The sequence below is a fragment of the Pseudoalteromonas sp. Z9A5 genome, from assembly GCF_011378875.1.
Lineage (GTDB): Bacteria > Pseudomonadota > Gammaproteobacteria > Enterobacterales > Alteromonadaceae > Pseudoalteromonas.
Genome location: NZ_WTLC01000003.1, coordinates 115344 through 206748, shown reverse-complemented (window position 1 = coordinate 206748; position 91405 = coordinate 115344). Strand labels below are relative to the sequence as shown.

Sequence of the window (91405 nt, the reverse complement as noted above, 5' to 3'; positions counted from 1 at the left end):
TTGGCTGTGCACTTCAACTGTTTTTTAAACTACCTTATTGATTTATATTATCAAATTGTGGGGATTCCTCAGGGTCAAATCTTGACTTCACACATTAAGAATCTTCAATTTTATTGACCACTACAAATGTCTGCTCATGGCACACTGCCGCCATCCCTGATAGCCTTGTTTATTAGGATTATCGTTATTTAATATCAAGCTTAATTACCGAACTGATTTATTCGCTAGTCTGAACGTTAACTTTATTGAATTTACTTGAATTTTTTTACATACCTTAGCGTTATAAAGTTAATAATGGCAAGTAAAATTGCTATTTCGTAGCGGCTGTACGCTACGGCTATACCAATTAAGCCCATATTCCAAATACTTGCTGCGGTTGCTGTGCCTGACGTAGTGCGGTTGTTTTTTAAAATAGCACCGCCGCCTATAAAACCTATACCAGTAATAATGCCTTGTAACATTTTAGATTGTGCTTCGCCCGATTCGAGTACCGACATGGCAATAAGTGCGTACCCACATGATGCAACAGCAACGAGTGGAAAGGTTCTAAGTCCGGCACCATCATGGCTACGCTCTCTGTCGTATGCCATAGGCAGTGCTAGTAAGTAGGCAATACCTAAGTGAATTAGGTTATCTAGTATTTCGTTCCACTGTAAGTCAATTTCCATATTTAGCCTATGTTAGTTAAGTTTGTTAATAATAAGCAGGCAAGTAGCAAACAGTAAGCCATTAATTTATATGTTATTAATCAATTGCTTAATGGTTTTATGAGTTTTTAGGTGGTGTTTGTTAAGAAGCTTTTACATATATTTATTACTATTTTACTCAATAGTTAATTGGTTTTATTAACGAGTTTGTAGAAGAGTTGAAGGTTTAATAATAAAGTTTTATTTTAATTCCTTACTATTTTGTACATATTTTTACAGCGTAATTTTACAAAAAGGTTAAAATTAAAGCATTAGCCAGCATTCAGGATGATTAATGCGTATTTTAGTTATTGTTGTTTTTTTACAAAGTTTACTCGGTTGTACCGCTGTAGGTGTATTGCTTGATGGTTCTGCACGCTCAGCTAGTAGCTCAACGAACTCAGGTACTTTTGTAAAAGACGAAAACGGCTTGAGTTTCTCAAAAATGGGATACGCAGTTGATTCCGCCATAGTGGAATTTGTTAAAGATGAAGGTAAGCCTAATCAAACATGTAAGCAAATAACTAAAAGTTTAAAAGAATGTGTATTGATTGAAAAGCAATCTCAAAATGAAAGTATTACTAAGCCGCTATCGGATGAAGAGCTGATAAGTGTTAGGCAATAGGTAATAGGTAATTTCATACTCATTTAATTACTTGCTCAATAGCTACTATATAAAGGAATACTCATGCGATCTATTTTTACGATAATTTTATTACTTTTTCTTAGCGGATGTACTGTTGCTGGGGCGCTTATTGATGGGCGAGCTGAGTCTAGCGCGCGAGATGAACAAATTATAAATAACCAATCAGGTTCAGAGCCTAGTAAAAATCCGTTAACCCTTACACCAAGTGATAGTAATGGATTTAGTTTTGCAGATGTTGGATTGAAAATAGATTCGGCGTTAGTTAATTTAGTTAAAGGTAAAAGTACGACCACTCAAGTATGTAGGCAAATAACAAAGAGTTTAAAAGAGTGTGTAGAAGTTGAAAATTCTACACTACACACTAATGAATCTAAGCAGACAAAAACTGATGATGAAATAATAAGTGTTGGTCAATAAAGCTACTTATAAAAAAATAGCTGTGATCGTAGCCAGCTTGCATTTCAAGTGTAAGTGGGTAGTTTTTTTGATTAGCAACAGCTATTAAATTTTGAGGCTTAAGCTGCTCTTCTAAAAAGTTGTCGGCATCGCCTTGGCTTACTAACATAGGTAAATAGTTAGTTGGCTCTGCGTTTTTCATTAACTCACAACTATCGTATTGTGTCCAAAGCGCTTTATCGTTTCCTAAATAGCCAGTAAATGCTTTTACACCCCAAGGGCATTCAATAGGATTTACAATAGGGCTAAATGCCGAGGCACTTACAAACGTAGTCGGGTTTTTAAGAGCAACCATTAATGCTCCATGTCCGCCCATAGAGTGACCACTAATTGCTTTTGTACTTGTTACCGGAAAATGTTGCTCTATTAATGTAGGTAATTCGTTTACAACATAATCGTACATATTAAAGTGTGTGTTGTAAGGAGCTTGCGTAGCATTTACGTAAAAGCCTGCACCTTGTGCAAAGTCGTAGGTGTCTTCATTTGGTACGTTTTCGCCGCGTGGACTGGTGTCTGGCGCTACAATAGCAATACCTAGCTCGGCTGCTTTTTTAAATGCGCCGGCTTTTTGCATAAAGTTTTCGTCGGTACAGGTTAAACCCGATAGCCAATAGAGTACTGGTACTTTATTTGCTTCGCTTGCGCCAGGTGGTAAAAATACGGCAAAACGCATAGTGCAGTGTGTACTTTGAGCGCTGTGAGTATATTGTTTATGCCAACCACCAGCTACTTTTACGCTTGAGATATTTTCTAACATACTTAATCCTTAAAAGCCGTATACTTAAAAGTATTACGGCTTATTAATAAGCTATTTTACGAATGCAGTTTATTAGTAATGAATGACTGTACGAATACTTTTACCTTCGTGCATTAAATCAAACGCTTCGTTAATATCTTCAAGACCCATTGTGTGTGTTATAAAGTCGCTAAGGGCAAATTCGCCAGCCATATAACGTTCAACAATTTCAGGAAGTTGTGAGCGACCTTTAACGCCACCAAATGCGCTACCACGCCATACACGACCAGTAACTAGTTGAAACGGGCGGGTTGATATTTCTTGGCCTGCACCTGCTACACCAATAATGACAGATTCTCCCCAACCTTTATGGCAACACTCAAGCGCTGAGCGCATTACGTCAACATTGCCAATACACTCGAACGAGTAGTCAACGCCGCCGTCAGTCATTTCAACAATAACGTCTTGAATTGGCTTATCGAAATCTTTTGGATTAATTAAATCGGTAGCGCCTAGTTTTGTTGCAAGGTCGAATTTAGAGGTATTAATGTCTACACCAATAATACGGCTTGCTCCAGCCATTTTTGCACCAATAATGGCTGATAAACCAATACCGCCTAAACCAAATATAGCCACGGTGTCGCCAGCTTTTACTTTAGCTGTATTTGTTACTGCGCCCATACCGGTAGTAACGCCACAGCCTAATAAACAGATTTCCTCTAAAGAGGCTTCTTTGTTTACTTTAGCAAGTGAGATTTCTGGCAATACTGTGTACTCAGAAAACGTAGATGTGCCCATGTAATGATAAATTGGCTGACCGTCTTTAAAAAAGCGTGTTGTGCCGTCTGGCATTAAGCCTTTACCTTGTGTTTCGCGTACTGCTGAACACAAATTTGTTTTACCTGAAGTACACATTTTACACACGCCACATTCAGCAGTGTATAAAGGAATAACGTGATCCCCTACTTCAACACTCGTTACGCCCTCGCCAATAGCGTAAACAACACCAGCGCCTTCGTGACCTAAAATTGCAGGGAATATGCCCTCAGGATCTTGACCCGATAAAGTAAATGCATCGGTATGACAAACACCAGTAGCGGTAATTTTTACCATTACTTCGCCTTTTTTAGGCATCATTACATCAACTTCTTCAACACTAAGTGGTTGATTAGGACCCCACGCAATAGCCGCTTTTGATTTAATAAATTCAGACATGTATTTTCCTTTAACGGGTTATTCAAAAAGTAATTGTAGACCCAATGTGCTTGGGTGATGGGCTTATTGTATTTGTTTCTCAAATAATGATAATCTCGATTTTATTAAAACACTTTTACAGTATGGTAATAATGGCGCGTTGGGATGGAATAGATGAATTTATAGCCGTAGGGGAAGAGGGCAGCTTTACTGCGGCCGCTAAAACACTTGGGCTTTCGGTGGCACATATTAGCCGACACGTAACAGCGCTTGAGCAACGATTAAATACGCAACTATTAACTCGTACAACCCGTAAAGTGGTGTTAACCAAAGAAGGCGAAGTGTACTTACATCAAATAAAACATGTACAGCACGCTATGGATGAAGCAACTCAAGGACTGGCTCAACAACAAAGCTCCCCTAAAGGGAAAATAAAACTTACCGCACCGGTTATGTACGGAGAGAGCTTTATTATGCCCATTGTGCATAATTTTATGAACGATCACCCTGACGTAGAAGTAATTGCTACATTGAGCAATGAGCAAGAAAACCTGTTAGAAGGGGGATTTGATTTAGCAATAAGACTAGGGCATTTAAAGGATTCAAGTTTAAAAGCGCGGCGTTTAAGTGCACGGCGTTTTATTATGTGTGCGTCGCCTGAGTACTTAACTCGATTTGGCGAACCTCACACCTTAGGTGAACTAAACAGTCATCAATGTTTGATTGGCAACAGTAGTTACTGGCGAGTAAATGAAAATACGAAAGACAAACATATTAAAATAGCAGGGCGATTACAGTGTAATAGCGGCTGGGCGCTGGTGGATGGTGCTAAAAAAGGTTTAGGTATTATTCAGCTACCTGATTACTACATTGAAAACGAGATTAAAACTGGCCAATTAGTGCCTATTTTAACTGCCTACCAGCCTCAACAAGAAGGTGTTTGGGGGGTTTATCCACCAAGGCAGTTTGTAGCAACTAATGTACGCGTTTTACTCGATTATTTAGTGAAAGGGCTGAAATCAGAGCAATAATATTAATTGCTAATTCAGCTTGTTTGAAATATAGCCAAGTATCAGATTTTTAAATTATTTCTTACATTTTACGCCATACCCAAAGGCACTTTTTTCGTGCTACTATTGCCCAATACTTTTACGATAAGTGTTAAAAATAATATGTTTCAACCGGTTAGCTTATTTATAGGGCTTAGATATAGCCGTTCCTCAAAAGGAAATGCGTTTATATCATTTATTTCGTTTTTTTCTATTGCCGGTATCGCTATTGGTTTAATGGCATTATTTACCGTAAGCAGCGTAATGAATGGTTTTGAAAATAGCTTAAAAACCAATATGCTTGGGCTTATTCCCCATGTTGAAGTTCAAGCTGATAAACACACTGCCACACAAATGAGCACGTTAAAAACCGACCTTGAGCAATCTCCTTATGTTGACCATGTCAGTTTATACCGCCACGGTGAAGCTATTTTGCAAACCAATAAAGATTTGCACGGGGTTTTACTGCAAGGCCTTTATGATGACAATGGGTCTTTATATAAAATTACCGATAAAATCGTACAAGGTAATTGGCAAACCGTTCTTAATAAAAACTACAGCATTGCTATAAGCCGTTACTTAAGCCGTAAATTAGGTGTAAGCGTTGGCGATAAATTACGTGTAATTATGCCTAATGCCTCAACCTATACTCCTCTTGGTCGCGTGCCAAGCCAACGCTTATTTAAAGTAGCAGCTATATACGAAACGGGTTCTGAAATAGACATGGGGCTTGCTTTTACAAGCGGAGCTTCGCTGCAAAGAGTGCTAAAGCTAGATAAGAATACCGCCCCTAATTTAAGTATATCGCTGCATGAACCCTTTGCACTCGACGAGTTTATTGAAGCTAGCCAACGCATATTAAAAAGCTATAACTACAGCGATTGGCGTAGTAGCCAAGGTACTTTGTTTGCAGCTGTTGCAATGGAAAAACGCATTATGACCATGCTATTAGGTTTAATTGTGCTGGTGGCTGTGTTTAATATTGTATCTGCATTAACCATGATGGTAAGCGAAAAACAAGGTGAAGTAGCAATATTACAAACGTTAGGTTTAACGCCATCACAAGTGCAAAAAGTGTTTATGGTGCAAGGACTTTATAACGGTGTAATTGGCACTGCAATTGGGGCTTTTTTAGGTGTTATGTTTAGTTTATATATTAATGAGCTACTTGCTTTTGTTGGCTTAAACTTACTTGCGGGGATAGAACTTCCTGTAAAATTTGATATTTTAAGCCTTGTTATTATAGCACTGGGCAGTATAGCAATGAGCTTTTTAGCGACCTTATATCCTGCGCGAAAAGCCGCAAAAGTAAAACCAGCAGAGGTATTACGTTATGAATGATTTAGTTATTAGCTGTAAAAATCTAAGTAAAATTTATCAAGATGGCAGCAATCAAGTAGAAGTATTAAAAGGCGTCGATTTAGCTTTACAGCAAGGCGAAATGCTTGCCATTGTTGGTAGCTCAGGTTCGGGTAAAAGCACGCTTTTACACATACTGGGTACATTAGATACCGCAAGTTCTGGTAGCGCTAAAATTAAAAACCAAGACGTAGCAAAGCTCTCGCGTACAGAGCAAGCTGCTTTTAGAAACAAAAATTTAGGCTTTATATATCAATTCCATCACCTATTAATGGAATTTAGTGCAGTTGAAAACGTAGCAATGCCACTATTAATTAAAGGTTTAAGTGCCAAAGACGCAAATGCACAAGCGCTCGATATGCTTGAAAAAGTAGGGCTTGCTCATCGTAGTTCGCACAAACCTTCAGCGCTTTCGGGTGGTGAACGTCAACGTGTTGCTATTGCTCGCGCACTTGTTACTAAACCCGCATTAGTACTTGCTGATGAACCAACGGGAAATTTAGATAAACAAAATGCGATTAAAATTTACGATTTAATTAACGAGCTTAACCAAAGCTTAAATACCAGTTTTGTAGTGGTGACGCACGATTTAGAACTTGCCGATAAGCTAGGTAAAATAGCTTATTTAGACGATGGTAAACTAGCTATTAAAGAGTCGCAGCATGTTGCTTAGTGCATTTTTAAGTAAACGCTTTAGAGCCTATTCAGGTCATAAAGATGAAAAAAATGGCTTTGTTAGTTTTATCGCTAAAGCCTCTACTATTGGTATTTTATTAGGCGTAGCTGTTTTAATTGTGGCGCTGTCGGTTATTAATGGCTTTGAGCAACAACTAGTACACAGATTATTAAGCGTTGTGCCGCAAGTTGAATATGTAGCACCAAACAGACCTATTGCAAATTGGTCTCAAAAAATCGAGAACTTACAAGCGCAACCTCATGTTACAGGCGCGGCTCCATTTATTGCCGTTAATGGTATGGCGCAATATAAAAGCCAGTTAAAAGCGATTGAAATTAGAGGGGTTGAGCCATCGTTAGAAAGCAATGTATCGGCTGTAAACCAGTTTACAAGTGGTAAACTAGTGAGCCAGCTAGGTATCGATGATGTGATTTTAGGTAAGCAAATAGTTAAACAGTTAGATGCAAAAGTCGGCGATAACGTCACTTTACTGATCCCGCAAATAGGTCAAAAAGGTCAGTCGCTATTGGCACCCAAGCGAGTAACACTTACTCTTGCTGGTGTTATAGAAATGGGAGGACCGATAGACAGTAGTGCTGCGTTTATTCATTTAAGTAAGGCTCAACAAACACTCGGCTATGATGAAACCCAAGTTACAGGATTACGATTAAGTGTTGATGATGTTTTCTCGGCCCACCAAATAGCCCTAGACATAGGGCAAACTATTAATGACTATGTTTATATTTCTAGTTGGTTTAGGACGCAAGGCAGTCTATATCAAGATATTCAAATGGTGCGCACCATTGTTTATATTGTTGTATTTTTAATAATTGCTGTAGCGAGTTTTAATATTGTGTCCTCCTTGGTGATGGAAGTACGTGAAAAACAAGGTACTATCGCAATTTTAAAAACCATGGGTGCAAAAGACAGTACCATTTTAGCCACTTTTGTAATGCAGGGTTTAACTCAAGCATTTGTAGGTGTTGCATTAGGTACACTTATTGGTGTTGTTTTGGCCCTTAATATAAGTGAGTTATTCACTTGGCTTAGCTTACTGTTTGGTGCGAATCCGCTGGAAGGTGTGTACTTTATAGAGTTTTTACCTAGTAAATTAGCACTTGAAGATATTGGCATTACGGTTATTGTTACTTTTGTATTAGCAATATTTGCCACTATTTATCCCGCTTTGCAAGCTACTCGTGTAGATCCCGCTAAAGTGCTTGGTAATTAAGCCCAAGCACTTAAATAAAAATTAATAGGGTGGTATTAGTAAATCTGTTAAACTAGGTGCTTATTTAAAATTAAGCAATAACTGCTTGGTTGCTATACCTCACTTTGGGATTTACTTTGACTAATAACGATATTTTACGCCGCATTCGCTATACTTTTAATTTAACTGATACCGCTACGGTTAATGTTTTTGCAGCCGCAGAACTTACAGTTACAACTGAGCAAGTAATTGCATGGTTGACTAAAGAAGGTGAAGAAGCTTTTACCCCAATCAGTGATACCGAGTTTGCTAGTTTTTTAAATGGGTTTATTAATACTAAACGTGGCAAGCGCGAAGGCGAGCAACCTGAGCCAGAGAAAAAGCTAAACAACAACATCATATTTATGAAGCTACGTATCGCTTTAAATATGAAGGCAGAAGATGTTATTGCCACACTTGCACTTGTTGATTTTGATTTAAGTAAGCATGAGTTAAGCGCATTTTCTCGTAAAGTTGATAACAAGCATTACCGTGTTTGTAACGATCAAATATTACGTCTATTTTTAACTGGCGTACAAAAGCAAGTTCGCCCAGAAGAATCTGCGGAATAACCAGCTTTTTAGTTAATAGGCTTTGTATGCGCGCAATGCACAGTACAAAGCCTTAATTACTATCTGTTCTAAATTTTAACAAGCACCTTTACACTTACAGAACTCCTTAGTCCCTCTTATTTTAAAACAGTCACTTTTGTCTTCAATGAATTTAAATTCACTTTAATTAAATAAAAAATAAATATTGTTAATTCTTCTGATCAAAAATAATTCAAGTAATAGACGTTAAATATCGTGTTGTACCATGCTAAAGTAACAGTTAATTAAATTAACTTAAGACTTTACAGCATGAATCATAAACTTGATCACGTTTACTTCAATATCTGATAAATACTTTTATTATTAACACGGAAGAATAATTATGAATTATATCCATAGCACTATCGCGCAATTAAAAAATAGTAGCCCTGCACAATGCGAGTTTTATCAAGCTGTTGAAGAAGTACTTGAATCACTCGAACCTATCTTAGAAAACTCAGAAAAATACCAAAAAAATGCCATTATTCAGCGTTTAGTTGAGCCTGAACGTCAAATTATGTTTAGGATTCCTTGGGTTGATGACGAAGGAAATATTCAAGTAAATAAAGGCTACAGAATTGAGTTTAACTCTGCGCTTGGTCCTTATAAAGGTGGCTTACGTTTTCACCCGAGTGTAAACGCCAGCATAATTAAGTTTTTAGGTTTTGAGCAAATTTTTAAAAACGCTTTAACCGGTCTTCCTATAGGCGGTGGTAAGGGCGGTGCTAACTTTGACCCTAAAGGGCGCTCTGATGCTGAGATAATGCGTTTTTGCCAATCATTTATGACTGAGCTTTATCGTCACATTGGTCCAACAACCGATGTGCCCGCCGGAGATATCGGTGTAGGAGCAAGAGAGATTGGCTACATGTTTGGTCAATATAAGCGCCTAACGGGTCGTTACGAAGGCGTGTTAACCGGTAAGAGCTTATTATGGGGTGGATCGCTAGTACGCAAAGAAGCAACAGGGTATGGCGCCGTTTATTTTGCCGACTACATGCTAAAAGCACGCGGCGATAGCCTACAAGGTAAGCGCTGTTTAGTGTCGGGTGCGGGTAATGTTGCTATTTATGCTATGGAAAAATTATATCAAATGGGGGCAACACCCATAAGTTGTAGCGACTCTCGCGGTACTGTTTATCATGAGTCGGGTATAGATTTGAGCCTTATAAAGAGTTTAAAAGAGCAATCACGCGATTGTTTAAGTGTATACAAACAAAATCATGCAGATGCGATTTATATTAACCAAAGTGATTACCCTAAAGACGGGCATGCTGTTTGGCGTTTTAATGCTGACGCTGCCTTTCCATGCGCAACACAAAATGAATTAACACAGGCAGATGCAAACGCATTATTAACGGGTGGTTGTGTATTGGTAAGCGAAGGGGCAAATATGCCCTCAACAAAAGAGGCTATTGATTGCTTTATTGCTGCAAAAGTTGCGTATGGACCAGGAAAAGCCGCTAATGCTGGCGGTGTTGCAACGAGCCAATTAGAAATGGCGCAAAATGCGAGTATGCAAAGTTGGACTTTTGAAGAGGTTGATGAAAAGCTAAAACAAATTATGAAAAATATATTTGTTACAGCTAACGACACCGCAATAGAATTTGGTGAGCCAGGAAATCTTTTATTAGGCGCTAATATTGCAGGTTTTAGGCGCGTTGCTGATGCAATGATTGAGCAGGGTGTTGTTTAATTATCAGCCTAACCATTAGTTAACTATCATTTTAAAAGTAAGTTTAAATAGCAAACTTAACTTATTTATTTTGTAATGATCCGAATGAAATTTTAAAACTAGCCATTAAATTGAGAATATTGTGGCTAGTTTTAAATATTAACGCCATTAGTGCACTATAAGGCTATAAAGCGAGGCTATAACAGCGTAGGATCAAGTTACTTTCGAATGAAAAATAGGTTTGCACTTAGGTGCATTAACACAAAAATTTATGCAACTAACTGCAAAACCATCACTTCCTAATGCGTTACTTATTTCTATCAGCACACCACAGTTTAAAGGTGACGAGGCGATAGAGTCGCTTGCTGAACTTGCCCGTTTGGTTACTACTTTAGGATTTAAGGTAGTAGGCACACAATCACAAAAGCAAAGTTCTACCCAAAAAGTTAATGTATTGGGCTCGGGTAAACTTACCGAAATAGCACACCTCACAGGTAATAAAGGCTCTGCTGCAGATGGGCAAGAAGATGATTTACTCGATGAAGATTATTTACCTGAAATATCTTCAGAAATTCCATCAGATAAACTTGATTTTGCGTGTGCCGATGTAGTTGTATTTGATTGTGATTTAACACCGTCTCAACTTCGAAATGTAGAAAATCAGTTAGGCGTAGAAGTATTTGACCGCACCGGTATTATTATTGAAATATTTAGCCGCCATGCGCGTACTAAAACGGCAAAATTACAAGTTGAAATAGCTCGCCTTAATTATGTAGCGCCACGGCTTCGTGAAACATCAACCGGTGATAAAGAACGCCAAATGGGTAAAGGTGCAGGTGAAACTACACTGGAGCTAAATCGCCGTAAGGTTCGCGACCAATTAGCAGAGCTAAAGCGTGAGCTTGTAAGTGTTCAAGATGTAATGATGGACAGGCGAACTCAGCGCTCAGAGCTTTTCTCAGTGGCTTTAATTGGTTACACCAATGCTGGTAAGTCATCAATGATGCGTGCAATTACAGGCAGCGACGTAGAGGGTGAAAACAAGTTATTTGCAACGCTAGATACCACTGTTCGAGCATTGTATCCAATTACGCAGCCTCGTATTTTGGTGTCAGACACCGTTGGTTTTATCAAAAAATTACCACATGATTTGGTTGCTTCATTCCACTCAACATTAGCTGAAGCGCATGATGCGTCTTTACTTTTGTATGTTGTTGATGCATCAGATTCATCTTTTCGCTCACAGCTTGATGTAGTGCATAAAGTACTAGCAGAAGTTGGGGTTGAGGGTAGTAAAAAACTATTGGTATTAAATAAGTCTGATCAATTAAGTATTGAGCAACAGCAAGCGCTAATGGATGAATTTCCTGATGCGATGATGACATCTACTCGTAATCCAGATGATATTAGTAAACTACATAAATATATTGTTGGTATAGCGCAAGACGATATGGTTGAAGATGAAATTATTATTCCTTACACAGCAAAAGGTATAGTAGGTGAAATTAGATCGAGTATGAGTGTTATTAAAGAAGAGTATGAATATAGCCACATAAAGCTAACTGTGCGCTCTAATATCATTGATTTAGAAAGATTAAAAAAACGCATGCTTGATTTATAATAATATTAAGGCGAGTTGAACTTTCAAGATTAAACCTCGAAAGATAAACAGTGCCTAAGCTATATCCGTAATAAAATTAGTGCAGTGATTAATGTTGTGCTAATTTTATTTTGAATGAGATGTTTAATGCACAAGCGTAAATGGCGTGGTATTAAAGAGCGCGACAGAGCATTGCATTCGTAGTCTAGGAATTCCCGCTTCCATAAATACATTCCCTTGCTGTACAAACCCATTTTTTTTGAAGCGTTCTACTTCGTTTAAAATACAATTAATACTTACTTTTTCTATGCCTTGGCTTGCTGCTAATTCAACAATAAAGTTGAGTAACGATTTATAAACACACCGATTACGATGCTCAGGTAGGACAGCTATTCGACCAATTAATCCATCTACACATAACCTACCAGTAGCAATAGGTGTTTGAGTTTCGTCGGTAACAAGTACATGCAGCGCAAATTCATCGAGGCTATCAAACTCAATGTGTTTAGGAATGTGTAACTCGTATACAAAAACCTTTTCTCGGATTTGTTGTAATACGTCTTTTTGTGTATCCCAATCTACTTTTTTAACTTGATAGCCCATGGCAAACTCCTATTGTAGCAATCAGCCTTGATCAATATTAAACCAAATTCCCTCATTTACCAGTGTAGTAAAAGTTTGTAGAAAAACGAGACTTGGCTTTATTAAACTTAATTCTGAACTTTCAAACTCGCCATGATCGGTAAGTAATTTAACGGCATTTAAATCGCTAAGCAATAAGCTATAGTTTTCACCGTTTACACTTAATAGTAATTCATCTTCGAATAATTGATAAATAGCACGCGTGCCACCTAAACGTTCAAATACGATAGTGCTATTGTTTAATGCATTGGTTATTTGCTCAGTGGAAAATGGGTCTTCAGTTGGTGCTAAATCCATTTCGTGCTTAGGCTGGCTTAATGTAGTGCCTAACCATTGTTTAAATAACGTGTCGTTTTCAAGCAACCTTTGCATTAAGGCTTTAACTTTATTTACTTCAGTGCTATTGAGTTCACCTTTTGACTTTCTAAGCATTAGGTTGTGATCGGTATAGCGCTCTTGTCCGGTTTCGGTATCAATAATATGATCGGCAAAACTTGAAAGTAAATCTTGTTGATTTGGGGCTCTAAAACCAACAGAGTAGTTTAGTGCATTTTCTAATGCGTAACCTTCATGCGGGCATCCCGGTGGAATATATAAAATATCGCCTGGTTCTAATATGCAATCTATTACGGCTTCAAATGCTTCTACTTGCAGTAACTTTTTGTTTTGAGCAAACTGTTTAAGTGTCGGATCGGGCAGACCTACGCGCCAGTGGCGTTTGCCTTCACCTTGAATAATAAACACATCATACTGATCTAAATGTGGACCCACACCACCGCTTGGAGTTGAATAGCTGATCATTAAGTCATCTATTCGCCAGTTGGGAATAAATCTAAATGGTTCTAATAATTGCGCTGCTTCAGGATGCCAATGATCAACAGCTTGCACTAATAAGGTGGCATTTTCGTCTGTTAACTTCTCAAAGTCTTCAAATGGACCTTGGTACGTATCCCATTCGTTATTGTGATTAGTTACAATTCGCGACTCAATACTTTCTTCCATTGCCAGACCGGCAAGTTCGTTAGCATCAAGAGGGTCCTGAAAATCACTAAAACCTTGTTTTATTAAAAGCGGTTTTTTTTGCCAAAAATGACTTAAAAATTCTTGCTCAGATAAATTATTTATTTTTAATTGATACATACTAAAGCTCATAAATTAGTGCAATTAATTTTAAAACAAAAAAAGCGAAAGGAGACCTTTCGCTTTTTCATTTATTTAATTCAGTTTTTAAACTAAATCATCAATAAACTCAACAGCGCGACCAATGTAGTTAGCAGGTGTTAGTTTTTTCATTTCTACTTTAGCATCTTCAGGAAGGTCTAAACCATCGATGAAATCAGCCATTATTTCTTTATTTACACGTTTGCCACGTGTTAAATCTTTAAGTTTTTCGTATGGCTTTTCGATGCCATATTTACGCATAACCGTTTGAATTGGCTCGGCTAGTAATTCCCAGTTTTGATCAAGCTCGTCAGCTAGGCGTTGCTCGTTTACTTCAAGCTTGCTTACACCTTTAAGAGTTGATTGATATGCAATAAGAGCATAACCCATACCAACACCTAGGTTACGTAATACCGTTGAATCAGTAAGGTCACGCTGCCAGCGAGAAACTGGTAATTTTTGTGCAAGATGAGCAAAAATAGCGTTTGCTAATCCTAAGTTACCTTCTGAGTTTTCAAAATCAATTGGGTTAACTTTATGTGGCATTGTAGATGAGCCAATTTCGCCAGCAATAGTTTTTTGCTTAAAGTGATTAAGGGCGATGTAACCCCACATGTCACGGTCAAAATCTAACAATATAGTGTTAAAACGTGCAATTGCGTCAAACAACTCTGCAATATAGTCATGCGGTTCAATTTGTGTAGTAAATGGGTTTAGTGTTAAACCTAAGCTTGATACAAATTTATCTGCATGTGTATGCCAGTCGTAATCTGGGTATGCGCTAAGGTGAGCGTTGTAGTTACCAACAGCACCGTTAACTTTACCTAGCATTTCTACTTGTGCAATTTGGTCACGTTGACGTTTTAAACGCATGTATACGTTAGCAAACTCTTTACCCATAGTAGATGGTGTAGCAGGTTGCCCGTGTGTACGAGTCATCATTGGAATTGTTTTGTATTCAATTGCTTTAGCTTTAATTGCGCTTAAAAGTTCATCGCAATAAGGAAGTAAAACGTTTTTACGCGCTTCGCTTAGCATTAAACCATGAGATAGATTATTAATATCTTCTGAGGTACAAGCAAAGTGAATAAATTCGTTAATTGCGTGAAGCTCACTGTTATCGGCTACTTTTTCTTTTAGTAGGTATTCAACCGCTTTAACATCGTGATTTGTAGTGCGTTCAATATCTTTAACGCGTTGTGCATCAGCTTCACTGAAGTTATCTACAATGGCGTTAAGTAGTGCATTTGCTTGCTCGCTAAATGCTGGCACTTCTTTGATATTGTTTGCTGCAGCTAACGCTTGCAACCAACGCACTTCAACGGTTACGCGGTATTTGATTAAGCCAAATTCGCTGAAAATACTGCGTAGTTCAGTGGTTTTGCTGCCGTAGCGACCATCCACTGGAGAGATAGCCGTTAACGCTGAAAGCTCCATAATAACTCCTAAATTTTAGTTTGAACGATAGTTAAATTTTTGATTTAGCAATGGCGAGTATTTTTCTTTTTGCAAAGAAAAAATGACGGCGTTTACCGCCCATTTGACGCCATAAAACTGCACTTCTAATGCCGGCTAGTAATAACGCACGGATTTTATTTTGAGTGAGCTGCTGTTTTAATAACTCGGGTTTACCATAAACCTGTATTCGGTGCCCAAGGGGGCTCAGCACCGACGAGTATATATCTGCTAAACCGGCAACAACGGTGTCATCGGTAATAGCAAAGTGATCTAAACGACGATGAATATCATCAATTCGTTTACCTAATTCGTTTAAGCTTTTATCGTTTGCACTTAGCGCACGCTCAAGCTGCATTAAACCACCTACGTATTTTACTATTTCAACATCTTTTTGAGCGCCAGCAGTTAACTGAGCCATTAATGTTTTATAGCCATCACGTAGGTTGTCAGTACCTTGGTAAACATCTTCTGGCGATGCCGGTGATGTTTGAATAATGCTTGAAAATAATACTTCTAAGTCGTGCTCATTATTACTGCCATACTGCGCAATTTTTTGAACTTGCTTGGCTACTTGGCACATAGCGGCAAGCGCCATGACTTGGTGTTCGTTCATTACTTGATCACCGAGTCAATAATACCACCACCTAAACACACATCTTCTGCATAAAATACGGCAGATTGACCAGGCGTAACTGCTTTTTGTGGCTCGTCGAATAATACGCGTGCCATGCCGTCTTCGCCTACTAATAGGGTACAGCTTAAGTCTTCTTGGCGGTAACGAGTTTTTACTGTGCAGCGAGTGGTGCCCTTAGGACCAATGCGGTCTACCCAATGAAGTTGGTTTGCATTAAGACCATTACTGTATAGGCGAGGGTGATCTTTACCCTGACCAACCACAAGTACATTGCGTTCAAGGTCTTTATCTACTACGTACCATGGTTCACCCGAACCTTCTTTCATACCGCCAATTAGCAAGCCTTTGCGCTGTCCAAGTGTGTGGTACATCAAGCCTTCGTGTTCACCTACGTTGTTGCCATCAGTGTCTTCGATTACACCAGGTTGAGCTGGTAAAAACTTTTGTAAAAAGTCTTTAAATTTACGCTCACCAATAAAACAGATACCGGTGCTGTCTTTTTTATCGTGAGTGATTAAGTCTTGTTCTTCTGCTATGCGGCGTACTTCTGGTTTTTCGATATCGCCTACAGGGAATAAAGTTTGACCAAGGTGCTCGTGGCTTAAGGTATATAAAAAGTAGCTTTGGTCTTTATTGTTATCAAGTCCGCGACACATTACGTATTTGTCACCGCGAAGTTCACGTTGAACGTAATGTCCCGTAGCAATAAAGTCTGCCCCAAGAGCTTGTGCAGCAAACTCTAAAAAGGCTTTAAATTTAATTTCTTTGTTGCACATTATATCTGGGTTTGGAGTACGACCCGCTTTGTACTCTGCTAAAAAATACTCAAACACGTTGTCCCAATACTCTGCTGCAAAGTTAACAGTGTGAAGCTCAATGCCTAACTTATCACACACTGCTTGTGCATCTTTTAAATCATCAGCGGCGGCACAATACTCATCATTGTCGTCTTCTTCCCAGTTCTTCATAAACAGGCCTTCTACTTGGTAGCCCTGTTGTTGTAATAAATATGCAGATACAGAAGAATCAACACCGCCGGACATGCCAACAATGACTTTAATGTGACTATTTTCGCTCATGAATAATTTCGCTTATACAGATTGCTGTTAACTTGGAAAGGACGCGATTATAGCATGTATTTTGTTTGTGCTTAAAGAGTGTAGGGCGGCAAAGGACATAATTTGTCACTATTTTATTTATATAACAAATAGCAAACTCGACTTAAGGCGTTTTTTAAGTCATGTACTTAGTACAATGCTACTTTTTTAAATTAACAATGAGATACTTATAAGATCAATGGAATGATTTTAAAGTTATAAAAAATAGTGTTTTCTATTAAAGCGACTAAAGTAAATATAGGTTTAATGGGAAGTACGGCAATGAAAAATTTGTTAAATACCAATTACGTTAGGGTTGTTCTAAATATAATCAATGGAATGAATGTATGCACTATGCTTATCAAGTAAATAAGATAAAATCTTTAATTGAACACTATACCTGTAAATCTGAAATTTACCCCAATGATCTATTAACGAGTACTACGAGCGAGTTTAAAATAGCTGCATATCATCTTTTTTATGAGTTTATAAAGCTAAAAAGTTTTCGTATTCATCAAGACCCTAATCATATACATGAATTATTTTCTTTAATTAAACAATCATCTTTAAAAAATCAGGTTGAAAAAAAGGTATTCAATCATATCGAAGCTTGGTGGCTTGAATGGTCTTTTGTTTTAGAGATGGAGGAAATGATAAACCATGATAAAAATAGTCCACCAATGGCTTGTTTATCAAAAAATACAATTTACTCAATGCGAAAGCATGAGTTAAGCCATTACGAAAAGCTATTTACAGTGTTACCCATGCCTGTTTGTAATGTATGTGCAAAAACGGGGAATATTTTAAAAGTAAATCAGCGGTTTATAGATATATTTGGATATACAATTAAAGATATTCCAAATATAAGTGTTTGGTGGGATAAAGCATACCCAGATCCGCAATACAGGAAGGTTGTGAAAGAGCTTTGGAGTAGCTCATTAGATGATGCTCAAAAAAATAACAATGATATTCCCGCTAACAATTATCGTGTTTCTTGTAATGATGGTTCTCAAGTGGTGATGGAAATATCGGGCATTGATATTGGTGAAGAAATTCTAGCCGTTTTTAACGATGCCACAGAGCGTTTACGAGCTGAAGATTTACTAAGAGATATGGCTTTTCTAGATGCACTAACAAAAATAGCTAATAGACGCAGATTTGACGAAAAGTTAGCAGATGAATTTAAAAAAGCGAGTGATTCTAAAGGTACCTTATCTATTATCATTATTGATATAGATCATTTTAAACAATTTAATGATTTTTTTGGTCATGTAGCAGGAGATACCTGCTTACATGATGTAGCACAGAAGATTGCCTCTACAGTAAGTCGACCAGAAGATTTTGTAGCTCGATATGGTGGCGAGGAATTTGTTGTTTTATTGCCGCAAACAGATACTCAGGGGGCGCTATTCATAGCGGATCAAATACAAAAAGCGATTGAAGATTTAGCTATTGTGCATAAAGGTAGTTTTACTGGTTTACTCTCTTTAAGTATGGGGGTAAATACTATAGATAAAACCAGAAACTATGACATGCTAGATTTTGTAAAAGGGGCAGATAGCGCACTCTATTACGCTAAAAATCAAGGTCGTAATTGCATAGCATTAAATCCTAGCTAATAAATAACTTAATTATAAATAGCATCAAGGTTTAAAGGCTCTTTTTGCAAGCTGTCTGTTATGCATTTTAAAACTAAATTACTTCTCAGTGGTAATGTTTTAATTTCCTCTAAGGTATGCCAATTAGCCGATATAATATCGGAGTCAATAGGTTTGGGCATTTGTGTTTTTTCGTCGGCTTCAAATATAAAACAAAATCGTAAATAATGTACGCCATTTGCAGCGTGTAAATTATAGATACCCAATAAGCCTGTAGGTATTAGCGTTAAACCAGTTTCTTCAAGTAGCTCTCTGCTTGCAGCTTGTGAAAGGGTTTCGTTTTGTTCTAAGTGACCAGCAGGTTGGTTATAACAAATTTTATTTGTGAATTTATCACGTTCTTTTACAAGTAAGAACGTGTTTTGTTTTTTTACAATTGCGGCAACGGTCACATGCGGTTTATGCATCAACCACGCCTTTAATTACTTTGTACTCACCAGAATTAATATCATCAAGCGTGTAGTTACCAATACTGTAGCGGATTAGGCGAAGCGTAGGGTGACCAATATGCGCGGTCATACGACGGACTTGTCTGTTTTTACCTTCGTTAATGGTAATGCTTAACCAAGTTGTTGGGATTGCTTTTCGCTCGCGTACAGGCGGATTACGAACCCAAATTGTAGGCTCATCAATTATTTTAACATTGGCGGGGAGTGTAAGGCCGTCTTTAAGTTTTACTCCATTACATAAATCATTAATTGATTCACTCGTTGGTTCACCTTCAACTTGTGCCCAGTAGGTTTTATTCGTTTTTTTATCAGGCGCCGTTAGGGTGTTTTGTAATTTTCCACAGTTTGTTAAAAGCAATAAGCCTTCACTATCTCTATCTAACCTACCTGCTGCGTAAACTTCTTTTATGGGAATAAACGCCGCTAGTGTTTGCCTGTCGGCATCATCTGTAAATTGGCATAGCACATCAAATGGCTTATTGAATAACACAATTTTTCTGTCTTTAGATGCTATTTGCGGCTTTATTTCTCTTTTACCTGAAGGCGTTTTATTAAGTGCACTGCGTGAGTAAGTGCGCCCAGTGCTTCTTTTAGGTTTGGATTCAGTTACTTGATTATTGCCTGATTTAGCTCTCATTATATGCACCTAGCTGGTTTTGGTAATCCGGCAATTTTTGTTGCTTGCTTTGCAGGACCTTTAGGGAATAATTTGTATAAATAAAGGCTATTCCCTTTATCTTCACCTAGAGCTTTAGCCATTGCTTTTACAAGCATTCTGATTGCTGGACTGGTGTTATATTCAATATAAAAATCACGAACAAAGTTAATTACTTCCCAATGTTGAACGCTAAGCGTAATGTTTTCTTGGGTAGCGATAACAGGTGCTAGCTCTTTTGACCATAAAGTATGGTCAAGCAAATAGCCTTGTTTGTCTGTCTCAATTTGTTGGTTGTTAAATTCAAGCATGAGTTACCAGGTAATAGATTGATTAGTTGATAATGTCAGTGCTACAAAGTCTTCATAGCTAATGGCTTTATCGTTATCTGTTAATTTTATTGCGCGTACTTGCGCGTCTTGTTCAAGTATTAACAGTGTATCTGCAAATTGTCTAAATTGTTTTTTTGCAAAGCAGGCATCACCAACAAGTAATACGTTATCGGTTGATAAAATTAAATTTTCTAGCTGGTTTGCCGAGTAATAATTAAGCGGCTTAGAAAAAATATGTAACGTACTCATAGGGTCACCACATGTTGCTGCGCTTTAATTAATGTTTGTTGTTGACTAAAGTTCAGTGCCTTTGCCTCTATGAGTAAATCATGCTTATTTAAACCATAATCAAGCAATGATTTTTCACACACGTAAATATTTTCAACATCATAGATTTCGAGTGTTTTAATGTTTTTAAAAAAATCTTTTAAGCCAATATTGTTTGGTTGTTGATGCTTTTTTAAAGCCAAAACAGCAGGACCGCTAAATAGCCAACTTACATTTTGATCAACGGCTGCAAATATTAATGTCATATCAAGTGCATCACGAATATTTAAATCGTCAAATGGGCTGGATTGGCTCATTACTAATACATTGATCATTTAAATTGCACCCATTTGTCTGCATCACAAGTAAGCATTGCAAATTCAGCCAACCCTGCGACGGTAAATACACCTGTGTTGTTAATATCCAATCCGCGCTTTTGCGCTGCGGTAACACATAGCATTAAATTTAGTTTTTTATCGGCGAGTTGCTGCCAATGTGCTGAAATTTGAAGTTCATCTGAAGATAAATCAAAGTGAGTAGATGCATGATAAATACCTTGCTGGTATAAAAAAATAGCATCAATAGTGTGCCCTTGGGCTAAACATGCATTTGCAAACTTAACTATACGTTGCGTGGTATCGTGATCGGATGGTGGTGTATGTAATGAAAGAACAAAACGCGACAAAACAATTCCAATAAAAAAAGCCCCAATTAAGGGGCTATTTTAACAGAACTATTTAATTAGTCATTACTTACGCCAAGTAGAGCAAGTAAAGAAGTAAATAAGTTATATACGCTTAGGTATAAAGATACTGTTGCGCGAATGTAGTTAGTTTCGCCGCCGTTAATGATTCGGCTCGTATCAAATAATATCAAGCCAGACATAATCAATACAACTGCAGCATTAAGCACCATAAACATAAGTGAACTGCCAACAAAAATATTAACAATGCTTGCTACAATCACAACGATTAAACCAACAGTTAAAAAGCCACCCATAAATGAGAAGTCTTTTTTAGTGTTTAGTGCATAAGCAGATAAACCAAAAAAGATAAGCGCGGTAGAACCTAATGCTTGCATAATAAGCATAGGACCATTTGGCATTGCAGCATAGTGGTTAAGCAAAGGACCTAAGCCTGCACCCATTAAACCAGTGAAGGCGAATACCCAAAATACGCCTGATGCAGTTTCTGCCTTTTTATTTACAACAAATAATAAGCCAAATGAAGCAAGTGTAAACACTATACCCATGAAGTAAGGTAATTGTAGTGCCATTGAAATACCGGCTGTAACAGCACTAAATGCAAGTGTCATAGCAAGTAAAAAGTAGGTGTTTTTAAGTACCTTGTTTGTTTCAATGGTAGACATTACCGGTTTAGAGGTATTGTACGATTGATTGAACGCCATTGTAGAGCTCCTTAAGTGAAACGTGTGTTTCGATAATTTAACTAAAATTAGATTACCAACTCTTATATGTTTGGGCAAACCTTTGTAGATCAATAGAGTCAAATATTTAAATAAAAGTTCATTTGCGATGATATTTTATATATTTAGCTTTAAGTTTGAACAATTTAGTTGTTTTTTAAGCACTTGAAAAATTAATTTAAAAAAAAGCTTCACAAAAGGGATAGGTTTCCCTAATATGCAGGTCGTGCGGAGAGATGGCAGAGTGGTCGAATGCACCGGTCTTGAAAACCGGCATGGGTTTATAGCCCATCTAGGGTTCAAATCCCTATCTCTCCACCACTTATTTAATAGGTGTGTGGTAATTAAAGTATCATTCATTTAAATAGTTATTAGTACACTCTTACTTTTAACTTAGAGCAGTATCGGAGAGATGGCAGAGTGGTCGAATGCACCGGTCTTGAAAACCGGCATGGGTTTATAGCCCATCTAGGGTTCAAATCCCTATCTCTCCACCATATAACAAAATAGCCCGCTAATTTAGCGGGCTTTTTTGTGTTTGGAACAAAATCAGTGCACTTATACCAATCCGCAATAATACTTAATCATTTTGCGGGGCTAAACGTGTCGCTCCCTGCGTTAAAAAACTCTCATTTAGAACAACTAAATAGCGAATTTTTTGCCTAGCTATCAACACGTTTTTCCGCCCTCAAAATAGACCACTTAATTAAGCGAATTGGTATTACATGTTTTATCTCTCATTAGTAAAATCTTAAAAGCAGATAGAATTGCTCACACAACACCTTCTGCTGTTAAATAACGTTGATGTTCTCTTCCTTTTTTTGTTTTTAATAAAACTACCATCACAAAAAATTTTAAATGAGTTGGAATGCACATATTAATGTGTGCTATTTTTAAATATTGGTGGATTAAAGGTATGCAAAATAGGATGTTGTGGCTCAAAGATGATCTAGATTCGAGAAAGTTAGTTGTATATCGTGCCGTCATGTTTTCGTTTATAGCGCTTTTTGTACTTTTTGTATTTCAACCTTTTGGCACTTCAAGCGATACCGAGTCTTACAAGTTTCTGCGGCTTTTTGGCTATGGGTTAGTAACCTTTTGTGCTTTGCTATTGTCAGGTTTTATAGAAATAGTGTTACTTAAGTTTAAGCTAAGTAAATTAAGCCGTTTAATTATTATTCCTATCACATATATTTTAATTACTGCGTTATTCAATCATGGGTATTTTGTGGTTGCTGTACTTGGGTCTTGGCATTGGCAGAATCAATTACTTTTTGTAGGGTATATTTTTTGTATTGGTGTATTTCCTCTTATTTTTTTACTTGTGGTAAATAAGCATGTAATAGATTTAACTAAGCCAAGTACAGTTAGCGTCGATCAAGAGCAGTTGAGAGAAGTTGAATTAAAGACAATTACTCTTAAAGGCGATAATAAAAACGACGAAATTAACACGGCTCATCACCATATTTTATTTATTAAATCTTCAGACAACTATTGTGAAATAACAATACTGGAAGGAGCTTCAACTTCACGTAAACTATTACGTGTATCTCTTAGCGGTTTATTAAAGCAGCTTCCAGAAAATACAATTATATTACGATGCCACCGTTCTTATGCGGTTAACCTGCAAAACATTCAGCACTACAGTGGTAATGCTGGAGGGTTGCAATTATCGCTGCATACAATTGATATTAAAATACCGGTGTCTCGTTCTTATGTAAAAGTAATAAAGGATGCTTTGTCATTAATCCCAAAAACATGTTAATCCCCCCTAAAACATGGGCTTTATACCTCGTCTTGTAATTGAGACCTAATATGTCGCTTTGTATTTTTACTATAGCCAAGATTAAGTTGAAATTAACAACTTAACGAGGAAAGTAGATATGAAATACGCTATCAAGGCACTTGTAATAATTTCTATATTTGTGTTTTGCCACTATGTAATGAGGCAGTTTTGGGGAGAAGGTTGGTCTAGCTGGTTGTCTGAACTTGATAATCTAACTGGCATTTTATTTACCCCCGCTAAATATACTTTTTTATATGGACCGTTAGTTATTGCGGCTATTATTTTGTTTAAACAAAGTGAGCCTTTTGAATCTATAGGGCTTAATTCTTCTGGTTTTATTAACTATGCACTCGCAGCAATTATTTGTTGTGCTCCTATGGCAATAGGTTATGGATTTTTGAGTGATGAACTTAACCTATCAATACCAGCAATAATCACCGGCTCAGTTTATGCGGGTTTTTTTGAAGAGCTAATTTTTAGGGCTGCATTGTTTGGTGTTTTATTTAAATATTGTAGATGGGGCTTTGTGCCTGCGGCATTAATTAGTTCAGTAATATTTGGCCTGGGTCATATTTATCAAGGTAATGATGCGATTTCTGCATTAATGGCGGTTGCGATCACTACTGTAGCAGGTACATGGTTTGCGTGGCTATATTGTGAATGTGGTTATCGTATTTGGTTTCCTATGTGGATGCATATTTTTATGAATGCAGCTTACGGAATATTTGGTATGTCGGGCGGCGCAGCAGGTGATCTACAAGGTAACTTATTTAAAGCAACAGCCATTGTGTTAAGTATTGTGTATGTTGAGATGCTAATTCGACGAGGAAAGCAGCGCGAAGTTACATTATCAAAATTATTTCAATGCACTAAAAGTGGCCTTTATACGCAACAAGCTTACTTAAATTGATTGGGAAACGACCATGCTAGAACTATTTATTGTAATAATTATATTTAGCTCACCCTTTTTGATTCTTACTATTACTAAACGTTATTTCACCTATAAAACTACAATAATGGCAGCGCAAGTAAAATTTAAAGGACTGAATAATAATAAGATAACAAAATTAGAGGAACAAACAGCGATGTTGAACAAAAGATTGGCAGTGCTAGAGGAAATAGTAACATCTCGCCACTTTGAGTTATCAAATAAAATAGCTCAGTTATAAGCACTTTGATAAGTATAACCCAAACGTATGAGTCTATTAATTTATTAATAGGCTCATACTGCAATAAGGTTTATTTTTAATCATAAATTACGACCATAGTCTCTATTTCTAAGCTTTAGATCTTGGTGCATGCTTAATACATTAAAATTTATACTCTGTATTAAGGATTATTAGATGAAACATCAACTCGCAAAAAGCGTCGCGCTTTCATTATTGTCCCCGGTAATTATTGGCAGCTTGTTAGGATTGTATTATGCACTAACGCTACAGGGTGATTTCTTATCCGTATTTTTTCAACTGTTGATGACTGCTATCTCAAATGCACATATTGTAGGCTTAACGATGGCGGCCTTTGTTGTACCAGGGTACTTACTAATGTTTAAGTATTCTAAAGTTAATTATTCAGGTGTATTAACGCTTGGTTTGTTAGGTGGCGCTATATTTAGTTACTTATTAAGTGCCTCTACTGGCGAGATATTTTTGATTAATAGTGTTATGTCAGCATTTGCGGCCGGACTGTTTTTATTTGGTCTTCGCAAATCGGTAAAAAAATAATCGCAGCATTATTGACCAAGCACGCTGATAAACGGTGCGATTTCCTTTTTTTTACCTTCAAAAGGTTCCAATTTTTCACGACAAAGAGTACCTTTAGCTACTGTCTGTTTAATAAGAAGTAGTTTGGTATGCAAAAGCACGATTTTTACCAGTCATTAGTTAAGCAAACTGAATCGCTGATAGCTGGTGAATCTAATGTAATTGCCAATTTGGCAAATATAAGCGCGCTGTTATTTACCTCTTTAGAAGATGTAAATTGGGCGGGTTTTTACTTTATGGATTCTCCTACTGAATTAGTACTTGGTCCGTTTCAAGGTAACCCTGCATGTATTCGTATCCCAGTAGGGAAAGGGGTATGTGGAACTGCTGCAGCAACCGCAGAAACACAATTAATTGAAGATGTTCACGCTTTTGATGGGCATATAGCCTGTGATGCAGCGTCTAACTCTGAATTAGTTGTACCTATCATGAAACATGGTAAAGTATTTGCCGTACTCGATATCGATAGTCCAAGTATTGGCCGATTTGATACTGATGACAAAGCCGGTCTTGAAGCATTAGTAAAATGCTTAGAGGCGAGCCTGTAATGAAAGATTTGCTAAATGTTCAAGACTACCTATTTGCTGTACAAGATGTTGGCGACTGGGAAGGCGAAGAAGAACATGTAGCGGAAACGCTCAATGATTTGATTCACATAGCTTGGGATCGTCTTCCAGACGATGCAGAGTGTGAGTTTATTGATGAAACAATTAATGGTATTTGGGAACACCTTCGAGGTGATATGGCTGTAATTGAAGCTGACTTTGAAGAGCTGGTCGACTGGGTAATACACTACGTCGATTCGTCCCTTGATGAAAGATGTGAAAAATAGGTTCTAAAATGGAAACCACAAACAAGCTAAAAGATATTAATGAAGTGTTGGAATTTTTATATCAAGAATTCCCTCAATGTTTTAAACAAAAAGACGGTATCAAACCGCTTAAAGTCGGTATTTTTAAAGATATTGCTGAGCGTATTGAAGGGTCTGAAAAAGTAAGTAAGACTCAAGTACGTCAAGCGCTTAGAAAATACACGTCTAACTGGCGTTATTTAGAAGCTGTGACTAAGTCAGAGTTTCGTATTGATCTTGATGGTAATCAAGCTGAAAAAGTTGAGCAAGAGCATATCGACCATGCACAAAAAGCATTGGAAGAAAGCCGCGCTAAAATGGCAAAACGCAAAAAACAACAGCGTCCTCGCCAAGATTCTGATTCAAAATCTTTCAAGAAAAAACCAGCTCATGCTAGCAAAACAGGTGACAAAAATGCTTCACCTGCAAATAAATCTGCTAAAGCAGCACCGGTTAAGCGTTCAGGAAAAATTGAACCTTTACCAGCAACTGAGGTCAAGGTTAATAACAAGGTTAAGGTTAAACTTGGCCAAGCACTTGTAAATGCAGTAATCACTGAAGTAAACAAAGACGACGTTCATGTTGAATTAGTGACAGGTATGCAAGTTAAAACCAAAGCTGACAGCTTATACATCATTTAAGTTGTAAATAAATTAAGGAGTTGTGTATGAGTAAAAAGTTTACGCTCATTCCGTTAGTTGCTGCCCTGTTTTCAGGTTCATTATTTGCTGCTGTAGAAGCCGTTACGATAGATGATTTGCCTTTACTTAAGCAAGAAAGTCAACATGGTACTGCCAGCAAGCGAGTGGCTAGCTTATTTGCTCGTTCACACTATATACCGGTTCGATTTAACGATGAGCTTTCTAGTAAAGTTTACGATCGTTATATCGAATCCCTTGATTTTAATAAAAGCGTTTTTTTAGCAAGTGATATAGCTTCTTTTGAACAATATCGTGATGACTTTGATAACGCTTTAACTACCGGTAAATTAGGCTTTACGTTTGATATTTTTAATCTAAGCCTTAAACGCCGCTTTGAACGTTACGAGTATTCACTTACTTTGCTTGAAAAAGAAATGACGTTTGATAAAGAAGATGAATACTTTTTTGACCGCGAAGATGCAGCATGGCCAACATCGCAAACTGAACTTGACGAAATTTGGCGAGAACGTGTTAAGTACGATGCTTTACGTTTAAAAATGACCGGTAAAGATTGGGAAGGCATTAAAGAAGTGCTGACCAAACGTTACAAAAATGCAGAAAAGCGTTTAGTACAATCAAACCCTGAAGATGCATTTCAATTAGTATTGAATTCTTTGGCACGTAGTATTGAGGCACATACGTCTTACTTATCACCACGTCGTGCTGAACAGTTTAAAATGGACATGGACCTAGAACTTGAAGGTATAGGTGCTGTATTAAGTCCAGATGAAGATTATACGGTTATCCGCAGTTTAGTACCGGGTGGCCCAGCAGATAAGACAGATCAGATAAAAGCTGACGATCGCATTATTGGTGTTGCTCAAGATGACGAAGAATTCGTTGATGTTATTGGCTGGCGTTTAGATGATGTAGTCGACTTAATAAAAGGTCCTAAAGGGACCAAAGTACGTTTACAGTATTTAAAAGGCGCTGATGCACATGGCACGCCTAAAGTTGTTGAAATCACGCGTGATAAAATTCGCTTAGAAGACAGAGCAGCTAAGTCAGAAGTATTTGAAGCTAAATATTCTGATTTAACAAGCAAAGTTGGAGTAATCGAAATTCCTGGTTTTTACAATAATCTTTCAAAAGATGTAAAAGTAGAACTTGCGAAGCTTAAAGAACAGAAAGTTGATGGGATTATTATTGATCTGCGTCAAAATGGCGGTGGTTCTTTATATGAAGCAACACAGCTCTCGGGATTGTTTTTTGATCAAGGTCCTGTTGTTCAGATTCATACTTTAAATAACCGAATTGAAGAGCAGAGAGACCGTGATGGTATTACTTATTACGATGGTCCGCTTACTGTACTAGTAGACAGATACAGCGCCTCGGCATCTGAAATATTTGCTGCTGCAATGCAAGACTACGGTCGTGCTGTTATTATTGGCGAGCAAACATTTGGTAAAGGTACTGTACAACAGCATAAAGGGTTAGGTCGCCCATACGATTTATACGACAACGAGCTTGGTAGTGTGCAATATACTATTGCTAAGTTTTACCGCATAAATGGTGGTAGTACACAGCACAAAGGCGTTATTCCAGATATTTCATTTCCATCAGCAATTGATCCTGCTGAGTGGGGCGAAAGCAAACAAGATAATGCTTTGCCATGGGATAGTATCGTTAAAGCTAAGTACAATAAATTGCATAACTTAACGCCAGTTATTACGTATCTTGAAAAACATCATGAAGAGCGTATTAAATCGGAACCAGAGTTTGGTTATGTATTTGACGACATTGCTTTGTACAATGAAGAGAAAGATCGTAAAACAATATCTTTAGTTGAAGCAAAACGTATTAAAGAAAAAGATGAAGGTGAAGCACGTGCACTTGTACGTACAAACGAACGTCTTAAGCGTTTAGGTAAAGATCCGGTTGAAAACCTAGATGACCTACCAGAAGTAATTGAAGAGCTTGACCCGTTTTTAGAAGAAGCGGCATTAATTACTCAGGATTACATTAAATATGGTCGTATAGCTAAAAAATAACTATTGGTTTTACCTCTATAAAAAAGGCGCTTTAGCGCCTTTTTTACTACCTATAATTTACTAAATTGCTATAATTACCGATTACATAAAGTTGGGTTGATATTGCATTACCCAATTCATGCGCTAAATGTGCTAAAAATAATAATTAAACACACATTAAGTGTGTGTAGGAGTCTCTACTTTGAAGCCATTGGAAGATAAACCAATCAAGCCCGCCTCGTTTTTTGACGCACTCATTCCTATCTCTGTTTTAATATGCTTGTTAGGTGCAGCCGTATATTTATTTGGTGATAGTTCATCATCAGGTCCGAATCAAATTGCACTTTTATTTGCTACTTTTGCAGCCGCATTAATTGGTCTTAAAAATGGCTATACGTGGAAAAAACTAGAACAAGCTATGATTGAAGGTATTACCTTATCGCTTGGTGCTATTTTAATTTTATTAATGGTAGGTGCTTTGATAGGCACTTGGTTGCTATCAGGGACTGTTCCTACCTTAATATACTATGGCTTACAGGTTATAAACCCAAGTTGGTTTTATGCAGCAAGTTGCTTAATTTGTGGCATTGTAGCAATGAGTATTGGAAGTTCTTGGACAACCGCAGCAACTATTGGTGTTGCGTTACTTGGTGTTGCTACTGGTCTTGGGCTTGAGCAAACAGTTACAGCAGGCGCTGTAATTTCGGGCGCCTATTTTGGTGATAAGCTAAGTCCGCTATCGGAAACAACTAATCTAGCACCTGCTGTTGTTGGTGCTGATTTATTTGAGCATATTCAACATATGCTATGGACAACAGTTCCCAGCTTTGTAATAGCGCTTATTATATTTATATTTATGGGTTTTAACGCCACAGCGTCAAGCGAGGCAGGGCGCATTGATGAAATTACAGCTATTTTACAACAAAACTTTAATATTGGTTTTGAAATGTTAATACCGTTAATTGTACTTTTAGTTTTAGCGATTAGAAAAATGCCTGCTTTCCCAGCTATTTCTATTGGCGCTGTAGTTGGTGCTATTTGGGCTATGTTATTTCAATCAGATTTAATTAGCAGCCAAATTGATGTATCTAAAGGTCAATTAGTCGGTTATTTTAAGTTGGTTTGGACTACCTTTTTTGATGGTTTTAGCATAAGTACCGGTGATGCTAAAATGGATTCATTACTCAGTGGCGGTGGTATGTCAGGTATGTTAACAACAACATGGTTGATAATGACCGCACTTATGTTTGGTGCCATTATGGAAAAAACGGGTCTTTTAGATATTTTTGTTAAAAGTATTCTTAAAATAGCTAAAAGTACGGGTTCACTAATAGCAGCAACGATTGCGACTTGTATTGGTACTAACGTTATAGCAGCAGATCAGTACATTGCAATTGTAGTACCTGGGCGTATGTTTAAAGATGAATACGAAAAACGGGGGTTAAAGCCTGTAAATTTATCTCGTACATTAGAAGATGGTGGCACTATTACAAGCCCACTGATTCCGTGGAACACTTGTGGTGCTTACATGCAAAGCGTTCTATTAATAAACCCTTTTGATTATGCACTTTACGCTTTCTTTAACTTAATCAACCCTGTTTTAGCGGTTATTTATGCCTACTTAGGTATTAAAATTTTACGTATTAAGCCAAAACAATCTGCCTAATTTAATTAGCTCCTTTGTTCAAAGGAGCTTTTTTTGGAGTATATATGACTGAATCAAGCAAACCTCAAACGCAATATTTAAAAGACTACAAAGCTCCGGATTTTTTAATTGACCACACAGAACTTACTTTTGATTTACAGCCTTTAACGACTAAAGTAAGTGCGCTGTTAACGCTAAATCGTAGTGGTGCTAAAAATGCACCATTAGTGCTAGATGGAATTAATTTACGCCTAATTTCTTTATCGATTGATACAGTTGATGTTACTGATTATGAAATAGTGGGCGAGCAACTTATTATAAATAACCTGCCAGATAGCTGCCAACTCAATATAGTGACAGAGATATCACCAGAAACGAATACATCACTAGAAGGGCTTTATTTATCGGGTGGTGCTTATAGCACGCAATGTGAAGCGCAGGGTTTTAGAAAAATTACGTATTACATGGATCGTCCTGATGTTTTATCTACATTTGACGTAACTATTATTGCCGATACTAAATACCCACATTTACTTTCAAATGGTAATAAAGTCGATAGTGGTGAAACAAAAGATGGTCGTCATTTTGCAAAATGGCAAGACCCGTTTAAAAAGCCAAGTTATTTATTTGCATTGGTTGCTGGCGATTTTGATGTTTTAAAAGATAATTACATTACTAAAAGTGGTAGAGATATTGAATTAGCGCTGTTTGTTGATAAAGGAAATTTGTCGAAAACTCCTCACGCAATCGCATCGCTCAAAAAAGCAATGCAGTGGGATGAAGAACGCTTTAATTTAGAGTATGACCTTGATATATATATGATTGTAGCCGTTGATTTTTTCAATATGGGCGCAATGGAAAATAAAGGTTTAAATATTTTTAATAGTAAATGTGTTTTAGCAAACCAAGAAACTGCAACGGATAAAGACTACCATACGATTGAATCGATAGTAGGGCATGAGTATTTTCACAACTGGACTGGCAACCGAGTTACCTGTAGAGACTGGTTTCAATTATCGCTAAAAGAAGGTTTAACGGTATTTAGAGATCAGGAGTTTAGTAGTGACTTAGGTTCACGGGCTTTAAACAGAATTGATGCAGTAAAAGTAATGCGTACTCACCAGTTTAGTGAAGATGCAGGACCTATGTCGCATCCTATTCGCCCTGAAAAAGTTATTGAAATGAATAACTTTTATACGGTTACCGTGTATGACAAAGGTGCTGAAGTGATTCGCATGATGCATACATTACTAGGTGAAACTAACTTTCAAAAAGGTATGACACTTTATTTTGAGCGACACGATGGTCAAGCAGTTACTTGCGATGACTTTGTGAGTGCAATGAGTGACGCATCGGGCGTAAGCCTTGAGCAATTTAAACGCTGGTATAGTCAATCGGGCACACCTCGTTTAAATGCGATACAACATTATGACGCAAATATTAATACATACAGTTTGACAATAGAGCAAACTGCGCCGACTAATCAGGTAGATAATAAGCCATTGCATATTCCTTTTGCTATTGAATTATTGGATTCGAATGGTAAAAGCATTGAATTACAATATAAAGGCGAAAAAGTTGACTATGTACTTGATGTAACTAAAGATACTCAAATATTTAAGTTCGATAATATTACAGAACAACCGGTTGCTGTATTGCTTGAAGATTTCTCGGCGCCTTGTATTTTGAATCAACATACTAGTGAGCAAGATTTACTGCATATAATGCGTTTTGCTCGTAGTGATTTTTCACGCTGGGATGCTCAACAACAATTATTTATAAATGCAGTTAAAGATAATGTAATTAAAGCGAGTAGTAACCTATTAAGTGATGAGATTATTGAGTCGCTACGCGCCTTAGTAAGCTCAAAACAAGGTGATTTAGCATTAATTGCAGAACTACTAAAACTACCAAGTTTTGATACATTAGCGGCTGAATTTGACGTAATTCCAGTTGATGACATTATTGCCGTAACAAATGCGTTTGAAAAACAAATTGCCGAAGCTCTAACTGCTGAATTTATAACATGTTTTGAATCACTAATAGATGACGGAAGTGTAAGTGCAAGTGCGGTGGCTATTCGTTCATTAAAGCAGTTGTGTTTACATTATCTGGCTCAAACAGATAGTCCTCATGCATCAGACTTTATTAGGTATTCTGCTGGTTCATCTAATATGACCAATGTATTAGGTGCATTGAGCGCTGCAGTTAAAGCATCGCACCCAATTTGTAACGAGTTACTAAATCATTTTGATAGCCAGTGGCGTCATGATGTATTGGTTATGGATAAGTGGTTTGCTCTGCAAGCTATGCAAACCGCAGATGATGCTATTGCAAATATAAAAGCGTTATACGAGCACCCATGTTTTGATTTTTCAAATCCTAACCGCGTTCGCGCATTAGTGGGTAGTTTTAGCCATTTTAATACACAGCACTTTCATCGTGCTGATGGTGAGGGCTATGCGCTTTTAGGTGATTTATTAATAAAACTTAACGCAATAAATCCACAAAATGCATCTCGCATGCTTACTCCGTTTATGTCGTGGAAACGTTATGATGGTGAGCGTGCACAAGCGATGAAACAGCAGCTATTACGTTTGGCCAATTTAGACGGCCTTAGCGATGATCTGTTTGAAAAAGTAGAGAAAGCGCTTGCCTAGATGACTGAGTATTATTTTAGTTTAAAACTGAGCTATAGCGACTGCATGGATTACTACCATGGTCGTTTTAGCTCATTGCAAGTAGTTGAAGATGGCGGGAAAACCATTCGTTTTTCTGCTCATCATTTAAGACCTTATATTTCGAGCCTAGGAATACGAGGTCGTTTTAGAATGTTATTAACCCCCGAAAACAAATTTATTCGCATTGAACGAGTGGCTTAACACTTTATTTTTATGTTATATAATTATAAAAATATTATCTTTTTGTTAATTTCAATTTGTCCTATTGTTAAATAACGTGTATAAATTGTCTGGTACGACGTCTTACCAATACGTAAACGTCAGCCATTTAAAAAATTTATAACTGATTGGATGCGACTAATTTGTAATTTATCTAATTCGCTTCTATCGTTACGATTACACTAAAAACAATAACTTGATCACACAAAATGACCCGCGACAGGGGGGAACCACAATGATAAGAAGATCGCTTTTTGTTCGAAATAAAATTGTTTTAGGTCTAGCAGCCGCTAGCTTAGGGCTATCTGCAGCCAACACACACGCTGTAACATTTGAGGCCGGAGGGTTTGATATTACCTTCGATTCAACTTTTTCATATGGACAGAGTACTCGAGTAGAAGACAGGGACTTTAACTTAATAGGTAAAAGTAACAATCCTGCTTTTGATTGGACAGGCTATCATCCTGCATCAAATACAATTTATTCATCACAAGATGTATGGGCTCAACCAGGTTCATACTCAAATAATGGTGATGCAGGTAATTTAAATTTTGATAGCGGTGATTCATTTTCTAAATTATTAAAGGGTACGCACGACTTATCAATCAATAAAGATAACTATGGTCTGTTTACTCGTTTTATGTATTTTTACGACTTTGCACTTATGGATGGTTATCATGCCTATTCCAACCCAACGTCTGGTGAAGGTGTAGACCCATGTGACGATAGAGCGACAAAAGCGCAAAGCTGTGCAGATATTCGTTTACTTGATGCATTTGTATGGGCTGATTTCGATCTAAATGATGGTAATAACCCTCTTTCTGTTCGAATTGGTCAACAAGTAGTTAACTGGGGAGAAAGTACACTTATCTCGCATGGTATTAACGTAAACCCAGTTGATATAGACCGTTTAAAAGCACCAGGTGCTGAGCTTAAAGAAGCGTTTATTCCGGTTGGAATGTTGTGGGCTTCATTAGGTATTACTGAAAACATTACCCTTGAGGGTTTTTATCAGTACCAATGGCAAGAAACACGCTTGCCAGCTGCAGGCACTTATTTTTCTACTAATGATTTTGCTGCTGAAAATGGCTATCAACAAAATGTTCAACTGGGTTTTACTTCTAATCCCGATATAGATTTAGCATTTTTAACAAATAGCTTAAATAACTTAACCACTGATTTTGCTCAAGCCGCTGCAGCTCAAGGTATTGATCCTTCAAGTGCAGAGGGCAGTGCATTACTAGCTCAAATGTATCTTGCGCATCCAACTAAGGTTGCGCTAAAAGGTAAAGGCGATGATGGTAAATCAGAACCAGATGACGGTGGTCAATACGGCTTACGCCTAGGTGTGTTTTTACCTGATTTTAATGATACTGAGGTTGCATTATATCATGTGAATTATCATAGTCGTCGTCCACTTATTTCTGGTCGTGTATCTAACTTTACTTCAGAAGCAATTGCTCAAGATTTATCGATATTGCTAAGTGGTACTGAAATTACTAGCAATAATATTTCTGAGCTTCAAGCCTTTTCTAAAGCAACCAACGAATACCCAGAAGATATTAAGCTTTATGGTTTAAGTTTTAATACGTCATTGGGCGAAACTGCATTTGCAGGTGAGTTTACTTTTCGCGAAGATGAACCACTGCAAATTGATGACGTTGAGTTACTTTATACAGCAATGCCTGAGCAGTTAGCTGTTGCTGGTATTCGCCCTGATTTTGCTGGTATTTCACAGATGAGTTTTGGCGATGCTATAAGCTCTGTAGGTCCGGGTGAAATTGCACAAGGTTATATTGAACGCAACACATCACAGTTACAATTTACTGCGACTCATTTATTTGGTCCTTCATTGGGAGCTGATAGCTGGGCTGTGGTAGGTGAAGTAGGTGGAGTACGTATTCACAGTATGCCTACTTATGATGAGATGCGTTTAAATGTATCGGGTACAGGTAGAAGCGGAACAATTACCGGTCCAGGTACTACTGATTACTCAACATTACAACTTGGTTTATCTAATGGTGCAGAAGAGAAGTCATTCGCGACAGCTTCATCATGGGGTTATCGTCTAATTGCTAAAGGTGATTACTTTAATCTTTATAATGGCATTAACTTTTCACCACGTTTTGTTTTTTCTCATGACGTAAATGGTAATACGCCAGATCCTATGTTCTTATTTATTGAAGACCGTAAGTCATTAGGCGCAACCATGAACTTTAATTACCAAAATGCGTGGTCACTTGATGTGAGCTACAACTCGTTTTGGGGTGGCGGTGATATAAATACTTTCTCAGACCGCGACTACGTTTCTTTTAATCTAAAATATTCTATTTAGGGGTAACATTACTATGATTAATAAACCTACCCTCATTGCTACAGCTTTTTGTAGTTTGTTTGCAAGCAGCGCAGCTTTAGCAAAATTGAGCGCTGAAGAAGTTGCTCACTTAGGTAAAGACTTAACACCACTTGGCGCAGAAAAAGCAGCTAATGCAGATGGATCTATTCCTGCTTGGAATAATGGTATTACAACTGCACCTGCTGGCTATGAGCCTGGAATGCACCACCTAGACCCATTTACTGCCGATAAAGTGCTTTTTACTATTGATAAAAGTAATATTGATAAGTACAAGGCAAACTTAAGCCCAGGGCAAATTGCATTATTTGAAGCGTACCCAGATACATTTAAAATGCCAGTATACGAAACTCGCCGTTCTGCTTCTTTTCCTCAATTTGTTTATGATGCTACGAAACAGTTTGCAGCAACAGCTGAACTAGTTGAAGGCGGAAACGGAATTAAAAATACAGCAATTGGTATTCCATTTCCTATTCCTAAAACAGGGTTAGAGGCAATTTGGAATCACTTGCTACGTTATCGTGGGCAGTCTATTGAGCGTTTTGGTGGTCAAGCAGCACCAACGGCATCAGGTACTTATAACTATGTAGGTTTTGATGAGCAGTTACTGGTTAAATATTCAGACCCTAGCGCTACTCCAGCAGAGCTGCAAGATTCAAATATTTTGTTTAAGTTTAAACAAAGCGTTACAGAACCAGCTCGTTTAGCGGGTACTGCATTATTAGTTCATGAAACAATGGATCAAATATTAACGCCGCGCCAAGCATGGACTTATAACTCGGGGCAACGCCGCGTTCGACGTGCACCTAATGTTGCATATGATGCACCAGGTACCGCAGCAGATAGCTTACGTACTACTGACGATTTTGACATGTTTAATGGCTCGCCTAATCGCTATAACTGGACACTAAAGGGTAAGCAAGAGTTATATATACCTTACAACAGCTATAAACTTCATAGTGATAAGCTAGAGTACGATGATATTTTAATGCCTGGGCATATAAATCCAGAACATACACGTTACGAAAAACACCGTGTTTGGGTTGTAGAAGCAAACTTAAAAGATGATACACGCCATATTTATAAAAAACGTGTTTTTTATATTGATGAAGATAGCTGGCAAGTACAGGTTACAGATATCTATGATAACCGTGATCAACTTTATCGCGTAGCAATGGCCTATGGTCTTAACTATTACGAAGTGCCTACCCAGTGGAGCACATTAGAAGTTTATCATGATTTAAATTCTCGCCGTTATTTAGCAATTGGTTTAGATAACCAAGAAAAAATGTACGATTTTTCACAATCGTTTAACGATAACGAGTTTACATCAAGCGCATTGCGTCGCGCTGGTAGATAGTTATAAAGTAGGTATCTAGCTAATATGTTAGATGCCTTTCTCCTTTCTCATCGCGTTTGTCTTTTTCACGCGCTGGACCTTCCCGAGTAATAAAGACAAACAATCCTTCAGTTCAAGGCGATTAAAATTTATGAAGTATTTGGTATATGCCAGCCTGATTATAAGCGGTGCGAGTGTTGCACAAGATGCTCCTAAAAATGCAATTAACGTAACCCACGCAGACAAAACCCTATTAACAGATATAACAAAAGCGGGTAGCAACATTATTGCTGTTGGTAAGCATGGCACAGTAATTAAAAGCAGTGATGGTGCAAGTTGGCAACAAGCTCAATTGGTACCAACACAAGTATTATTGACTGCGGTAGATTTTAGCAATGAAAATAATGGCTGGGCATGCGGGCACGATGCAACCATTATTAACACTACTGATGGTGGTGTTAATTGGCAATTACAACAAGCGTTACCAGAGTTAGATAAACCATGCCTAGATATTCTTTTTGAAGATGACTTAAATGGTTTTATGGTAGGTGCTTATGGGATGTTTTACCAAACCTCTGATGGCGGTAAGCATTGGCAAAAACGTTTTTTAGACTCTTTACTCTTTAGTGAAGACCAAGACTACTTGAACGATTTAAAAGAGAATGACCCACAAGGATATGAAGCTGAAACAGCCTCCATTTTGCCTCATTTTAACCGCATAGAGAATACAAATGATGGGCTTATACTCGTAGGCGAAATGGGTTTAATGGCTCGAAGTAGTGACAATGGTATTACTTGGCAAAGAATTGAAGAAATATACCCAGGTTCATTTTTTGGTTTTAATTCTGATGATACACAAGAGGTTGTTGCAGGCTTACGTGGCAATGTGTTTACCAAGCAACGCAATGAGCAAGATTGGCAGCATTTAGAAAATGTTAAAACAGCAACCGTTAACAGCATCATTAATTATAATAACGAACAATGGTTAATGCTGGCAAACAGTGGTGTTATTTTTCATTTAAAAGATGGATTGCTTACCCATGAGCAACTGGCTGATGGTAAAGCGATTCTTGATGGTGTGATTATGGATAATAAATTAATCATGGCAACAGAAGATGGCATTAAAGTGAAGGAGTTGACCCCTTAATGCATAAAATTTTAGATTTAATAGAAAAAGCGATTTTTAGACATCGTTTAATTATGCTTATAAGTTTTGCACTTATAACGTGTTTACTGGTATTTAAAGCGACGCAAATTCAACTTGATGCTTCGTTCAATAAAAATATTCCACTAAATCACGAGTACATGAAAGTATACACCAAGCATGAAAAGCAATTTGGTGGCGCAAACAGCATCTTGATCTCGGTGTGCGACGACAGTGGTAATATATTTAACCCTGAATTTTTTACACAGTTAAAAGCCGTTCACGATCAGCTTTATTTTATTCCAGGGGTTAACCGTCCTTTAGTAAATTCGATATTTTCACCAAGCGCCCGTTTTGTTGAAGTTGTTGAAGATGGTTTTGCCGGTGGTCCTATTATCCCTGCAAACTTTAAAGCAGATACGCATGGTTTAGGGGTTGTTAAAGAGAACATAGAAAAAGCCAAAGTAGTAGGGCGAATGATTGCCAGTGACTACTCGTGTGCAATGGTAACAGCACAGCTTTTAGAAACTGATCCGCAAACACAACAAAAACTAGATACGCTATCTTTTGCACAAAAACTAGAAAGTGAATTAAGAGAGCCTTTAAGTACTGATAAAGTAAGTATTCATATTATTGGTTTTGCAAAAATGGCTGGCGATATAGCAGAAGGTGCAAAAGGCGTTGTTGTATTTTTTGCCATTGCTATTGCCTTTACTTTTATTATGGTTTGGTTATTTTGCGGTAGTTTAAAACTGACTATTTTACCTATAGCGTGTTCTATTATTGCCGTTGTTTGGCAATTAGGATTGCTTTCTAGTTTAGGTTTTGGTCTTGATCCTATGTCTATTTTGGTGCCGTTTTTGGTGTTTGCTATTGGTGTAAGCCATGGTGTGCAGATGATCAATGCGATTGGTAAAAAAGTAGGGGAAGGGAAAAGTACGCGTATTTGTTGTCAATCGAGCTTTAGAGCTTTATTAATACCAGGCGGTATTGCACTGCTTTCAGACACGGTCGGCTTTTTAACATTACTAACTATTGATATTGGCATAATCCGTGAACTTGCCATAACAGCAAGTTTAGGTGTAGCGGTTATTATTTTCACCAATTTAATATTGTTGCCTGTTTGGGCATCTTACATGCGCTTTGAAAACAGTGTACATATTCAGTCTGGTGATGCAGAAAAGCCAAACATGCTTGATAAAATAAGAGACTTACTTGTCAAGGCAACCGATCCTAAAGTTGCTAAAATGATTATAGGCTTCACCTTAGTATTATTTGCATTAGGTTATTGGCAAGCAGACAAAATGCGTATTGGTGATTTACATGCAGGGGCGCCTTCGCTTCATCAAGATGCACGTTATAATCAAGATACATTTTTAATATCTGACAAATACACTATTTCATCTGATATTTTAAAAGTGATTGTTGAGGCTTATCCTGCAGCGTGTACTGAACACGATGTAATGGAACATATTAGCCGTTTTCAATACAAAGTAGAAAATGTAGTGGGAGTGCAATCGGCGGTTAGTTTAAGCTCTGTAGCACAGTCGGTAAATGCGGGTTATAACGAAGGTAATCTTAAATGGCAAAGTTTACCGCGTAATTCAGCCAGCTTAGTACAATCAACTGCTCGAGTAGAAACCAGTACTGGTTTACTCAATGGTGATTGTTCTGTAATGCCAGTGATTATCTTTTTAGATGACCACAAAGCACAAACTATTGACCGTGTTATTGAAAGTGTTAAGCAGTTTGCCCTAGAAGAAGGGACAGATAAAATTGCCTTTAAGTTAGCTTCTGGTCCGGTTGGTGTAATGGCTGCTACTAACGAGTCGGTTTCTGATGCACAAATACCAATGATGCTTTACGTTTATGGCGCCGTTATTATTTTATGCTTAATGAGTTTTAGAAGTGTAAAAGCAACAATTGCGGTTGTATTACCACTTTATGTTGTATCAACGTTGGCACAAGCGCTTATGGTGCAATTAGAAATAGGCCTAACGGTTTCTACTTTGCCTGTTATTGCACTTGGTGTAGGTATTGGTGTTGATTATGGTATTTATATACTGTCATCGATGATGAGTCAGCTTAAGCAAAATGTGCCACTTTCCGTTGCGTATCGAAATGCGTTAGTTGAACGCGGTAGTGCGGTATTATTTACAGGTATTACATTAGCTATTGGTGTAAGCACGTGGATTTTCTCTGATTTGAAATTTCAAGTTGATATGGGAATACTATTAACGTTCATGTTTTTAGTAAATATGCTTGGTGCAGTGTTGTTATTACCGGCAATTGGTAGCTTACTCTGGACTGACCAGAAAAAATAATGTGAATAATCTTGCTCCTAAATGACCAGTAATGGTCATTTATATCTATGTTTTGTGAATAGATGACCAAATAGCTGAAATGCTTAAAATGTTTTCATCGAAAAGGCTGTTTATTAGCTGCAAAAGGGTTAGAATTTAGCTGACTCCACGCTAATAAATGGCTGTACAAATTTCTGCTCCTGAGCAGCAATAGATTAAGGAACATACAATGACACGTAAAGAAGGCCAAGCCTCGGTTATCCTAGATAATGTCTGCAAGCTGATCCAAAAAAAAGTTCACGCTGATAATGTTTTGCTCGTTGAAAAATTCGCCAAAGCCTTGTACAGCAATATGTCTAAAGAGGATTTGGCAAACCGCAACGATAGTGACTTATATGGTGCTGCACTCAGTCTTTGGAATGCACTAGAAAAAAACACATCTGACAGCGCTGTTATACGCGTTTTCAATCCTGAAGTGGCAAAGGATGGCTGGCAGTCATCACATACAATTGTAGAAATCATAGCTAAAGACATGCCGTTTTTAGTTGATTCAGTGCGTATGGCCATGACTCGCGAAAATATTGCCTCTCACTTATTACTTCATAGCCCACTTAAAATACAGCGTGATAAAAACGCTAAAATTTCGGGTTTATCAAATTTAAAAGCAGAACAAGAATCAACATCTACTAAAGCTGTCTTTTTTATTGAAATTGACCGTCAAACAGATTTATCTGTGATTGAGTCTTTCAAAAAAGAATTAGAGTCGGTACTTGTTGATGTATCTGTTGCTGTAGAAGATTGGCAACCAATCCGTAAAAAGCTAATCGCTGTTAGTAAAGATTTGCCAAAACGCCATCATAATAAAAACACCGGTGAAATATCTGAAGCCGCAGAGTTTTTAAATTGGCTTGTTAAAGATAACTTTACACTAATGGGTTATCGCGAATATGAGTTAAGCCCTGTACAAGGTGATTATGAATTAAAAGGCAAAATGGATACTAGCCTTGGTTTAATGAAAAACTCTACCGAAGAGCACTCACGATTATTATCTGAATTGCCAGAAGTGGCACGTCAAGAGGCACGCAGTAGTAATTTAGTTATTTTAACGAAGACTAACTCACTCTCTCGTGTACATCGCCCAGCTTATATTGATTACGTTGGCATTAAACGTTTTGATGATAAAGGAAACGTGATTGGAGAAGACCGCTTTATTGGTTTGTTTTCATCTAACTTTTACAATAATAGTGCTTCAGATGTGCCTGTACTTAAAAGTAAAATTAATCGCATTATGGAAATGTGTGATTTTGCTAAAGGTACACATGCATACAAAGCAGTACTTAATATTTTAGAAACATACCCACGTGACGAGCTAGTGCAAGCACGCGAAAGCGAATTACTTGAAGTTGCAACGGGTGTTTTACAAGTACAAGAGCGCGATATGTGCCGCTTATTTGTACGTAAAGATGCGTATGGTCGCTTTTTCTCTTGTATGGTTTATGTACCGCGTGAGCGATACAACACGGCACTTCGTCGTGAAACACAAGACATTTTAGGTGACGCATTTAATTCTGACGATAAAGTCGAATTTACTACTTATTTTTCTGAGTCAACATTAGCGCGTACTCATTACACCGTTCGTGTGACCGACAACAATATCGAATATAACGTGAAAGATATCGAGAATAATTTAATTGAAGCTGCCCGTACTTGGGAAGATAAATTACAATCAGCCTTACTAGAATCAGCAGGCGAAGCACGTGGTAACGAATTAAATCGTAAATACTGCAACGCATTTGCACGCTCATACAAAGATGAGGTTTTACCAAGTGCTGCTGTAGTAGATATTGAAAAACTAGAAATGCTTAACGATGAAAATAAGCTAGAGATGCTTTTCTATCGTCCGCAAGAAGAAGCAAATAGCAATATTGTTCGTTTAAGTTTATTCCATAAAGATGAGCCAATTCACTTATCTGATGTTATGCCTATGCTTGAAAACTTTGGCTTACGCGTAGTGGGTGAAACACCGTACTCAGTTAAAACAAGTGACGGTCGTATTAATTGGATTATGGATTTCTCAATGCTAATTGATAGCAAAGGGATGGCTGATTTTGATAAGGTTTCAGCTCGTTTTCGCTCAGCGCTTACGAATGTTTGGGGCAATCGCTTAGAAAACGACGGATTTAACCGTTTAGTACTTATGGGCGGCTTAACGGGTCGTGAAGCCTCTATTTTACGTGCTTACGCTAAATATATGCGTCAAATTGGCGTTACTTTCTCACAAATGTATATTGAAAGTACATTCGCTAATTATCCAAATATTGCAGCGCAAATAGTTAACTTATTCGCTAAAAAGTTCTCAATTAAAGCGCCTGCTAGTGCAAAAACACTTGAAAAGCTTATTACTCAGGTTTACTTAGAGCTTGAAAATGTAGCTAACCTTGATGATGACCGTATTATACGTTTATACGTAGATATGATTGTTGCAACACTTCGTACTAACTACTACCAAAAAGATGCAGAAGGTCAGTTTAAGTCTTATGTGTCATTTAAAATTCAACCAAGCTTAATTCCTGATGTGCCATTACCGCTACCAGCATTTGAGATTTTTGTTTATTCACCTCGTGTAGAAGGTGTGCATTTGCGTTACGGTAAAGTGGCGCGTGGTGGTTTACGTTGGTCTGATCGTCGTGAAGATTTCCGTACAGAAGTACTTGGTTTAGTTAAAGCACAGCAAGTTAAGAATACAGTAATTGTACCAGTTGGCTCAAAAGGTGGTTTTGTATGTAAACAACTACCAAGTGAACGCGAAGCGTTTATCAAAGAAGGTCAAGAATGTTATAAAATATTTATTCGTGGCTTATTAGATATTACAGATAACATTGAACGCGGCGAAGTAGTGCCAGCTAAAGATGTTGTTCGTCATGATGAAGATGATGCATATTTAGTAGTAGCAGCGGATAAAGGCACGGCTACTTTCTCTGATATCGCCAATGGCATAGCAAATGAATATAACTTCTGGCTAGGTGATGCTTTTGCATCGGGTGGTTCAGTTGGTTATGACCATAAAAAAATGGGTATTACAGCTAAAGGTGCGTGGGAGTCTGTAAAACGTCATTTCCGTGAAATGGACATAGATTGTCAAACGACTGACTTTACAGTGGTAGCTATAGGCGATATGGCAGGCGATGTATTTGGTAATGGTATGTTGTTATCTAAACATATTCGTTTACAAGTTGCATTTAACCATATGCACATTTTTGTTGACCCGAACCCTGATGCAGCTACGTCTTACCCAGAACGTGAGCGTTTATTTAATATGCCACGCTCATCTTGGGAAGATTACAATAAAGACCTTATTTCTGCAGGTGGTGGTGTTTTCTCTCGTGCGGCTAAATCAATTACATTAAGCCCTGAAATGAAAAAAATGCTTGGCACTAAAAAAGCAAGCATGACGCCAAGCGAACTAATGAAAGCATCTCTAATGATGGACTTCGATTTACTGTGGAATGGCGGTATCGGAACATACATTAAAAACTCTAAAGAAACCGATGCAGATGTAGGGGATCGTGCAAACGATGCGCTTCGCATAAATGGTAAAGATTTAGGTGCTAAAATTATAGGTGAGGGCGGTAACTTAGGTGCTACTCAACTTGGTCGTATTGAATTTGCTGCTAAAGGCGGTCGTGTTAATACTGACTTTATTGATAATGTGGGTGGCGTTGCCTGTTCAGATAACGAAGTTAACATTAAGATTTTACTTAATGGCTTGGTTGCTGAAGGTGACTTAACACGTAAACAACGTGATGAACTGCTTTACTCAATGACGGATGAAGTATCTGAGTTAGTATTAAAAGATTGTTATCGTCAAACGCATACTATTTCAATTACACAATCTAAAGGCACTTCTACTCTTAAAGAAAAAGTACGCTTTATTCATGCGCTTGAAAAAGAAGGCAAGTTAAATCGTGCAATTGAATTTATTCCAAGTGATGAAGAGTTAGCCGAGCGTGCTGCAGCAGGTAAAGATTTAACTCGACCAGAGCTTTCTGTACTTGTTTCGTACGCTAAAATGGTATTAAAAGAATCGTTAGTAAGTGATGAAATTACAGAAAATCCTTATTATCGTCAGTTATTAGTTAAGTCATTCCCACGTCCACTACGTGAGAAGTTTAATGACGCGATGAATAATCATCCACTTCGTAAAGAAATTATCGCAACTAAATTAGCGAATAGCATAGTTAACGATATGGGCTTAAATTTCATGGTACGTATGCATGAAGAAACAGGCGCTAACGAAGCTGAAATTGCGACGTGTTATTCTATTGCGAGTGAAATTTTTGAAATGCGCGATACATGGTCATCTATCAGCGCACTTGATAATAAAATACCAGCAGCTGTTCAAACCGAAATGCTTTATCAGCTTCGTCGTACAGTTCGCCGTGCTACACGTTGGTTTTTACGTCATCGCAATAAATCACAAACAATTGAGCAAGGAATTGAATTTTTTGCACCAACGTTTAAAGACTTAAGCGATAACTTAAATACATATATGATTGAAAAAGAAAATGATCGTATTGTAGTTGAGGCCAATAAGTTAGTAGAAAGTGGTGTGCCAGCAGATATTGCTAAGCGTATTGTTTCGTTATCGAGCTTGTTCTCAGTAATGGATTTAGCTGAAGTTGCAAATAGCTCAACGCGAAGTATTTCGATGGTATCGAATACTTACTTTAAGTTAGGCGCTAGAATGGGATTACATTGGTTCTTAGAGCAAATAACTAAGCAGCCGGTAGCAAATCATTGGCAAGCATTAGCTCGTTCTTCTTATCGTGAAGAGTTAGATTGGCAACAACGTACACTCGCTGAAGTTGTATTAAATAGCTTTGAAGGTGATGATACTGATGTTGATAGCCAAATTGATCAATGGATGGATAGCCAAGAATTGCTATTACAACGTTGGAAACAAATGTTGGCTGAGTTCAAAACATCACAAAGCCATGACTTTGCTAAGTTCTCAGTAGCATTACGTGAACTTATGTTGTTAAGTCATAACTGTGATACCCCAGTTAAATAATTTAACGTATGTATTATTATTTCTATCGTAAATAATAAGTTAATCGTTAAAATTGCTATATAATACCTCGGCCTTGTCTGAGGTATTTTTTTGTCTATTTTTTATTAGAGGATTATATTGATGTTTTATGATTTAGCTCGCCGCTTTATGTTCACCCGTGATGCGGAGTGGGCACATGAATTTGCTCTTAATAATCTTCGTCGTTTTGCAAATACACCTTTAAACGTAGCATGGTCGCAAAGTGTTGCAGACAGACCTGTAAATTTTTTAGGTCTCGAATTTAAAAACCCAGTAGGGCTTGCCGCCGGGCTTGATAAAAATGCTGAATGTATAGATGCATTTAGCCAAATGGGTTTTGGTTTTATTGAAGTCGGTACCGTAACACCACGACCTCAAGTAGGTAATGACAAACCGCGTATTTTCAGACTTCCAGAGTCAAATGCGATTATTAATAGAATGGGCTTTAATAATAAAGGTGTTGATAATTTAGTTTCTAATGTGAAAGCCGCAAAATATAAAGGTGTGTTAGGCATTAATATAGGTAAAAATAAAGACACACCTAACGAACAAGGCAAAGATGATTACATTCACTGTATGCGTAAAGTGTTTGAACGCGCATCTTATATTACAGTAAATATCTCCTCGCCAAATACGCCAGGTCTGCGTGATTTACAGTATGGTGCAGCGCTTGATGATTTACTGCAAAGCCTGAAAAATGAACAGCTCGATTTAATTGCAAAACACAATAAACAAGTACCAATGCTCGTAAAAATAGCGCCAGATCTTGATCAAATTCAAATAGAGCAAGTAAGTGAATCATTATTGAATAATAATATTGATGGTGTAATTGCAACAAATACGACCTTAGAACGTAGTGCTGTTATTGGTCAGCAATATGCAGATGAAGCTGGTGGTTTATCTGGACACCCTGTAAGAATGCGCTCTACAGAAGTAGTAAGTGAGTTAAAACGCTTAACTCAAGGCAAGCTTCCTATTATTGGTGTTGGCGGTATTGATGATGCTGCATCGGCAAAAGAAAAGATGGATGCAGGCGCTGATTTGGTACAAGTTTATACTGGGTTCATATATAAAGGTCCACAATTAGTCAAATCGATCCTGAACGGCTTATAAGGATCAGTTATCTAAGCTTTTGATCGTTCGATAAATGTTCTAAGTAAACATATATCTAATGGTTAAAAGCAGTTATACTCTAAGCTTATTGTATTATAAAAATTATTTAACTAAGCAAGGAGGAGTATATGTTACAAGCATCTAAGCAATGGCAATGGATTACTTGCTCTAATACTAATCGCTTATTGCTTGATTTGAATGATGATATGCAATTATGTACTCCTTATAAATTAAGGCAACTAACTGATTCTGTATTTAAAAATCCTTATTTTAGTATTGAAGATGCTGCATTTTATGAACAAGTATATAATTACTTGGCAGGGTTTGAAATTTGGAATTCAGCCCAAGTATGCCAAATATCGCTAAATGCAACAGCTGTGAAGTACCACTTAAAGCCGGTTTTAGCCAAAAGTTGGTTTTTTAAAGAATATACTGGCTCAGAACCAAGTGTTGAAGCTGTTATAAAATTAACATCTAAAGTACAGTCTGGTGATTTTTTAATTGTAGAGCATTGCCCTGATGCGTCTATTTGTTTAAATTTAAGTGAAAATTTCAAACTTGATGAAAATTTATCATTAGCACAGTTTGAAGTTATTCGTATTTTGAATAATCGTGTACATCCTATCCTAAATCAGCAATATCAAAGCCAAACCGCCTAACCAAATTTACCTTATAAGCGTGTGTTTATGGCGTGTTTGTATGCCAACCTATGTTATAATCCTGCGCAATTAGCTATTAAGGGTTATTACTTTGCAATTTATCGCACTTACTTCTATCGGAATCGAAAATTTATTGGTTGATGAACTAACAGAACTTGGCGCAACTGTGTCTAAGCAAACTGTGGGTTCAGTTCGTTTTGAGGCTGACTCATTACTGGCGCAAAAGGTTTGTTTATCAAGTCGTTTTGCTACGCGTGTGCTTATGCTTATTGAAGAAAAAGAAGGCGTAGATGACAAAAGTAGCCTGTATAACTTTGCCCGCTCGCAACCTTGGCAAGAATGGTTTGGACCAACGCAAACATTCGCAGTTGATTTCAATGGTACTAACGACTCACTAAAAAATACACAGTTCTCTGGTCTTGTTATAAAAGATGCAATTGTTGATTATTTTAATGATTTATTTGAACAGCGCCCAAATGTTGATAAACAAGACGCTAACGTACGAGTTGTCGCTCGTTTAAATCGTTATGGCGTATCAATGTATATTGATTACTCTGGTCCGCGTTTATCTGAACGTGGTTACCGCCAAGGTCAAGGTAAAGCGCCTATTAAAGAGCATCTAGCTGCTGCATTAATTAAACGAAGTGGCTGGCTTGATAATGTAAAACAACCGTTATTTGATCCGTGTTGTGGTGCAGGTACTATTTTAATTGAAGCCGCAGGTATGGCGCGAAACGAAGCACCTGGTCTATTTCGTGAAGGGTTTGCTTTTGAGCGCCTACCTAGCTTTAGAGCTGTTAAGTTTCAAGAATTAAAAGAAGAGCTACTCGCCAATATAACTGATCCTAAATTATGGTTAATTGGTCATGATTATGACGCGCAAGTGTTAGGAAAAGCGATTGATAATGCCAAACGCGCTGAGCTTGATGATGTTATTAAATTTAAGCAAAGCGATGCAACTAAGCTAACCGCTGTTGCTAAACTACCAGGCGTAGTTATTTCTAACTTACCATACGGTGAGCGTATTGGTTCGATGGCTGAACTCGTTGATTTACACCGTAACTTAGGTGTTGGTTTCAAAAAGCATTTCAATCATTGGAAGCTTGCGTTATTAGGTATGGATGAAAGCTTATTTAAGCTTTTAAAACTGGTTCGTCTTAAGCGTTATAAGTTTAAAAATGGTCCATTAGATGTTGAACTTAACTTATATCAATTAGATGATAAGCAAGTAAGCTTAACTACAGATGATAAAAAAGCCCTTAATTTTGAAGGCTCAACGTCGTTTGCTAATCGTTTAAAAAAGAACAAGCAAGGTCTAAAAAACTGGCTTAAGCAAAATGAGATTAATGCTTATCGTGTTTATGAAGCCGATATTCCAGAGTACAACGTTGCTGTTGATATTTATGGCGATTCAGCTGTTATTTTTGAATATGCAGCACCTAAAGAAATTGATGAAAAAACCTCTGAAAAACGCTTACAAGATGTAATTAGCTTAACATCTCAGCAGCTTAAAATAGCGCCTGAAAATATAGCTGTAAAAGTGCGTAAAAAGCAAAAAGGCGAAGATCAATACACCGCAATGGCTAAACAAAACCGTACTATGGTTGTTGAAGAGTTTGGTGCTAAGTTTAAAGTAAACTTATTTGATTATTTAGACACCGGTTTATTTTTAGATCACCGTTTAATGCGACGTTATATTCAAGACAACGCCAAAGATAAACGCTTTTTGAACCTGTTTGCATACACTGGCACAGCCTCTGTACATGCTGCGTTAGGTGGTGCTAAAGCAATAACTACCGTCGATTTATCAAAAACTTATTTAAAATGGGGTCAAGACAACTTCGATTTAAATAATATCAATAATACGCGATACCGCTTTGAGCAAGCAGATTGTTTAAAATGGTTAGAGCACGCAACGTCACAGTACGATTTAATATTTTTAGATCCACCTACGTTCTCTAATTCAAAACGAATGAAAGATGCATTTGACGTTCAAAGCGATCATATTAAATTATTAACGTGGGTTAAAAAGATTTTAAGCCCATCAGGTACCTTAATTTTTTCTAATAACAAACGTGGCTTTGTAATGGATGAGGTTGGCTTAATTGGTTTAGGTTTAAAAGCCGTTAATATTTCAGATAAAACGTTATCACCTGATTTTAAACGTAATAAAAAAATTCATAATAGCTGGTTGATCACTCATGGCTAAGTGGATTTTATACCACACAGATGGTTGCCATTTATGCGAGCAAGCAGAGCAACTCATTATGCCGTTACTTGGTAATAGTAAGACACTATTACCAATTGATATTATGACTGATGAGCAGCTTATTGCTGAGTATCAAATCAGTATTCCCGTATTAAAAAGTGAAAAAGGCGAGTTATTATTTTGGCCTTTTACCTCACACACTGTGCGTGAATTTTTAGCGCAAACAGAATAAGAGTAAATAAGAACTATGGATTTAATTAGAATTTTAAAAGCACAACTTGCTTTTGGTACTCATGCTTTACTTAACAAAGCAGATGCAGTGATTGAAAGTGGCGAACGAGTGTGTGTTGTAGGTCGAAATGGTGCAGGTAAGTCAACTCTATTAAAAGTGCTTGATGGCGAAGTTGTATTAGATGATGGTGAAATAAATCAGCTAGGTGGGATCCGAGTTTCTCGTTTAGAACAAGATCCACCAAAAGGCGCAAATGGCACTGTATTTGATTATGTTGCGCAAGGTATGCCTGAAATTGCTAACTTATTGATTGATTTCCATCATGTAAGTAATGAGCTTCAAACAGAGTGTAACGATAAGTTATTAAATAAACTTGAGCGTTTATCAAACCAATTAGAAGCAGTTGACGGCTGGCGCTTTGATAGCCGTATTCAACTAGTTTTGACACAATTAGAACTAACGCCAGAAGCTAAATTAGAATCTCTTTCAGGTGGTTGGTTACGTAAAGTGGCACTTGCACGTGCACTCGTTAGTGAACCTGATTTATTACTACTTGATGAGCCAACAAACCATTTAGACATGGCAAGCGTAATGTGGCTTGAGCAATTTTTAAAAGAGTTTAAAGGCGGAATCGTATTTATATCGCATGACCGTGCGTTTATTCGTGCTGTTGCTACGCGTATTTTAGATTTAGACCGTGGTAAGCTTATTTCGTACCCTGGTGATTACGCTACGTACTTAGAGCAAAAAGCCCATGATTTAAAAGTAGAAGAAAGCCAAAATGCATTGTTCGATAAGCGTTTAGCCGAAGAAGAAACGTGGATTCGCCAAGGCGTTAAAGCACGAAGAACCCGTAATGAAGGTCGAGTTCGTGAGTTAAAACAGCTTCGTACGGAGCGTAAACAACGTGTTGATCAAGTTGGTAAAACTGATTTCAATATTGAAACGGCTGACCGCTCTGGTAAGTTAGTATTTGAAGCTAAGCATCTTTGTCATGCATTTAAAGACAAAGTTATTGCTGATGACTTTTCTACACTTGTAATGCGCGGCGACAGAATTGGCTTAGTCGGTCCAAATGGTATTGGTAAAACAACATTATTAAAATTAATGTTTGGCGATTTAGTGCCAGACAGCGGTGAGACTAAGCAGGGTGTTAATTTAGAGTTTGCTTACTTTGACCAATATCGTGAAAAACTTGATGAAGAAGCCACTGTTCAAGATAACGTTGCTGAAGGCAAACAAGAAGTAATGATGGGTGGGCGCTCGCGTCATGTTTTAGGTTACCTACAAGACTTCTTATTTCCGCCAGCCCGCGCTCGTACTCCAGTTAAAGCACTCTCTGGTGGTGAAAAGAACAGATTACTATTAGCTAAATTGTTTTTAAAACCATCTAATATTCTTGTTCTCGATGAGCCTACGAATGATTTGGACATTGAAACACTTGAGTTATTAGAGGATATAATTAATCAATATCAAGGTACTGTGCTGATAGTAAGCCATGACCGTGAATTTATTGATAATACATGTTCGAGTGTTTGGGCATTTGAAGGTAATGGTAAAGTTACTGATATTGTTGGTGGTTACAGCGATTACGAAGCTTATGTTAACTACTTAGCCGAACAAGAAAAAAAAACTCAACAGCAACCAGTAAAAAAGGTTGAAAAAGTAGTCGCTCCTGTAGCTAAACCTGCAGCTAAGGCAAATAAACTTTCTTACAAATTAAAGCTTGAATTAGAGCAACTACCAAATAAAATGGAAAAACTTGAGGCTGATATTGAAGCTCAACAAGCTGTAGTTAGTAATTCAGACTTTTTTAAACAAGAAAGTGATGTAACTACTAAAGCATTGAACCATTTAGCACAACTTGAGTCTGACCTTGAAGCTGCCCTTGAGCGCTGGGAAGAACTTGAAGAATTACAGAATCAGTAGTAAGGATTAAAATGAAATATAAATTACTCGCTGCCAGTATTTTAGCAACACTGAGTACATCAGCAATAAGTGCAACATACCAATTAACTGAATTAGGTACACTTGAAGGTGCTAAACATTCTTACGTTACTGATGTAAGTGAAAGCGGGCATATGATCGGTGCAGCAAATGGTTTGTATAATCTGCCAATCGACACTAGTTACATAGACTTTACAGAAAATGTTGTCGAAAGTGCTTACTCAAGTGAAGAAAATGCTTTTGAGTTAAGTGATAAAGTAATTACTTTCACTTTAGATGATATAGAAAACAATAATGCGGTTGATAATAACCCAGATGCTCATGATTTTATGGTTAGCTTTTTAGGTAGTAGTACTCTAGGAATCACATCAAACTTTGAGTATCAAAAATTAAGTTCATTAGTGGGTGTAATCTACAACAATGATAGCGTAGCTGAGCAACCATTATTTGATGTTGCTTCAGTTGATTATGATGGATTAACCCGCTCAAACACTAATTTTTATAATGCGGTAAGTGAAGATGGTGTCTCTGTAGGTTGGGGTAGCGCGCCTTATGATAAAGTGCTGTTTACACCTGATGATGAAGATGATGCCGAAACATGGTTTACTCATGAATTTATTGAACGTGGAATGGTCGTTAGTGCCGATGGCTTACAAGTACCTTTAGTACCAGAGTTTAATGAGTATGGCGGTACAAGCCGCGCAAACGATATTATTAAAACGAATAGTGGTTATACGGTTGTTGGCAATGTATCTATAGATATACCAGAAGATAGATTAGAAAACATAGACGATAATTGTGATAACGAAGATGAACCGACTTCTGTTTGTATTAACTTATTAAATTCATCAGCAAGCGTATTTAATAAACGAGCTGTTAAATGGGAACTGGATGAGTTTTTAAATATTAACTCTACCGAGATTCTAGGCTTAGCTTTTGCTCCTGATGAAGATGAAACAGAGAACGATGCTTACACGAGTACTGCACTAGCTATAAATGAAAATGGCACTGTAGTTGGCTCATCTCACACTCGTTATTACAATAACGATAGTACTATCATAACTATGCCAGTGTATTTTAAAGATGGAAATGTAATTGATTTTATTGATCAAGAAGATGATTGGATATCTGGTAAATCATTAGCTATAAATGATAATGAAGTTATTGCAGGTTATGCAGTTAAATTTATTGAAGGCTCGCAAAGAAGTCAGTTCTTTTATCATGACATTAATACTGGCAGCACAGTCTTTCCTACAGGTTACTTCTCGAGTTCAAGTTCTTATGGTAACGATATAAATAACCAAGGTTACATTGTTGGTGAAGGCGAAGTAGGTGTTTCTGATAATACTCGTCGTAAAGAAGCATTTATTTATAAGATTGGTGAAGACAAAATCACCAATTTAAATGACTTACTACCATGTTTTGAATCTGATGGTGAAACTAGTTATGCTTATACTATGGCTGAGGCTAAAGTAATTAATGAAAATAACGAAATTTTTGGTGTAGCTACAAAAACCGTTGAAAAACGAGATACGCTAGGTGGCATTGTTACCGACGTTAATGGCAATACTGAATTTGAAAGTGTGGCTGTTGCAGTAAAACTTACCCCTATTGCTAATGGTGAAGTAGATAGTTGTTCTGTTGCTGAGCTTGAAGAAAATGAGCGTAGCTCTGCAAGCTTCCCTTGGTATACATTATTTTTATTACCACTGGTTGGTTTAAGACGTATATTTCGTTTTTAAATTATTAAATAATAAATATAAAAAAACCCAACTTTAATAAGTTGGGTTTTTTTTCGTCTATAGTAATTAGAATGTAATTAACATTAAACTAATTACTTAGTGCGCGTTGACCACGCTTTGATAACAGAGCGTCGCCAAATTATATCAATACCAAAATAACCGATGATTGAAGCAATAGAAGCACACACTAGTGAGCCTAGTAAAAATGCTGGACCAATAGTCTCTATACTTTCTAAAAACCAAGACCAACTAGCTTCAAAAACAAAGTGCTGCTCAGGTTGATTTAGTATTAATGTACCAACGAGATACGAGCCGTAAAAAATAGGTGGCATAGTTAAGGGGTTAGTAAGCCAAACTAGCGCGACAGATATAGGAAGGTTAACTCTAAATACAATTGCAAAAGCGGCCGCTAAAACCATTTGAAAAGGAACAGGGATGAAAGCAAAGAATAACCCAACAGCAAAAGCGCCACGTGCAGAGCGTCTGTTTAAGTGCCAAAGATTTGCGTCCTGCAAAAGATGTCCAAAAATTCTTAGTGATTTATGATGTCTAATTTTATTTGGATTAGGTAAAAATCTTTGGATCGTTTTTTTAGCCATTTAAAGCAACCATTTACATCAGTGTGGATAAGTCTTGGGTTTGTAATTGGGTGTATTGCAACCGTATTTTATTATCAGACCCTTGAATTTACAGTATTCACAATTTCTATCCTTATTGTGAGCGCTTATTTTAAGCCGTTTTTAAACGTATTGTTAGGCTTTATTTGCTCTATTTGTTGTATAGCACTACATTTTTATTTTTTTTATGATTTCGGCGCTCAAATTTCGAATGAAAAGTACACATATCAAACAAAACTGATAGTTGAAGATGTTATTTCAGATAAGCGGCCTCAGTATATAAAAGCCAAAATATTAACATTGGATGACAAAAGCTATTCGTATTTTAGAGCACCGAATGCAATGTTGAGTGTGAATTCGGAACAACTACTATCAGTTGGTGATACTTTTGATGCAACAATCCATTTAAAGTCTTTTCGAAGTAATAAAAATTTTAATGTTTTTGATAATGAGCGGTATGCGTTTACTCAAAAAATATTTTTTAAAGGTAAGGTTTTAAATAAGCAATTAGCTATCACTTATAAAAAAGAACACAGCCGTGTGTTTGGTTACCGTAAATTCATTCAAACAACATATAAAAACACGCAGCTTCAATGGCTTTATTATGCGTTACTTACTGGTGATAAATCACTGATGAGTTTTGATAATAAGCAATTAATGCAATCTCTTGGTTTAAGTCACTTACTAGCTATATCGGGGTTGCACATAGGACTTATTTTTGGTTTTGGATATATAACAACGCGATTTTTATTTAAAAAGATCAATTACGTAGGAAATCAGACAAAAAATTTATCTATTATTTATAGTTTTGTAGGTTTTGTAACCGCTTTTATTTATGTTTATTTAAGTGATTTTTTAGTTTCAGCCACACGGGCATTGATTATGTTAGGCTGTTATTTATTGCTATATTTTTTAGCTAAACAGCCATTGCGATGGCGCAGCATTTTATTTGCGCTTGTAATTGTGTTGCTCATAAACCCCTTTAATGTATTAAACCCTGGACTGTATTTTTCATTTTTAGCTGTCGCTATTATTTTTATAGTCGTAAATAAAATCCCTGTTTTAAATACGTCATTTTTAAACAAAATTATAGCTTTAGTTTTGATTCAAATAGCTTTGTTTATTGGGTTAATGCCATTGTCACTCTACTTTTTTAATGGTGTTAGTTTAGCTGGTTTAGTGTTGAATTTAATCGCTATTCCATTATTGTCTTTTATTATCATGCCCATGCTAATTATAATTACACTAATAAGTAGTGTGTTGGATATGAGTATTCTTATATGGATATTAGATAACAGCCTTAATTATTTATTTAAATTACTTGTAATGATTCCAGATCATTTAAGTTGGATAAGCGCAGATGAAATTAGTTCCTCGCTTGTTGTTTTTTCGTATATAACCATCTTAATATTCTATTTATTACCTTACAGATGGTTGGCATTTATTCCATTAAGCACCTTATTAATAAATTATTTATTGACAGAAAAACCTCACTGGCAGTTGCATGTTTTTGATGTTGGTCATGGTTTAATGATACTGCTCGAAAAAGATAAAAATGCTCTAGTATATGATTTTGGACCGAGTTACTTTAACCGTTTTAGCCGAACTCGCAGTATTTTGCTGCCCTACATTCAAGCAAATAAATTAATTGTTTCTACTTCAATTTTGAGCCATGAAGACAATGATCATGCCGGTGGGGTTGATCATTTTATCGATGCTGGCTTTGCACTGAGTTTTAAACAGTTTCACCCTGATAATTTACAAAGCGTGTGTAAAGTAATCACAGCTAACTTTTATGGATTAATAGTTGAAAGTTATAAAACGACTGGATTTGGTAATGAAAATGATGACTCATGTGTAGTTAGAATATCAGATGGAAATTACAGTGTTTTATTAACGGGTGACATTTCTAAACAACGAGAAGCGCAACTACTAAAAGGTGGTTATTTACTTCAAAGCACTGTAATGCTTAGTCCGCATCATGGTAGTGATACTTCTTCGAGTAAGGCTTTTATAGATAAGGTGAATCCAAAAATAGTTATTCACTCAAGTGCTTATCAAGGGCAGTGGGGTTTTCCTAAAGACGAAGTTGTAGCACGGTATAATAAAATTAATGCCAAGCAATATAGTACAGGTAAGCAGGGGCAAATTAGTATTAAGTTTTATAGTAGTGATATTAGCGTGATAACTGCAAGACAACAGGAAAGTTATTGGTTTATTAAAGATTGACGTTTTGTTTTATCGCCCCTGAGGATACAATAGAGACTGTAATTGTATAAAGAGAGTGTTATGGATCAAAGTACTACACAAATTTATAAACGACTTGTTTCTTACGTTGGTGCGTATAAGTCTGTCGCCTTCGTCGCTATTATAGGAATGATAGGGTATTCAGGTATGGATGCTTTGTTTATTCAGTTAATGAAGCCATTTATAGATGAAGGACTGAATCAGAGAAATGCTGATGTATTAAAATATGCCCCATTTGTGGTTATTGCTTTGGTAATAGGGCGTGGTATTTTTAACTTTATGTCGTCATATTGTTTAAGCTATGTAGGCTCACAAGTTGTACGATCTCTTCGTCAAGAATTATTCGAACACATTTTACATTTACCTGTTTCTTTTCATGATAAAAACTCAACGGGCGATTTAATTTCTAAAATTACGTTTGATACAGAACAGGTTCAACAGGCAATAACTAAAGCGTTGCTAATCGTTGTTCGAGAAGGGGCATTTGTTGTCTTTTTACTTGCTCTTATGTTTTACACTAGCTGGAAATTGTCACTGATATTTTTAGTGATTATTCCATTAGTGGCTATTATTGTTGCCGTCGTTTCTAAACGTTTTCGCCATATATCAAAAAACATTCAATCGGCTATGGGGCAAGTTACCCGTAGTTCAGAACAAATGCTGAGCGGGCATAAAGTTATTCATGGGTTTGGTGGGCAAGACCAAGAAATAAGTAAATTTTCTAAAATTAATAATCATAACCGCCAGCAACGCATTAAAATGGATGCAACCAAAGCGCTAAGTGTGTCTATTATTCAAATACTCGCTGCAAGTGCAATGGCGGTTATTTTATGGGTGGTATCAATGCCTTCCATGATTGATACGATAAGCTCTGGTGATTTTGTGGTTTTGATATCATCGATGATGATGTTGCTGCGTCCACTAAAACAACTTGCTAATGTTAATAGCGATATGCAACGTGGCATTTCTGCATCTCAAAGCATATTTTTAATACTGGATGAAAATGTTGAAAAAGATACCGGCACAGTCGCGGTTGATAAAGTTAAAGGTATTATTGAAATAAAAAATGTTACCTTTAAATATCCAACTAAAAACGAACCTGTATTAAATGATTTATCACTTTCGATAAAAGCAGGTGAAAGTATTGCATTAGTGGGGCGCTCTGGTTCTGGTAAGTCAACAATTTCTAATTTATTACCTCGTTACTATGACTTAGAGTTACCGAGTGAAATTTTACTTGATGGTATTGCTTTGCACGATTATAAATTAGCTGATTTACGCCGCCAGTTTGCATTAGTTTCTCAACAAGTTGTTTTATTTAACGATACTATTGCTAACAATATTTGTTACGGTATAAAAGGTGATGTAAGCCCTCAAAAGCTAGAACAAGTTGCTAAGCAAGCCCATGTTTGGGAGTTTGTTAAAGACCTTCCTGATAAATTAAATACCATGGTAGGCGAAAATGGGGTGATGCTTTCGGGTGGACAACGCCAGCGTATTGCTATTGCACGTGCAATACTCAAAGATGCACCCATTTTAATTTTAGATGAAGCAACATCAGCACTCGATACAGAATCTGAAAAGCTTATTCAGCAAGCACTTGAAACTTTAATGAAAAATAAAACGTCAATTGTTATAGCGCATCGTTTATCTACTATTGAAAACAGTGACCGAATTTACGTTATAGATAACGGGCGTGTTATAGAAAGTGGCGACCATAATGCCCTACTTGCAAAAGAAGGTACTTATTCTGCTTTATGTAAAATGCAATTTGGCGACCAGGCGTGAGTAGAATAGAGCAAAGTTGGTATAAGCCATTTAGTATTATTACTTTACTACTTTTGCCTTTATCAGCTTTATTTTGGCTTATATCTGTACTGCGTAAATATTTTTACGCCGTTGGAATAGTAAAACAATTTATAAGTAAAACCCCCATTATAGTTGTTGGTAATATTAGTGTTGGTGGCAATGGTAAAACGCCATTTGTACTATGGCTTTATAAATATTTAACTCAGCAAGGCTTATCAGTCGGTATTATTAGTAGAGGTTATGGGGGGCGAGCTAACCATTACCCTTTATTAGTAACAGATCAAGTTGATACCATTGAAGCGGGAGATGAACCTGTTCTTTTATATCATCGTTTAAAATGCCCAATTGCTGTTGGCCCAAATAGACAACACAATATTGAATTGTTAGAGCGTGAATACAAACTAGACGTTATTATTTCAGACGATGGTATGCAGCATTATAAAATGGCACGTAGTATTGAGTGTTGTATTGTTGATAGTGAACGTCGATTTGGTAACGGGTTTTTAATGCCTGCAGGACCACTACGTGAGACCGTAAAGCGCTTAAAAAGTGTTGATTTAATTATTGAAAATGGTGGAAACAGCACTAGCCACTACACATTACAAGTAAGCCCATTAAAAGCCGTGAGTGATTCATTACCATTAGTAAATTCAATTACTAGCGCTCACTCTGTATGTGCGATTGGTAATCCTAAGCGTTTTGAAAACTCATTAGAAGCACAAGGGATTACGCTATTATCGACTCATCATTTTAGAGATCATTATGCATATACAGCAGACGACTTTATTCAATTTGGTGATGATAATGTGCTAATGACTGAAAAAGATGCAGTAAAATGTAAAGGTTTCGCAAAATCTAATTGGTATTATTTACCTGTTGATGCTCAACCTACTGATGCTGTAATTAACAAATTAAATTCATTATTAAAAGAAAAAGGGATCCTAAATGGCCTTTGATACAAAGTTACTCGAAATAATAGCTTGCCCAGTAGGCAAGGGTAAATTACGTTTTGATAAAGAAAATAACGAGCTAATTAGCACTGCTGCTAAACTGGCCTACCCTGTACAAGATGATATTCCTGTCTTACTTGAAAATGAAGCACGCGAGCTATCCTTAGAAGAGGTTGAAAAGTGGAATTCGTAGTTATAATTCCTGCACGTTTTGCATCAACTCGTTTGCCAGGTAAGCCACTTGCTGATATTTGTGGTAAACCGATGATTCAGCACGTTTATGAAAAAGCATGTTTATCAGGAGCCAGTAAAGTTGTTATTGCAACTGATCATCAAAATGTTTTTGATGCTGTGAGCTTATTTACGAATGATGTTTTAATGACACGTGATGATCATCAATCTGGTACTGAACGTTTGGCTGAAGTTGTTGACTTATTAAATCTTGATAGCAGTACAATTGTTGTTAATGTTCAGGGTGATGAGCCATTGCTTGCGCCAGAAAACGTATCGCAAGTTGCAAATCTTTTAAATGATTCAACAGCTCCAATGGCAACTTTAAGTGTTGCTATTGAAGAGCAAGATGAAGTCTTTAATCCAAACGCGGTTAAAGTTGTTAGTGATATAAATAAAAATGCACTTTACTTCTCACGCGCTAGTATTCCTTTCAATAGAAATGCAATGATGAATGAGAACAGTGAACTTGATTTAGCTTCATTTCAACGTCATGTAGGTATTTATGCATACAGGGCAGGCTTTATTAAACAGTATATTGAATTGAGTGTATCGCCACTTGAGTTACTTGAGTCATTAGAGCAACTACGGGTAATTTATCATGGTTATAGTATTAAAATAGAGCAAGCAAAAATAAGTCCGCATGCTGGTGTAGATACACTTGAAGATTTAGCAAAGGTTATTGCGCATATTCAAAGTAAAAATAAGTGATTAATACACAAACCAAGCACTTAAAAATCGTTTATACGCATAATGATTTTTATATTTTAGAAAAGCCTGCAGGTCTTAATTTTCATTCTGAAGATGGTCCTGGTTTTGTTGTTTTAGCTGAGCAGCAATTATCACAAAAGCTTTATGCGGTTCATCGTCTAGATAAAGTAACATCTGGTCTTATTATCTTAGCCCGAAATAAAGTAGCAGCCGCTACTTTTACAACGCTTTTTACTGAGCATGCAATTAATAAATTTTATTTAGCGATTAGCGATGCAAAGCCGAAAAAAAAGCAAGGCTGGATAAAAGGCGATATGGCTAAATCTCGTCGCGGTTCATTTAAGTTACTAACAACTAAGCTTAACCCTGCAATTACTCGATTTTACTCTTTGAGCTATAAACCAGGATTTAGAGGTTATATTTTAAAACCTTACTCTGGTAAAACACATCAACTAAGAGTGGCATTAAAAAGTATTGGCTCAGCTATTTTAGGTGATGCAATGTATGCAGGTACGCCATCAAATCGTACCTATTTACATGCATATGCATTGCGCTTTTTATGGCAGGGTGAACAACTGCAATTTACTTTATTGCCCGATAGCGGCGATGAATATTTGGCATTAATTAAACATCAAGATTTTCAAGCATGGCTATCGCCATGGCAACTGGACTGGTAAATGAGCGAAAAAGTTACAGATATACGTTTTGGTGGTATTAAACGTTTATATGGTCATCAACAGTTTGAATGGCTTCAAAATGCACATTTTTGTGTTGTAGGTATTGGTGGTGTAGGAAGCTGGACTGCTGAGGCACTTGCCCGTACTGGTGTAGGCAAAATGACACTTATTGATTTGGATGATATTTGCGCCACTAACGTAAACAGGCAAATTCATGCGCTAACTGGCACTATTGGTCAAGCGAAAGTGGATGCAATGAAAGCACGGTGTGAGCTTATAAATCCAGATTGCCAAATTAGTGTAATAGATGATTTTATTACACTTGAAAATATCCAAGAGCATATTCAAGGCTTTGATTATGTAATAGATTGTATTGATGCAGTTAAAGAAAAAGCAGCATTAATTGCTCACTGTAAACGTAACAAACTACCAATAATTACAACAGGCGGTGCTGGCGGACAAACAGATCCTAGCCAAATAACGTTTGGAGATGTAGCCAAAACCACTCAAGACCCGTTATTAGCTAAAGTACGTTATATTCTTCGTAAACAATATAATTTTAGCAGTAACCCAAAGCGTAAATTTAACATCGATTGCGTATACTCAACCGAGCAACTGGTTTACCCAGGAAGTGATGGCAGTGTGTGTCATGCCAAGCAAAGTGCAGACGGTACTATGAACATGGACTGTAATAATGGCTTTGGATCGGTAACAATGATCACTGGTAGCTTTGGTTTTTTTGTAGCGGCTAAAGCAGTGCGTAAATATTTAGATAAAAAACAACGTATAGCTTTAAATAACCAAGCTTAAATAATAATTATTTTTTAATTCACTATTTTTCTAGGGCTAGTGCTAAAAAATAGTGAATTGATGTGGATTTTTTATTAATTGATTATATTAAAGTGTTTTTTGTTGAGCCATGATTTTAATTTTTTCGACTATGGCTTTTACACCATTCCCTCTAGAAGGGCTTAGGTGGCTAATTAGCCCCAACTTTTCAAATTCTTCATAAGCGTCAACTTTTATTACTTGCTCAGGAGTTAAACCGTTATAAAGGGCTAATATTAACGCTAATAAACCTTTTACAATACGTGTATCTGAATCACCTATAACGACTAGCGCATTTTCAGTTAAGTCAAATTCCACAAACATCCACACTTTACTTTCACACCCAGGCACAAGAGCGTCATCTATTTTTAATTCATCAGGTAGTAAGGGTAACGTTTTACCTAATAGCATTATTTCACGATATTTTTGCTGCCATGTAGAAGCATTTTTTATTGAATCAGTTACCTGGTTAAACGTATTTGTCATTAGTTATCCAAATTTAGTCTAAAAGCGCGATACATTCACGCAATGCATTGATGAATTTATCGACATCATCACAATTATTATAGAATGCAAAGCTAGCCCTAAGGGTACCATTTAACCCTAAATGAGCCATTAAAGGCTGCGTACAATGATGACCAGCTCTTATTGCCACCCCGTAACCGTCAAGCAAAGTTGCCAAATCGTAGGGATGTTCATCTTTATAATTAAAACATAGGGTGCCGATGTTGTTATTTAAGTCACTATATACTGTTATTCCATCAATTTTTTTAAGTTTTTCAGCTGCATATTTAAATATATTTTGTTCATGCTTGATGATTTCATCGTAATTTAACTGTGTTAAATAATTAAGTGCAGCACCAAAGCCTAATACGCCGGCTATATTTGGAGTACCAGATTCGAATTTAGCTGGGGCATCACGATAAGTGCTGTGTGTCATTGTAACGGTTTGAATCATCTCTCCACCAGTCTGATAGGGAGTTAAGCTATTTAAAAGCTCATAACGACCATACAAGCCGCCTAATCCTGTTGGACCTAACATTTTGTGAGCAGAGAAAACATAAAAGTCACAATTAAGCGCTTTTAAATTTGGTCTTAAATGCATAGCACTTTGGGCTCCATCAATTAAAACCAATGACCCGATTGCTTTGGCACATGTAATTAAAGGGCTTAAATCAGTAATATTCCCAAGCGCATTAGATGCATGAGTAATAGCGATTAGCTTAGGTTTATTTTTTTCAATAAACTCACAGCACCGAGTAATATTAAAAGTACCGTCCTCATTTAAAGGCATTATGGCGAGCTTAGCTCCAGCTTGTTGTGCCAATACTTGCCATGGAACAATGTTAGCGTGGTGCTCTACAGGCGTAATTATTATTGTATCGCCAGTTATAATCTGATTTTTTATACCGTTAGCTATAAGGTTAATTGATTCTGTTGCGCCTTTTGTCCAAACAATTTCCTTACTTTGCACCCCAAAATAGTCAGCTGTCTGGGTTCGAACGTCCTCATATAATAGGGTTGCATTTTCACTCAAGAAATGACGGCCGCGATGTACATTTGCATTTTTAGTCGTGTAAAAATCAACGGTAGTATCGATAACGCATTGAGGTTTTTGCGTTGTAGCACCCGAATCTAAATAAACAAGTGGTTGATTGTTTACAGTTTGATTTAAGGTAGGGAAGTCACTTCGGATTTTATTTATATCAAACTCTAGAGCAGGCATTAGTTAATCAACGTTGTCATTTTAGGGGGAGAATTGTAGCCACTTTAAGATTATTCTCAAGTATCTAATAATAAAAAAGGCCGCAAATGCGACCTTTTAAAGTATTCAAATAATACTAAAGCGTATTATTAACGCTTATCAGTTGATACGTAGTCACGTGCAGTGTAACCAGTATAAAGCTGACGAGGGCGGCTGATCTTATGACCAGGTTGAGAAAGCATCTCATCCCAGTGAGTGATCCAACCAACAGTACGCGCCATTGCAAAAATTACAGTGAACATGCTAGTTGGAATACCAATCGCTTTTAAGATAATACCTGAGTAGAAATCTACGTTAGGGTAAAGTTTCTTCTCTACAAAGTACGGGTCTTCAAGTGCGATTTTTTCAAGTTTCATTGCAATATCAAGCAATGGATCTTGAATATTAAGTTCAGCAAGTACTTCGTGACACGTTTGACGCATTACTGTTGCACGAGGGTCGAAGTTTTTGTAAACACGATGACCAAAGCCCATAAGACGGAAAGGGTCCGCTTTATCTTTTGCTTTTGCAACGTATTCATCAATGCGATCAACAGAACCAATTTCTTCTAACATGTTCAAACATGCTTCGTTAGCGCCGCCATGTGCCGGGCCCCAAAGAGATGCAATACCAGCGGCAATACATGCATAAGGATTAGCACCAGATGAACCAGCAAGACGTACTGTAGACGTAGATGCATTTTGTTCGTGATCAGCATGAAGCATGAATATTTTATCCATTGCTTTAGCTGTTACTGGATTAACTTTATATTCTTCAGCTGGTACAGAGAACATCATATGTAAGAAGTTTTCTGCATAACCTAAATCGTTACGTGGGTAAACAAATGGTTGACCAACGTTCGTTTTATACGCCATTGCTGCAATAGTAGGTAATTTAGCTACTAACTTAACTGCACTTGTTTTACGTTGATTTGCATCAGTAATATCAAGATCTTCATGATAAAAAGATGATAAAGCACCAACTACACCACATAGCATTGCCATTGGGTGAGCGTCAAAGCGGAAGCCTTGGAAAAAGTTTGCAATTTTCTCATCAAGCATTGTGCTATGAGTAATTTGTAATGAAAAATCAGTGTATTGCTCTTTAGTTGGTAACTCACCATTTAATAGTAAGTAACACAACTCAATGTAATCTGAGCCATCAGCTAATTGTTCAATTGGGTAACCACGGTGAAGTAGGATACCTTTACCACCATCAATGTAGGTGATTGCAGATTCACAAGAACCAGTCGACATGAAACCTGGGTCATAAGTAAAGTGACCATGTGAACCTAACGTACGTACGTCGATTACATCTTGGCCAGCTGTGCCTTGATAAATTGGAAGTTCGATTGGATCTAGTCCATCAATTTGGACTGTGGCTTTTTTATCTGCCATCGTTATGTATCTCCTATTAAGATATCTATTCTGATTTTTAGATTTTTAAAGTTCTGAAATCTGTTTTAAGCACATCTTCGCATTTTAACGTGAAAGAGGGGTGTAAAGTCAATTTTTATAAACATTATGCACATATGTATAATAAATATTCTGTGTGAATTAAATATTATACCATTGGCTAATTCGCAAACGTCTCTAAATAAACAAGAATTGTAAAAAGCCTTGTGGGTATATATACTAACGTTGGTTTTAAACCGTATTGTATTTGGGTAAACATAGTTTTACAGTTTAATTTTACATTTATTGTGAACTTTAACTGTTTCTATTCGTTTACTTTGATAGTTCCATCAGTAATATTTGGTGGGTTTTTAGAAAAGCAAGTAGATGAGCTCCACTGTGAGCAAGATGGGCAAGTAACTGTGAAAAAGCAAAGACCTGTAAATCTAGATCTAACAACTATATCTATGCCGGCAACGGCTAAAGCGTCAATATTTCACCGCGTCACCGGTGTTGCATTATTTTTTGCTTTAACGTTTGTCATTTGGGCTTGGTCTGAGTCTCTCTCTTCAGCTGAAAGTTTTGAATTCGTCAAGGGTCTGTTTAACGGATTCATTGCCAAATTTATAGCTTGGGGCACTGTTTCTGTATTAGGTTATCACCTTATTGGTGGCATCCGTCATATGATTATGGATATGGGACATTGGGAAGAACTTGAATCAGGTAACCTCAGCGCTAAAGTTTCAATGGCTCTTGGTGTTGTGTTTGCCGTATTGGCAGGGGTGTGGATATGGTTTTAAATCAAGCAACTCTTAAACGTGATGGTGTACAAGATTTCGTATCTTTACGTACCACGGCATTAATAATTAGCGCATATGCGATTTTTATTATCGGCTATTTTTTAGCGACGCCAGAAGTCACTTTCGAAGCCTGGACAGGCCTCTTCTCTAACCTAGCAATGAAAGGGTTTACATTAATTACCCTGGTTTGCATTATGGTTCATACCCGCATTGGCCTTTGGCAAGTTCTTACAGACTATGTTAAGTGTTCGAAGTTACGTGCCGTTTTAGGTTTTGTATTAAACCTAATGGCCGTTGCTTACGTAGCTATTGGTCTAATTGTATTATGGGGTGTTTAAGTGAAATATTCTGTTCGTGAATTTGACGCCGTAGTAATTGGCGCAGGTGGTGCTGGTATGCGCGCCGCTCTAGCAATTACTGAATCTGGCAAAACGTGTGCATTAATATCTAAAGTATTCCCAACACGCTCACACACTGTATCTGCACAAGGTGGTATTACAGTAGCGCTTGGTAATTCACACGAAGACAACTGGGAATGGCATATGTACGATACCGTTAAGGGCTCCGATTTTATCGGTGACCAAGACGCTATTGAATACATGTGTCAAACAGGCCCAGAAGCTATTACTGAATTAGAAAACATGGGTTTACCATTTTCTCGTTTTGAAAATGGTCGTGTTTACCAACGTCCTTTCGGTGGTCAATCGAAGAACTTTGGTGGTGAACAAGCCGCTCGTACAGCAGCCGCAGCTGACCGTACTGGTCATGCGTTATTACACCTTCTTTATCAACAAAACGTAAAAAATAAAACAAATGTATTCTCTGAATGGTATGCACTTGATTTAGTTAAAAACGATAATGGTGATGTAGTAGGGTGTACTGCAATTGAGATTGAAACAGGTGAAATTACTTACTTCAAATCTAAAGCTGTAGTGCTTGCTACTGGTGGTGCTGGTCGTATATTTGCATCAACAACGAATGCTCACATTAATACTGGTGACGGTGTTGGTATGGCAACACGTGCTGGTATTTCTATGCAAGACATGGAAATGTGGCAGTTTCATCCTACGGGTATCGCAGGTGCTGGTACGCTAGTAACTGAAGGTTGTCGTGGTGAAGGCGGTTATCTTTTAAATAAAGATGGCGAGCGCTTCATGGAACGTTATGCTCCAAATGCAAAAGACTTAGCGTCTCGCGATGTTGTAGCACGTTCAATGATGACTGAAATCCGTGAAGGTCGTGGTTGTGATGGTCCTTGGGGTCCTCACCTTAAGCTGAAACTTGACCATTTAGGTGAAGAAACGCTTAACTTACGTCTTCCAGGTGTATGTGATCTAGCTAAAACGTTTGCTCACGTTGATCCTGCTAAAGAACCAATTCCAGTAATTCCAACTTGTCATTATATGATGGGTGGTGTTCCTACTAACGTAAATGGTCAAGCTCTACAAATCGATGCTCAAGGCAAAGAAACAGTAGTTCAAGGCTTATTTGCTGTAGGTGAGATTGCATGTGTATCCGTACATGGTGCAAACCGCTTAGGTGGTAACTCATTACTAGATTTAGTGGTATTTGGTCGTGCTGCTGGTAACTTCTTAGGTAAATATCTTAAAGATGTTGAAATATCTAAGGCTGCTTCAGAGTCAGACTTAGAAGCCTCTCTAGCACGTTACAATCGTTGGGAAAATTCAACGGCTGGCCAAGGTGAAGATCCAGTTCAAATCAAAAAAGACCTACAACAGTGTATGCAACTTAACTTCTCGGTATTCCGTGAAGGTGATTCAATGGCATCAGGTCTTCAAGAGCTTAAAGAAATTCGTGAACGTCTGCAGCATGCACGTCTTGATGATAAATCATCAGACTTTAATACGCAGCGAATCGAATGTCTTGAACTAGATAACTTAATGGAAACAGCTTACTCAACTGCAGTAGCTGCAAACTTCCGTACAGAAAGCCGTGGTGCACATTCTCGCTTTGATTACCCAGATCGTGATGACGAAAACTGGTTATGTCACTCAGTATTTAATCCTTTAACGGATGAAATGAGTAAGCGTGATGTAAACTATGCGCCTAAAACGCGTGAAGCTTTCCCACCTAAAGCACGTGTTTACTAGGAGATAGACGATGGCACAAGTACAATTTTCAGTTTATCGTTATAATCCAGATGTTGACAACGCACCTCGTATGCAAGAATACACCTTGCAAACAGAGGAAGGTCACGACATGATGGTATTGGATGCACTTATTCTTTTAAAAGAACAAGATCCAACATTATCTTTCCGTCGTTCATGCCGTGAAGGTGTGTGTGGATCTGATGGTGTTAACATGAATGGTAAAAATGGTCTGGCATGTATTACTCCTTTATCTACGCTACAAAAAAATGGCAAAGGTAAAATTGTAGTTCGTCCATTACCAGGCTTACCAGTGGTTCGTGACCTTGTTATAGACATGAGTCAGTTCTACACTCAGTACGAAAAAGTTAAACCTTATTTAATTAATGATCAGCCAGCAGCAGGCGAACGTCTTCAAACTATCGAAGAACGTAATAAATTAGATGGGTTATATGAGTGTATTTTGTGTGCATGTTGTTCAACATCGTGTCCTTCGTTCTGGTGGAATCCAGACAAGTTCATTGGTCCAGCAGGCCTTCTTCATGCTTACCGTTTCTTGGCTGATAGCCGAGATACAGCAACTGAAGAACGTTTAGCGGATTTAGACGATGCGTTCAGTGTGTTCCGTTGCCACAGTATAATGAACTGTGTTAGCGTTTGTCCTAAGGGTCTTAATCCGACCAAAGCAATTGGGCAAATCAAATCTATGTTATTAAACCGAGCTGTTTAATTACTTAGTAAACGTAAGATGGCTAATACTTATTATTTATTAGCCATCTTGTTATGATAACTATTAATTTCTGCGCTAAAAAAAAGGGCTTATAAATGCACGAAGGTGTGATGAAGGCATGGCTAGAATCTTCACATTTAAACGGCGGCAACGTTGCTTATGTAGAAGAGCTTTATGAAGCGTATTTAGACGATGCGACTTCTGTGCCAGATGAATGGCGAGAAGTGTTCGAACAATTACCTAAAGTTGATGGTGTGGATGTTGAAGTAAAACATTCAGAAGTTCGAGCGCAGTTTGCACAGCTTGCTAAAAACAAGCATAGAGAAGTAGTGGTAGCAGAGGGTAGTGGCGGTGACCTTAAACAGGTTAAAGTACTACAACTTATTAATGCTTTCCGCTTTCGAGGACACCAAAATGCAAACCTAGATCCATTAGGTATTTGGCAACGAGAGCGTGTACGAGATTTAGAGCTAGAGTACCACGACTTATCAGCAAGTGATTTTGACCGCGAATTTAACGTAGGATCGTTTGCCGTAGGGCGCGATACTATGCCTTTAGGTGAATTATACCAAGCACTAAAAACTACATATTGTGGTTCTATTGGCGCTGAGTATATGCACATCACATCGACAGAAGAAAAGCGTTGGTTACAACAGCGTTTAGAATCTGTGCAGTCTAGGCCTAAATTCTCAAAAGATGAAAAGCTTCGTATCTTAAAAGGTCTTACTGCAGCGGATGGTCTAGAAAAATATTTAGGGTCTAAGTTCCCTGGTGCTAAGCGCTTTTCACTTGAAGGTGGCGATGCGTTAGTTCCTATGCTTAAAGAGCTTATTCACCGAGCAGGTGAAAGCGGCCAACAAGAAGCTGTTATTGGTATGGCTCACCGTGGTCGTCTAAACGTTCTTGTAAATGTACTTGGTAAAAACCCATCAGAGCTGTTTGATGAGTTTGCTGGTATACACAAAGAAACGCTAAGTTCTGGTGATGTTAAATATCACATGGGTTATTCGTCTGACTTTGCTACTAAAGGTGGCAATGTACATATGGCGCTTGCCTTTAACCCATCTCATCTAGAAATCGTAAACCCTGTTGTAATGGGGTCAGTGCGTGGTCGTCTCGACCGTTTAGGTGATAAATCAGGCATTAAAGCGCTACCTATCACCATTCATGGTGATTCTGCAATTGCTGGTCAAGGTGTTGTACAAGAAACGTTTAACATGTCACAAACTAACGCGTTTAGTTGTGGTGGTAGTATTCGTATTGTTGTCAATAACCAAGTAGGCTTTACAACCTCTAAGCAAGATGACGTTCGTTCAACGCCATATTGTACTGACATCGCAAAAATGGTGCAGGCCCCAATATTCCATGTTAATTCTGACGATCCTGAAGCAGTTGCATTTGTTACTCAACTTGCCCTTGATTTCAGAAACCAGTTTAAACGCGACGTAGTTATCGATTTAGTGTGTTACCGTCGCCATGGTCATAATGAAGCTGATGAGCCAAATGCAACACAGCCGATTATGTACCAAAAAATTAAAAAGCACCCAGTGCCGCGTTTAATTTATGCAGATCAACTTATTGCTGAAGGCTCTTTTTCTGAACAAGACGTTAAAGCGCTTGCTGATGAGTACCGTGATGCATTAGATGAAGGTAATTGTGTTGTTTCAGAAATACAGCCAGTGACTTCACATTCTTCTGAATGGGCAAAATATATTGGTCATGAATGGGATGTTGATTACGATGCTAGCGTGTCTGTAGAGGAGCTTAAAGCCCTTGGCGAAAAAGTAGCTTCTTACCCAGAACAGCATAAAGCTCAATCTCGCGTTAAAAAGATTTATGACGATCGTAAGCTAATGGCTGCAGGTGAAAAACCACTTGATTGGGGTATGGCTGAAACTTTAGCCTATGCAACAATTGCGTCTGAAGGTACTGACATTCGTTTAACAGGACAAGACACAGGTCGAGGAACATTCTTTCATCGTCATGCTGTTGTCCATGGTCAATCAAATGGTATGACTTACACTCCTTTACAGCATTTAAGTGAAGATCAAGGCACATTTGAAGTCTTTGATTCTGTTCTATCAGAGGAAGCTGTAGTTGCGTTCGAATATGGTTATGCTACCGCTGAACCTAAGTCTCTCGTAATATGGGAAGCGCAATTTGGTGACTTCGCCAATGGTGCACAAGTTGTATTTGACCAATTCTTAAGCTCAGGTGAGCAAAAGTGGGGTCGTTTATGCGGTCTTACAATATTGCTACCACATGGCTATGAAGGTCAAGGTCCTGAACATAGTTCAGCTCGTTTAGAGCGTTTTTTACAACTATGTGCTGATCACAATATGCAAGTATGTGTACCTTCAACACCAGCTCAAGTATATGCAATGCTTCGTCGTCAATCAGTTAGACCGCTTCGTCGTCCACTGATTGTTATGACACCTAAGTCGTTACTTCGTCATCCGCTTGCAACTTCGTCACTTGAAGAACTTTCTGAAGGTGTTTTTCATAATATGATCGACGAAATCGATGATATTAACCCTGAAAAAGTAGAGCGCGTTGTATTTTGTAGCGGTAAAGTTTATTACGAACTACTACAAGAGCGTCGTAAACTTGAGCTAGATAATGTTGCGATTGTACGTGTAGAACAATTATATCCGTTCCCACACGATGAAATGCAAACGATTATGAAACAATATCAACACGTAACTGATTTTGTATGGTGTCAAGAAGAACCACAAAACCAAGGTGCATGGTACTGTTCACAACATCACTTTATTGATGCAATTCCACAAGGTGCTAAGTTAAAATATGCAGGTCGTAAAGCGTCTGCATCACCAGCGTGTGGTTACATGTCAGTACATACTAAAGAACAACAAGCGCTCGTTGCCGACGCGCTTACTATAGAAAATAAAGGATAAGCAATGAGCACAGAAATTAAAGTTCCTGTTCTTCCTGAGTCGGTTGCAGATGCTACCGTTGCTACATGGCATGTAAGTGTTGGCGACAAAGTAACTCGCGATCAAAACTTAGTAGACATTGAAACAGATAAAGTGGTTTTAGAAGTTGTTGCACAGCATGACGGTGTAATCACAGAAATATCACAAGAGGAAGGTGCAACCGTACTTGGCGATCAAGTTATGGGTTTACTTGGTGATGCTGATGCAGCGCCAGCAAGTGAAGGTTCATCTACAAAAGAATCAGCACCAGCTAAATCAGAAGACGCGCCAGCGGCGCCATCAGCACCAGCATCAGAAGGTAAAGAAGTGGATATTAAAGTACCTGTACTTCCAGAATCAGTTGCAGACGCAACAATTGCTACATGGCATGTACAACCAGGTGACGCGGTAACTCGTGACCAAAACTTGGTAGATATTGAAACAGATAAAGTTGTTCTTGAAGTAGTAGCTCAAGAAGACGGTATTATGGGTGATATCATTCATGGCGAAGGCGACACTGTATTAGGCGAACAAGTAATTGGTTCGGTTAAAGCAGGCGGTGCACCAGCGGCTCCAGCTGCAAAAGCAGACGCAGCGCCAGCAGCAGATTCAAGCGAAAGTTCAGATGTGTTAACACCATCAGTTCGTCGTTTAATTGCTGAGAAAGGCCTAGACGCTTCTAAAATCAAAGGCACGGGTAAAAATGGTCGTGTGACTAAAGAAGACGTTGATACTTTCTTAAAAGCACCAGCACCAGCAGCTAAAAAAGCAGAAGCCTCTGCTCCAGCTGCACCGATGGGCGATCGTACTCAAAAACGCGTACCTATGACTCGTTTACGTAAAACGATTGCGACACGCCTTCTTGAAGCTAAAAACTCAACTGCAATGTTAACTACATTCAACGAAGTGAACATGGGACCAATCATGAGCCTTCGTAAGCAGTATCAAGAAACGTTTGAAAAGCGTCACGGCATTCGTTTAGGTTTCATGTCTTTCTATGTGAAAGCTGTAACTGAAGCTCTTAAGCGTTTCCCAGATGTAAATGCATCGATTGATGGTGATGATATTGTTTACCATAATTACTTTGATATCAGCATTGCAGTATCTACACCACGTGGTTTAGTTACTCCAGTACTTAAAGATTGTGACAAACTATCTGTTGCTGAAATTGAAAAAGGTATCCGTGAATTAGCACTTAAAGGTCGTGACGGTAAGTTAACGCTTGCAGATATGACTGGTGGTAACTTCACTATTACTAATGGTGGCGTATTTGGTTCATTACTATCTACACCTATCATCAACTTGCCACAGTCTTCAATTTTGGGTATGCATAAAATCCAAGACCGTCCTATGGCAGTGAATGGTAAAGTAGAAATACTTCCTATGATGTATTTAGCTCTTTCTTACGACCATCGTATAATTGATGGTAAAGAATCGGTTGGTTTCTTAGTAACTATTAAAGAGTTACTTGAAGATCCAACACGCTTATTGCTGGATGTTTAATCCAGTAGTATGAAATGTAAGCTGTGAATGAACATTCACAGCTTTTTTTTTGCGCCTTTGGTCATACTGGGGTTTTCATGTTAAGCCTTGGGATCTATACTAGGTGCGCAATTTGGGATAGTTGTATATTTGAAAAAATATTCAGCTCTTTTAGTATAAAAAATTGGATAAAGCATCATGAATTTGCATGAGTATCAGGCAAAACAACTTTTTGCCGAATATGGTTTACCAGTTTCTCAAGGTTTCGCTTGCGATACACCTGAAGAAGCTGCAGCAGCTGCTGAAAAGATCGGCGGTGATATGTGGGTTGTTAAAACTCAAGTTCACGCAGGTGGACGTGGTAAAGCTGGCGGTGTAAAGCTAGTTAAAACTATCGACGAAGTAAAAGCGTTTGCAGCTAACTGGTTAGGTAAAAACCTAGTTACTTACCAAACAGACGAAAAAGGTCAGCCAGTTGCTAAAATTTTAGTAGAAAGCTGTACTGATATCGCGAACGAATTGTACCTTGGTGCAGTTGTTGACCGTGCATCTCGCAAAGTTGTTTTCATGGCGTCTACTGAAGGCGGTGTTGAAATTGAAACTGTTGCTGAAGAAACACCTGAACTTATCCACAAAGCTGAGATCGACCCGTTAGTAGGTCCTCAAGCTTACCAAGCACGTGAACTAGGTTTCAAACTGGGTCTTAATCCAGTACAAATGAAACAGTTCGTTAAGATCTTCATGGGTCTTGGTAAAATGTTCACTGATTTTGATTTCGCATTACTTGAAATCAACCCGTTAGTAATTACAGATGAAGGTAATCTTCATTGTCTTGACGGCAAAATCGGTATTGATGGTAATGCACTTTACCGTCAACCTAAAATCCGTGAGTTCCACGATCCATCTCAAGAAGATGCACGTGAAGCGCATGCAGCAAGCTTTGAGCTTAACTACGTAGCCCTAGATGGCAATGTTGGTTGTATGGTTAACGGTGCAGGCCTAGCAATGGGTACTATGGACATCGTAAACCTACATGGCGGCAAGCCGGCTAACTTTTTGGATGTTGGTGGCGGTGCTACTAAAGAACGTGTTTCTGAAGCATTCAAAATCATTCTTTCTGACGACAATGTTAAAGCTGTTCTTGTGAACATCTTTGGCGGTATCGTTCGTTGTGACATGATTGCTGAAGGTATCATTGGCGCAGTTAAAGAAGTTGGCGTAACCGTACCAGTAGTTGTACGTTTAGAAGGTACTAATGCTGAGTTAGGTCGTGAAGTTCTTAAGAGCTCAGGTCTAGATATCATTGCTGCTGAATCACTAACAGACGCTGCTGAGAAAGTTGTTGCTGCTGCGGAGGGCAAATAATGTCTGTATTAATTAATAAAGATACAAAAGTTATCTGTCAAGGTTTCACTGGTGGTCAAGGTACTTTCCACTCAGAGCAAGCACTTGAATACGGTACACAAATGGTTGGTGGCGTAAGCCCAGGTAAAGGCGGTCAAACGCACCTTGGTCTTCCTGTATTCAACACGGTTCGTGAAGCTGTAGAAAAAACTGGCGCAACTGCTTCAGTTATCTATGTACCAGCTCCTTTCTGTAAAGATGCAATCTTAGAAGCTATTGATGCTGGCATCGAGCTTATTGTTTGTATCACAGAAGGTATTCCTACTCTTGATATGGTTGACGTTAAAGTTAAACTAGATCAAACAGGTACTCGTATGATCGGTCCTAACTGCCCAGGTGTTATTACTCCTGGTCAAACTAAGATTGGTATCATGCCTGGTCACATCCACAAACCTGGTAAAGTAGGTATTGTTTCTCGCTCTGGTACTTTAACGTACGAAGCAGTTAAGCAAACTACTGATGCTGGTTTTGGTCAGTCTACGTGTGTTGGTATTGGTGGTGATCCAATTCCAGGTACTAACTTTATCGACGTTTTAGAAATGTTCGAAAAAGATCCACAAACTGAAGCAATCGTAATGATTGGTGAAATTGGTGGTACTGCAGAAGAAGAAGCTGCAGAGTACATCAAAGCTCACGTAACTAAACCTGTAGTATCTTACATTGCTGGTGTTACTGCACCAGAAGGTAAGCGTATGGGTCACGCTGGCGCAATCATTGCCGGCGGTAAAGGTACTGCTGATGAGAAATTTGCTGCATTAGAAGCTGCGGGCGTAAAAACTGTACGTTCACTTGCTGATATCGGTAAAGCACTTAAAGAGAAAACAGGCTGGTAATCGCTTGTTTTTCTTTAAAAAGGCCCGCTTATGCGGGCCTTTTTGTTATTAGGTTAAAATTTAGAATGGATAACTAATATGCTGAAAAAAACGTACCGATAAGTCTTGGCGTTGTTTATTTATAGCTAGCTCATTACACAAAGTATGGATTGTTTTTTCTACTTGGTTCATAAATCGACCGTAACCCATTTCATGTTTATCCTGTTGCGTTGCTACCACTACAAAATGCAACGTTTCTACTAATTTACTTGCTTCATAAAAGTGCTTAATTTGATTTTCATTAGATTCAATATCAAAACTTAACTTTTGAAGTTCATTATTACCTTCACTTTTATCTATTTTACTGTTTCGTATAATAGGCGTTGCGCCGTTAGCAACCATAGCCCCATGATTTAGATTGTTATTTTGACACGCACGTATAAATGAGTAAGCAAAGTAGTCATAAAATCTAGCATAGTCGTTTGTGTTCATTAGTGTTTGAAACTGCGTTTTAATAGCGCGCGAAACCGGTATAGTAAAAGTGGCGTAAGTCATCTCTGCATAATCATCGGGTATGCTGCATTGTCTTGACTGATAGCGAGGGTAGAGACTTCTTAATTTGTAACCATAGCTCTCCTTATTGCCTTTTTCTTTAGCAAATAAGTCATACGTTAAGTGCTGATGATCGCGTAGTTTAAACTGAGGTTGATTTATTAACAGTTGTCCTTGTAGGGTGTTTAATACTTTTTGAACTTTGTTATGAAACTCTGCAGAGTTAGCTCGTAAATCGTCGCCTGTTGCTAAAAATAGAATGCGTATTTTTTTACTTGGTATATCTTCAGTGTAATAAATTTTATGGGCCTCGTGATAACGAGGATTATAAAAAAACAACATTTGCTTATCGGTTTCTAATTGATAAGACTCATCATGAAAGCGTACAACGGGTAGTTTATCGTTTGCGAGTAAATGAACATTATGAAGCTCATATTCATCACAGCATGCAAATAGCTGACGTGCTATACGTTCATAACAACAATTGATATTACTAAAACTATTATAGAACGCTTCATTTGGCGTTATTTCGGCTAGTAAATAGTGATTTGCGCGTGCGTTAGTAGGAATATAAACGCGATGTTGATTAAGTGTAGCCATCTTCGAGTCCTTATAAAGTAGGTTATTAGTCTACTATAAGTGGCTTTGATTACTTAAATATTGCGTTAAAACAAATTTTATTCATAAACAATGGTTCAGCTGAATTAAAGTTAAGCAATATCAAAAATAAACCTTAATCTAGTGCTGTATGTTAGTGTATGTTTTTGTAATAATGCATTAGTTTTGTTATTACGTAATATTTAGAGGATCACACTCCTATGGCGGAAATTGAGAATCGCCCAAGTAACTTTATTAGAACCAAAATTGATGAAGACTTAGCAAGTAAAAAGCATGCAACAACGCATACACGTTTTCCACCAGAACCAAATGGCTTTTTGCATATTGGTCATGCCAAATCAATTTGTTTAAACTTTGGCATCGCAAAAGATTACAATGGTTTATGTAATCTGCGTTTTGACGATACAAACCCAGAAAAAGAAGACATTAACTACGTTAATTCTATAAAAGAAGACGTACAGTGGTTAGGCTTCAATTGGGATGGCGATATAAAGTATTCTTCTAACTATTTTGATACTTTATTTGGTTATGCTGTTGAGTTAATAAATAAAGGCTTAGCATACGTTTGTTTTTTAACAGCAGACGAAGCACGCCAGTACCGTGGCACATTAAAAGAGCCAGGTAAAAATAGTCCATACAGAGATACATCAGTTGAAGAAAACCTAGCGTTATTTGAAAAAATGCGTGCTGGCGAATTCAAAGAAGGCGAATGTGTCCTGCGTGCTAAAATTGATATGGCTAGCTCATTTATGGTGCTTCGCGATCCAATTATTTATCGCGTACGTTTTGCTCATCATCATCAAACAGCAGACAAGTGGTGCATTTACCCAATGTATGACTTCACGCATTGTATTTCTGATGCGCTAGAGGGCATTACACATTCATTATGTACTCTTGAGTTTCAAGATAACCGCCGTTTATACGACTGGGTACTTGATAACATCAGTTTAGAGTGTCACCCACAGCAAATTGAGTTTTCACGCTTAAATCTTGAATACACTATTATGTCAAAGCGTAAGCTAAGCGATTTAGTAGTAAATAACCATGTAGAAGGCTGGGATGACCCACGCATGCCTACAATTGCAGGTTTACGTCGCCGTGGTTATACACCAGGTTCAATTCGTGAGTTTTGTTTGCGTATAGGTGTAACAAAACAAGAGAATATGGTTGAAATGGGCATGCTTGAAGCGTGTATCCGTGAAGATCTAAACGAAAATGCACCACGTGCAATGGCCGTACTCGATCCTGTTAAAGTTGTTATTGAAAACTACGATGCAGACACGGTTGAGATTTTATCTGTGGCTAACCACCCAAATAAAGAAGAAATGGGTCGTCGTGATGTACCGTTTACTCGTGAGATTTACATTGAACGAGAAGACTTTAAAGAAGAAGCAAATAACAAGTTCAAACGTTTAGTACTCGATAAAGAAGTTCGCTTACGTGGCGCTTACGTTATTAAAGCCCAGCGTGTTGAAAAAGACGAAAATGGCGAAATCACAACTATTTTCTGTACTTACGATACTGAAACACTAGGTAAAAACCCAAGTGATGGACGTAAAGTAAAAGGTGTTATTCACTGGGTTTCAGTACCAGAGTCTATTACGGCAGAAGTTCGTTTATACGACCGTTTATTTAGTGTGCCAAACCCAGCAGCAGCTGATGAGTTTGAAACAACATTAAATCCAGAGTCACTGGTTGTTTTATCAAACGCTAAATTAGAGCCATCCCTTGCTAATTCACAAGCAGAGCAGGGCTTTCAGTTTGAGCGTACTGGTTATTTCTCTCGTGATTCTAAATCAGAGCACGTTGTATTTAACCAAACAGTGGGTCTTCGTGATTCTTGGTCTAAAACTCAATAAGTAATATCTAAAAAACCTGAACTCTGGATAATAAATCTTTCTCGAGCAGCTATTTTCAGCGCTAACTGCGTTGAATTTACTTGCAATAGGCCAGCTATTGACGCGTGAATTCGCCTTTTTTTCACTTAAAATCTCTGGCTAGAGAAAATAAATTTAAATATCACCATGATTGAATACGTTGGTAAATCTCTTAACCAGAGTTCAGGTTTAATATCCCCAGTATTTACTGGGTATATTTATTACAAGCGTATTTTAGGCACAAAAAAACCTGCACTTAGCAGGTTTTTTATTGCTTTAAAAAGCGGTATTAGCTATTAGCGTCGCTAAATTCTTTACACGCTGCTTTATCGTTACACTCACCGTATAAATATAATGAATGGTTTGTAAGCGTTATGCCATTTTCTTCAGAAATTTCAAGTTGACGACGTTCAATCATGTCATCTTCAAACTCTACAACTTTACCACATTTCAAACATACTAAATGGTCGTGATGGGTGCTGCCAGAAAGTTCAAATACAGACTTACCACCTTCAAAATGATGACGGCTTACAATACCTGCATCATCAAACTGGTTAAGTACGCGGTATACGGTCGCAAGACCAATTTCTTCACCTAGATCCAAAAGAATTTTGTAAACATCTTCAGCGCTGATGTGTTGGTTATCTGGAGATTGTAAAATCTCTAATATTTTAATACGCGGTAAAGTTACTTTTAAACCGGCTTTTTTAAGTTCCAAGTTATGATCAGTCATTAAATCTGTCTCAATTTTATTTGGTTATACTAGACATCTTGCAAAGATGTACACGACACATTAGCAACAAACAGGATAACGTGCCTAAGCGTTAAGTGCAAAGAACAATTGATTTATATTGCCACTAAAGCTTAAAACGCTAACTGTTTGATAATTATTTAAACAGCTAGCGGTATATGCAGTAAATTAGTCAGCTAATTCACTTAAACACATTTCTTCATATACTTGAGCAGACCATGCTTTAACACGTTGTTCTGTTAGTTCAGGTTGACGGTCTTCGTCAATACCTAAGCCTACAAAGTGCTTATCATCAGCCATACCTTTAGATGCTTCAAAGTCATAACTTTCACTTGGCCAATGACCAACAACAATAGCGCCACGTTCAGTTACGATATCGTTGATCATACCCATAGCATCTAAAAAGTACTCAGCGTAATCTTCTTGGTCTCCGCAACCGAAAATAGCGACAAGTTTGCCTTCAAAGTCTACTTCTTCAAGTTCAGGGAAAAAGTCATCCCAATCACATTGTGCTTCACCGTAATACCAAGTAGGAATACCGAATAAGATCAAATCAAATTCAGCAATCTCTTCTTTAGAGCTTTTTGCAATGTCATGAACAGCCACTAGCTTTTTACCCAATTCTTTTTGGATCATTTTTGCTACGTGTTCTGTGTTACCTGTGTCACTTCCGAAAAAAATGCCTACACTTGCCATGGATTTAAAACCTTTTATGTATCAATAGCCAATCTTTCTTGTAAAATCGTTTCAATCAGCGCACTGCGGCTAATATTTTGTGCATCTGCCATATCACTTAATGCTTGATATAACTGCGATGAAACTTTAAATTCAACACGTTTTAAACCACGTGCTTTATCTCTTTTTATTTGATTACGTTTATTTACCTTTAACTGCATATCCCGTGAAAGGGGATTGGTTTTAGGTCTGCCTGGGCGTTTTTCGTATTCAAATAAATCGAGCGTAGTTCTATCTGTTTCTGACTTCGCCATGCCTAACCTACACCTGCGCCTTGCCAAAATACTTGAATCAGCCCTTTAGCAATAAAGCCTGAACAACCTAAAAAGAGCACACCCCAAACAATGTATTGTCCGAACTTAGGTACATTGCCACTTTTTAGTACGTCTTTAATTGCCATGCCGATGAATATGAAAATACCGGCTAAGCCAAAATACAACCCTAGGGTATCAAATTCGTTAATTAACTGACTGACCATCAACGTATAACCTTTAAATTAAACGGCGCGTACTATAGCATATAAATATACATATATTTAGTGCGCAGAATCAAAAACACGCGATTAAAATTACTTTAAACCGCAGTTAAAAAGTCGTTTATTGCTTTATTTACAGCAAGTGGCTTTTGGGCATGAAGCCAATGACCAGCCCCATGAATAATTTTAGCCTTGGTGTTTTTAAAGCGTGCTGTAATTGCATTACGATGCTCAGGCAAAATATAGTCAGATTCATTACCTTTAATGAAAAGAGTATCGCATAAACAAGAATTGTTTTCATTAACATTGGATGTGATTGTCGAATATTTATTATCAAGCACATCTAAGTTAAATCGCCATGCAAATTGACCGTCATCATTTTTAGCCAAGCTTTTAAGCAAAAATTGTCTAACTCCAAGTTCTTCAATAAACGGCTGCATTATAGCATCAGCTTGCTTTCTATCGTCTATTGATTGCGCTGAAACGGCTTTTAATGCTTGTAATATTTTTGTATGACGTGCCGGGTAACTAACAGGTGCTATATCAAGTACAACGAGTTTATTTACAAGCTCTGGGTGAGTAAGTGCCAATTCCATTGCTACTTTTCCTCCCATAGAGTGTCCAACTAAGTGTACTTTATCTATACTTAAATCAGCTAAGAGTTCAATAATATCTTGTGCCATTGCCGGATAGTTCATTTCATTGCTATGAGGTGACAGGCCATGGTTGCGTAAATCTACATTAATAACATTAAAGTTTTCACTTAATGGTTTTGCGATTACGTTTAAGTTTTCTAATGAGCCAAAAAGCCCATGGATCAAAATAACATTAGGACCTTGCCCTTGTTGCTTATAATTTAATTGCATACCAGCCTCCTGAAAATTTCGCCATAGTTTGCCGAGCATTGCTTTAAAAAGCAAAAAATACAGCGACTATTTATTAAATTGGGCTTTTGAATGTTAATTCAACAACAAAGAACTAAATAATAGTCTATTTGTATGTTTAAAGTATATGTTGTCGGGAGTGCTTGTTGTAACTCGCATTTCTAATTGGTTTGGGTATAATCAGTCGGGAGAAAAAAATGTGACCCGTAATAACAGGAAAAACATGAAACAAATCGACATAGACGACGAGTTATATCAGTATATTGCCAGCAATACACAAAGTATTGGCGAAAGTGCATCCACTATTTTACGTCGTTTATTAAACCTGAGCGGTGAGAAAATTCAATCCGCTAACGTAGAAATTAATCAAAATAATCAAACCGTAACTACGTCTACCACTTCTTTAACAAGCGTAAAGCCAACTGAATCGATTGCAGATAAACAAACTCCAGCTGTTGTCACACCAGTGAAGCAAAAAAACGCTAATGTTTTTAATATATTGAATAAAGAAGAACTGGGAATGCAAAAGGGCGTTGTTGGTCGATTTTTATTTATTTTAAGTGCATTTTATCGAACTCATAAAACCGACTTTTCTGCAGTATTAGATATAAAAGGTCGAGATAGAGTCTACTTTGCTACAAGTAAAGAAGATTTAGTTAATAGCGGTAGTAGTATGAATCCTAAAAACATAACGGATAGTGAATATTGGGTTATGACGAATTCTAATACTACACGCAAAAAAATGATGCTTCACGAAGTTGCTCTTTGTCTTGGTTATAGCGCAGAGCAAGCTGAAAAAATTCGCGATTACCTGTAAGGAAATATAATGGCTATTCACTCAGGCGCAGGCAAAACTGCTCCACAATCAGCATTGGTTAATGTACCAAAATTAGTATCTGCTTATTATTTAAATGAACCTGATCTTGAACAAAATCCAGAGCATTGTGTTGCTTTTGGTACCTCTGGTCATCGTGGTTGTTCTTACGATGTAAAGTTTAATGAATCTCATATTTTAGCAATCACACAGGCTATATGTGATTACAGGAAGCAAAACGATATATTTGGTCCTTTATTTTTAGGTAAAGACACACATGCATTGAGTGAAGCCGCATTTAACTCTGCAATAGAAGTGCTTGTTGCGAATGAAGTGCAAGTGATCACACAAGAAGATGGGGATTTTACGCCAACACCAGTGATTAGCCATGCAATCGTTAGCCATAATAAACTTCATCCAAATGAGCTTGCAGACGGTATTGTAGTAACGCCTTCGCATAATCCCCCTGAAGACGGTGGTTTTAAATATAACCCACCTAATGGCGGACCAGCTGATACCGATGTAACTAAATGGATTGAAGACAGAGCAAACCAACTTTTATTAGAAGACTTGGTTGAAGTTGAATTATTTCCATTTGCTAAAGCGTCTCGTTCTGGATTTATTAAGTACGAAGACTTAATGACTCCTTATATTAACGACCTAGAAAATATAGTTAATCTAAAAGCTATTAGCGAAGCGGGTATTAAAGTTGGTATCGATCCGCTTGGTGGTTCAGGAATTCATTTTTGGCCTGTAATTGCTAAAAAATATGATCTGAATTTAACGGTTGTGAACGACAACGTTGATCCACGATTTGCTTTTATGCCACTAGATAAAGACGGAAAAATACGTATGGATTGCTCATCACCATACTCTATGGCAAATCTTGTAGCGCTAAAAGATGACTTTGATATATCTATTGGTAACGACCCAGATTATGACCGTCATGGTATTGTTACGCCAGATGGATTAATGAACCCAAATCATTTTCTAGCCGTGGCAATTGATTACCTAATAAAACACCGAGATTGGAATTCAAGCGTAGAAATTGGTAAAACGCTGGTTTCTAGTTCAATGATCGACAAAGTAGCTGCCCGAAATGAACGTAAAGTAAAAGAAGTACCCGTTGGCTTTAAATGGTTTGTTGATGGCTTAAGTAAAGGCAAGCTTGCTTTTGGTGGCGAAGAAAGCGCTGGCGCTGCTTTCCTACGCTTTGATGGCACTGTGTGGTGTACAGACAAAGATGGCTTTATTATGGGGCTATTAGCCGCAGAAATATTAGCCGTTACAGGTAAAACACCGTCGGTACTTTATAAAGAATTAGAGCAAGAATTTGGCTCACCAATTTATAAACGCCTTGATGCACCTGCTACAAGCGGTCAAAAATCACGTTTAAAAGCGTTAAGTGCAGATGATGTAAAAGCGGATATGCTTGCAGGTGAACCTATTTTACAAAAGCTAACACATGCACCAGGTAATGGCGCTGCTATTGGTGGTTTAAAAGTAGTAACCGAAAATGGTTGGTTTGCAGCGCGCCCATCAGGTACCGAAGATATTTATAAAATTTACCTAGAATCATTCAAAGGTGAAGAGCATTTAGCGTTACTTGAAAAAGAAGCTAAAAAGCTTGTAGATTCAGTTATTAGTTAACTTAATTTAATGACTTTTTAAAACGGCTGATTTAATCAGCCGTTTTTGTTTCTATAACTTGAGCAACTGTTACTAATAAATGCACAAGCAATCACTCTCACATATATTATAAAAGGGCTTATTACATGTCAGCCAATCCATCTTACTTAAATGAATTAAAACAAACCGGCGATTTTTTAACACTTAGCCGTAACAACGAATGGCATTTAGATGCAGGTGAATTTGTTTTAGATAATGGGACTCGTGTGAATATACACGATACCGGCGTAATTGAGTTTCAGCCTGCTGTTACAACGTCAAAGGATGTAGTTTATTCAAGCGCTGTACACGGTAACGAGACCGCCCCAATCGAAATTTGCGATGCACTCATTAAACAAATTATAAAAGGTGAGCTGATACTTAAGCAGCGCGCTTTGTTTATTTACGGTAATCCACAATCAATTAATATTGGTCTGCGTTTTGTAGAAGAAAATCTAAATAGATTATTTAATGGTCATCATACTGTTGAAGGTGTACCAATGAATAATGAGCGAAACCGCGCTGCAAAGCTTGAGAAATACGTAAGCGATTTTTATACACGTGGCGAGCAAGGCAGTAGCCGATGCCATTACGATTTACATACTGCTATTCGTGGATCAAAGAATGAAAAGTTTGCCGTGTATCCATATTTACACGGAAAACCGTGGAAAAAATCACAGCTACAATTTTTGTTAAGCTGTGGTGTAAATACCGTATTAATGATGAAATCACCTGCGACAACTTTTAGCTATTATTCGTCATTTGTACATGGTGCAGACTCGTTTACAGTAGAGCTGGGTCAAGTTAAGCCATTTGGGCAAAACGATATGACACGTTTTGAAAAAACAAAGCAAACACTGACTGCATTAATTAGCCAAACTGACGTTGAATACCTTAAATTTAATGCAGAAGACTTTGAGTTGTTTTCAGTGCATAGAACAATTAACAGGACACAGGACAATTTTAGTTTTCCTTTTTCTGATGATGCCGAGAACTTTACAGGCTTTGCTAAAGGTGAATTGCTCGCAACCGATGGTGATACAGCAATTTATGCTGACGTAGAAGGTGAAGCAATAATATTCCCTAATGCAAATGTAGCTTTAGGACAAAGAGCGTTATTAACCGTTATCCCAATGGAAATTAATAGCGATTTTGTTTAATTAAACTCATCAGACCACGCATTATTTAAAGTTAACTATATGATTAGTATTCATTAAAATAACCGTATAGTTAACTTGCCACTTATTTGACCAATATTTACTTTTGTTTCGTCTCAGACATGTTGAATAACACTTTACGTTAACGTAAAGTGTTGGTAGCTTTAATTAAAGATAGTGCAGATGTTGCAAAGTTTATTCCGCAACAATCACCCATAATAATAATTTAAAGGGGCACTTTTTTACCGACAACAAAAGAAGGTAGGTTATGAGTAATCCAAATAACGTATCGCTGAATATTAACCATAAGCTTGAATTTATTGATGGCAATGCGTTAACTATTCCAACCCTTAGTATTTTAACTGAGGACGGCGACATTCATCCTAGTGCAACCGCACCTGACATTTCAAAACATACCGCACTTAAATTATACGAAACAATGCGTTTTATTCGCTTGCTTGATGAGCGCATGCAAGGTGCACAGCGCCAAGGCCGTGTTAGCTTTTACATGCAATGTTTAGGCGAAGAAGCCGCCGTTACAGCCTCTGCTGCAGCGCTTGATCAAAACGACATGATTATGGCGCAATACCGAGAACAAGCAGCACTTCATTATCGTGGCTTTACGCTTGATCAATTTATGAACCAAATGTTTTCAAACGAGCTTGATTTAGGCAAAGGTCGTCAAATGCCAATTCATTATGGTTCAAAAGAATTAAACTACATGACAATCTCATCGCCATTGGGTACGCAAATACCCCAAGCTACAGGTTACGCATACGGTCAAAAAGTTAAACATATAGACGCTAAAACAGGTGAACTTGCAAGCCCAATTGATAACGTTACTATTTGTTATTTTGGCGAAGGGGCGGCGTCTGAAGGTGACTTTCATGCTGGTTTAAATATGGCGGCTGTTCACAGAGCACCGGTTATATTTTTTGCACGTAATAACGGTTATGCAATATCAACCCCTGCTGATGAGCAGTTTAAAGGTGACGGTATTGCCTCGCGTGGTGTGGGCTATGGTATTAAAACTATTCGTGTTGATGGCACAGATGCACTTGCTGTTTATGCGGCGACTAAAAAAGCACGCGAAATAGCCTCAACACAAGGTGAGCCTGTGCTTATTGAATCGATTGCTTATCGATTAGGTGCGCACTCTACGTCAGACGACCCAAGTGGTTATCGCTCTAAAGATGAAGAAGCTAGTCATCAAGTATGTCCAATAGATAAATTCAGAAAGTGGCTTGTTAAACAAGATTGGCTAAACGAAGAGGACGATGTAAAAGCAAAAGAGTCGATTCGAGAAGAAATTTTAGCAGCGCTTAAGCGTGCTGAAGTTGTTGCAAAACCCGCTTTAGAAGAGTTGGTATCTGATGTTTACGACACACCGATTCCATTATTGCAACGTCAGTACGAGCAATTAAAAGAACATATAAAACAGCATCCCGATGCTTACCCAGTAACAGCAGGGAGAATTAAGTAATGGCTAAAATGAATATGCTCCACGCAATTAACTCTGCGCTCGACATCACTATGAATGAACACCCTCAAGCTTGTATTTTTGGCGAAGATGTTGGTTACTTTGGTGGTGTATTTAGAGCAACATCGGGCTTACAAGAAAAGTATGGTAAGCACCGCGTTTTTAATACGCCCTTAACCGAGCAAGGTATTTTAGGTTTTGCTAATGGCCTAGCTGCTTTTGGTGCACCCGCATTGGCAGAAATTCAATTTGCTGATTACATTTTTCCAGCGTTTGATCAAATAGTTAATGAAGCGGCTAAATTTCGTTACCGCAGTGGTAATGAGTTTAATGTAGGTAATTTAACTATTCGTACACCTTATGGTGGCGGTATTGCCGGTGGATTATACCATTCGCAATCTCCTGAAGCGTATTTTGCGCATACGCCAGGCTTAAAAGTGGTTGTACCGCGTAACCCTTATCAAGCCAAAGGTTTATTACGCGCAGCAATTAAAGACGATAACCCAGTTATCTTTTTTGAACCTAAACGACTATATCGTGCATCAACAGGCGAAGTACCCGAAGAAGATTACAGCATTGAATTAGGCAAAGCGGAAGTAGTGCAAGAAGGCACCGATATAACGCTTTTAGCATGGGGTGCTCAAATGGAGATTATTGAAGATGCAGCAAAGCAAGCAAGTGAGCAAGGTATAAGCTGTGAAGTTATTGATCTTCGTAGTATTTTACCATGGGATGTTGAAACGATTGCTAAATCGGTTATTAAAACCGGCCGTTTAATCGTGAGTCATGAAGCGCCTATAACCAATGGCTTTGGTGCAGAGGTAGCCGCGACAATCCAACAAGAGTGTTTCTTGCATTTAGAGTCGCCAATTTTTCGTGTATGTGGCTTAGATACGCCATACCCATTGGCACTTGAAAAAGAATACGTACCGGACGCACTAAAAGTGTTAGCTGCAATTAAACAATCAATGGATTTTTAGGGGTTACCATGGCTAAAGATTTTATATTACCCGATATTGGCGAAGGCATTGTTGAATGCGAAGTGGTTGATTGGTTAGTTAAAGAGGGCGATATTGTGTCTGAAGATCAACCAATTTGTGATGTGATGACTGATAAAGCATTGGTACAAATACCAGCGGTACATGATGGCGTAATTACAAAGCTATACTATTTAAAAGGTGAAATTGCCAAAGTACATGCACCTTTATTCGCGATGGATGTAGCGGGTGAGAGCCCAAGTAATGGATCAGCACAAGAAATAGTACAAACAGCACCTCAAACTAATAACGGTGCAGCTGATTTAGTTGAGGACTTTATATTACCCGATATTGGTGAAGGTATTGTTGAGTGTGAAATTGTTGATTGGTTAGTTGCAGAAGGCGACGAAATAGAAGAAGACCAAGCAGTTTGTGATGTAATGACTGACAAAGCATTAGTGCAAATTCCGGCAAAATACACAGGTACAGTTCAAAAGTTATATTATCAAAAAGGTGAGATAGCTAAAGTTCATAGCCCATTGTTTCAAATGACAATTGCAGGCAGTGCAGCAAAGCCAAATGTTGATATAAACCACGCTGTCGTAAAGGCGCAGACTAATGCCGTCGCAGAAATGCCATCATCGGTGAAAGTAGAGCAAGCGATAAAAGTCGTCAATCAAAAAGCAGTTGCATCTCCTGCTGTTCGCCGTAAAGCACGCGAGCTTGATGTAGATTTAACCTGTGTACTAGGCAGTGGGAAAAATGGTCGAATTTACAAGCAAGACATTGAAGAATTTGTAAAAGGCGAAGTACCAAATACAATTGATACATCACCTCTTAATAGCGATGCTTCTCAAAGTGCAGTACAAAACCAAACGCAGATTTTAAGCGGTGGCGTACGAGTAGAGCCAATTAAGGGTATTAAGGCTGCAATGGCCAAGCAAATGATGGCATCTGTTTCAACTATTCCGCATTTTACATTTAGTGACGAGATAGATTTAACAGCGCTAATCGCTCTACGTAGTTCATTAAAAGAGCAATATAAAGCACAAGGTATAAAGCTCACCATGATGCCATTTTTCATAAAAGCACTTTCGCTAGCAATGAAAGAGTACCCGGTACTTAACTCTAAAGTGAATGATGATTGCACTGAACTAACTTATTATAACGACCATAATATCGGTATAGCGGTTGATTCTAAAATTGGTTTGTTAGTACCTAATATTAAATCGTGTCAGAGTAAAAGTATTGTTGATGTAGCGAATGATTTAACTCGTTTAACTCTCTCAGCACGAGATGGGCGTGTTGCACCAGATGATTTAAAAGGTGGGACTATTAGTATCTCTAATATAGGTGCTATTGGCGGTACTATTGCAACTCCTATAATTAATAAGCCTGAAGTGGCCATTGTTGCATTAGGTAAATTACAGCACTTACCGCGTTTTGATGACAATGTACAGGTTGTAAGTAAAGCAATTATGCAAGTAAGTTGGTCTGGCGATCACCGCGTTATTGATGGCGGCACAATTGCCCGCTTTAATAATTTGTGGAAATCATATCTAGAAAACCCATCTGCAATGATGATGGCAATGAGTTAGTCGCTTTATTGCGGTGTATTTTGAACAAAAACCAGCTTTTAGCTGGTTTTTGTTTAAAAGTGGGCGATTTTTAATTAATATACAGCTGTTACTAAAAAGTAACAAAATTTACAGCCCGATTAGGGAATATAAAAAATAACATTAAGGAAATTTCATGGAACATTATATGAACGCGTTGCGTAGCTACGCAGATTTTTCAGGTCGTAATCGTCGTAAAGCATATTGGATGTTTGTATTAATTAACACTTTAATCTCTATAGCACTTTCATTTGTTGATGCATTAATGGGTGTGGCTATTATTGGTACTATTTATAGTTTAGCACTATTGATACCTAGTTTGAGTGCTGGCGCACGTCGCCTTCATGATACTGGCCGTTCAGGCTGGTGGCAGTTACTTTGGCTAGTGCCAGTAATTGGCTGGATTGTTTTAATTGTTTTCCTTGCGCAAGATTCGCACGAAGGTGAGAACGATTTTGGTCCAAATCCAAAAGAATTAGCAGTGGAACCTGCAACTGTATAAGTAAGAATAACTCAATATATTAAAAGCTCAGCAATTGCTGAGCTTTTTTGTGTTTTTTAATTCTCATTCTTTTAAATTTCAGCAAAAAAATACAACCCATAACCAACTATTAATGCGGGGATAGACGTGTAAAGCGTAGCTATAACAGCAGCTTTAGGCGCCATTGCGATTGCAGGAAATAATGCATCGCCATCGTTAGAAATTGCATTCCCAGCTAAAGCACTAAAAGGAATAATGCCCTGAATATACAAAGTAGTTACAATGATTTGTGGACCACAACCGGGTAAAAACCCAATAAGTACAGCAATCAGTGGTGCTAAATAAGCGTAGTGTACAAACCACGTTTTTAAATCAAGCCCAACAATATTGACTAAAATTTCAAATAACATAAATGATGCTACAACCCATGCAGTTACAAAATGGGTATCTTGTAATACTTTTACTATTTTAGAGGGGGGATTACACGTATCGTCTTCTGAAGTTACTTCTTTATAACTTTCACCTTTTGATGAAAGTGCCCAAATACTAACTACAAATAATGCCATAGCTGCGCCAAACACATTAATTACAGCACTTGTACTGGCGCCAAATGTTGAAAAATCGACATTAAACGCAATCAAAAAAGCAATAATTAGGCTTGGAATAATTGCCACCATCCAAATTGGTTTACTGATTTTAATAATATTTGTAGGGAGTATTTTTATTTGGTGTTTTTGTTCTTGCGCTGTAGGGCGTAAAAAATCTTTTTTATGTATCGCATTAACCAGCAAGCCACTAAAAGTACCCACCAGCAGCCCAATACCCATAATGAGTAAGCCTTCGCTGGGACGTGTAGCAAGTAATAAAAATGCAGCATCGCCCATCGTTGCGGCTAAAACTGCGACAATAGCGCCAAAGCTAGCCTGACCTTTAGTAAACTGCGTAACAACTATAATAGCGCCACCACAGCCAGGTAATGCACCTAAAACAGCAGCAAAGCTAATTTCTAAAATAGGCGACTTAGCGCTTAAGTAACTTAGCTCTAACTGAGGTAAGTGCTCTATAGCGTAGTAATAAATTAAGAGGGTAGCGGCAACAAACACGCTTACCTGAAAAAAAGCATCGCTAAGTGCCGTAATTGTTATTTCTCGTAAATGCGGAAATGCTAAACACGCTAAAATAAATAAAGGCAGCAATAAGCGTTTATTTTGACTCATGAATCGTTTTGAGGCTGGAGTAATAAAACCAATTTGAGGGAGTAAAATCATACAATGCGACCTAATTAATTAACTAAGTCACACTGTATATTTTAATTAAATGATAATCAATATCATTTGCATCTATTTAAATCGATTACTCACTTTGAATTTTTCGATAAGTAAACTCAAATAAGGCTACTTACGCTGAAATTCAGAGTTTGTATTCCACGTTGGCCACTGTTCTGTTTCAGAAATATCAAAACCTACTTTATAAAATAATTGTAAGTCTTGAACAGCACCCGATAAATCCCATTCATCACGGTAGCGGTCACACGGTTGATGGTAACAACCGCGAAGTACTAAGCTCATGCGTTTACGATAATTAGCTGTTTCTTCATCAGCAGCCACAGTACCACCGCCTGCATACATTGCCGGAATACCCATATTTGCAAATGCAAAGTGATCAGAGCGGTAGTAACCACCCGATGATGGTTTAGGATCGCCAGATATTGTTCTGCTTTGCTCTTTAGCTGCATTAGTTAAAAACTCATCCATTTGAGATTTACCAATACCAACTACGTTCATATCTTTTACTTTGCCTAATAAATTTAAGCTATCCATATTGATGTTAGCAACGGTTTTATTTGCTGCAATTACTGGATTTGCGGCATAGTATTTAGAACCTAATAAGCCTTGCTCTTCAGCTGTTACAGCTAAAAAGGTCATCGAGCGGCTAGGGTGCTTAGGTAATTTAGTAAAAGCTTCAGCTACTTCAATAAGACCCGCTGTGCCCGTTGCATTATCGTGAGCACCGTTATAAATTTGATCGCCTTTACGTGTTTTATCTGTGCCTAAGTGATCCCAATGAGCGGAGTAAATAACATGCTCATCTGGTTTTTCACTACCAGGTAAAGTGGCGATAAAGTTATACGACACCGATTTTTTAATCGTATTTTTAATATTAACAGAAGCAGTTAAATCGCCCATATCAACATGGTAAGCACCTTTAGCAGCATTTATTTTAACGGTATCAAAATCCAAGCCTGCTTTAGTAAATAGCTCTTTTGCTACGTCAGTTGTAACCCAGCCTTCAACGGCTACACGGTCCATATTATTGTTTTCTTTTTGAAAACCAAACTGCTCACCGCTCCAAGAGTTTTCAACTACTGACCATGGATATGACGCAGGTGCTGTTTCATGAATAA

General features: G+C 37.7%; 82 protein-coding genes and 2 tRNA genes (1 of these 84 running past the window's edge). 57 read left to right on the top strand and 27 right to left on the bottom strand.

The genetic code is table 11. From position 1 onward, the window contains the following. Nucleotides 1–251 precede the first annotated feature (251 nt). Nucleotides 252–668 carry an MgtC/SapB family protein gene (locus tag GQR56_RS03480; protein ID WP_024612720.1) on the bottom strand — a complete coding sequence of 139 codons (417 nt, stop codon included), beginning with the start codon at nucleotides 666–668 and terminating at the stop codon, nucleotides 252–254. Between the two features lie 313 nt (nucleotides 669–981). Between GQR56_RS03480 and GQR56_RS03475 the strand changes: the two genes are divergently transcribed. Both GQR56_RS03475 and GQR56_RS03470 read left to right on the top strand, forming a co-directional pair. Continuing rightward, nucleotides 982–1311 (top strand): hypothetical protein, encoded by a 330-nt coding sequence (locus tag GQR56_RS03475; RefSeq protein ID WP_166109161.1) that lies wholly within the window; start codon nucleotides 982–984, stop codon nucleotides 1309–1311. A 63-nt stretch (nucleotides 1312–1374) separates the two neighbouring features. Continuing rightward, nucleotides 1375–1749: a hypothetical protein gene (locus tag GQR56_RS03470; protein ID WP_166109160.1), complete on the top strand. Its 375-nt coding sequence runs from the start codon at nucleotides 1375–1377 to the stop codon at nucleotides 1747–1749. Here GQR56_RS03470 and fghA read toward each other — a convergent pair. Continuing rightward, nucleotides 1703–2545: an S-formylglutathione hydrolase gene (fghA, locus tag GQR56_RS03465; RefSeq protein ID WP_166109159.1), complete on the bottom strand. Its 843-nt coding sequence runs from the start codon at nucleotides 2543–2545 to the stop codon at nucleotides 1703–1705. The genes GQR56_RS03470 and fghA overlap by 47 nt on opposite strands. Nucleotides 2546–2617: 72 nt before the next feature. Next, the gene (locus tag GQR56_RS03460) at nucleotides 2618–3739 is read right to left on the bottom strand and encodes an S-(hydroxymethyl)glutathione dehydrogenase/class III alcohol dehydrogenase (RefSeq protein ID WP_166109158.1); all 1122 of its coding nucleotides are present in this window, start codon (nucleotides 3737–3739) and stop codon (nucleotides 2618–2620) included. A gap of 131 nt (nucleotides 3740–3870) precedes the next feature. On the opposite strand from GQR56_RS03460, the gene GQR56_RS03455 reads away from it, so the two are divergent. From GQR56_RS03455 to hflX, 7 genes are all read left to right on the top strand, one after another. Then, nucleotides 3871–4749 carry a LysR family transcriptional regulator gene (locus GQR56_RS03455; RefSeq protein ID WP_206018076.1) on the top strand — a complete coding sequence of 293 codons (879 nt, stop codon included), beginning with the start codon at nucleotides 3871–3873 and terminating at the stop codon, nucleotides 4747–4749. 141 nt (nucleotides 4750–4890) lie between these two features. Beyond that, nucleotides 4891–6108, top strand: coding sequence for a lipoprotein-releasing ABC transporter permease subunit (locus tag GQR56_RS03450; protein ID WP_166109157.1), 1218 nt, complete (start codon nucleotides 4891–4893; stop codon nucleotides 6106–6108). Next, the gene (gene lolD / locus GQR56_RS03445) at nucleotides 6101–6799 is read left to right on the top strand and encodes a lipoprotein-releasing ABC transporter ATP-binding protein LolD (protein ID WP_024611461.1); all 699 of its coding nucleotides are present in this window, start codon (nucleotides 6101–6103) and stop codon (nucleotides 6797–6799) included. The genes GQR56_RS03450 and lolD overlap by 8 nt, the downstream gene beginning before the upstream one ends. Further along, nucleotides 6789–8033, top strand: a complete 1245-nt coding sequence (locus tag GQR56_RS03440; RefSeq protein ID WP_166109156.1) for a lipoprotein-releasing ABC transporter permease subunit — start codon at nucleotides 6789–6791, stop codon at nucleotides 8031–8033. Before lolD ends, GQR56_RS03440 begins: the two co-directional genes overlap by 11 nt. A gap of 116 nt (nucleotides 8034–8149) precedes the next feature. Then, nucleotides 8150–8623: a DUF1456 family protein gene (locus GQR56_RS03435; RefSeq protein ID WP_024611463.1), complete on the top strand. Its 474-nt coding sequence runs from the start codon at nucleotides 8150–8152 to the stop codon at nucleotides 8621–8623. Between the two features lie 361 nt (nucleotides 8624–8984). Further along, nucleotides 8985–10337, top strand: a complete 1353-nt coding sequence (gdhA, locus tag GQR56_RS03430) for an NADP-specific glutamate dehydrogenase (protein ID WP_166109155.1) — start codon at nucleotides 8985–8987, stop codon at nucleotides 10335–10337. Between the two features lie 250 nt (nucleotides 10338–10587). Beyond that, nucleotides 10588–11937: a GTPase HflX gene (gene hflX, locus GQR56_RS03425; RefSeq protein WP_166109154.1), complete on the top strand. Its 1350-nt coding sequence runs from the start codon at nucleotides 10588–10590 to the stop codon at nucleotides 11935–11937. A 123-nt stretch (nucleotides 11938–12060) separates the two neighbouring features. Here the strand turns inward: hflX and GQR56_RS03420 are convergent, their stop codons facing one another. From GQR56_RS03420 to mnmA, 5 genes are all read right to left on the bottom strand, one after another. Beyond that, nucleotides 12061–12519: a GNAT family N-acetyltransferase gene (locus GQR56_RS03420; protein ID WP_166109153.1), complete on the bottom strand. Its 459-nt coding sequence runs from the start codon at nucleotides 12517–12519 to the stop codon at nucleotides 12061–12063. Nucleotides 12520–12540: 21 nt separating this feature from the next. Then, the gene (locus tag GQR56_RS03415; RefSeq protein ID WP_166109152.1) at nucleotides 12541–13698 is read right to left on the bottom strand and encodes a cupin domain-containing protein; all 1158 of its coding nucleotides are present in this window, start codon (nucleotides 13696–13698) and stop codon (nucleotides 12541–12543) included. 87 nt (nucleotides 13699–13785) lie between these two features. Next, nucleotides 13786–15156, bottom strand: a complete 1371-nt coding sequence (gene purB / locus GQR56_RS03410; protein ID WP_166109151.1) for an adenylosuccinate lyase — start codon at nucleotides 15154–15156, stop codon at nucleotides 13786–13788. A 31-nt stretch (nucleotides 15157–15187) separates the two neighbouring features. Continuing rightward, nucleotides 15188–15790 carry a high frequency lysogenization protein HflD gene (gene hflD / locus GQR56_RS03405; RefSeq protein WP_024611469.1) on the bottom strand — a complete coding sequence of 201 codons (603 nt, stop codon included), beginning with the start codon at nucleotides 15788–15790 and terminating at the stop codon, nucleotides 15188–15190. Beyond that, nucleotides 15790–16890, bottom strand: a complete 1101-nt coding sequence (gene mnmA, locus GQR56_RS03400; protein ID WP_166109150.1) for a tRNA 2-thiouridine(34) synthase MnmA — start codon at nucleotides 16888–16890, stop codon at nucleotides 15790–15792. Before mnmA ends, hflD begins: the two co-directional genes overlap by 1 nt. Before the next feature lie 365 nt (nucleotides 16891–17255). Between mnmA and GQR56_RS03395 the strand changes: the two genes are divergently transcribed. Then, nucleotides 17256–18527: a diguanylate cyclase gene (locus tag GQR56_RS03395; protein ID WP_166109149.1), complete on the top strand. Its 1272-nt coding sequence runs from the start codon at nucleotides 17256–17258 to the stop codon at nucleotides 18525–18527. An 8-nt stretch (nucleotides 18528–18535) separates the two neighbouring features. On the opposite strand, the gene GQR56_RS03390 is transcribed toward GQR56_RS03395, so the two are convergent. From GQR56_RS03390 to GQR56_RS03360, 7 genes are read right to left on the bottom strand one after another with little or no spacing between them, the layout of a single operon-like run. Then, nucleotides 18536–18973, bottom strand: coding sequence for an NUDIX hydrolase (locus GQR56_RS03390; protein WP_166109148.1), 438 nt, complete (start codon nucleotides 18971–18973; stop codon nucleotides 18536–18538). Continuing rightward, nucleotides 18966–19652, bottom strand: a complete 687-nt coding sequence (locus GQR56_RS03385) for a pseudouridine synthase (RefSeq protein ID WP_166109147.1) — start codon at nucleotides 19650–19652, stop codon at nucleotides 18966–18968. Before GQR56_RS03385 ends, GQR56_RS03390 begins: the two co-directional genes overlap by 8 nt. Further along, entirely contained in the window at nucleotides 19652–19981 is a 330-nt protein-coding gene (locus GQR56_RS03380) for a TusE/DsrC/DsvC family sulfur relay protein (protein ID WP_024612074.1), read from the bottom strand. Before GQR56_RS03380 ends, GQR56_RS03385 begins: the two co-directional genes overlap by 1 nt. Before the next feature lie 3 nt (nucleotides 19982–19984). Continuing rightward, entirely contained in the window at nucleotides 19985–20251 is a 267-nt protein-coding gene (locus tag GQR56_RS03375; protein WP_024589175.1) for a DsrH/TusB family sulfur metabolism protein, read from the bottom strand. Continuing rightward, entirely contained in the window at nucleotides 20248–20604 is a 357-nt protein-coding gene (gene tusC / locus GQR56_RS03370; protein WP_024612075.1) for a sulfurtransferase complex subunit TusC, read from the bottom strand. The genes GQR56_RS03375 and tusC overlap by 4 nt, the downstream gene beginning before the upstream one ends. Next, complete coding sequence (gene tusD, locus GQR56_RS03365) at nucleotides 20601–20954, bottom strand: sulfurtransferase complex subunit TusD (RefSeq protein WP_024612076.1); 354 nt, start codon at nucleotides 20952–20954, stop codon at nucleotides 20601–20603. The genes tusC and tusD overlap by 4 nt, the downstream gene beginning before the upstream one ends. Before the next feature lie 56 nt (nucleotides 20955–21010). Beyond that, nucleotides 21011–21676: a Bax inhibitor-1/YccA family protein gene (locus GQR56_RS03360; RefSeq protein ID WP_166109146.1), complete on the bottom strand. Its 666-nt coding sequence runs from the start codon at nucleotides 21674–21676 to the stop codon at nucleotides 21011–21013. A 248-nt stretch (nucleotides 21677–21924) separates the two neighbouring features. Between GQR56_RS03360 and GQR56_RS03355 the strand changes: the two genes are divergently transcribed. From GQR56_RS03355 to GQR56_RS03240, 24 genes are all read left to right on the top strand, one after another. After that, nucleotides 21925–22015 (top strand) — tRNA-Ser (locus GQR56_RS03355). Between the two features lie 85 nt (nucleotides 22016–22100). Beyond that, nucleotides 22101–22191, top strand: a tRNA-Ser gene (locus GQR56_RS03350). Nucleotides 22192–22562: 371 nt separating this feature from the next. Then, a complete protein-coding gene (locus tag GQR56_RS03345) occupies nucleotides 22563–23459 on the top strand; it encodes a LytTR family DNA-binding domain-containing protein (protein ID WP_240920900.1) in 897 nt (298 codons plus the stop codon). A 118-nt stretch (nucleotides 23460–23577) separates the two neighbouring features. Then, nucleotides 23578–24390 carry a CPBP family intramembrane glutamic endopeptidase gene (locus tag GQR56_RS03340; RefSeq protein WP_101216247.1) on the top strand — a complete coding sequence of 271 codons (813 nt, stop codon included), beginning with the start codon at nucleotides 23578–23580 and terminating at the stop codon, nucleotides 24388–24390. A 13-nt stretch (nucleotides 24391–24403) separates the two neighbouring features. After that, nucleotides 24404–24649, top strand: a complete 246-nt coding sequence (locus GQR56_RS03335) for a hypothetical protein (protein ID WP_024609851.1) — start codon at nucleotides 24404–24406, stop codon at nucleotides 24647–24649. Between the two features lie 174 nt (nucleotides 24650–24823). Continuing rightward, the gene (locus tag GQR56_RS03330; RefSeq protein ID WP_007586920.1) at nucleotides 24824–25204 is read left to right on the top strand and encodes a hypothetical protein; all 381 of its coding nucleotides are present in this window, start codon (nucleotides 24824–24826) and stop codon (nucleotides 25202–25204) included. A 128-nt stretch (nucleotides 25205–25332) separates the two neighbouring features. Next, on the top strand, nucleotides 25333–25791 hold the full coding sequence (locus GQR56_RS03325) for a GAF domain-containing protein (protein WP_024609849.1): 459 nt from the start codon (nucleotides 25333–25335) through the stop codon (nucleotides 25789–25791). Further along, nucleotides 25791–26075 (top strand): hypothetical protein, encoded by a 285-nt coding sequence (locus tag GQR56_RS03320; protein ID WP_024609848.1) that lies wholly within the window; start codon nucleotides 25791–25793, stop codon nucleotides 26073–26075. Before GQR56_RS03325 ends, GQR56_RS03320 begins: the two co-directional genes overlap by 1 nt. An 8-nt stretch (nucleotides 26076–26083) precedes the next feature. After that, on the top strand, nucleotides 26084–26734 hold the full coding sequence (gene proQ / locus GQR56_RS03315) for an RNA chaperone ProQ (protein WP_024609847.1): 651 nt from the start codon (nucleotides 26084–26086) through the stop codon (nucleotides 26732–26734). Between the two features lie 26 nt (nucleotides 26735–26760). After that, a complete protein-coding gene (gene prc, locus GQR56_RS03310; protein WP_166109145.1) occupies nucleotides 26761–28785 on the top strand; it encodes a carboxy terminal-processing peptidase in 2025 nt (674 codons plus the stop codon). 181 nt (nucleotides 28786–28966) lie between these two features. Next, nucleotides 28967–30430 carry a Na+/H+ antiporter NhaC gene (nhaC, locus tag GQR56_RS03305; protein WP_197111612.1) on the top strand — a complete coding sequence of 488 codons (1464 nt, stop codon included), beginning with the start codon at nucleotides 28967–28969 and terminating at the stop codon, nucleotides 30428–30430. Nucleotides 30431–30474: 44 nt separating this feature from the next. Further along, the gene (pepN, locus tag GQR56_RS03300) at nucleotides 30475–33069 is read left to right on the top strand and encodes an aminopeptidase N (RefSeq protein WP_166109143.1); all 2595 of its coding nucleotides are present in this window, start codon (nucleotides 30475–30477) and stop codon (nucleotides 33067–33069) included. Further along, nucleotides 33070–33291, top strand: coding sequence for a DUF2835 family protein (locus GQR56_RS03295; RefSeq protein WP_033024233.1), 222 nt, complete (start codon nucleotides 33070–33072; stop codon nucleotides 33289–33291). A 253-nt stretch (nucleotides 33292–33544) separates the two neighbouring features. Next, nucleotides 33545–35644: a DUF1302 domain-containing protein gene (locus GQR56_RS03290; protein WP_166109142.1), complete on the top strand. Its 2100-nt coding sequence runs from the start codon at nucleotides 33545–33547 to the stop codon at nucleotides 35642–35644. 13 nt (nucleotides 35645–35657) lie between these two features. Continuing rightward, the gene (locus GQR56_RS03285; protein WP_166109141.1) at nucleotides 35658–37022 is read left to right on the top strand and encodes a DUF1329 domain-containing protein; all 1365 of its coding nucleotides are present in this window, start codon (nucleotides 35658–35660) and stop codon (nucleotides 37020–37022) included. Between the two features lie 130 nt (nucleotides 37023–37152). Continuing rightward, the gene (locus GQR56_RS03280; RefSeq protein ID WP_166109140.1) at nucleotides 37153–38148 is read left to right on the top strand and encodes a YCF48-related protein; all 996 of its coding nucleotides are present in this window, start codon (nucleotides 37153–37155) and stop codon (nucleotides 38146–38148) included. Continuing rightward, the gene (locus tag GQR56_RS03275) at nucleotides 38148–40469 is read left to right on the top strand and encodes an MMPL family transporter (protein WP_166109139.1); all 2322 of its coding nucleotides are present in this window, start codon (nucleotides 38148–38150) and stop codon (nucleotides 40467–40469) included. Before GQR56_RS03280 ends, GQR56_RS03275 begins: the two co-directional genes overlap by 1 nt. Before the next feature lie 208 nt (nucleotides 40470–40677). After that, nucleotides 40678–45519 carry an NAD-glutamate dehydrogenase gene (locus GQR56_RS03270; protein WP_024609840.1) on the top strand — a complete coding sequence of 1614 codons (4842 nt, stop codon included), beginning with the start codon at nucleotides 40678–40680 and terminating at the stop codon, nucleotides 45517–45519. 120 nt (nucleotides 45520–45639) lie between these two features. Then, nucleotides 45640–46650, top strand: coding sequence for a quinone-dependent dihydroorotate dehydrogenase (gene pyrD, locus GQR56_RS03265; RefSeq protein ID WP_166109138.1), 1011 nt, complete (start codon nucleotides 45640–45642; stop codon nucleotides 46648–46650). 128 nt (nucleotides 46651–46778) lie between these two features. Further along, the gene (locus GQR56_RS03260) at nucleotides 46779–47309 is read left to right on the top strand and encodes a cell division protein ZapC (RefSeq protein WP_024609838.1); all 531 of its coding nucleotides are present in this window, start codon (nucleotides 46779–46781) and stop codon (nucleotides 47307–47309) included. A gap of 91 nt (nucleotides 47310–47400) precedes the next feature. Beyond that, nucleotides 47401–49518 carry a bifunctional 23S rRNA (guanine(2069)-N(7))-methyltransferase RlmK/23S rRNA (guanine(2445)-N(2))-methyltransferase RlmL gene (rlmKL, locus tag GQR56_RS03255; protein WP_166109137.1) on the top strand — a complete coding sequence of 706 codons (2118 nt, stop codon included), beginning with the start codon at nucleotides 47401–47403 and terminating at the stop codon, nucleotides 49516–49518. Then, nucleotides 49511–49750 carry a glutaredoxin family protein gene (locus tag GQR56_RS03250; protein WP_024609837.1) on the top strand — a complete coding sequence of 80 codons (240 nt, stop codon included), beginning with the start codon at nucleotides 49511–49513 and terminating at the stop codon, nucleotides 49748–49750. Before rlmKL ends, GQR56_RS03250 begins: the two co-directional genes overlap by 8 nt. A gap of 15 nt (nucleotides 49751–49765) precedes the next feature. Continuing rightward, a complete protein-coding gene (locus tag GQR56_RS03245) occupies nucleotides 49766–51679 on the top strand; it encodes an ABC transporter ATP-binding protein (RefSeq protein ID WP_024609836.1) in 1914 nt (637 codons plus the stop codon). An 11-nt stretch (nucleotides 51680–51690) separates the two neighbouring features. Further along, nucleotides 51691–53439 carry a DUF3466 family protein gene (locus tag GQR56_RS03240; RefSeq protein WP_166109136.1) on the top strand — a complete coding sequence of 583 codons (1749 nt, stop codon included), beginning with the start codon at nucleotides 51691–51693 and terminating at the stop codon, nucleotides 53437–53439. A 92-nt stretch (nucleotides 53440–53531) separates the two neighbouring features. Here the strand turns inward: GQR56_RS03240 and GQR56_RS03235 are convergent, their stop codons facing one another. Further along, nucleotides 53532–54038 (bottom strand): DUF2062 domain-containing protein, encoded by a 507-nt coding sequence (locus GQR56_RS03235; RefSeq protein ID WP_024609834.1) that lies wholly within the window; start codon nucleotides 54036–54038, stop codon nucleotides 53532–53534. On the opposite strand from GQR56_RS03235, the gene GQR56_RS03230 reads away from it, so the two are divergent. Genes GQR56_RS03230 through tcdA form a run of 7 tightly spaced genes read left to right on the top strand, consistent with a single transcriptional unit; the run spans nucleotide 54018 to nucleotide 61491 of the window. Beyond that, nucleotides 54018–56285 (top strand): DNA internalization-related competence protein ComEC/Rec2, encoded by a 2268-nt coding sequence (locus GQR56_RS03230; RefSeq protein ID WP_166109135.1) that lies wholly within the window; start codon nucleotides 54018–54020, stop codon nucleotides 56283–56285. The genes GQR56_RS03235 and GQR56_RS03230 overlap by 21 nt on opposite strands. A gap of 60 nt (nucleotides 56286–56345) precedes the next feature. Continuing rightward, nucleotides 56346–58091, top strand: coding sequence for a lipid A export permease/ATP-binding protein MsbA (gene msbA, locus GQR56_RS03225; RefSeq protein WP_166109134.1), 1746 nt, complete (start codon nucleotides 56346–56348; stop codon nucleotides 58089–58091). Next, complete coding sequence (lpxK, locus tag GQR56_RS03220) at nucleotides 58088–59068, top strand: tetraacyldisaccharide 4'-kinase (RefSeq protein WP_166109133.1); 981 nt, start codon at nucleotides 58088–58090, stop codon at nucleotides 59066–59068. The genes msbA and lpxK overlap by 4 nt, the downstream gene beginning before the upstream one ends. After that, entirely contained in the window at nucleotides 59058–59255 is a 198-nt protein-coding gene (locus GQR56_RS03215) for a Trm112 family protein (RefSeq protein ID WP_024612626.1), read from the top strand. The genes lpxK and GQR56_RS03215 overlap by 11 nt, the downstream gene beginning before the upstream one ends. Further along, complete coding sequence (gene kdsB / locus GQR56_RS03210) at nucleotides 59243–60004, top strand: 3-deoxy-manno-octulosonate cytidylyltransferase (protein ID WP_166109132.1); 762 nt, start codon at nucleotides 59243–59245, stop codon at nucleotides 60002–60004. Before GQR56_RS03215 ends, kdsB begins: the two co-directional genes overlap by 13 nt. Beyond that, the gene (locus tag GQR56_RS03205) at nucleotides 60001–60681 is read left to right on the top strand and encodes a TIGR01621 family pseudouridine synthase (protein WP_024612628.1); all 681 of its coding nucleotides are present in this window, start codon (nucleotides 60001–60003) and stop codon (nucleotides 60679–60681) included. The genes kdsB and GQR56_RS03205 overlap by 4 nt, the downstream gene beginning before the upstream one ends. Next, nucleotides 60682–61491, top strand: a complete 810-nt coding sequence (gene tcdA, locus GQR56_RS03200; RefSeq protein ID WP_024612629.1) for a tRNA cyclic N6-threonylcarbamoyladenosine(37) synthase TcdA — start codon at nucleotides 60682–60684, stop codon at nucleotides 61489–61491. It begins immediately after the preceding gene. An 87-nt stretch (nucleotides 61492–61578) separates the two neighbouring features. Here the strand turns inward: tcdA and GQR56_RS03195 are convergent, their stop codons facing one another. From GQR56_RS03195 to GQR56_RS03185, 3 genes are all read right to left on the bottom strand, one after another. Beyond that, nucleotides 61579–61995, bottom strand: a complete 417-nt coding sequence (locus tag GQR56_RS03195; protein ID WP_024612630.1) for a SufE family protein — start codon at nucleotides 61993–61995, stop codon at nucleotides 61579–61581. Nucleotides 61996–62008: 13 nt separating this feature from the next. Further along, nucleotides 62009–63235, bottom strand: coding sequence for a SufS family cysteine desulfurase (locus GQR56_RS03190; protein ID WP_166109131.1), 1227 nt, complete (start codon nucleotides 63233–63235; stop codon nucleotides 62009–62011). Between the two features lie 128 nt (nucleotides 63236–63363). Beyond that, complete coding sequence (locus GQR56_RS03185; protein WP_024612632.1) at nucleotides 63364–64650, bottom strand: citrate synthase; 1287 nt, start codon at nucleotides 64648–64650, stop codon at nucleotides 63364–63366. 419 nt (nucleotides 64651–65069) lie between these two features. On the opposite strand from GQR56_RS03185, the gene sdhC reads away from it, so the two are divergent. The 8 genes from sdhC (at nucleotide 65070) to sucD (ending at nucleotide 74937) form a co-directional block, all read left to right on the top strand. Then, nucleotides 65070–65447: a succinate dehydrogenase, cytochrome b556 subunit gene (gene sdhC / locus GQR56_RS03180; RefSeq protein ID WP_076914908.1), complete on the top strand. Its 378-nt coding sequence runs from the start codon at nucleotides 65070–65072 to the stop codon at nucleotides 65445–65447. Continuing rightward, complete coding sequence (gene sdhD / locus GQR56_RS03175) at nucleotides 65438–65785, top strand: succinate dehydrogenase, hydrophobic membrane anchor protein (RefSeq protein ID WP_024612633.1); 348 nt, start codon at nucleotides 65438–65440, stop codon at nucleotides 65783–65785. The genes sdhC and sdhD overlap by 10 nt, the downstream gene beginning before the upstream one ends. Then, nucleotides 65786–67558: a succinate dehydrogenase flavoprotein subunit gene (gene sdhA / locus GQR56_RS03170; RefSeq protein ID WP_166109130.1), complete on the top strand. Its 1773-nt coding sequence runs from the start codon at nucleotides 65786–65788 to the stop codon at nucleotides 67556–67558. Between the two features lie 10 nt (nucleotides 67559–67568). After that, entirely contained in the window at nucleotides 67569–68285 is a 717-nt protein-coding gene (locus GQR56_RS03165; protein WP_024612634.1) for a succinate dehydrogenase iron-sulfur subunit, read from the top strand. A gap of 95 nt (nucleotides 68286–68380) precedes the next feature. Beyond that, a complete protein-coding gene (gene sucA / locus GQR56_RS03160) occupies nucleotides 68381–71200 on the top strand; it encodes a 2-oxoglutarate dehydrogenase E1 component (protein WP_166109129.1) in 2820 nt (939 codons plus the stop codon). Between the two features lie 3 nt (nucleotides 71201–71203). Beyond that, complete coding sequence (odhB, locus tag GQR56_RS03155; protein WP_166109128.1) at nucleotides 71204–72721, top strand: 2-oxoglutarate dehydrogenase complex dihydrolipoyllysine-residue succinyltransferase; 1518 nt, start codon at nucleotides 71204–71206, stop codon at nucleotides 72719–72721. A 177-nt stretch (nucleotides 72722–72898) separates the two neighbouring features. Then, nucleotides 72899–74065 (top strand): ADP-forming succinate--CoA ligase subunit beta, encoded by a 1167-nt coding sequence (sucC, locus tag GQR56_RS03150; protein WP_166109127.1) that lies wholly within the window; start codon nucleotides 72899–72901, stop codon nucleotides 74063–74065. Continuing rightward, nucleotides 74065–74937 carry a succinate--CoA ligase subunit alpha gene (gene sucD / locus GQR56_RS03145; protein ID WP_024612480.1) on the top strand — a complete coding sequence of 291 codons (873 nt, stop codon included), beginning with the start codon at nucleotides 74065–74067 and terminating at the stop codon, nucleotides 74935–74937. The genes sucC and sucD overlap by 1 nt, the downstream gene beginning before the upstream one ends. Before the next feature lie 60 nt (nucleotides 74938–74997). On the opposite strand, the gene GQR56_RS03140 is transcribed toward sucD, so the two are convergent. Continuing rightward, nucleotides 74998–76068: a DUF3083 family protein gene (locus tag GQR56_RS03140; protein WP_024612481.1), complete on the bottom strand. Its 1071-nt coding sequence runs from the start codon at nucleotides 76066–76068 to the stop codon at nucleotides 74998–75000. A gap of 218 nt (nucleotides 76069–76286) precedes the next feature. On the opposite strand from GQR56_RS03140, the gene glnS reads away from it, so the two are divergent. Next, entirely contained in the window at nucleotides 76287–77945 is a 1659-nt protein-coding gene (gene glnS, locus GQR56_RS03135; protein ID WP_024612482.1) for a glutamine--tRNA ligase, read from the top strand. A gap of 307 nt (nucleotides 77946–78252) precedes the next feature. Here the strand turns inward: glnS and fur are convergent, their stop codons facing one another. The 5 genes from fur to GQR56_RS03110 all read right to left on the bottom strand — a co-directional run bounded on the left by fur (nucleotide 78253) and on the right by GQR56_RS03110 (nucleotide 80790). Beyond that, a complete protein-coding gene (fur, locus tag GQR56_RS03130; RefSeq protein ID WP_024612483.1) occupies nucleotides 78253–78696 on the bottom strand; it encodes a ferric iron uptake transcriptional regulator in 444 nt (147 codons plus the stop codon). Nucleotides 78697–78882: 186 nt separating this feature from the next. Next, on the bottom strand, nucleotides 78883–79410 hold the full coding sequence (gene fldA / locus GQR56_RS03125; RefSeq protein ID WP_007586856.1) for a flavodoxin FldA: 528 nt from the start codon (nucleotides 79408–79410) through the stop codon (nucleotides 78883–78885). Nucleotides 79411–79424: 14 nt separating this feature from the next. After that, nucleotides 79425–79703, bottom strand: coding sequence for a LexA regulated protein (gene ybfE / locus GQR56_RS03120; protein ID WP_002962928.1), 279 nt, complete (start codon nucleotides 79701–79703; stop codon nucleotides 79425–79427). A 2-nt stretch (nucleotides 79704–79705) separates the two neighbouring features. After that, the gene (locus GQR56_RS03115; RefSeq protein WP_002962930.1) at nucleotides 79706–79927 is read right to left on the bottom strand and encodes a DUF2788 domain-containing protein; all 222 of its coding nucleotides are present in this window, start codon (nucleotides 79925–79927) and stop codon (nucleotides 79706–79708) included. 95 nt (nucleotides 79928–80022) lie between these two features. Beyond that, entirely contained in the window at nucleotides 80023–80790 is a 768-nt protein-coding gene (locus GQR56_RS03110) for an alpha/beta fold hydrolase (RefSeq protein WP_166109126.1), read from the bottom strand. A gap of 241 nt (nucleotides 80791–81031) precedes the next feature. Here GQR56_RS03110 and seqA point away from each other — a divergent pair, with 241 nt between their 5' ends. The 7 genes from seqA to GQR56_RS03075 all read left to right on the top strand — a co-directional run bounded on the left by seqA (nucleotide 81032) and on the right by GQR56_RS03075 (nucleotide 89022). Beyond that, a complete protein-coding gene (gene seqA, locus GQR56_RS03105) occupies nucleotides 81032–81625 on the top strand; it encodes a replication initiation negative regulator SeqA (RefSeq protein WP_166109125.1) in 594 nt (197 codons plus the stop codon). Nucleotides 81626–81634: 9 nt separating this feature from the next. After that, complete coding sequence (gene pgm, locus GQR56_RS03100) at nucleotides 81635–83272, top strand: phosphoglucomutase (alpha-D-glucose-1,6-bisphosphate-dependent) (protein ID WP_024612486.1); 1638 nt, start codon at nucleotides 81635–81637, stop codon at nucleotides 83270–83272. A 125-nt stretch (nucleotides 83273–83397) separates the two neighbouring features. After that, the gene (gene astE, locus GQR56_RS03095) at nucleotides 83398–84450 is read left to right on the top strand and encodes a succinylglutamate desuccinylase (RefSeq protein ID WP_166109124.1); all 1053 of its coding nucleotides are present in this window, start codon (nucleotides 83398–83400) and stop codon (nucleotides 84448–84450) included. A 265-nt stretch (nucleotides 84451–84715) separates the two neighbouring features. Next, the gene (locus GQR56_RS03090) at nucleotides 84716–85930 is read left to right on the top strand and encodes a thiamine pyrophosphate-dependent dehydrogenase E1 component subunit alpha (RefSeq protein WP_166109123.1); all 1215 of its coding nucleotides are present in this window, start codon (nucleotides 84716–84718) and stop codon (nucleotides 85928–85930) included. After that, nucleotides 85930–86907, top strand: coding sequence for an alpha-ketoacid dehydrogenase subunit beta (locus GQR56_RS03085; RefSeq protein ID WP_166109122.1), 978 nt, complete (start codon nucleotides 85930–85932; stop codon nucleotides 86905–86907). Before GQR56_RS03090 ends, GQR56_RS03085 begins: the two co-directional genes overlap by 1 nt. A gap of 8 nt (nucleotides 86908–86915) precedes the next feature. Further along, nucleotides 86916–88502 (top strand): dihydrolipoyllysine-residue acetyltransferase, encoded by a 1587-nt coding sequence (locus GQR56_RS03080; protein ID WP_166109121.1) that lies wholly within the window; start codon nucleotides 86916–86918, stop codon nucleotides 88500–88502. A 154-nt stretch (nucleotides 88503–88656) separates the two neighbouring features. Further along, a complete protein-coding gene (locus GQR56_RS03075) occupies nucleotides 88657–89022 on the top strand; it encodes a DUF805 domain-containing protein (protein WP_166109120.1) in 366 nt (121 codons plus the stop codon). Nucleotides 89023–89093: 71 nt separating this feature from the next. On the opposite strand, the gene GQR56_RS03070 is transcribed toward GQR56_RS03075, so the two are convergent. Both GQR56_RS03070 and GQR56_RS03065 read right to left on the bottom strand, forming a co-directional pair. Further along, entirely contained in the window at nucleotides 89094–90269 is a 1176-nt protein-coding gene (locus tag GQR56_RS03070) for a putative manganese transporter (RefSeq protein WP_166109119.1), read from the bottom strand. A 126-nt stretch (nucleotides 90270–90395) separates the two neighbouring features. Beyond that, a protein-coding gene (locus GQR56_RS03065; RefSeq protein WP_166109118.1) for a M28 family metallopeptidase crosses the window boundary here: on the bottom strand, nucleotides 90396–91405 show its 3' portion. It continues 616 nt past the right edge of the window; 1010 of the gene's 1626 nt are visible here — the last part of the coding sequence; its start codon lies beyond the right edge, outside the window — the gene reads right to left on this strand; its stop codon occupies nucleotides 90396–90398.

Bases quoted from the DNA above. Each gene is read 5' to 3' on its own strand.
- GQR56_RS03480 (WP_024612720.1), bottom strand. From the start codon at position 668: ATGGAAATTGACTTACAGTGGAACGAAATACTAGATAACCTAATTCAC.
- GQR56_RS03475 (WP_166109161.1), top strand. From the start codon at position 982: ATGCGTATTTTAGTTATTGTTGTTTTTTTACAAAGTTTACTCGGTTGT.
- GQR56_RS03470 (WP_166109160.1), top strand. From the start codon at position 1,375: ATGCGATCTATTTTTACGATAATTTTATTACTTTTTCTTAGCGGATGT.
- fghA (WP_166109159.1), bottom strand. From the start codon at position 2,545: ATGTTAGAAAATATCTCAAGCGTAAAAGTAGCTGGTGGTTGGCATAAA.
- GQR56_RS03460 (WP_166109158.1), bottom strand. From the start codon at position 3,739: ATGTCTGAATTTATTAAATCAAAAGCGGCTATTGCGTGGGGTCCTAAT.
- GQR56_RS03455 (WP_206018076.1), top strand. From the start codon at position 3,871: ATGGCGCGTTGGGATGGAATAGATGAATTTATAGCCGTAGGGGAAGAG.
- GQR56_RS03450 (WP_166109157.1), top strand. From the start codon at position 4,891: ATGTTTCAACCGGTTAGCTTATTTATAGGGCTTAGATATAGCCGTTCC.
- lolD (WP_024611461.1), top strand. From the start codon at position 6,101: ATGAATGATTTAGTTATTAGCTGTAAAAATCTAAGTAAAATTTATCAA.
- GQR56_RS03440 (WP_166109156.1), top strand. From the start codon at position 6,789: ATGTTGCTTAGTGCATTTTTAAGTAAACGCTTTAGAGCCTATTCAGGT.
- gdhA (WP_166109155.1), top strand. From the start codon at position 8,985: ATGAATTATATCCATAGCACTATCGCGCAATTAAAAAATAGTAGCCCT.
- hflX (WP_166109154.1), top strand. From the start codon at position 10,588: ATGCAACTAACTGCAAAACCATCACTTCCTAATGCGTTACTTATTTCT.
- GQR56_RS03420 (WP_166109153.1), bottom strand. From the start codon at position 12,519: ATGGGCTATCAAGTTAAAAAAGTAGATTGGGATACACAAAAAGACGTA.
- GQR56_RS03415 (WP_166109152.1), bottom strand. From the start codon at position 13,698: ATGTATCAATTAAAAATAAATAATTTATCTGAGCAAGAATTTTTAAGT.
- purB (WP_166109151.1), bottom strand. From the start codon at position 15,156: ATGGAGCTTTCAGCGTTAACGGCTATCTCTCCAGTGGATGGTCGCTAC.
- hflD (WP_024611469.1), bottom strand. From the start codon at position 15,790: ATGAACGAACACCAAGTCATGGCGCTTGCCGCTATGTGCCAAGTAGCC.
- mnmA (WP_166109150.1), bottom strand. From the start codon at position 16,890: ATGAGCGAAAATAGTCACATTAAAGTCATTGTTGGCATGTCCGGCGGT.
- GQR56_RS03395 (WP_166109149.1), top strand. From the start codon at position 17,256: ATGCACTATGCTTATCAAGTAAATAAGATAAAATCTTTAATTGAACAC.
- GQR56_RS03390 (WP_166109148.1), bottom strand. From the start codon at position 18,973: ATGCATAAACCGCATGTGACCGTTGCCGCAATTGTAAAAAAACAAAAC.
- GQR56_RS03385 (WP_166109147.1), bottom strand. From the start codon at position 19,652: ATGAGAGCTAAATCAGGCAATAATCAAGTAACTGAATCCAAACCTAAA.
- GQR56_RS03380 (WP_024612074.1), bottom strand. From the start codon at position 19,981: ATGCTTGAATTTAACAACCAACAAATTGAGACAGACAAACAAGGCTAT.
- GQR56_RS03375 (WP_024589175.1), bottom strand. From the start codon at position 20,251: ATGAGTACGTTACATATTTTTTCTAAGCCGCTTAATTATTACTCGGCA.
- tusC (WP_024612075.1), bottom strand. From the start codon at position 20,604: ATGATCAATGTATTAGTAATGAGCCAATCCAGCCCATTTGACGATTTA.
- GQR56_RS03360 (WP_166109146.1), bottom strand. From the start codon at position 21,676: ATGGCGTTCAATCAATCGTACAATACCTCTAAACCGGTAATGTCTACC.
- GQR56_RS03345 (WP_240920900.1), top strand. From the start codon at position 22,563: ATGCACATATTAATGTGTGCTATTTTTAAATATTGGTGGATTAAAGGT.
- GQR56_RS03340 (WP_101216247.1), top strand. From the start codon at position 23,578: ATGAAATACGCTATCAAGGCACTTGTAATAATTTCTATATTTGTGTTT.
- GQR56_RS03335 (WP_024609851.1), top strand. From the start codon at position 24,404: ATGCTAGAACTATTTATTGTAATAATTATATTTAGCTCACCCTTTTTG.
- GQR56_RS03330 (WP_007586920.1), top strand. From the start codon at position 24,824: ATGAAACATCAACTCGCAAAAAGCGTCGCGCTTTCATTATTGTCCCCG.
- GQR56_RS03325 (WP_024609849.1), top strand. From the start codon at position 25,333: ATGCAAAAGCACGATTTTTACCAGTCATTAGTTAAGCAAACTGAATCG.
- GQR56_RS03320 (WP_024609848.1), top strand. From the start codon at position 25,791: ATGAAAGATTTGCTAAATGTTCAAGACTACCTATTTGCTGTACAAGAT.
- proQ (WP_024609847.1), top strand. From the start codon at position 26,084: ATGGAAACCACAAACAAGCTAAAAGATATTAATGAAGTGTTGGAATTT.
- prc (WP_166109145.1), top strand. From the start codon at position 26,761: ATGAGTAAAAAGTTTACGCTCATTCCGTTAGTTGCTGCCCTGTTTTCA.
- pepN (WP_166109143.1), top strand. From the start codon at position 30,475: ATGACTGAATCAAGCAAACCTCAAACGCAATATTTAAAAGACTACAAA.
- GQR56_RS03295 (WP_033024233.1), top strand. From the start codon at position 33,070: ATGACTGAGTATTATTTTAGTTTAAAACTGAGCTATAGCGACTGCATG.
- GQR56_RS03290 (WP_166109142.1), top strand. From the start codon at position 33,545: ATGATAAGAAGATCGCTTTTTGTTCGAAATAAAATTGTTTTAGGTCTA.
- GQR56_RS03285 (WP_166109141.1), top strand. From the start codon at position 35,658: ATGATTAATAAACCTACCCTCATTGCTACAGCTTTTTGTAGTTTGTTT.
- GQR56_RS03280 (WP_166109140.1), top strand. From the start codon at position 37,153: ATGAAGTATTTGGTATATGCCAGCCTGATTATAAGCGGTGCGAGTGTT.
- GQR56_RS03275 (WP_166109139.1), top strand. From the start codon at position 38,148: ATGCATAAAATTTTAGATTTAATAGAAAAAGCGATTTTTAGACATCGT.
- GQR56_RS03270 (WP_024609840.1), top strand. From the start codon at position 40,678: ATGACACGTAAAGAAGGCCAAGCCTCGGTTATCCTAGATAATGTCTGC.
- pyrD (WP_166109138.1), top strand. From the start codon at position 45,640: ATGTTTTATGATTTAGCTCGCCGCTTTATGTTCACCCGTGATGCGGAG.
- GQR56_RS03260 (WP_024609838.1), top strand. From the start codon at position 46,779: ATGTTACAAGCATCTAAGCAATGGCAATGGATTACTTGCTCTAATACT.
- GQR56_RS03250 (WP_024609837.1), top strand. From the start codon at position 49,511: ATGGCTAAGTGGATTTTATACCACACAGATGGTTGCCATTTATGCGAG.
- GQR56_RS03245 (WP_024609836.1), top strand. From the start codon at position 49,766: ATGGATTTAATTAGAATTTTAAAAGCACAACTTGCTTTTGGTACTCAT.
- GQR56_RS03240 (WP_166109136.1), top strand. From the start codon at position 51,691: ATGAAATATAAATTACTCGCTGCCAGTATTTTAGCAACACTGAGTACA.
- GQR56_RS03235 (WP_024609834.1), bottom strand. From the start codon at position 54,038: ATGGCTAAAAAAACGATCCAAAGATTTTTACCTAATCCAAATAAAATT.
- msbA (WP_166109134.1), top strand. From the start codon at position 56,346: ATGGATCAAAGTACTACACAAATTTATAAACGACTTGTTTCTTACGTT.
- GQR56_RS03215 (WP_024612626.1), top strand. From the start codon at position 59,058: ATGGCCTTTGATACAAAGTTACTCGAAATAATAGCTTGCCCAGTAGGC.
- tcdA (WP_024612629.1), top strand. From the start codon at position 60,682: ATGAGCGAAAAAGTTACAGATATACGTTTTGGTGGTATTAAACGTTTA.
- GQR56_RS03195 (WP_024612630.1), bottom strand. From the start codon at position 61,995: ATGACAAATACGTTTAACCAGGTAACTGATTCAATAAAAAATGCTTCT.
- GQR56_RS03190 (WP_166109131.1), bottom strand. From the start codon at position 63,235: ATGCCTGCTCTAGAGTTTGATATAAATAAAATCCGAAGTGACTTCCCT.
- GQR56_RS03185 (WP_024612632.1), bottom strand. From the start codon at position 64,650: ATGGCAGATAAAAAAGCCACAGTCCAAATTGATGGACTAGATCCAATC.
- sdhD (WP_024612633.1), top strand. From the start codon at position 65,438: ATGGTTTTAAATCAAGCAACTCTTAAACGTGATGGTGTACAAGATTTC.
- GQR56_RS03165 (WP_024612634.1), top strand. From the start codon at position 67,569: ATGGCACAAGTACAATTTTCAGTTTATCGTTATAATCCAGATGTTGAC.
- sucA (WP_166109129.1), top strand. From the start codon at position 68,381: ATGCACGAAGGTGTGATGAAGGCATGGCTAGAATCTTCACATTTAAAC.
- odhB (WP_166109128.1), top strand. From the start codon at position 71,204: ATGAGCACAGAAATTAAAGTTCCTGTTCTTCCTGAGTCGGTTGCAGAT.
- sucC (WP_166109127.1), top strand. From the start codon at position 72,899: ATGAATTTGCATGAGTATCAGGCAAAACAACTTTTTGCCGAATATGGT.
- sucD (WP_024612480.1), top strand. From the start codon at position 74,065: ATGTCTGTATTAATTAATAAAGATACAAAAGTTATCTGTCAAGGTTTC.
- GQR56_RS03140 (WP_024612481.1), bottom strand. From the start codon at position 76,068: ATGGCTACACTTAATCAACATCGCGTTTATATTCCTACTAACGCACGC.
- glnS (WP_024612482.1), top strand. From the start codon at position 76,287: ATGGCGGAAATTGAGAATCGCCCAAGTAACTTTATTAGAACCAAAATT.
- fur (WP_024612483.1), bottom strand. From the start codon at position 78,696: ATGACTGATCATAACTTGGAACTTAAAAAAGCCGGTTTAAAAGTAACT.
- fldA (WP_007586856.1), bottom strand. From the start codon at position 79,410: ATGGCAAGTGTAGGCATTTTTTTCGGAAGTGACACAGGTAACACAGAA.
- ybfE (WP_002962928.1), bottom strand. From the start codon at position 79,703: ATGGCGAAGTCAGAAACAGATAGAACTACGCTCGATTTATTTGAATAC.
- GQR56_RS03115 (WP_002962930.1), bottom strand. From the start codon at position 79,927: ATGGTCAGTCAGTTAATTAACGAATTTGATACCCTAGGGTTGTATTTT.
- GQR56_RS03110 (WP_166109126.1), bottom strand. From the start codon at position 80,790: ATGCAATTAAATTATAAGCAACAAGGGCAAGGTCCTAATGTTATTTTG.
- seqA (WP_166109125.1), top strand. From the start codon at position 81,032: ATGAAACAAATCGACATAGACGACGAGTTATATCAGTATATTGCCAGC.
- pgm (WP_024612486.1), top strand. From the start codon at position 81,635: ATGGCTATTCACTCAGGCGCAGGCAAAACTGCTCCACAATCAGCATTG.
- astE (WP_166109124.1), top strand. From the start codon at position 83,398: ATGTCAGCCAATCCATCTTACTTAAATGAATTAAAACAAACCGGCGAT.
- GQR56_RS03090 (WP_166109123.1), top strand. From the start codon at position 84,716: ATGAGTAATCCAAATAACGTATCGCTGAATATTAACCATAAGCTTGAA.
- GQR56_RS03085 (WP_166109122.1), top strand. From the start codon at position 85,930: ATGGCTAAAATGAATATGCTCCACGCAATTAACTCTGCGCTCGACATC.
- GQR56_RS03080 (WP_166109121.1), top strand. From the start codon at position 86,916: ATGGCTAAAGATTTTATATTACCCGATATTGGCGAAGGCATTGTTGAA.
- GQR56_RS03075 (WP_166109120.1), top strand. From the start codon at position 88,657: ATGGAACATTATATGAACGCGTTGCGTAGCTACGCAGATTTTTCAGGT.
- GQR56_RS03070 (WP_166109119.1), bottom strand. From the start codon at position 90,269: ATGATTTTACTCCCTCAAATTGGTTTTATTACTCCAGCCTCAAAACGA.